The organism is Hymenobacter psoromatis (assembly GCA_001596155.1).
Lineage (GTDB): Bacteria > Bacteroidota > Bacteroidia > Cytophagales > Hymenobacteraceae > Hymenobacter.
Genome location: CP014771.1, coordinates 2,883,572 through 2,998,914 on the forward strand (window position 1 = coordinate 2,883,572; position 115,343 = coordinate 2,998,914).

89 protein-coding genes, 1 tRNA gene, 3 rRNA genes and 5 pseudogenes (2 of these 98 running past the window's edge) are annotated in these 115,343 nt (G+C 59.5%); 48 read left to right on the forward strand and 50 right to left on the reverse strand.

Annotated elements, in window-relative coordinates; genetic code table 11:
* On the reverse strand, window positions 1–135 hold the 5' portion of the coding sequence (locus tag A0257_12175; protein ID AMR27776.1) for a hypothetical protein. Its footprint begins 294 nt before the window's first position; only the first 135 of its 429 coding nucleotides appear in the window; its start codon is at window positions 133–135; its stop codon lies off the left edge, out of view.
* A gap of 144 nt (window positions 136–279) precedes the next feature.
* Between A0257_12175 and A0257_12180 the strand changes: the two genes are divergently transcribed.
* The 3 genes from A0257_12180 (at window position 280) to A0257_12190 (ending at window position 3,769) form a co-directional block, all read left to right on the forward strand.
* Complete coding sequence (locus tag A0257_12180; GenBank protein ID AMR27777.1) at window positions 280–1,482, forward strand: beta-ketoadipyl CoA thiolase; 1,203 nt, start codon at window positions 280–282, stop codon at window positions 1,480–1,482.
* A 284-nt stretch (window positions 1,483–1,766) separates the two neighbouring features.
* Window positions 1,767–3,047, forward strand: a complete 1,281-nt coding sequence (locus A0257_12185) for a kynureninase (protein ID AMR27778.1) — start codon at window positions 1,767–1,769, stop codon at window positions 3,045–3,047.
* Window positions 3,048–3,115: 68 nt separating this feature from the next.
* Window positions 3,116–3,769, forward strand: a complete 654-nt coding sequence (locus A0257_12190) for a hypothetical protein (protein AMR27779.1) — start codon at window positions 3,116–3,118, stop codon at window positions 3,767–3,769.
* Window positions 3,770–3,849: 80 nt separating this feature from the next.
* Here the strand turns inward: A0257_12190 and A0257_12195 are convergent, their stop codons facing one another.
* The 4 genes from A0257_12195 to A0257_12210 form a co-directional block, all read right to left on the reverse strand.
* A complete protein-coding gene (locus A0257_12195) occupies window positions 3,850–4,512 on the reverse strand; it encodes a phosphatidylserine decarboxylase (protein AMR29739.1) in 663 nt (220 codons plus the stop codon).
* Window positions 4,513–4,802: 290 nt separating this feature from the next.
* Window positions 4,803–6,092: an amino acid dehydrogenase gene (locus tag A0257_12200; GenBank protein AMR27780.1), complete on the reverse strand. Its 1,290-nt coding sequence runs from the start codon at window positions 6,090–6,092 to the stop codon at window positions 4,803–4,805.
* 142 nt (window positions 6,093–6,234) lie between these two features.
* The gene (locus A0257_12205; GenBank protein ID AMR27781.1) at window positions 6,235–7,218 is read right to left on the reverse strand and encodes a hypothetical protein; all 984 of its coding nucleotides are present in this window, start codon (window positions 7,216–7,218) and stop codon (window positions 6,235–6,237) included.
* Window positions 7,219–7,260: 42 nt separating this feature from the next.
* Window positions 7,261–8,304: a hypothetical protein gene (locus A0257_12210; GenBank protein ID AMR27782.1), complete on the reverse strand. Its 1,044-nt coding sequence runs from the start codon at window positions 8,302–8,304 to the stop codon at window positions 7,261–7,263.
* A gap of 193 nt (window positions 8,305–8,497) precedes the next feature.
* Between A0257_12210 and A0257_12215 the strand changes: the two genes are divergently transcribed.
* The gene (locus A0257_12215) at window positions 8,498–9,487 is read left to right on the forward strand and encodes a nitrogen fixation protein NifR (protein AMR27783.1); all 990 of its coding nucleotides are present in this window, start codon (window positions 8,498–8,500) and stop codon (window positions 9,485–9,487) included.
* 764 nt (window positions 9,488–10,251) lie between these two features.
* Here the strand turns inward: A0257_12215 and A0257_12220 are convergent.
* Complete coding sequence (locus A0257_12220; GenBank protein ID AMR27784.1) at window positions 10,252–11,664, reverse strand: hypothetical protein; 1,413 nt, start codon at window positions 11,662–11,664, stop codon at window positions 10,252–10,254.
* 232 nt (window positions 11,665–11,896) lie between these two features.
* Between A0257_12220 and A0257_12225 the strand changes: the two are divergent.
* The 3 genes and pseudogenes from A0257_12225 to A0257_12235 all read left to right on the forward strand — a co-directional run bounded on the left by A0257_12225 (window position 11,897) and on the right by A0257_12235 (window position 15,668).
* A pseudogene (locus A0257_12225) lies at window positions 11,897–13,324 on the forward strand (phosphogluconate dehydrogenase (NADP(+)-dependent, decarboxylating)).
* A 99-nt stretch (window positions 13,325–13,423) separates the two neighbouring features.
* Window positions 13,424–14,938 carry a glucose-6-phosphate dehydrogenase gene (locus A0257_12230; GenBank protein ID AMR27785.1) on the forward strand — a complete coding sequence of 505 codons (1,515 nt, stop codon included), beginning with the start codon at window positions 13,424–13,426 and terminating at the stop codon, window positions 14,936–14,938.
* Entirely contained in the window at window positions 14,925–15,668 is a 744-nt protein-coding gene (locus A0257_12235) for a 6-phosphogluconolactonase (protein AMR27786.1), read from the forward strand. Before A0257_12230 ends, A0257_12235 begins: the two co-directional genes overlap by 14 nt.
* A 73-nt stretch (window positions 15,669–15,741) precedes the next feature.
* Here A0257_12235 and A0257_12240 read toward each other — a convergent pair.
* Together A0257_12240 and A0257_12245 are read right to left on the reverse strand one after the other, a co-directional pair.
* Window positions 15,742–15,813, reverse strand: a tRNA-Arg gene (locus A0257_12240).
* Window positions 15,814–15,842: 29 nt separating this feature from the next.
* Entirely contained in the window at window positions 15,843–17,132 is a 1,290-nt protein-coding gene (locus A0257_12245) for a metal-dependent phosphohydrolase (GenBank protein AMR29740.1), read from the reverse strand.
* A gap of 301 nt (window positions 17,133–17,433) precedes the next feature.
* Between A0257_12245 and A0257_12250 the strand changes: the two genes are divergently transcribed.
* From A0257_12250 to A0257_12260, 3 genes are all read left to right on the forward strand, one after another.
* Window positions 17,434–21,459: a hypothetical protein gene (locus A0257_12250; GenBank protein AMR27787.1), complete on the forward strand. Its 4,026-nt coding sequence runs from the start codon at window positions 17,434–17,436 to the stop codon at window positions 21,457–21,459.
* Window positions 21,460–21,489: 30 nt separating this feature from the next.
* Window positions 21,490–21,735 carry a hypothetical protein gene (locus tag A0257_12255; protein ID AMR27788.1) on the forward strand — a complete coding sequence of 82 codons (246 nt, stop codon included), beginning with the start codon at window positions 21,490–21,492 and terminating at the stop codon, window positions 21,733–21,735.
* 109 nt (window positions 21,736–21,844) lie between these two features.
* Window positions 21,845–22,531, forward strand: coding sequence for a hypothetical protein (locus tag A0257_12260; protein AMR27789.1), 687 nt, complete (start codon window positions 21,845–21,847; stop codon window positions 22,529–22,531).
* Between the two features lie 470 nt (window positions 22,532–23,001).
* On the opposite strand, the gene A0257_12265 is transcribed toward A0257_12260, so the two are convergent.
* The 7 genes from A0257_12265 to A0257_12295 all read right to left on the reverse strand — a co-directional run bounded on the left by A0257_12265 (window position 23,002) and on the right by A0257_12295 (window position 30,312).
* Window positions 23,002–23,283, reverse strand: coding sequence for a hypothetical protein (locus A0257_12265; GenBank protein AMR27790.1), 282 nt, complete (start codon window positions 23,281–23,283; stop codon window positions 23,002–23,004).
* A 50-nt stretch (window positions 23,284–23,333) separates the two neighbouring features.
* Complete coding sequence (locus A0257_12270; protein ID AMR27791.1) at window positions 23,334–23,942, reverse strand: hypothetical protein; 609 nt, start codon at window positions 23,940–23,942, stop codon at window positions 23,334–23,336.
* 1,162 nt (window positions 23,943–25,104) lie between these two features.
* A complete protein-coding gene (locus A0257_12275; GenBank protein ID AMR27792.1) occupies window positions 25,105–25,293 on the reverse strand; it encodes a hypothetical protein in 189 nt (62 codons plus the stop codon).
* Window positions 25,294–25,645: 352 nt separating this feature from the next.
* Window positions 25,646–26,464 carry a hypothetical protein gene (locus A0257_12280; GenBank protein ID AMR27793.1) on the reverse strand — a complete coding sequence of 273 codons (819 nt, stop codon included), beginning with the start codon at window positions 26,462–26,464 and terminating at the stop codon, window positions 25,646–25,648.
* A gap of 48 nt (window positions 26,465–26,512) precedes the next feature.
* Window positions 26,513–27,544 carry a hypothetical protein gene (locus A0257_12285; GenBank protein ID AMR27794.1) on the reverse strand — a complete coding sequence of 344 codons (1,032 nt, stop codon included), beginning with the start codon at window positions 27,542–27,544 and terminating at the stop codon, window positions 26,513–26,515.
* Between the two features lie 36 nt (window positions 27,545–27,580).
* Window positions 27,581–29,674 (reverse strand): polyphosphate kinase 1, encoded by a 2,094-nt coding sequence (locus tag A0257_12290; GenBank protein ID AMR27795.1) that lies wholly within the window; start codon window positions 29,672–29,674, stop codon window positions 27,581–27,583.
* 146 nt (window positions 29,675–29,820) lie between these two features.
* Window positions 29,821–30,312 carry a phosphohistidine phosphatase gene (locus A0257_12295; protein AMR27796.1) on the reverse strand — a complete coding sequence of 164 codons (492 nt, stop codon included), beginning with the start codon at window positions 30,310–30,312 and terminating at the stop codon, window positions 29,821–29,823.
* Between the two features lie 70 nt (window positions 30,313–30,382).
* Here A0257_12295 and A0257_12300 point away from each other — a divergent pair, with 70 nt between their 5' ends.
* Window positions 30,383–31,534 (forward strand): alkyl hydroperoxide reductase, encoded by a 1,152-nt coding sequence (locus tag A0257_12300; GenBank protein ID AMR27797.1) that lies wholly within the window; start codon window positions 30,383–30,385, stop codon window positions 31,532–31,534.
* 284 nt (window positions 31,535–31,818) lie between these two features.
* Here the strand turns inward: A0257_12300 and A0257_12305 are convergent, their stop codons facing one another.
* Window positions 31,819–32,556, reverse strand: a complete 738-nt coding sequence (locus tag A0257_12305) for an ABC transporter ATP-binding protein (protein ID AMR27798.1) — start codon at window positions 32,554–32,556, stop codon at window positions 31,819–31,821.
* 386 nt (window positions 32,557–32,942) lie between these two features.
* Here A0257_12305 and A0257_12310 point away from each other — a divergent pair, with 386 nt between their 5' ends.
* Together A0257_12310 and A0257_12315 are read left to right on the forward strand one after the other, a co-directional pair.
* The gene (locus tag A0257_12310; protein AMR27799.1) at window positions 32,943–33,206 is read left to right on the forward strand and encodes a transposase; all 264 of its coding nucleotides are present in this window, start codon (window positions 32,943–32,945) and stop codon (window positions 33,204–33,206) included.
* Between the two features lie 152 nt (window positions 33,207–33,358).
* Window positions 33,359–34,039: pseudogene (locus tag A0257_12315) on the forward strand (hypothetical protein).
* A 107-nt stretch (window positions 34,040–34,146) separates the two neighbouring features.
* Here A0257_12315 and A0257_12320 read toward each other — a convergent pair.
* Complete coding sequence (locus A0257_12320; protein AMR27800.1) at window positions 34,147–34,659, reverse strand: hypothetical protein; 513 nt, start codon at window positions 34,657–34,659, stop codon at window positions 34,147–34,149.
* Between the two features lie 1,100 nt (window positions 34,660–35,759).
* Here A0257_12320 and A0257_12325 point away from each other — a divergent pair.
* On the forward strand, window positions 35,760–36,050 hold the full coding sequence (locus A0257_12325) for a hypothetical protein (GenBank protein AMR27801.1): 291 nt from the start codon (window positions 35,760–35,762) through the stop codon (window positions 36,048–36,050).
* Window positions 36,041–36,889 (forward strand): annotated as a pseudogene (locus A0257_12330) (hypothetical protein). Before A0257_12325 ends, A0257_12330 begins: the two are co-directional and overlap by 10 nt.
* Window positions 36,890–37,323: 434 nt before the next feature.
* Here A0257_12330 and rrf read toward each other — a convergent pair.
* From rrf to A0257_12345, 3 genes are all read right to left on the reverse strand, one after another.
* Window positions 37,324–37,435: ribosomal RNA gene (rrf, locus tag A0257_12335) — 5S ribosomal RNA — on the reverse strand.
* Between the two features lie 89 nt (window positions 37,436–37,524).
* Window positions 37,525–40,444, reverse strand: a 23S ribosomal RNA gene (locus A0257_12340).
* Window positions 40,445–40,674: 230 nt separating this feature from the next.
* Window positions 40,675–42,195, reverse strand: a 16S ribosomal RNA gene (locus A0257_12345).
* The 16S, 23S and 5S rRNA genes sit together here, the layout of an rRNA operon.
* Window positions 42,196–43,749: 1,554 nt before the next feature.
* Between A0257_12345 and A0257_12350 the strand changes: the two genes are divergently transcribed.
* From A0257_12350 to A0257_12360, 3 genes are all read left to right on the forward strand, one after another.
* Window positions 43,750–43,929: a hypothetical protein gene (locus tag A0257_12350; GenBank protein ID AMR27802.1), complete on the forward strand. Its 180-nt coding sequence runs from the start codon at window positions 43,750–43,752 to the stop codon at window positions 43,927–43,929.
* A 180-nt stretch (window positions 43,930–44,109) separates the two neighbouring features.
* Entirely contained in the window at window positions 44,110–46,929 is a 2,820-nt protein-coding gene (locus A0257_12355) for a hypothetical protein (GenBank protein ID AMR27803.1), read from the forward strand.
* Between the two features lie 72 nt (window positions 46,930–47,001).
* Window positions 47,002–47,400: a hypothetical protein gene (locus A0257_12360; GenBank protein ID AMR27804.1), complete on the forward strand. Its 399-nt coding sequence runs from the start codon at window positions 47,002–47,004 to the stop codon at window positions 47,398–47,400.
* Window positions 47,401–47,554: 154 nt separating this feature from the next.
* Here the strand turns inward: A0257_12360 and A0257_12365 are convergent, their stop codons facing one another.
* Window positions 47,555–48,262, reverse strand: coding sequence for a hypothetical protein (locus tag A0257_12365; protein ID AMR29741.1), 708 nt, complete (start codon window positions 48,260–48,262; stop codon window positions 47,555–47,557).
* A 282-nt stretch (window positions 48,263–48,544) separates the two neighbouring features.
* On the reverse strand, window positions 48,545–49,036 hold the full coding sequence (locus A0257_12370) for a YajQ family cyclic di-GMP-binding protein (protein AMR27805.1): 492 nt from the start codon (window positions 49,034–49,036) through the stop codon (window positions 48,545–48,547).
* 172 nt (window positions 49,037–49,208) lie between these two features.
* Here A0257_12370 and A0257_12375 point away from each other — a divergent pair, with 172 nt between their 5' ends.
* Window positions 49,209–49,661 (forward strand): hypothetical protein, encoded by a 453-nt coding sequence (locus A0257_12375; GenBank protein ID AMR27806.1) that lies wholly within the window; start codon window positions 49,209–49,211, stop codon window positions 49,659–49,661.
* A 164-nt stretch (window positions 49,662–49,825) separates the two neighbouring features.
* Here A0257_12375 and A0257_12380 read toward each other — a convergent pair.
* The 3 genes and pseudogenes from A0257_12380 to A0257_12390 all read right to left on the reverse strand — a co-directional run bounded on the left by A0257_12380 (window position 49,826) and on the right by A0257_12390 (window position 52,088).
* Window positions 49,826–50,839: pseudogene (locus tag A0257_12380) on the reverse strand (cold-shock protein).
* Window positions 50,840–51,072: 233 nt separating this feature from the next.
* The gene (locus tag A0257_12385; GenBank protein ID AMR27807.1) at window positions 51,073–51,813 is read right to left on the reverse strand and encodes a hypothetical protein; all 741 of its coding nucleotides are present in this window, start codon (window positions 51,811–51,813) and stop codon (window positions 51,073–51,075) included.
* A 5-nt stretch (window positions 51,814–51,818) separates the two neighbouring features.
* Window positions 51,819–52,088 (reverse strand): hypothetical protein, encoded by a 270-nt coding sequence (locus tag A0257_12390; protein AMR27808.1) that lies wholly within the window; start codon window positions 52,086–52,088, stop codon window positions 51,819–51,821.
* Between the two features lie 216 nt (window positions 52,089–52,304).
* Here A0257_12390 and A0257_12395 point away from each other — a divergent pair, with 216 nt between their 5' ends.
* Window positions 52,305–55,778, forward strand: coding sequence for a transcription-repair coupling factor (locus tag A0257_12395; protein ID AMR27809.1), 3,474 nt, complete (start codon window positions 52,305–52,307; stop codon window positions 55,776–55,778).
* Window positions 55,779–55,811: 33 nt separating this feature from the next.
* Window positions 55,812–56,375 (forward strand): hypothetical protein, encoded by a 564-nt coding sequence (locus tag A0257_12400; protein ID AMR27810.1) that lies wholly within the window; start codon window positions 55,812–55,814, stop codon window positions 56,373–56,375.
* Window positions 56,376–56,450: 75 nt separating this feature from the next.
* On the opposite strand, the gene A0257_12405 is transcribed toward A0257_12400, so the two are convergent.
* From A0257_12405 to A0257_12415, 3 genes are all read right to left on the reverse strand, one after another.
* Window positions 56,451–57,542: a hypothetical protein gene (locus A0257_12405; protein ID AMR27811.1), complete on the reverse strand. Its 1,092-nt coding sequence runs from the start codon at window positions 57,540–57,542 to the stop codon at window positions 56,451–56,453.
* Window positions 57,512–58,972 carry a hypothetical protein gene (locus A0257_12410; protein ID AMR27812.1) on the reverse strand — a complete coding sequence of 487 codons (1,461 nt, stop codon included), beginning with the start codon at window positions 58,970–58,972 and terminating at the stop codon, window positions 57,512–57,514. Before A0257_12410 ends, A0257_12405 begins: the two co-directional genes overlap by 31 nt.
* Before the next feature lie 171 nt (window positions 58,973–59,143).
* Window positions 59,144–59,842, reverse strand: a complete 699-nt coding sequence (locus A0257_12415; protein AMR27813.1) for a disulfide bond formation protein DsbA — start codon at window positions 59,840–59,842, stop codon at window positions 59,144–59,146.
* A gap of 192 nt (window positions 59,843–60,034) precedes the next feature.
* Here A0257_12415 and A0257_12420 point away from each other — a divergent pair, with 192 nt between their 5' ends.
* The 4 genes from A0257_12420 (at window position 60,035) to A0257_12435 (ending at window position 64,213) form a co-directional block, all read left to right on the forward strand.
* Window positions 60,035–61,024, forward strand: coding sequence for an aldo/keto reductase (locus A0257_12420; protein AMR27814.1), 990 nt, complete (start codon window positions 60,035–60,037; stop codon window positions 61,022–61,024).
* Window positions 61,025–61,104: 80 nt separating this feature from the next.
* The gene (locus A0257_12425) at window positions 61,105–62,196 is read left to right on the forward strand and encodes a glutamate 5-kinase (GenBank protein AMR27815.1); all 1,092 of its coding nucleotides are present in this window, start codon (window positions 61,105–61,107) and stop codon (window positions 62,194–62,196) included.
* 97 nt (window positions 62,197–62,293) lie between these two features.
* A complete protein-coding gene (locus tag A0257_12430) occupies window positions 62,294–63,544 on the forward strand; it encodes a gamma-glutamyl-phosphate reductase (protein ID AMR27816.1) in 1,251 nt (416 codons plus the stop codon).
* Window positions 63,545–63,682: 138 nt separating this feature from the next.
* Entirely contained in the window at window positions 63,683–64,213 is a 531-nt protein-coding gene (locus A0257_12435; GenBank protein AMR27817.1) for a hypothetical protein, read from the forward strand.
* Here A0257_12435 and A0257_12440 read toward each other — a convergent pair.
* Window positions 64,210–64,662, reverse strand: coding sequence for a hypothetical protein (locus tag A0257_12440; GenBank protein AMR27818.1), 453 nt, complete (start codon window positions 64,660–64,662; stop codon window positions 64,210–64,212). The two genes, A0257_12435 and A0257_12440, sit on opposite strands and share 4 nt — an antisense overlap.
* Before the next feature lie 139 nt (window positions 64,663–64,801).
* Here A0257_12440 and A0257_12445 point away from each other — a divergent pair, with 139 nt between their 5' ends.
* The 5 genes from A0257_12445 to A0257_12465 all read left to right on the forward strand — a co-directional run bounded on the left by A0257_12445 (window position 64,802) and on the right by A0257_12465 (window position 71,477).
* Window positions 64,802–66,484 (forward strand): branched-chain amino acid aminotransferase, encoded by a 1,683-nt coding sequence (locus A0257_12445; GenBank protein AMR27819.1) that lies wholly within the window; start codon window positions 64,802–64,804, stop codon window positions 66,482–66,484.
* An 890-nt stretch (window positions 66,485–67,374) separates the two neighbouring features.
* Window positions 67,375–67,740 (forward strand): hypothetical protein, encoded by a 366-nt coding sequence (locus A0257_12450; GenBank protein ID AMR27820.1) that lies wholly within the window; start codon window positions 67,375–67,377, stop codon window positions 67,738–67,740.
* 100 nt (window positions 67,741–67,840) lie between these two features.
* Window positions 67,841–68,344, forward strand: coding sequence for a hypothetical protein (locus A0257_12455; GenBank protein ID AMR27821.1), 504 nt, complete (start codon window positions 67,841–67,843; stop codon window positions 68,342–68,344).
* A 553-nt stretch (window positions 68,345–68,897) separates the two neighbouring features.
* Entirely contained in the window at window positions 68,898–69,155 is a 258-nt protein-coding gene (locus A0257_12460) for a hypothetical protein (protein AMR27822.1), read from the forward strand.
* A 672-nt stretch (window positions 69,156–69,827) separates the two neighbouring features.
* Entirely contained in the window at window positions 69,828–71,477 is a 1,650-nt protein-coding gene (locus tag A0257_12465; GenBank protein AMR27823.1) for a hypothetical protein, read from the forward strand.
* 409 nt (window positions 71,478–71,886) lie between these two features.
* On the opposite strand, the gene A0257_12470 is transcribed toward A0257_12465, so the two are convergent.
* Window positions 71,887–72,411: a hypothetical protein gene (locus tag A0257_12470; protein ID AMR27824.1), complete on the reverse strand. Its 525-nt coding sequence runs from the start codon at window positions 72,409–72,411 to the stop codon at window positions 71,887–71,889.
* Between the two features lie 222 nt (window positions 72,412–72,633).
* Here A0257_12470 and A0257_12475 point away from each other — a divergent pair, with 222 nt between their 5' ends.
* Together A0257_12475 and A0257_12480 are read left to right on the forward strand one after the other, a co-directional pair.
* Window positions 72,634–73,965 (forward strand): NADH dehydrogenase, encoded by a 1,332-nt coding sequence (locus A0257_12475; protein AMR27825.1) that lies wholly within the window; start codon window positions 72,634–72,636, stop codon window positions 73,963–73,965.
* A gap of 156 nt (window positions 73,966–74,121) precedes the next feature.
* The gene (locus tag A0257_12480) at window positions 74,122–74,622 is read left to right on the forward strand and encodes a hypothetical protein (protein AMR27826.1); all 501 of its coding nucleotides are present in this window, start codon (window positions 74,122–74,124) and stop codon (window positions 74,620–74,622) included.
* Window positions 74,623–74,661: 39 nt separating this feature from the next.
* Here A0257_12480 and A0257_12485 read toward each other — a convergent pair whose 3' ends face one another.
* Window positions 74,662–75,108, reverse strand: a complete 447-nt coding sequence (locus A0257_12485) for an ester cyclase (GenBank protein ID AMR27827.1) — start codon at window positions 75,106–75,108, stop codon at window positions 74,662–74,664.
* A 317-nt stretch (window positions 75,109–75,425) separates the two neighbouring features.
* Between A0257_12485 and A0257_12490 the strand changes: the two genes are divergently transcribed.
* Window positions 75,426–75,812, forward strand: coding sequence for a hypothetical protein (locus tag A0257_12490; GenBank protein ID AMR27828.1), 387 nt, complete (start codon window positions 75,426–75,428; stop codon window positions 75,810–75,812).
* 160 nt (window positions 75,813–75,972) lie between these two features.
* Here A0257_12490 and A0257_12495 read toward each other — a convergent pair whose 3' ends face one another.
* A complete protein-coding gene (locus A0257_12495; protein ID AMR27829.1) occupies window positions 75,973–78,897 on the reverse strand; it encodes a hypothetical protein in 2,925 nt (974 codons plus the stop codon).
* A 109-nt stretch (window positions 78,898–79,006) separates the two neighbouring features.
* Here A0257_12495 and A0257_12500 point away from each other — a divergent pair, with 109 nt between their 5' ends.
* Window positions 79,007–79,564: a hypothetical protein gene (locus A0257_12500; protein ID AMR29742.1), complete on the forward strand. Its 558-nt coding sequence runs from the start codon at window positions 79,007–79,009 to the stop codon at window positions 79,562–79,564.
* Window positions 79,565–79,656: 92 nt separating this feature from the next.
* Here A0257_12500 and A0257_12505 read toward each other — a convergent pair whose 3' ends face one another.
* The 10 genes and pseudogenes from A0257_12505 to A0257_12550 form a co-directional block, all read right to left on the reverse strand.
* Window positions 79,657–80,040, reverse strand: coding sequence for a hypothetical protein (locus A0257_12505; GenBank protein AMR27830.1), 384 nt, complete (start codon window positions 80,038–80,040; stop codon window positions 79,657–79,659).
* A 155-nt stretch (window positions 80,041–80,195) separates the two neighbouring features.
* Window positions 80,196–81,089, reverse strand: a pseudogene (locus A0257_12510) (hypothetical protein).
* 103 nt (window positions 81,090–81,192) lie between these two features.
* Window positions 81,193–82,077, reverse strand: a complete 885-nt coding sequence (locus tag A0257_12515) for an N-acetylneuraminate synthase (GenBank protein AMR27831.1) — start codon at window positions 82,075–82,077, stop codon at window positions 81,193–81,195.
* 174 nt (window positions 82,078–82,251) lie between these two features.
* The gene (locus A0257_12520) at window positions 82,252–82,779 is read right to left on the reverse strand and encodes a 3-deoxy-D-manno-octulosonate 8-phosphate phosphatase (protein AMR27832.1); all 528 of its coding nucleotides are present in this window, start codon (window positions 82,777–82,779) and stop codon (window positions 82,252–82,254) included.
* Window positions 82,780–82,916: 137 nt separating this feature from the next.
* Window positions 82,917–83,723 carry a short-chain dehydrogenase gene (locus tag A0257_12525; protein AMR27833.1) on the reverse strand — a complete coding sequence of 269 codons (807 nt, stop codon included), beginning with the start codon at window positions 83,721–83,723 and terminating at the stop codon, window positions 82,917–82,919.
* A 218-nt stretch (window positions 83,724–83,941) separates the two neighbouring features.
* Window positions 83,942–85,243 (reverse strand): aminotransferase class III, encoded by a 1,302-nt coding sequence (locus A0257_12530; protein ID AMR27834.1) that lies wholly within the window; start codon window positions 85,241–85,243, stop codon window positions 83,942–83,944.
* Between the two features lie 140 nt (window positions 85,244–85,383).
* Window positions 85,384–86,337, reverse strand: coding sequence for a transketolase (locus A0257_12535; GenBank protein AMR27835.1), 954 nt, complete (start codon window positions 86,335–86,337; stop codon window positions 85,384–85,386).
* Between the two features lie 156 nt (window positions 86,338–86,493).
* Window positions 86,494–87,351, reverse strand: coding sequence for a transketolase (locus tag A0257_12540; GenBank protein AMR29743.1), 858 nt, complete (start codon window positions 87,349–87,351; stop codon window positions 86,494–86,496).
* Between the two features lie 58 nt (window positions 87,352–87,409).
* Complete coding sequence (locus A0257_12545) at window positions 87,410–88,225, reverse strand: acylneuraminate cytidylyltransferase (protein ID AMR27836.1); 816 nt, start codon at window positions 88,223–88,225, stop codon at window positions 87,410–87,412.
* A 46-nt stretch (window positions 88,226–88,271) separates the two neighbouring features.
* A complete protein-coding gene (locus A0257_12550) occupies window positions 88,272–89,300 on the reverse strand; it encodes a hypothetical protein (GenBank protein AMR29744.1) in 1,029 nt (342 codons plus the stop codon).
* 476 nt (window positions 89,301–89,776) lie between these two features.
* Between A0257_12550 and A0257_12555 the strand changes: the two genes are divergently transcribed.
* From A0257_12555 to A0257_12610, 12 genes are all read left to right on the forward strand, one after another.
* The gene (locus A0257_12555; GenBank protein AMR27837.1) at window positions 89,777–90,355 is read left to right on the forward strand and encodes a hypothetical protein; all 579 of its coding nucleotides are present in this window, start codon (window positions 89,777–89,779) and stop codon (window positions 90,353–90,355) included.
* Between the two features lie 257 nt (window positions 90,356–90,612).
* Complete coding sequence (locus A0257_12560) at window positions 90,613–92,295, forward strand: sodium transporter (protein ID AMR27838.1); 1,683 nt, start codon at window positions 90,613–90,615, stop codon at window positions 92,293–92,295.
* A gap of 310 nt (window positions 92,296–92,605) precedes the next feature.
* Complete coding sequence (locus A0257_12565; protein ID AMR27839.1) at window positions 92,606–92,908, forward strand: urease subunit gamma; 303 nt, start codon at window positions 92,606–92,608, stop codon at window positions 92,906–92,908.
* A gap of 18 nt (window positions 92,909–92,926) precedes the next feature.
* Window positions 92,927–93,313 carry a Urease subunit beta gene (locus tag A0257_12570; GenBank protein ID AMR27840.1) on the forward strand — a complete coding sequence of 129 codons (387 nt, stop codon included), beginning with the start codon at window positions 92,927–92,929 and terminating at the stop codon, window positions 93,311–93,313.
* Complete coding sequence (ureC, locus tag A0257_12575) at window positions 93,310–95,031, forward strand: urease subunit alpha (GenBank protein AMR27841.1); 1,722 nt, start codon at window positions 93,310–93,312, stop codon at window positions 95,029–95,031. Before A0257_12570 ends, ureC begins: the two co-directional genes overlap by 4 nt.
* Window positions 95,032–95,258: 227 nt before the next feature.
* The gene (locus A0257_12580) at window positions 95,259–95,777 is read left to right on the forward strand and encodes an urease accessory protein UreE (protein AMR29745.1); all 519 of its coding nucleotides are present in this window, start codon (window positions 95,259–95,261) and stop codon (window positions 95,775–95,777) included.
* A 5-nt stretch (window positions 95,778–95,782) separates the two neighbouring features.
* Window positions 95,783–96,472: an urease accessory protein UreF gene (locus A0257_12585; protein ID AMR27842.1), complete on the forward strand. Its 690-nt coding sequence runs from the start codon at window positions 95,783–95,785 to the stop codon at window positions 96,470–96,472.
* A gap of 239 nt (window positions 96,473–96,711) precedes the next feature.
* Window positions 96,712–97,350, forward strand: coding sequence for an urease accessory protein UreG (locus A0257_12590; GenBank protein AMR27843.1), 639 nt, complete (start codon window positions 96,712–96,714; stop codon window positions 97,348–97,350).
* A gap of 12 nt (window positions 97,351–97,362) precedes the next feature.
* Complete coding sequence (locus tag A0257_12595; GenBank protein AMR27844.1) at window positions 97,363–98,181, forward strand: hypothetical protein; 819 nt, start codon at window positions 97,363–97,365, stop codon at window positions 98,179–98,181.
* Between the two features lie 6 nt (window positions 98,182–98,187).
* Window positions 98,188–98,889 carry a hypothetical protein gene (locus A0257_12600; GenBank protein AMR27845.1) on the forward strand — a complete coding sequence of 234 codons (702 nt, stop codon included), beginning with the start codon at window positions 98,188–98,190 and terminating at the stop codon, window positions 98,887–98,889.
* Window positions 98,890–98,967: 78 nt separating this feature from the next.
* Window positions 98,968–99,267, forward strand: coding sequence for a hypothetical protein (locus tag A0257_12605; GenBank protein ID AMR27846.1), 300 nt, complete (start codon window positions 98,968–98,970; stop codon window positions 99,265–99,267).
* Between the two features lie 15 nt (window positions 99,268–99,282).
* On the forward strand, window positions 99,283–99,786 hold the full coding sequence (locus A0257_12610; protein ID AMR27847.1) for a hypothetical protein: 504 nt from the start codon (window positions 99,283–99,285) through the stop codon (window positions 99,784–99,786).
* Window positions 99,787–99,923: 137 nt separating this feature from the next.
* Here A0257_12610 and A0257_12615 read toward each other — a convergent pair whose 3' ends face one another.
* On the reverse strand, window positions 99,924–100,133 hold the full coding sequence (locus A0257_12615; protein AMR27848.1) for a hypothetical protein: 210 nt from the start codon (window positions 100,131–100,133) through the stop codon (window positions 99,924–99,926).
* Window positions 100,134–100,607: 474 nt separating this feature from the next.
* Between A0257_12615 and A0257_12620 the strand changes: the two genes are divergently transcribed.
* Together A0257_12620 and A0257_12625 are read left to right on the forward strand one after the other, a co-directional pair.
* Window positions 100,608–102,941 carry an ATPase gene (locus A0257_12620; protein AMR27849.1) on the forward strand — a complete coding sequence of 778 codons (2,334 nt, stop codon included), beginning with the start codon at window positions 100,608–100,610 and terminating at the stop codon, window positions 102,939–102,941.
* A gap of 29 nt (window positions 102,942–102,970) precedes the next feature.
* Window positions 102,971–103,348 (forward strand): copper-transporting ATPase, encoded by a 378-nt coding sequence (locus A0257_12625; GenBank protein ID AMR27850.1) that lies wholly within the window; start codon window positions 102,971–102,973, stop codon window positions 103,346–103,348.
* A 43-nt stretch (window positions 103,349–103,391) separates the two neighbouring features.
* On the opposite strand, the gene A0257_12630 is transcribed toward A0257_12625, so the two are convergent.
* The 7 genes from A0257_12630 to A0257_12660 all read right to left on the reverse strand — a co-directional run.
* On the reverse strand, window positions 103,392–103,799 hold the full coding sequence (locus A0257_12630) for a hypothetical protein (protein ID AMR27851.1): 408 nt from the start codon (window positions 103,797–103,799) through the stop codon (window positions 103,392–103,394).
* A gap of 41 nt (window positions 103,800–103,840) precedes the next feature.
* Complete coding sequence (locus A0257_12635; protein ID AMR27852.1) at window positions 103,841–106,447, reverse strand: hypothetical protein; 2,607 nt, start codon at window positions 106,445–106,447, stop codon at window positions 103,841–103,843.
* A gap of 408 nt (window positions 106,448–106,855) precedes the next feature.
* Window positions 106,856–108,415, reverse strand: a complete 1,560-nt coding sequence (locus A0257_12640; protein ID AMR27853.1) for a hypothetical protein — start codon at window positions 108,413–108,415, stop codon at window positions 106,856–106,858.
* 20 nt (window positions 108,416–108,435) lie between these two features.
* Window positions 108,436–111,045 carry a SusC/RagA family TonB-linked outer membrane protein gene (locus A0257_12645; GenBank protein AMR29746.1) on the reverse strand — a complete coding sequence of 870 codons (2,610 nt, stop codon included), beginning with the start codon at window positions 111,043–111,045 and terminating at the stop codon, window positions 108,436–108,438.
* Between the two features lie 732 nt (window positions 111,046–111,777).
* Window positions 111,778–113,409 carry an oligo-1,6-glucosidase gene (locus A0257_12650; protein ID AMR29747.1) on the reverse strand — a complete coding sequence of 544 codons (1,632 nt, stop codon included), beginning with the start codon at window positions 113,407–113,409 and terminating at the stop codon, window positions 111,778–111,780.
* Between the two features lie 285 nt (window positions 113,410–113,694).
* Window positions 113,695–114,552 carry a carbohydrate kinase gene (locus A0257_12655; GenBank protein ID AMR27854.1) on the reverse strand — a complete coding sequence of 286 codons (858 nt, stop codon included), beginning with the start codon at window positions 114,550–114,552 and terminating at the stop codon, window positions 113,695–113,697.
* 118 nt (window positions 114,553–114,670) lie between these two features.
* A protein-coding gene (locus A0257_12660) for an MFS transporter (protein ID AMR27855.1) crosses the window boundary here: on the reverse strand, window positions 114,671–115,343 show its 3' portion. 647 nt of this gene lie beyond the right edge of the window; 673 of the gene's 1,320 nt are visible here — the last part of the coding sequence; its start codon lies beyond the right edge, outside the window; the stop codon is at window positions 114,671–114,673.

Consider the following 115,343-nt stretch of genomic DNA (forward strand, 5'->3'; position numbering starts at 1 on the left):
GATTACCCACACCGGACCCGCCGCGGCGGGCTTGGCCAGGTTGGCGGCGCTGAAGCCGAAGGCGGTGAGCGTGAGCTCCTGATGGGTGAGGCCATCGACTTTGTGCCACAGGGGAAGGGCCAGCATGCTGAGCATGCACAAGGCCAATAGTAAAAGGAAAACGCTTTGAATTCTTTGTATCATCTTTGCGGTTGTGAAAAAGGCCCGCGCCAACGCGCGCGGCCAGGCCAAAATTAGCCCTCAACCGGCGGACTCGCTTCGCCCCAACGATACAGTAGAATGCCCAATGCGTATATCGTGGATGCCGTGCGCACCCCGATTGGAAAATTTGGCGGCGCGCTCAGCAGCGTTCGCCCCGACGACCTGGCCGCGCTCGTGCTTCGCGAGCTGTTGCGCCGCAACCCCAGCCTGGACAAAAACGCGGTGGAAGACGTCATTATGGGTGCCGCCAACCAGAGCGGCGAGGACAACCGCAACGTGGCCCGCATGGCTGCCCTGCTGGCCGGCCTGCCCGTGACGGTTCCCGGCAACACCGTCAACCGCCTGTGCGCTAGCGGCTTGCAAAGTATTATCGATGCGTTTCACGCTATTAAGTGCGGCGAGGGCGACGTGTATCTGGCCGGCGGGGCCGAAAGCATGACCCGCGCGCCCTTCGTGATGGCCAAGTCCTCGACGGCCTTTGCCCGCGACTTTATGGCCCACGACACCACGCTGGGCTGGCGCTTCGTGAACCAGCGCCTGGCCCGCGACCACTACCCCTACACGATGGGCGACACGGCCGAGAACGTGGCCAAGCAGTATAATATCAGCCGCGAGGACCAGGATTTCTTTGCCTTCGAAAGCCAGCGCAAGTACCACCGCGCCGCCGAAAAAGGCCGTTTCCGCAAGGAGCTGGTGCCGGTGTTCCTGCCCCAGCCCAAGGGCGACACGGCGCTGTTTGACACCGACGAGCAGCCCCGCGTTTCGACCCTCGAAAAGCTGGCAACCCTCAAGCCGGCCTTCCAGCCCGACGGCGGCACCGTGACGGCCGGCAACTCGGCGGGCATCAACGACGGTGCCGCCGCTGCCCTGCTGGTGAGCGACGATGCCCTGGCGCGCTACAATCTCAAGCCGATGGCGCGCATTATCTCATCGGCCGTGGCGGGCGTTGACCCGTCCATTATGGGCATGGGCCCGGTGCCGGCCATCCGCAAGGTGCTGGAGCGCGCCAACCTCACGCTGGAGGATATGGACCTGCTCGAAATCAACGAAGCCTTTGCCTCGCAGAGCGTGGCCGTGGTGCGCGAACTGGGCGTTGACGTGGCCAAGCTGAACGTGAACGGCGGCTCCATCGCGATGGGCCACCCGCTGGGCTCCAGCGGCGCGCGCATCGTGGCCACGCTGGTGCATGAGATGCAGCGCCGCGAGGGTGTGCGCTACGGCCTGGTAGCCATGTGCGTAGGCGTGGGCCAAGGCGTGGCGATGGTGGTGGAAAAGGTGTAACCGGACTCGCACCGCGCTGGTGAGGGCTGGCGTCAGCGTCGCGATTACTCGAATATTATTAGCACGTTCTGCTAAAGCACACCCACATTTTTTACTGCCTCGCCAAGCAATTTACTTGGCGAGGCTGGAAGATTTTGGGCACTTTGGCAGGACGTGCTTTTGCATTATTTACCCCGCTTCTGCCGCATCCGCTGGCCGCCTACCCCCCCCGCCGGCCGATAGTGCGCGCTGAGCCGGTTATTTCTGCCGATTTTTGTGGAATGCTCTTCCCTACCCCACCCCGTATGACCTACGACGCTTCGCCCGCTTTTGCCACCGCCCAGGATGCGGCCGACCCGCTGAAAGCGTTCCGCCACGAGTTTCATTTTCCGCCGGGACCGGATGGGCAGCCGGTAGCGTATTTCTGCGGCAACTCGCTGGGGCTGCTGCCCCGCGCCGCCCGCGCCGCCGTGGAGGCCGAGTTTCAGGCCTGGGAAACCAAGGCGGTGGAGGGCCACTTTCACGGCGAGTCGCCCTGGATGTATTACCAGGATAACCTGGCTGAGTCGGCGGCCCGCGTGGTGGGCGCCCAGCCGCTGGAAGTGGTGATAATGAACACGCTAACGGTGAACCTGCACCTGTTGCTCATCTCCTTTTACCAGCCTACCCCCACCCGCTACAAGGTGCTGATGGAAGGCGGCGCGTTCCCTTCGGACCAATACGCGCTCGAAAGCCAGGCCCGCCTGCACGGCTTCGACCCGGCCGAAGCCATTGTGGAGATGCAGCCCCGGCCCGGCGAGCACACCCTGCGCACGGAGGACATCGAGGCCAAAATCGCGGAGCTGGGCAGCTCGCTGGCCACGGTCATTTTTGGGGGTATTAACTACTACACGGGGCAGGTGTTTGACATGGCGGCCATCACGCGGGCGGGGCACGCGGTGGGCGCGAAAGTGGGTTTCGACCTGGCCCATGCGGCCGGCAACGTGGTGCTGCACCTGCACGACTGGGACGTGGACTTTGCCTGCTGGTGCACCTATAAATACCTCAATTCGGGGCCGGGCGGCACGTCGGGCGTGTTTATTCACGAGCGCTTTGCGCACCAGCCCGATTTGCTGCGGCTGGCCGGCTGGTGGGGCAATGACCCCGCCGAGCGCTTTCAGATGCAAAAAGGCTTTCGGCCGGCGGCGGGCGCGGCGGGCTGGCAGCTCTCGTGCGGGCAGGTGCTGCCGATGGCCGTGCACCGCGTCAACCTTGAGCTCTTCGACCGGGCGGGGGGGGTAGGCGCCCTGCGCGCCAAGAGCGAAAAGCTGACCGGCTACCTCGAATTTCTCATCAACCAGCTCGGCCTGCCCACCAGCCGGCTCGAAATTATTACCCCCCCCAACCCGGCCGAGCGCGGCTGCCAGCTTTCGCTGCTGGTGCACGAGCGCGGGCGGGCGCTGTTCGACTACCTGGCCGCGCGGGGGGTAGTGGCCGACTGGCGCGAGCCGAATGTCATCCGGCTGGCACCCGTGCCGCTGTATAATTCGTTTGAGGACGTATATCGGGTGGGCGCGGCGCTTTTGCAATTTTACAGCGCGCAGTGAACCCCAAGCAGTTGGCAACTACCTGCTACCTGCTTACCGTTTAGTACGCGCTGCTTACTGAGTTTATTATGGAAGATTACGCGGCCAAAATGGCGCTCAAACCTGCTGCTGAGCTGCGCGCCTACGTGACGGGCTACGGGCAGTACCGCGAAGAGGCCGTGCTGGCCGCGCTGACCGAGCTGCGGCAGCGCGGCCAGCCTGCCCCCGAGGAGGAGGCCCTGCGCCCGCAGCTCGAAGCGGCGGTGCAGGCGGCCGCGACCGCGCAGCCCAGCCAGCCCGCGCTCACCGAGGCGGCGGCCCTACCCCCCGATGAGCAGCCGGTGCTGTATACGCCGGGCGTCATCGTGCTTTTTTCGGTGTTGTTCAACACCATCATCACGGGGGCGATACTGCTGGCCATTAACATGCGCCGGCTGAAAAACACGAAGGCCATCTGGGTGCTGGTGGCGTTTGTGCTGGCTTATCTAATTGGTGAAGCACTGGTAGTCAACCAGTTCATAAAGTCGTATAGCCTGAGCCCGCTGTTCGTGTCGCTGCTCAATCTGCCGGCGATTCTGGCGTATATCCTGTGGTTTTGGCCGCGCTACGTGGGCACGCACGACTTTCAACCGCGCAGTTGGCTGGTGCCGCTGCTGGTCTGCTTCGTCATTGTGATAGGGCTGGGCTTGTTGCTACCCCACCTGCCCGGCGCGGCGCAATTCATGAAGCAGCAAGGCAAATAAGTGCACTACACCAACAGGAAGAGTCCGGCCGCATGATGCGGCCGGGCTCTTCGCTTTGGCTTCAGGCGAGGGGGTAGGCGTTAGTCTATCAATTGGCAAAGCACGGTTTCGCCGCCCTTCACTTTCTGGCCCAATTCCACTTTAATCTGGGCACTAAGGGGCACGAAAATATCGACCCGCGAGCCGAATTTAATAAAGCCAAACTCCTCGCCCTGACTCACTTCGTCGCCCTCGTTCACGTACCACACGATGCGGCGGGCCATTGCCCCGGCAATTTGGCGGAAGAGCACCAGCGGGCCGGCATCGCTCTCGACTACCACCGTCGTGCGCTCGTTTTGGGTGCTGCTTTTGGGGTGCCAGGCCACCAGATACTGGCCGGGGTGATACTTAAAATACTTGACGATGCCCGACACCGGGTTGCGGGTAATGTGCACGTTGATGGGCGACATAAACACGCTAATCTGCCGGCGGGCGTCCTCAAAGTACTCGGGCTCAAATACTTCCTCAATCACGACCACCTTGCCATCGGCCGGGGCCAGCAGCAGGTCTTCGTGGGTGAGCAAGCGCCGGAAGGGCGAGCGAAAAAACTGCAACAGCATCAGAAACGCCACCACCGAGGCACCGGCAAAAATGCGGTTGAACACCACGTTGGACGCATTGTAGCGGTTCAGCAGCAGGTTGAGGGCCAGCAGCACGAGCAGCGTCACGAACAGGATGCGGCGGCCTTCTTTATGTATCTTAATCACGGATTACGCGGATTTTAACGGATTTCACGGATTTTGTAGCTGGCGCTGATGCTAACTACTCTGCGTGTGTGGCCACATAAGGGCTGGGGCTGGGTAAACGAGGGCACTAGGGGTCTTGTGTGGAGAAACACGCACGGCACGGAGCCTAAGTGCGACGGATGTACAAAATAACGGTATTCCGGCTAATGATTCCACAAAAATGTGGACGACAACCAGGGCAAGCGCCAGCAACAGCGCCTGCCAGGTTGTCGTCCACAAAATCCGTGAAATCCGCGTAATCCGTGATTCTAGTAGCCGCCGCGGTACTTATACGTCTGGGCTACCTTGTCGATGGCCACGACGTAGGCCGCGATGCGCATCGGGATATTATACTTCTGGCTGGTAGCGTACACCTTCTCAAAAGCCTCCGTCATGATGCGGTCGGCGCGGTCGGTCACCATGTCGAGGCTCCACTTGAAGCCCTGCTTGTTCTGCACCCATTCAAAGTAGCTCACCGTGACGCCGCCCGAGTTGGCCAGGATGTCGGGCACTACCAGAATGCCTTTCTCATTGATAATGGGGTCGGCCGAAGCCGATGTGGGGCCGTTGGCCCCTTCCACAATCAGCTTGGCCTGAATAAAGGGAGCATTGTGCTCCGTAATCACGTCCTCCACGGCGGCGGGCACAATCACGTCCACCGCCGAAATCAGCAGCTTGGTGGGGTCCATCGGGTCGGCACCTTCAAAGCCTTCGAGGCGGCCACTGTGGGCATTTTTATAGGCAATGGCCTCGTCGATATTGATGCCGTTTTCGTTCCAGTAAGCGCCCGAAATATCGGACACTCCTTTCACTTTCAGTCCTTTATCAAACAACAGCTTGGAAGCCCACGAGCCCACGTTGCCGAAGCCCTGCACGGCCACCGACGTTTCTTCGGGCTTCATGCCGAGCTTGGCCAGCGCGGCCAGGCACGACACCATGACGCCGCGGCCGGTGGCCTCGGTGCGACCCAGCGAGCCGCCCATTACCAAGGGTTTGCCAGTTACCACGGCCGAAGCAGTCTGGCCCACGGCCTTCGAGAATTCGTCCATAATCCAGGCCATTTCGCGCGGGCCGGTACCCATGTCGGGAGCCGGAATATCGCGGTCGGGGCCAAACACGTCCTTCATCGACACGGTGTAGGCGCGGGTGAGGCGCTCCAGCTCGCCCACGCTCATGGTGGTGGGCTCGCAGATGATACCGCCCTTGGCCCCGCCGTAGGGGATGTCCACCACGGCGCACTTCCAGGTCATCCAGGCGGCCAGGGCTTTCACCTCGTCCAGGTTCACGTTCTTGTCATAGCGAATGCCGCCTTTGCTGGGGCCCAAAATGGTGTTGTGCACCACGCGGTAGCCCTCAAAAACGTGCACCTTGCCATCGTCCATCATCACGGGCAAATGCACGATAACTTGCTTGTCGGGCGCTTTCAATACTTCGTAAGAAGTATCATCGAGGCCCAGAATCTCAGCCGCGCTATCGAAGCGCGACATCATGGATTCCAGGGGATTCTCGGTATTGCCGACCTGCGGGGCGGGCTCTTTATACACAGTGGTGGCTGCCATGTGAGGGGGAAAATGGTGGAGGGTGGGTGGGATTAAGAAGATGCGTGTGCTTACGAAAAAGCGCCGCAAAGGTAGCTGTAGAACGGAGTGGCACTCCGTTTATCGTTCGTGCGGAAACGGAGTGCCACTCCGTTCTATCTCCTTACTCCACCAGCGCTTGCAGCAGGGCCAGCACCGGCAGCACCAGCAAAAAGGCGTCGAAGCGGTCGAGCAGGCCGCCGTGGCCAGGCAGGAAAGTGCCCGAGTCTTTCACGCCCGCGCTGCGCTTGAGCATCGACTCGGCCAGGTCGCCGAGCGGGCCGAACACGGCCACTACCCCCGCCGCTACCAGCCGGTGGCTCAGGGGAATGTCGGGCAGAAAGTGGCCGGCCGCCCAGCCCGTGGCCAGCGTGAGCGCTGCTCCGCCGGCCCAGCCCTCCCAGGTTTTGCCGGGCGAAATGCTGGGCGCCAGCTTGTGCTTGCCAAAGTTTTTACCGGCGAAATAGGCCCCGGTATCAGCCGCCCAGATGAAGAGAATGAGCAGGAAAACACGGCCGGGCTCGAAGTGGCCCGAGCCAAAGGCAATTAAGCTGAGAAGCGACATGGGCAGGCTCACATACAATAAGCCCGTTAGCGTAGCGCCAATATTGATAAAAGGTTGACCGTGATTTGGCCACAAAACAATTTCCCTTACTACTAGCACCACTAATAGTAGAATAGCCCCACCAATCCAGATGGGCACGCTTGCTAGAAGCTCCACTAATTGAGGAAGGCCAATTTGTACTGGGGCAGGCTGAGTAAGAGATAGAGGCGGATAGATAGTAAAGCCTGTTGCCAAATGAAATATGCCGGCATAGACGGTATAGCCAGTAATAAAGCTGATAACACAAAAAATCACTACCCCCACTACTCCTCCTGCCCAGCTCGCTGGCCGGTAGCCACCGGCCCGCATTATCCGGTAAAATTCTTTTAATATCACGGCCTGCACGGCGGCAAAAAACAGCCCGAACGAGATAGGCCCGCCGAAGGTGCAGCTGATGAGCAGCGCCGCCGCGAGCGCGCCCCAAATGGCGCGCAGGCGCAGGTTGCTAGGGCCCTTTTTAGGCTGCGTATCGTCGGGGGGGGTAGGGGTAGCGTCGGGGTTCAAATCGGGCTGGGGCTGGGGCGCGGGCGCCCAAGGTGGAAAAACTTAGGGAAGGCGCTGTTCGCTGGGCGGCGCAACATCGAAGGCGGGCGAGGGGGTAGGGCGGCCGGCCGTCCAGCGCTGATGCAGCCAGTAGAGCAGCCCCGCCGTGAGCGCCGCCGATAGCAAAACGGCCGGCCACGGCACGGCCTGGTTGGTATCGGGGTCAAAGATGGCGGGCAGCATTTTATTCTGAAACAAATAAAGCAATACCAGCTGAAGGGCATTCTGGGTGAAGTGCGCGGCCATCGACACCAGAATATTCCCGCTCCACTCGTATAAATACCCTAGCACCAGCCCCAACACGAAGCGCGGCACGAACCCGAAAAACTGCACGTGAATGGCCGAAAAAATGGCCGCCGCCAGCCACACGCCCACGTGCCGCGAGCCAAACCACGCCACCAAATTGCGCTGCACGCCGCCCCGAAACACTAGCTCCTCGGCCACCGCCGGCACGATGGCAATGACGATGAGCCCCACTAGCAACCGGCCAGGCGAGTGAAAATCGGTCAGAAACTTGGTGAGGCCGGTTTTCTGGTCTTCCTCGGCGCGGGCCCACAGCTCAAAGTCGTGCAGGGGGGTAGGGAAATGCACGCCGGCATTCCAGGCCACCAGCGCCGACAAAAACGGCACCGAGCAAATAATTACCAGCCCGGCTGCCGCCGGCCACCACGCCGCTCCCAGCCGGCGCGGCGCAAAATAGCTAGCCACCGACTGCCCCAGCAGGCGCGGCAGCAGGGCTGCGCCCGCGCCTGCGCCTGCCAGCGACAACCCCTGCGTAAGCATTAACACTGCCCAGCCGTGGGGCACCCGCTCGGGAGCCACGGCCAACTGCCCAGACTGCGCCAGTGATACGCCATAAAGCAGCTTGACTAACCCCACGGCCAGCAGGCTGGCCAGGCACAGCCCCAATATGGCCAGCCCCAGCAGCATCAGGAGCTGCACGGCGGGGTGCACGGGGCGGGGCAGCAAACCTTTCATAGAGGGGGTAATGTTCAAGGGGGTGTAAATTTGCGCAATAAATTCTCGGTGGCGCGCAACGCTCAGCATTTGTCCTTGCGAACGAAGCAACGCGGAGCGCGGCAATCTTTCCTGGTCGTTCGCTTTATAGGGGGTTACTAACCCAGGCGTGAAGGAAAGATTGCTGCGCTCCACTTCGCCCTTGCTTGATGCGCAACATGCTCGCAAAGACAGGTGCCAACTCCGCGCCGTCCACAAAATCCACTTAAATCAGTGCTAATCAGTGGTCCAGATAAGTAATATTCAACTCCCCGACTTCCCGCTGCTCCTCGCCCCGATGGAGGACGTGAGCGACCCGCCCTTCCGGGCCGTGTGCAAGGCCAACGGGGCCGACCTGATGTACACCGAGTTTATTTCCTCGGAGGGTCTCATCCGGGCGGCGGCCAAGAGCCGGCAGAAGCTCGATGTATTTGATTACGAGCGGCCTATCGGCATCCAGCTCTTTGGTTCCGACGTGGATACGATGGGCGAGTGCGCGGCCATCAGCACGGAGGCGGGGCCGGATTTAATTGATATCAACTACGGCTGCCCGGTGAAGCAGGTGGCCATGCGCGGCGCGGGCGCGGCCCTGCTGCGCGACGTGCCCAAGATGGTAGCCATGACCGCCGCCGTGGTTCGAAATACGCACCTGCCCGTGACCGTGAAAACCCGCCTCGGCTGGGACCTCGACACCCTGAACGTGGAGGAAGTGGCCGAGCGCCTGCAAGACGTGGGCATCGCGGCGCTCACCGTGCATGGCCGCACCCGCGTGCAGCTCTACAAGGGTGAAGCAGATTGGCGACTCATCGCCAAAATCAAGGAAAACCCGCGCATCAAAATCCCCATTTTCGGCAACGGCGACATCGACTCGCCCGAAAAGGCGGTGACCTACAAAAACCGCTACGGCGTGGATGGCGTCATGATTGGCCGCGCCGCCATCGGCTACCCCTGGATTTTCCGGGAGGTGAAGCACTACGCGGCCACCGGCCAGCTCCTACCCCCCCCCACCCTCGACGAGCGCCTGGCCATGTGCCGGATGCACTTCGACAAAAGCCTGGAGTGGAAAGGCCCCAAAGCCGGCATCTTCGAGATGCGCCGGCACTATGCCCACTATTTCCGCGGCCTGGAAGGGGCCAAGCAGTGGCGCACCAAGCTGGTCGATGCCGAGCACGGCGAGCAGATTTACAGTATTTTAGAGGAAATAGCGGCCAGCGAGGCGGTGCTGGTAGGGTAGAACATCCATTCCAGACCCATGTCGCTAATTCATCGGCCCATGCCTTGGCCTTGGCCGAGCAGCCAAATTAGCATAAAACCTATACCTAATCCGACTGCCAATAACCCACCAATAATTCCAAGCCAACCGCCCACGCCAGCTACCAGTACAATCCCTCCAACCAACAGTACTAATCCGATGCCTAAATAGAAGATAATTGCGCCTACATTCCCTCGGAGAGCATCACCTATAGTAATGAACGTGCGACGAAAAAAACCAGCAGTACGCTGGGGCTTGACAGACATAGGCAAGGAATAGGCAGGAGGAATAAAGGTCTTGCCCACTGGCCGGACCATCCCAGCCCACCGATGAGTTGCCGCCCTTGGCAACAAGTGGCGGCGCGAGAGTGACCTAGCACCAGCCTGGGCCGAGGCTAAAACCGGCGTTGCCACTGTAGCTACCAAGCGGGTACTATCGAGTTGAGATTCGGCAGCAGTAAGTGTCAGTGGCTGAAACGAATAGCTGGCTCGCTGGCAACCGGAAAGAACCAGAAGCAGGCTGGCACCAGCCAGTAGATAAGCGCGAAAAAGTGCGGGCATAGGAAACAGAAGCTGTTGCTAGATGGGGCAAATTTGCAACCATCAGTTACTTCTGCCTCATTTCCCGGCGGCGCATAGGCACTTTATCCACCGTTGCGAAGAGGCGGGCGGGGGTAGGGAGCGGGCCAGCTTGCTACCATCTCCACTGAGGATTATCAAAAATTCGTCCTCGTTGTACGGGCGTTCTTAGCGTCGCTGCTCCTCGTGCGCGGGGTGCGGCTGAGGTTGCGGGCGCGGCGGCTGGGGTGCCGGCCGCGGCCGCTGGGGAGCCGGGTTTTGGGGCCGTGGCTGACGCGGGGCCTGGGGTCGTGGCAGGGGGGTAGGGGCTGGCAGAGGCTGCTGACGCGGGGCTTGCCGCTGCGCGCGTTGCTGCTGCTGGGCGGGGGTAGGGGCGGGCTTCGGCTGCCCGGCTTGCGCCTGCTGGCGGGCCTGGCGGGCTTGTTGACGCTCCTGGTGCGGGGTCGGGTCAGCAATAATGGCGGGGGCGACGGGCGGCGCGGCCGGGGTAGGTAGCGCGGCGCGGGCCGGCTGGTTGTTGGGACGGGGGGTAGGCGGCGCAATAGTAGCCGGCTGGGTGCTAGGCCGGGGGGTAGGCGGCGCGGCAACGGGCGGCTGGGCCGCCCGCTGGCGGGCGGCCTGGAAGGGCTGGGCATCGGTGCTGCTGAGCTGCTGCGCGGCTTTGTCGGGCAGCAAGCCGGTGCCGGGCCGGGCGGCGCGGGCCTGCCGGGCGGCCTCGGCCAGGGGCACGATACGGCGGGGAGCCGGGGCGCTGGCGGCGTTGGCGACGGCACTGGGCGCTTTCACATTGGGGCGGTAGAAGGCCAGGGAGTTGCCCTGAACCCCCACGCCGGGGGTGTTGCGGCTGGTGACGGCCACTTGTTGCAGGGTCTGGCCGGTGGCTTTCTCCACGTCGGCGCGGGCGGGGCCGGCGGGGTAGCCGCCTCTTTCGCGCTGGTTGTTGATAACGGTGGTGTTGTTCACCGTCTTATTCACATAGGTATTGTTGATAATGGTGGTCTGATTATAGAGCACCGTGGTGCGGGCCGGGGGCACGTAGTAGGTGGCAATGCGGGGGCTGGCGACGTAGGCGGCCGGCACGAAGTACCAGCGGGCCGGCACCACGGGCGCGTTGCCAAAAGAGAACGAAAAGCCAACGTTTACCCGCACGCCCGGCTGGATGGGCGGCGGTCCCAGCGGAGCCCAGCCGTAGTAGCCGGCGCTTTGCCGCCACGCTACCCAGGCCGGCCCCCAGCGGTAGCCCGGCACCCACACCCAGCCATAGGGGTCGCTAAAGTGCCAGCGGCCGTAGTGAAACGGCGCCCAGCCCCAGGCGTAGTCCGATACCCAGGTCCAGCCATAATCAGTGTACACCCAGTGGCCGTCGCTGCCGTAGGGCTGGAAATCAGGCCCGACCGCCGGCAACCACACGTAGCCATAATCGGGGTCGTTCACCCACTGCCCGTAGGGGCTCAGGGCATCGTAAAACATCTGGTACGTGACCGGGCCGCCGTCGGGTGGCGCGGGGTCCTGCGCCTGGGCCGGCCGGCCGGCGGCCAGCAGCAATAGCCCCAGCACCGCCCAACGAAAGGAAAAAGACATAACAGAAAAAGCAAGGTGAGACGGCCCGGCGAGTAGCCGTGGTGCCAGCGGTGGGCGCGAAAAGGATAGTCAAAGCCTTGGAGCAGACGTCGGCGTAAAGGTTTAAGCGACCGCCTCCGCGGCGCGGTGGCGGCCAGCTTATTTTTTTCTACCCCACTCGTTAAGGAACAGCCTAATCAGCTTTTCAGCGTATAACTGTTCCTTTACGCTTTCATCCCTACCCCCCCGCACTATGAGCGACACTCCCACGGACTACGCATTCGGCATGATTGGCCTCGGCACGATGGGCCGCAACATGTTGCTGAACATGGCCGACCACGGCTTTGCCGTAGCCGGCTACGATAAAAACCAGAAGCAGGTGGACCTGCTGGGCCAGGAAGGCCAGGACAAGCCCGTGAAGGGTTTCACTGACCCCAAAACCTTCGTGCAGAGCATCAAAACGCCCCGCGCCATTATGATGCTGGTGCCCGCCGGCCCCATCGTGGACAGCGTAATTGCCGAAATGCTACCCCTGCTCGCGCCCGGCGACATCCTGATTGACGGCGGCAACTCGCACTTCACCGACACCGAGCGCCGCGACAAAGAATTGAAAGACAAGGGCTACCACTTCTTCGGCATGGGCGTAAGCGGTGGCGAGGAAGGCGCGCGCTTCGGCCCGAGCATGATGCCGGGCGGCGACAAAGAAGCCTACCAGACCATGAAGCCGGTATTCGAGGCCATCGCAGCGCACGTGGATGACGCGCCTTGCGTGGCCTGGCTGGGGCCGGGCGCGGCGGGCCACTTCGTGAAAATGGTCCACAACGGCATTGAATACGCCCTGATGGAGCTGATTGCCGAGACTTACGGGCTAATGAAAAACGGCCTGGGTATGGCCGATGAGGCTATTGGGCAGGAGTTCGCGAAGTGGAACGATGGGCGCTTGCAGTCGTTTTTGCTCGACATTACGAAGGATATTTTCGCCTTCAAAAACCCGGATGGCGACGGCACGCTGTTGCTCAACGACATCAAAGACGAGGCCCGCGCCAAGGGCACCGGCAAGTGGACTTCGCAAATTTCGATGGACTTGCAGGTGCCGATTCCGACCGTGGACACGGCCGTGTCCATGCGTGACTTGTCCAAATACAAGGACCTGCGCGTGCAGCTCGCCAAAATTTACGGCCCCGAAGCCGGCCACCTGAAAGGCGATAAAAACGAGCTGCTCAAGCAGTTGGAGCAGGCGTTTTATTTCAGCATGATAATGAGCTATGCCCAGGGAATGCAGCTGCTGGCGCAGGCTTCGGAGGAGTATAAATACGACTTGCAGATGGCCACCATTGCCAAAATCTGGCGCGGGGGCTGCATTATCCGCTCGGCGTTTTTGAATGATATCTACAACGCTTTTGAGAAAGATAATAACCTGGCGCACTTGCTCTTGGATGATAAGGTGCGGGAGTTGACGCTGGCGGCGGTGCCGGGAATGCGGGCCGTGGTGGCAGCGGCCGTGGCGGCCGGGCAGGCACTGCCGGCTTATACTTCGACGCTGGGTTATTTCGATGCTTTCCGCACAGCGCGCCTACCCTCGAATCTGATTCAGGCGCAACGCGACTATTTTGGGGCGCACACCTACGAGCTGATTGGCAAAGAAGGCGTGTTTCACACCCAATGGACGGGCAAGCGTAGCCACCCCGACGCGCCCGCCGGGCAGGCCGCCAATCTGAAGCCCAACACGCCGCCCGTGCCCAATACCAAGCGGTCGGAAGACGCTAAACCAAAGCTGTAGATGAACGAGACCCTGAAATCGCAGCCGACGGTATTCGTCATCTTCGGCGGCACCGGCGACCTGAACGCCCGCAAGCTGGCCCCGGCCTTGTATAATCTGTACCTCGAAGGCTGGCTGCCCACGCAGTTTGCCTTCATTGGCACGGGCCGCACCAAACTCACTGACGACGAGTTTCGGGCCCGGATACTCCACGATATCAACGAGTTTTCGCGCAGCGGCAAGGTGACCGATGAGCAATGGCAGGGCTTCGCGCCCCACATCTACTACCAACCGGCCGATGTGCAGGACGCGAAAACCTACAGGGAATTTGGCAAAAAAATCAAGGTGCTGGAAGGCGATTGGAAAGCGCCGGCCAACGTGATTTACTACCTGGCGGTGGCACCCAATTTCTTCCCCATCATCGCCGAAAACCTGGCCAAAGCCGGGCTGACGGAAGATGCCGAGCACACGCGCATCGTGATTGAGAAGCCCTTCGGCCACGATTTGGAATCGGCCAAGGAATTGAACGCGCTGCTGAGCCGCATTTTTCGCGAAAAGCAGATTTACCGCATCGACCATTACCTGGGCAAGGAAACGGTGCAGAATATTATGGCTTTTCGCTTCGCGAACGCCATTATGGAGCCGCTCTGGAACCGCAACAGCATCGAGCACGTGCAGATTTCGGTGACTGAAAGCCTGGGCGTAGGCGACCGGCTGGGCTATTACGACGGCTCGGGCGCGCTGCGCGACATGATTCAGAACCACCTCTTGCAGCTGCTCTGCATCGTGGCGATGGAGCCGCCGGTGAGCTTTTCGGCCGAGGAAGTGCGCGACCGCAAGGTGGACGTGCTGCGCGCCATGCGCCGCTTCACGCCCGAAACCGTGCGCGAGCAGGCCGTGCGCGGGCAGTATGGCCCCGGCTGGCTGGAGGGCAACAAGGTGCCTGGCTACCGCGAGGAGCCCGGTGCCAACCCGCGGTCGAACACCGAAACGTTCGCGGCGGTGAAGTTTTTCATCGACAACTGGCGTTGGCAAGGCGTGCCGTTTTACCTGCGCACCGGCAAGCGCCTGCACCGCTCAGCCTCGGTTATTACCATTCAGTTCAAGGACGTGCCGCACTTCATTTTCTCGCCCGAAACGGCCGAAACGATGCGCCAGAATCGGCTCATTATCAGCATTCAGCCCGAAATGAGCATTCGCTTGCAAGTGCAGGCCAAGCGCCCAGGGGTGGACATGATGCTGAATACCGTGGACATGGTATTTGACTACAAAGGAACCTACGTGAGCGAAGCGCCCGAGGCCTACGAAACGCTGCTGCTCGACGTGATGCTGGGCGACCAGACGCTCTTTATGCGCGGCGACCAGGTGGAGGAAGCCTGGGATTTGGTGATGCCCATTCAAACCTCGTGGCAAACCCGCATCAGCCAGGATTTCCCCAACTACTCGGCCGACTCCTGGGGCCCCGAAGCCGCCGAGGCCTTGGTCGCCAAAGACGGTTACCACTGGTTTACTTTTCCCCTCAATGGCAAAAAATAGCCCGTCCCTGCAAGTTTTCGCTACCCCCGACGAGGTGCTGCGCGCCCTGGCCGAGTATTTCGTAGCCGCCGCCGGGCGGGCCGTAGCCGCGCGCGGGCGCTTTGCGGTGGCGCTGTCGGGCGGTAGCTCACCCAAAAAGCTGTATGAGCTGCTGGCCTCGCCCGCCTACCACGAGCAGGTGGCCTGGGAGCAGGTATATTTCTTTTTTGGCGATGAGCGCAACGTGCCCCAGAACTCGCCCGACAGCAACTACCTGATGGCCAAAACTACGCTGCTCGACCCGCTGGGCATTCGGCCGGCGCAGGTATTTGCCGTCGATACGCGCCTACCCCCCGCCGAGGCGGCGGCGCAGTACGGCGTGGCCGTGGAGGAGTTTTTTGGGGAAGAAAAGGCCGAGTTTGACCTCGTGCTGCTGGGCCTGGGCGATAACGCGCACACGGCCTCGCTGTTTCCGCACACGCCCGTGCTGCACGATAAAGCGGTGGGCGTGAAGGAAGTATGGCTGCCCGTGGAGCAGGTATTTCGCATCACCTTCACGGCTCCGCTCATCAATCAGGCGCGGGCGGTGGCCTTCCTGGTCTATGGCGCGGGCAAGGCCGAAGCCGTGCAACAAATTCTAGAATTTCCGCGCGACGTGGAGCAGTACCCGGCTCAGCTTATAGAGCCCGCCAGCGGCCCCACCGACTGGTTTCTGGACGAGGCTGCGGCGCAAAAGCTACGCCAGCGGTAGCGCGGTCTGAAAAGAGGCCTCAAAAAAATACGCTTGCCTTCGAAGGGCAAGAGTATTTTCTTAGTTATATATGTAGCCACGAGCAGATTCGAACTGCTATCAAGCGTTTAGGAAACGCCTATTCTATCCCTTGAACTACGCAGCCAAGCCCCAAAGTTACGCTTACAAGCTTACCTACATCTTATAGGCGAGGACAATGCCGAAGGAGAGCGCCGTGAGGATGAGCCCGACCATAAAAATGGAATAGCTCACGCGCAGCAGCTTGTATTTGCGGTCGAGCACCTCGCCGAGGTAGTACACGTCGGTGACCATGTTGGTGTAGAGGGTGTCTTTCTGGCGCATCAGCTCGCGCATGCCTTCCTGGAAATGCTGGAGGCTGAGCTTGGTGAACTGCCCGAAAAACAGGAGATTAACGCGCCGGTTGGTGGCAATGGCGGGGTTCTTCTTCAGCCACTTGAAGCTCGTGACGTCGGGCTGCGCCGAGAGGATGGCCGAGGTTACCGAGCCCAGCGCCGTGATGAGCAGCACGCCCATCGGCACGGCCAGAATGGGGTTGCGGGCGAAGTTGGCATCGCCCGTAACCAGGTGCGACGACTTGGCCCCTAAGTACGTGATTATCACCGAAAGAATAACGGCGTTGAGCTGAATCATCATGCCCGCTTTCTTGTCGGCCATGTCCGAAAGCTTCATGTGGTTGGAATACATGGTGCGGAACATAGTTTCGATGCCCCGCTTGGGCTCGGCAAACGTGTCGTTGGCCTTTTTTTCCTTCTTCTTGGTCTTTTTATGCGCCTTTTTGAGAATGTCGCTCTGCTCTTCGGTATTTTTTTCGAAATCCTTCTTAAAACGCTCCTTGCCGGCCTCCGAGTGGTATTTGTGGCTCGTCATGAACGCTAATTGCAATTCGGCCCATTCCGTGTTGGTGTACGACTTGTCGAGCAACAGCTCCCATTCGGTGCGGATGAGCTCGGCGCGGGCCCGAAAATCGTTGGCCGCCAGGTTGCTCATATCGGCATCGACGAGCATTTTTTCCAGCTCCGTGTTGGCCGGCTCGTTGCGGTGCGTGGCCCGGATAAGATTCTTTATCAGCTCGATGCGGGCGGCCCCTACCCCCTGCTCGCGCAGCCACGCCTCGGCGCGGGCCATGCTCCGGTATTCGTGGCCGTCGTAGGTATCGAGGTAGCCGAGGTCGTGAAACCAGGCGGCCAGCAGCAGCTCCTCGGCCTGGGGGGGGGGTAGGGCGGCCGCATCGGCCAGGGCGTGCGCCTGCTTCACCACGTAGGCCGTGTGGGCCAGCGTATGGTAGGTGAGGCGCGGGTCGAGGCCCGCCGCGAGCAGTGCCTCAACGTGCGCCCGCGCCTGCCGCACCAGCGCCGACACCTCCGACCTGGGCGGCTTGGCGGGCTTGGCAGCCGTGGCTTCGACCGGCACTTCAGCAGCGGCGGGGAGGGTAGTAGTAGCCATAATCAACGCAAGAAACAACACGCGGGCGGCGTTGGGTTCGGCCCGGCCGTGGGCTTTCAACGCGAAGCCCTTGGCACGGGTTGAAAAACGGGCTCAACCGCACAATTGGACTTTACGTAGCAGCTTTCGCGCCAAACATCGGGTACGCTTCTTGCAGCTTTTCGCGGACCGGCCGCGCTGGTGCTGATAGTAGTACTTATCTGATAAGGGGTAGTGACTTACCCAGGCCCTGGCGGCCAGGGCAGGGCTTGGCGGCCCCCTGCACCGGCAGCGCCTGCCTACTCTTCGTAATTTTGTCCTTATGACGCTATTTTTCCGCCTTATCTGCTTCCTGGGTTTACTGGCTGCTTTACCGCTTACCGCCGCCGCTCAGCTGGAAGAGCTGGGCGAGGCTGGTGAGTCGGATTTCAACCCGGTGAACCCCAAGCCGAACTACCGGCGCTCGGCCGTGGGCTGGGAAAAATCCCTACCCCCCGATTCGAGCCGCATCCGCTACTCGGTGTTCCTGATTGGCGACGTGGGCAACCCCATTCTGCCCGAGAAAGGGGGCGAGCCGTCGCTCAACTTTATGCGCCAGCAAATGCTGCAGGCCGGCAGCAAAAGTGCGGTGGTGTATCTGGGTGATAATATTTACAACCAGGGCATGCCGCCCGAGGGCAGGTATGACCGCAAAACGGCCGAGGGCCGCCTCAACGCGCAGCTCGACGTGCTGAAGGGCTACAAGGGCGAGAAATACATGGTGCCTGGCAACCACGACTGGATTCAGGGCTACAAGGGCGGGCTGGCGCAGGTGATTCGGGAGCAGGTGTATGCTGAGCAATATTTGGCTAAGGATTCGGCCGAATTTGCCTACACCGGCGACTTTCTGGTGCCGCGCGACGGCTGCCCCGGCCCCTACGAAATCCGGCTGCGCGACGACCTGGTGATGATTGCCATTAATTCGCAGTGGTTTATCACCGACCAGGCCAACCGGCCCTTCGGCGCGGCCTGCGGAGCCAACAATGCGGAGGAAGTGTACGCGCAGCTTGATGAGGTGCTGAAGCGCAACCAGGACAAGCACATCCTGATTGTGACCCACCACCCGCTGTTTTCGGACGGCATTCACGGCGGCTATTTCACGCTGGCCGACCATATATTTCCGCTGAGCATCGTGGCTAAATATGCCTTTTTGCCGCTGCCCATTATCGGCTCCATCTACCCGCTGGCCCGCGAGTACGGCGGCATCGCGCAGGATATTTCCTACCCCGCCTACCAGGACTATAAAAAGAATCTGCTGGCGCTGTTCGCGAAATATCCGAACGTTATTTACGCCAACGGCCACGAGCATAACTTGCAGTATTACGACGATGTGGCGACCAAATCGCACTTCATCACCAGCGGCTCGGGCTGCAAAACCCAGCACGTGAAGCCCGGCAAGGGCGGCGAGGCGCTGTTTTCGGACAAGGAAAAAGGGCTGGCCCGGCTCAACTATTACGACGACGGCGAGGTGTGGGTCGAGTACTTCATTCCAAATGATGCGGACCACGGCCAGACCGCCCGGCGCGTGTTCCGCAAGCAGGTGTATGCCGCGCTGGGCCGCGGCAAAGCCACCGCCAGCCCTAACGGCCCCGCGCCGGCCAATTCGGGCCAGGTCCGCAAGGGCAACCAGCGCAAGGACGACCGCGCCTCGACGGCCGCTAAAAAGCCGGAAGGCGCGCCCGTGGTAACGTCCACGGCCCGCCGGCCCGATTTCAAGGACAGCACCGTGACCGTGGCCGTGAACCCGAGCTACAACCAGCACGGCAAGTTTCACAACTGGCTGCTAGGCAAGCACTACCGGGAGGAGTGGGCTACCCCCGTTAAGTTTCCGGTGCTCGACATTAAGACGGCCGAGGGCGGCTTGATTCCTTACAAAACGGGCGGCGGCAAGCAAACGGCCTCGCTGAAGGTGCGCAACGAAGACGGCTATTACTACACCGTGCGCGGCATCGACAAAGACCCCGCCGCCGTGCTGCCCGAGCAGCTGCGCACCGGCCTGGCCAAGGCCGTGCTGCAAGACCAGGTTTCGGCCCAGCATCCCTACGCGTCCTTCGTGCTACCCCCCCTGGCCACGGCGGCCGGCATTTTACACACCAACCCGCACTACGTCTATATTCCCAACGACCCGGCGCTGGGCCAGTACCAGCCGAAATTTGCTAACACGCCCGCCGCGCTGGAGGAAGACGCCAAGGGCAGCCAGGACCAGGATGCCAGCCTGGACTACGCCAAGAAGCTGGTGAGCACCGACAAGATGCTCGAAAACCTGCTCGAAGACAACGACAACCAGGTGGACCAGCCGGCCTTCGCGCGCTCGCGCCTGTTCGATATGTGGATTGGCGACTGGGACCGGCACGAAGACCAGTGGCGCTGGGCGCAGCGCAAAACCACCGACGGCAGCAAGATTTATACGGCCGTGCCGGAAGACCGCGACATCGCTTTTTTTAAGGGCGACGGGGTCCTACCCTGGCTGATTTCGCGCAAGTTCGCGGTGCGCAATTTCCAGAACTTCGGCTACAACTACGGCGACTACAAGGGCCTCAACCAGACGGGCCTGAGCAACGACCGGCTGTATTTGAGCGGCGTGAGCCGCGAAGAGTGGGTGAAACAGGCCAACATTATGAAGGCCCAGCTCACCGATGAGGTGATTGAAAAAGCCTTCCGCGACAAGTGGCCGGCGCAGATTTATGCCGAGCACGGGGCCGAAATCGTGGCCAAGCTCAAGAGCCGCCGCGACCTGCTGCCCGACGTGGCCGCCAAGTATTCCAACCTGATGAGCGACAAGGTGGAGGTGCGCGGCTCGCAAAAGCGCGAGAAATTTACCGTGACGCGCCTGCCCGACCACCAGACGCGCGTGGTGATGCAGAAAATCAGCAAGAAGGGCCAGCTGACCAAGGTGCTCTACGACCGCACGTTTGACCGCGTGACAGACGAGATTCGCCTCTATGGCATTGCCGGCAATGACGTGTATGAGCTGCGCGGCGACGAGCGCCAGGGCCATAAAATCCGCATCATTGGCGGCACCGGCCGCGACAGCATTGTGGACGACTCACGGGTGGCGGGCATGCGGCACCGCACCCAGATTTACGACGCCGACACCGGCAACGTCATCCTTAATCGCCGGGGCGAAGCCCGCCTGCGCCTGGAGCCGGGCGCCGACGTGAGCCGCTACGACCACCCCAAGCGCTTCGACCTCAAGGACTATCGCCTCAATTACACCGGCCCGGCGCTGTTTTTTGGGTATAATATTGACGACGGCTTCCTCATCGGGGGCGGCGTCACGCACCGGCGCTACGCCTTCCGGCGCGAGCCTTTTGCCTCGGAGCAGACCCTGACGGCCAACTTCGCCCCGACCCGCCAGGCCTATAACCTGCGCTACGTGGGGCAATTCACGAGCGTATTCGGGGGTAAGACCGACCTGCACGTGGCTTCGCGGTACTACGGCCCGCAGCTGCTCTACAACTTTTTCGGCCTCGGCAACAATACCCAGAACATCGCGGTCAAGGACGACAACGCCAGCGTGAGCGCCATCAACGACCTGTACCGGGTGCGCTTCAGCCGCTTCTACGTGGCCCCGACGCTGGAGCGCAACCTATTTGGCTTCGGCAAAATCGGCTTTGGGCCGCAATACGAGCGGTTTCGGGTCGAAACCGGCCCCATCGGCAGCGAGATTCAGAAGGCCATCGGGCCGGATAGGGAAAACCGCTCGTTTGGCATCCGCGCCAGCGATTTTCAGGCTAACCAGTACCTCGGCGGGCTGCTCTACGCCAATATCGACGCGCTTTCCTCGCCCAAAGACCCGCGCATCGGCATTCGGTGGCACAACGAGGCGCAGTATAACTGGCAGCTCAACGGCGAGAAGCTGCGCTACGGCCGCCTCACGTCGGAGCTGAGCGCCTACCTCACGCCCAACTTCCCGTTTCGCCTCACCTACGCCGGCCGGCTGGGGGTGGCGCACAACGTGGGCGACTACCGCTTTTATCAGGCCAACACGCTGGGCGGCACCACCAACCTGCGCGGCTACCGCCGCACGCGCTTCGCGGGCCGCAGCACCGTTTATGGCAACTTCGAGGCCCGCCTGCACCTGTTCAAGTTCAACGCCTACCTCTTCCCCGGCGAGTTTGGCGTGCTGGGCCTGGCCGACGCCGGCCGCGTGTATTCCGACAACGACACGCGCGCGGGCCTCAATGCCCTGCACACCGGCTTCGGCGGCGGCGCTTTCGTGAGCATCCTCACGCAGGCCATCATTAACGTTACCTACACCGTGGGCGAGGAAAAGCTGGTGTTTTTAGGGTTTGACTTCCTATTTTGAGGAGGGTGCGGGGCTTGCCCCCGCCCGTCGTTGAACGACTCGCAGTGGTTTCGTTCAACGACGGGCGGGGGCAAGCCCCGCTCCCTACTTCGGAATTCCGACCCGCTGCTCAGGGCCGCCGACACGCTGCTTGATGCCGCCGATATCCTACTTTGGCTAAAATATATCCTACTTGGAGTGGCCGACACGCTGCTCGGTGTAGCAGATATCCTACTCGGGCCAAAAAGTATTCTACTTGCCGCGTCAGATTGCTGCCAGGGGGTAGGCGATGGGTGACCGAGTAGCGGAAAAATACCCGGTTCATCTTACATTCATGAAGTACATTAGCCCCGGCTTAGCCGTGACTGGCTGGGAAAGTCCTACCCCATCTCTTTTTTTCAACTGCATGACCGACGCGGAAATCAATTTTCAAAACATGGCTACCCAGGTGCTGACCCTGCTCACCGCGCAGCGCCCCGCCTGGGAGCCCGCCTACCAAAAAATGCTACCCGACTACCAGGCCCTGCAAGCGGCCCTGGCCGACCTCGACACCAAGGCTCAGCAGCGCAGCGGCAGCAGCACCAAGGGCTACACCGAGGCCAAGGACCTGGCCGAGCTGGCCACCCTCGACGCGGCCATGCCCGTGGTGCAGGGCCTCAAAGCCCTGTACCTGGAAGGCGGCTACCCCCACCTGACCAGGGTAACGGCCTACTCGCGCTCGGGCCTCGACGACCTGCGCGGCACCACGCAGGTGGCCGCCTTCGAAGACCTCTACACCACGGCCCTACCCCTGGCCCCGGCCCTGGCCGAGGAGCTGGTGACCGCCGCCCAGCTGCAAGCCCTGCACGATTGCATCCTGGCCTACAAGCCGCTGCTGGGCACCCCGCGCCAGCAAGCCACCACCGGCAGCGCCCTGCGCGAAGCCGCCGTGCGCCACCTGGCCGAAGCCCGCCAGGCCCTCACCCGCCTCGACGTGCGCGTGCCCAACCTGCGCGCCACCCTCCCCGACCTGGTGGCGGCCTACGAAAAAGCCCGCGTCATCGTGAATGCCGGCCACGGGCACAAGGCGAAAGCCAGCGCGGCCGCCGCGTAAGGAAGCCGTAGTAGAAAGCCCCGGCTGCCAGCGTGGCGGCCGGGGCTTTTTCTGTGATTAGCAGAATAGACTACTTCTTGGCTGAGCGTTTGGGAGCGGCACTTTTCGTTAGCAAAGCATTCACGCACAGAGTACGTTAGGGCTTTGCTACTCCCGAACGATTAAGCTAGACTTCATTGGTTTATTCTCGTTCAAGTAGTGATTTTTACCTTCTAATCACCCAGTTTTATGGCCAAAAAAGCAGCCTCCGAACAAACCTCTGCCAAAGTTGCCTCGAAAGCTTCGAAGCAGCTGAGCAGCGAGAAAACTTCTGCCGCTGGCAAAAGCGTGGCTGGGTCGGCCCTGACGCAAGCACCCAATAAGCCGAAGAAGGGCGGAAAGTAGTAATAGCGCAAACTAAAAAAGACCCTTGCCATCTGGCTAGGGTTTTTTTTGCTGGGTAAGGGTGCGGTGGCAGATAATTTTCGACCTTAGTGAGCTTGGTGCTTGCTAAGTCGGTCTAGGCCGGCGCGGCGGTCCGGGTTAGCCACCAATTCAGCCTCTTCGCGCTGCTCGTCCAAGCGGCCGATGAGGCGCATAATGGCGGACACTTGCTCGTTGGAGAGCGTGGCGGCTTGCTGGTGCAACCGGGCAGTCAGCAGGTCAATCAGGGGCGTGAGCATCGGCGTTTCGGCAGTCGTTAGCATATCGGCCAGCAACTGAAGGCCGGGCCAGGCCGGAGCAGCCGCAGGCACGGTTGGTAGCGCCGACACCGGAACCCGAACGGTTGAACTTGATAGGTGAGCCATAGCGGTGCGCAAGGTTATAGTTCGAGTAACTCTATTTCGGTGTAAGTAGTTGCCTGCCTGATGTTCACTAGCCGAAAGCGAGTGTTGGGTAAAAATAACACTTCGCGCTCGGCCATTGCCGGGTCCCGGCTGTTTTCTCCCCGATGCGATACCGCATCCACGTAGCGGCTCGATTTGGAAAGGATATACAGCAGGCAATTTTTGGGACGGGTTACGAAACTTGTCAGGTGCTCTAGCGCCACCCGCCGCGAAGTGCTAGCCGATAGGAACGTTGGCCACGTGATGGCGGCTGGCGCAGAAGTAAGCCCAATGGCTGCCAGTAGTCGCATAGCTTTCAGGTCGTCTTCATTCCACCACTCAGCGCTATACACCGGGCCACGATAGGGCGGTAGCTTGGCCAGCGCCGCCGCCAGCGCTTGGCCTAGCGGCTCCTCGTTGCTGCCGGCGGCTTGGCGAAGCGGGTCCTTTATGGCTTCGGAGCCGTCACGGGTATAGTAATAGAGCAGGGCTTTTTCCGGAAGGCTCAACTCCGGCAGGGCAGCGGCATAACCGCCTTGCTGCACGGCCCGCAAGGCTTGGGCAAGTTTTGGGGTAGTGAAATCAAGCCGGTCAATAGGTTGCATAGTACTTAAAAAACCCGCCAGCCTTAGCGGCCCAACCGCCACGCCTCAAAGGCAGCTTTGGCGGCGGCCCAGCCCGCCTCGGCCGCCTCGCGCAGGGCTCAGCCGGTAGTAGCGCCGTTCTGAATTAAGCTCCTTTCATCAGCGCGATTTAGCCGCCGTGAGGCCGTAGATGTAAAATAGTCGAACTGCAAGGCTTTCACTTTCTGACTGCCCACGTAGCCGCTGGCAATAGATTGCTGCCAGAGTTACAGTTTCTCCACGTGGGCCGCAAAGTTGGACAAGGCTACTTCGGGGTTGTAAGCGGTGAGGGGGGTAGGGGCGCGTCGGCGGGGAAGAGGGGGAAGCATGTAAGGGGTAATTTGAAATTAATTTTCAATGCGATTATCTATACCCGGCATTTTAACTTCTTCATCAACGGAGTATTGTATCAAGGTATACAACTGCGACCCTCTATCTGTCAAATCCCAAACTACGCGAGTAAGAATTCTCGATAATGACCCACCTATGTCTTCTCTTGGCTTTAAATCTCTTGTGATAATTAATCCTAACCGATATAATTCTTGCAAGCCGTCCTCAACAGTTGAATAAAATGCCTTGTTATCCGCTTGCTCTTTATTAAGGCTGTCTCTTACGGCCCCAGTAGTAGGGTTAGGTTGTAAATGGCACACTGACACAAAAATAGTCTTCAAACTAATTTTAATGTTTTCATCCTTTTTAGAATATATGACAGTCTTATCTAGAACGTCCTGTAGCAAATCCTTTTTACTATTTATTTGAAGTTTAGCTAACTGGTCTGTTAAAGCTCTATTTTCCCTAATTAATCCCGCGAGTTCTTCCACTACCTGCGGGCTGGCCGCTTCCGTAGCCCTCACCCAGCCAGTGCGTGGATGGGTAATAAAGGTTTCAATTAATCCATTTGAAACCAGCAAAGCTAAATTGTCGGTCGAACGCCAGAAGCTAACCATTCGGTTTTTGTTTTTGCTTTTGAATGCCTCCAGCTTTACGGCTTGCTCACCTTTAGCGATTAGTTTAGGCAACCAATCGGCATCATCATGAATAATGACTCCTAAGCATGGTACGCCTTGCGCTTGCGCGTATTCGTATTCTTTTTCCGTATAGCCTACGCCGTCAGGCGCTTCCGAGCCGTAGCGGTGCGCCAGTATTACGACGTAGTAATCGCAATTATCAATGTATCGCTTAATAATTTCCCCTGGGTATCATTGCCCGCGTTGAACATCTCCATGCCTACGGGCAAATGACCAATACGCAATATAGTTTTCACCACTTCGTCGCGCTGCGTTTTAAGGTCTTCGTAAGTGGAACTGATGAAAACCTGGTATTTCTTTGCCACGAGCTATATAAATTGGGTCAGCAAGATACTAGCGCCACGGGCCGCACCTCCCGGTACGGCCCGTTGGAATCTGCTAACTCTTCAACTACTCCCTACCCCAGCCGCGCCAGCAGCGGCTGGGGTAGGGAGTAATTGCTTTTGCCCCGCTTGTGTTTTTGCAGCAGGCCACCGGGTTCGGCTAGCTGACTGAGGTAGTTGGCGGCGGTGAGGCGGCTCACTTTCAGCTTCTGCTGCACAAACTCGATGCAGCGATAGCAGGAATAACGTGTAAAGAAAAGGCCACTTTGCTTTCCATAACTTGCAACACGTATAAAGCAAACCGGCTTCTTCTTTACAGGAAGTCCCTACCCCCCTACAAAACGCCCTTCAGCCAACTCTGAGCCAAACTGGGCCAAGCTTCAGCGGCCGGGTTGCCTTTGCGCAGGCCGTAGCCGTGGCCGCCTTTGGGCGCTACGTGAAACTCGAAGGGGATTTTATTGGCCCGTAGCGCCATACCTAGGCTAAACGGGATGTTGTAGGGGTCGTCGCTGGCCACGAACACGAACACCGGGGGCGTGGCGGCACTCACCGGAATCTCGGGAATCAGGTGCCGGTCCTCGCCCGTGGATAGGGAGCCGGGGTAGATGAGCAGCGCAAAATCGGGCCGGGCCGACGTGGAGTCGGCGGCATCGGTGGGCGCGTAGGTGCGGTGGGCAAAGTCGGTGGCCCCGCGGGCCGACAGGTTGCCGCCGGCCGAAAAGCCCATGACCCCAATCCTGGCCGGGTTCAGCTTGAACTCGCCGGCCCTGGCCCGCACCAGCCGCAGGGCGCGTTGCAGGTCCTGGAGGGCGGCTTTTTGCTGGTTGGGCACGCTGTATTGCAGCACGAAGGCGGTGTAGCCCAGGCTGTTCAGCCAGTCTGCGATTTCGGTGCCTTCCAGGTTCCAGGCCAAAAAGCGGTTGCCCCCGCCGGGACTGATGATGACGGCCGCGCCGTTGGCCTTGCGTTTGGGCCGGTGCACTTCCAGCAGCGGCACCGTGATATTCGTTAGTTTCAGCACCTTATGCAGGGTGTCGAGGGTTTGCTGCGGCGGGCCGCCGGGGCGGGCGGGCCACAGCGGAAGGATTTCTTTTTGCTGCGCGAAGCCCGGCAGCGCAAAGCCAAGCAGCAGAACGAACAATAGCTTCTTCATACGGCTGGCCAATGTACGATACTTGTTAGCGCGGTTTCGGAGGCGGCCCTACCCCCGCAACGCCGCTGCCACGGCATCGAGTCGGCGCACCAACTCCTCGTTGCTGGGGAAGAAGGGGCGCAGCTCGGCAGGCAGGGTGTCGGTGAGAGTATAAGTGGCTACGCCGATGGGCTTCTGCATGTCGCGCAACGCAAACTCTACCACCGTGCGCTGCTTGCTCTGGCAAATGATAATGCCGATGCTGGGCTGTTCATGCGGCTTTTTCAGCTGCTCATTCAGTAGCGAGAGGTAGAAGTTCATCTTGCCCGCGTATTCGGGCCGAAACTCGGTAATCTTCAGCTCCACGGCCACTAGGCATTGCAGCTCACGGTGAAAAAGCAGCAGGTCGATAAAATACTCCTGGTCTTCGAGCGCCAGCCGGTACTGGTTGCCGATGAAGGCGAAGTCGCCGCCCATCTCCACCAAGAAGCGGCGCACGTTGCCAATCAGCGCCTGCTCCAGCTCATATTCGGAGTGCTCGGGCGTGAGGGCCAAGAAGCCGAACGTGTACTCATCCTTCAGCGCCAGCGTGGCGGCGGGCAGCTGGGCAGGGGGTAGGGTGTCGGGAAAATTGTGTTGCGCCCGCACCGTGCTGTCGTAGGCGCGGGCCCTGATTTGCTGGGCTAATACCACTTTAGTCCAGTGATATTGCTTGGTTTGGGTGAGATAATAAAGCCGCTCCGCAGGAGTCTTACACTTCTCGAAAATCAGCACATTATGGGTCCAGCTAATTTCTCGCACCAATGGTGCGAGAAATTCATCGCCTTGATATTCCAGGAAAAAACTGCGCATTCGCCAGAGATTAGACTCAGAAAAACCACTCATGCCTACGAACTCCGTTTGCAGGTCGTGGGCCAGGGTAGCGACCACGCTTTTGCCCCAGCCGTGCGCCTGCTGGCGCTCGGCAATGAGCTGGCCCAGGTCCCAGTACAGCTGCATCTGCTGCTGGTTTACTTGCTGGAGGGCGCGGTACTGGGCGGCGCGCACGCGCTGCTTCACGGCGGTGAGCAGTTGGTGGTAGTCGGGCGGAGTTGGTTTCATCGCGGCAATATAGGACTAAGCCGCTTAACGCATTAGCTATTTCGCCCGTCGCCTACCCCCTAGTTTTTTCAGGTACTGATATTGTGCCTCCTGGGCGCGCACCACGGGTTCACCCGCGGCGGGGGGGGTAGGGAGCTCGTTGGCAAAGTCGCGGGCCTTCATGTTGTCCTGGCGCTCCAGGTCGAGCAGGTGGCGGATTTGGGCGCGCAGGCTTTCGTCAAGAATGGGAAAGGCCACTTCCACGCGGCGGTCGAGGTTGCGGCCCATCCAGTCGGCCGACGACACGTACACTTTTTCCTCGCCCCCGTGGCCAAACACGTAGATGCGGGCGTGCTCCAGGTAGCGGTCAACCAGACCGCGCTGGCTGATGGTGTCGCTCAGGCCCGCCTCGCCGGGCAGCAGGCAGCCAATGCCCCGAACGAGCAGCTCAATGCGCACCCCGGCCTGGCTGGCCGCGTAGAGCGCGGCAATCATGCCGGGGTCTTCCAAAGAATTCACTTTCAAGAGAATATACGCCTCTTCGCCATGCTTGGCGCGGGCAGCCTCGGCGGCAATGAGCTTGAGCAGCTGCTTGCGCAGCGTGAAGGGTGCCACCAGCAGGTGGTGCAGGTGGCTGGGCTCATCGCCCGTGACGAAGTAGCGAAATACTTGGTCCACCTCCGCCACGATTTCAGAGTTGACCGTGAACAACCCGTGGTCGGCGTAGAGGTGGGCGGTGGCCTCGTTGAAGTTGCCCGAGCTGAGGTAAGCGTAGCGCTGGGGCTGGTCGTCGGCCTCGGCGCGGCGCGTGATGAGCAGCAGCTTGGCGTGGCACTTGAGCTCGGGCGGCGTGAGGATAACGTGTGCGCCGGCGCGCCGCAGCCGCTCGGCCCAGTGAATATTACTTTCCTCGTCGAAGCGCGCTTTCAGCTCCACTACGGCCGTCACCTGCTTGCCGTTTTTCAGAGCTTTGAGCAGGGCCTTGGCCACCGCGCTCTTGGGCGCCACCCGGTAGAGCGTGATACTGATGGCGCTCACGCGCGGGTCGTGGGCGGCTTCGCGCAACAGGCGCGGCACCACGTCGAAGCTCTGGTAGGGCGGGTGTAGCAGGTGGTCGCGCTGGGCGAGGGTAGGGAGCAGCGGCCCGGTGCGCGGCAGGGTAGGGTGCGGCAGCTCGGGCCAGGCGGGGTTCAGCAGGTCCTTGCGCCCGAAGTCGGGAAAGCCAAAAAAGTCGCGGAAATTATGGTAGCGGCTACCCTCCACCAGCTCCTCGTCCGCGATGCCGGTTTTTTGCTTGATGGCCCGCAGCACCTCTTTGGGCGTGGCGGGGTCGTAGAGCAAGCGGGCGGGGTAGCCGGTGGCGCGCTTGGCCAGGCTGTTCTTGATTTTGGCCATCAGGTCGCCCGATACTTCCTCTTCAATGTCCAGCTCCGCGTCGCGGCTGAGCTTCACGGAGTTGACCTGCACCTGCGCGTAGGCCGGAAACAGCCCGGCCGCACCGGCGCGCACCACATCGTCCAGAAACAGCACCAGGTGCGGGTCGGCCGCGGTGCCCGCGCCGCCGGGCAGCGCCACAAAGCGGCCGCCGTGGCGCTTCGTGGGCAGCTCCATCACCACCACGCGCTCGCTGGCAGCCTGCTTTTTTTTACCCACCACACCGTGCGGCTGGCTGAGAAAGAACGTGAGGTAGGTGGCCTGGTCTTTCAAAAAAAGCTGGTGCAGCGTATCATCCAGCACCACGGGCGAGAGCAGGTCGCGCACCTTGTCCTGAAAATATGCCTTCACCCACTCGCCCTGCGCCTCGGTTAGCTCTTCTGCGGTCAGCAGCCGGATGCCCGCCGCGCGCAGCTCGGGCTGCAGCACTTCGCGGAAGGTGTGGCCAAACGCCTCTTGCTGGCGTTGCACTTCGGCCAGCACCTCGGCCAGCAGGCGCTTGGGCCGCTCCTGGGGCAGCTGGGCGCGGGTCTTCTTCTTGAGCTTGACCAGCCGCCGCAGGGTAGCCACGCGCACCTTAAAAAACTCGTCCAGATTGGCCGAGAAAATGGCCAGAAACTTGAGGCGCTCCAGCAGCGGCACCGTGGGGCACTGCGCTTCCTGCAGCACGCGGGCATTGAAGCGCAACCAACTCAGGTCGCGGGGTAGGGTTTTCAAAGGCTTCGGCAGATTAGACAAAAACGTAACAAATGCCCGCCCGGCGGGGGTAGGGCGTTGTACGCAATTCCTGGGCCGGGCTACTACTACCCCTACCCTACCTCCACATTCCTACCAATAAACTTATCTGCCGTGGCGGCAGGCTATCAGCTTTTGGGGCTATCGTAGAAGTAAAACTCGGCGTTTTGGGGCACGATATCGACCCATTTTTCAGTCTGAAAGCGCAGGCAGATGACGGCGGCCGTAGGCATCTCACCGCTTAGGGGCGAGGGCGAGAGGTGGTTGGCCACGTCGGTGAGGGTAGGGTTGTGGCCGGTCAGCAGCACGGCCGGGGCGGTGTCGGGCAGACCCCGGATAACGGCCAGCAGGGTATCGACATCGGCCTGGTAGATATCTGGCTCCACCACGATATTGGCCGACGAATACTTCAGCTCGCGGGCTACCAGGACGGCGGTGCTCATGGCCCGCACGGCCGGCGAGCTCACGATGAGGTCGGGCACGATGCGGCGCCCGGCCAGGGCCTTGCCCATGCGCGGGGCATCGTCGCGGCCCCGGTCGTTGAGTGGGCGCTCCTGGTCACTGAGTTCATCAAAACTCCAGCTCGACTTAGCGTGGCGCATTAGGTATAAAGTTCTCATGGTACGAAGCTAGGGAAGAGGGCGTAAACTGGCCCGCCGAAAACTACCGCCCTCGTTGTACATTGTTGGCATGAAAACCTCCTCCCTTTTCCCCAGTGCCGCGCTGGTCCTGCTTCTCAGCCCCGCCCTGGCCTGGGCGCAGGGCGGGGCCTATACGCTGCAAGGCAAATTTGGCAGCAAGGACATTGTCAAGGTTTACCTTCGTTCCATCACCGGCGCTACCACCAAAGTGGATTCGGCAACAGTGAAAAACGGTCGTTTTTCCTGGAAAGGCGTGGTAAATGAGCCAACCACTGCCTACTTATTTACGGCCAAGCTGCACAAGGATTTTAGAAAAAGTACCACCAGAGGCTTGGTGCTGTACCTGGAGCCGGGCAACATCCGTATTAGCAGCCCCGATTCACTGCTACACGCCACTACTGGCGGCACCCCGCTCAACGAGGCCAATGCCCGGCTGATAGCCGCCACCAAAGTACCGGATGAGCAGATGCGAAAACTGATGGCGGACTACCACGCCGCCACGCCGGCGCAGCGCCAGGACAAAGCATTGGAGGCCCGCATCGACCAGCAGTCCGATGCCATCGAGGCTGAGCGAAAACCCCTGCTCAAACAATTTATTCAGGCAAATCCCCAGAGCTTGGTGAGCCTGGCGGCCCTCAACGACCTGGGCGGCTACCAACTTGACCCTGTTGAGGTTGAGCCGGTATATAACCTGCTGGCGCCAGCCGTGCGCAACAGTAAAGGTGGCCAAGTGTTTGCCGCTAAGCTTGCTGTCGCCAAAGTCACCGCAATAGGCGCGCTAGCGCCCAACTTCACCCAGAACGATGTGAATGGCAAGCCAGTGAAGCTCAGCGATTTCCGGGGTAAGTACGTGCTGGTCGATTTCTGGGCTAGCTGGTGCGGCCCCTGCCGCCGTGAAAACCCCAATGTGGTAGCCAATTACAACCAATATAAAACCCACAACTTCACGGTGCTGGGCGTGTCGCTCGACCGGCCCACCGGCCGCGCCGCCTGGCTGAAAGCTATCGAAAACGACCACCTAACCTGGACCCACGTGTCGGACCTCAAGTTCTGGAAAAACGACGTGGCCATACTCTACGGTATTCAGGCCGTGCCCCAAAACCTGCTCATCGGCCCCGACGGCCGCATCGTAGCCAAAAACGTGCGTGGCGAAGAGTTGGGCAAAACCCTGGCCGCCCGGTTGCCCGCCGCTTCGCAATAAGCTGGCCTGCAGACCCATCGCCTACGTAAATAGCCAGCCCCACCGGGGCTGGCTATTTACGTAGGTGCGCAATTGCTTCGGGTGCTGGCAGGGGGTAGGCCCCTCTACCCTCCCTGCCAGCCTGAGAATGCCTGGCAGCCAAACTAGCCCACGCGGCGGACCAGCAGTTCGCGCAGCGTCTCGATGTTGTGCTTGCTTTAGGCTGAGAGGAATACCACTGGGGCGGGCAGGTGAGCTGTGACGGAGGCTTGCAATGATAGCCGATTAATACGCCCCATTGCCTGCTAATCAAATACTTTGCGCTTGAACTCGAAATTGCGGCCCAAGTACACACGGCGCACGGTTTCGTCTGCGGCTAGTTCCTCAGCGGTACCAGCTTTCAGGAGTTTGCCCTCAAACAAGAGGTAGGCGCGGTCCACGATGCTGAGCGTCGAATTCACATCATGGTCGGTGATGAGGATACCGATGTTGCGGTTTTTGAGCTTGGCTACTATACCCTGAATTTCCTCGGTCGCGATGGGGTCGACGCCCGCAAAGGGCTCGTCGAGCAGCACAAATTTGGGGTTTACGGCTAAGGCGCGGGCTATCTCAGTACGTCGGCGTTCGCCGCCGCTCAGCACCTTGCCCATGTTCTTGCGCACGTGACTTAAACTAAATTCATCGAGCAGCTCCTCCACTTTATCAAGTTGGGCCTGCCTGGACATATCCGTCATTTCGAGCACGGCCAAGATATTTTCCTCTACACTCAGGTCACGAAACACACTGGCTTCCTGGGCGAGGTAGCCCATGCCACGTCGCGCCCGCTGGTAGATAGGCAGACGCGTCACCTCCTCATCGTCAAGGAAAATGCGCCCACCATTGGGCTTCACCATGCCTACCATCATATAGAAGCAGGTTGTTTTTCCAGCACCATTGGGTCCTAGTAGCCCCACTATCTCACCCTGCGCCACGCTGAGCGACATATCGTTAACAACGGTACGGGCCTTATATTGCTTGACGAGGTGCTCGGCGCGAAGAATCATATGCGGGACAAAGATAGAGTTGGGGGTAGGGGTAATCAGCAAGGGGAGCGCATAACAATAAAATGCCCAGTGCGGAATAACAGCACGGATACTTATTATAAATCCGTAAGCTATTACGGGGAAACTGAAAAAGTGAAAGCTACAACATACTATTTGCTTAGTTGTACTCGTCACGAAATAAGTACCCGTTAGTAAATAGTTTATGTTAAAACAGACGGTCATGCTCATCTGGCGTCCGCTTGTCGAAGCATCTTTACTGCGTAACTAACTCTAAACGTTGAGATTACTCTCGTGGCAGAGATGCTTCTGTAAGCTCCCCTGGTAAGTAGGCCAGTGAAAAGTAGAGAGAAGTAGTAACTTTTCACTTTCTCTATTTTTAGCTCGTCATGAAAAAGAGTCGTTTCAGCGAAGCCCAGATTCTGGGTATTTTGCGTCAACAGGACCAGGGCCAGACGGTAGCCCAGATTTGCCGGGAGCACGGCATCAGCGACGCCACGTTTTACCAGTGGAAAAATAAGTTCGGCGGCATGAGCGTGAGCGAGTTGCAGCGCCTCAAGCACTTGGAGGACGAAAACCGCCGCCTCAAACAGCTCTATGCCGAGCTGAGTCTGGAAAACCAGGTAATCAAGGAAGTCTTGCGAAAAAAGTAGTCACCCCCACGGCCCGGCGGCAAGTAGCCCATTACGCCTGTGAGCGGGGGCTGAGCCAACGCAGGGCCTGTACGCTTGTGGGCTTGGACCGCGGCAGCTACGCCCCGCCCCCGAGCGGGGGCTGTGGGGGACTTCAGCCGAGCGACACGGAGCTGGTCGCTCAGCTCCAGGCGCAGGTCCAGCGGCATCGGGGGTAGGGCTTCTGGAAATACTACTACCGGTTACGCAAACTGGGCGTGCTGGTTAACCACAAGCGCTTATGGCGTATCTATCAGCTGCTGAGCTTACAACTGGGTAAGCGTCGGAAGAAGAAACGGCTGCCCGAGCGCCTCAAGCGTCCCTTGGAAGTGCCGCTACAACCTAATGTGTGCTGGTCGCTGGACTTTAGGAGCGATGCCTTAACCAACGGCCGGCGTTTCCGCACGCTGAACGTGGTCAACGAGTGGAACCGGGAAGTGCTCGGCATCGAAGTGGCTTTCTCCCTGCCGGCCACGCGTATGGTGGCCTTGCTCACCCGCCTAGTTAGCCGTTACGGCCCACCCGCCCGGATTCTGGTGGACAACGGCCCCGAGCTTATCAGCCAGGTGCTACAGACCTGGTGCCAGGACTAGCACATCGGGCTGCACTGGATTCAGCCGACGAGCCCGACACAAAGCGCCTATATTGAACGTTTTAACGGCTCGTTTCGCCGCGAGCTGCTCAACGCCTATCTCTTCACCAACCTAAGCCAGGTGCGCGAGCAGTGCCAGAGTTGGCAGTACGATTATAATCACCTGCGGCCTCACGAGGCCCTTAACTTCCTAACTCCCATTGAGTTTCGTCAAGCTGCCTAACCTCTACTTTTGACTGGCCTACTTTGGGGGGAAGCTTACACTTCGACAAGCTCAGCATGATGTGATGTGCTTTATAGCAAAATAATTAGCAACGGGTACTTAAGTAATCACGCAGAATTAAGTAAGAGTAAGTTGTTCGTGTTTTTAATGATTAGCTCACTAAAATTAATGTTGTAAACTCCCCCATACTGTTTAAAAATGGAGAGAATGGCTTTTTTTAACGTTCCCCAAGTTTTGTAATTAACTTTTGTCAACCAGGTGTATTTACAAAATCGCCATAGAATTTCAATCGGATTCAAATGGGGACTATACGTGGGCAAATAAAAGATAAAAAAATCCGCCTCTTCCCATTTTTCCAACTCCTCTTTGATAACTTGCGCGTGGTGAATAGAGCCATTGTCGAGGATAATCACATAGGGTTTGGGATGCGGCCGGCTAGCAAAATCAGCTAACGCCTCGCGGATAAAAAGACTATCCAGTGGTTTTTCCTGGTGGTAAACCGTTAGCTGACCAGCTAAACTTAGTAAGCCGAATACATTTAACCTTTTGTTGTTTCGGCGCGCAAATCGCCGTTGTGTCACCCCCTTTTTTTGCCAGGCATACGGCACATAGGGTTGCATTGTGAAGCCGGCTTCATCGCCAAAATAAAGGTCAATGTACCCTAATAACCAAAGCGTTAGTAAGAGCTTCCAGCGCTCGTATCCCGCTTCATACGCCGCCGGGTCTTGCCCTTGATGGGTACACCGGCGGACGCGACGCCAGGAATAATCGTTTTTTTTAGAAAGCGCTTAACCGTATCCGAACTCATGGGTAGTTGCAATTCATGGATTAATTCGGCCTGAATAGCTTTTACATTTTGACAATGCTTTTCTACCGCCTTATCTAGGGAGTTGATATGGGTCGTAGTCGTCATTTTTAGAATGGGTTGCCGCCCTTGTCCACTACGTCGATATAATCCAGTAATGCCGTTAGTCTCCCATGCTTTCACCCAAGTAGTCATCGTCGTACTGCTGATGACTAGGTAGTCGATAACCGCTTTGTAACTTAATCCTGCATGATTTAGTAACAACCCATGACATTTCTTTCTAAATTCGGATTTGGGATAATGGTTGGCACCTTCTTGAAGCGTGATGCGCTCACTTTCTGTTAGCGCGATGTGTTTCTCGTTAGGATGCATAACCAAAGATACGTACTCTGAACTAAATTTGCGTGATTACTTAGCTTGCGAATTGAGGACATGAAATTTAAGGTCATGTCCTTCCCTCACAAAACCAGACCACTCTAAAGCAGAAAAATCGGGCACTTGTCTTACCTTAAAAATTCAGACAATGCCTTGAAAAGACCAAGGTTCGGGCCTGCCGGATTATTGGCTGGCAGCGAACAGTTGGTCCTAGAAAGCCCGTGGCCAGGACGAAACCGTATTGCGCCAACGCCTGAGCGAGTTAGTTCAGGTGCGTATTCGCTATCGTTGCCAGCGACTCCATAGGCTACTATATCGCGCAGGCTGGCTGAATAATCACAAGCGGATACCATCGCCTTTACTGTCTGGAAGACTAGTACTTACGCAGTGAGAGTCCCAAGCGCAGCCGGACTGCGGCGCACCGCCTGGAACAAGTACTACTAGGCCGCCCCAACAATGCTGGAGCCTAGCTGTTGTGGCCGGAAACCTGTAGTACTCCCCAAAAGTTGGACAGTGAAGACGGGCTAGCTTAGCTCGCTTATGACCCCGAAACGTACCCGCCGTCGCTACACGGCCGAGTTCAAAGCTGAGGTAGCGCTGGCCGCCCTCACCGAGCGCCAGCCCCTGGCCGAGTTGGCCGCCCACGACCAACTGGCCGTGACCCAAATCACGCGCTGGAAGCTGCAATTGCGCCAGCAGGCAGCGCAGGTCTTTGCCGACACGCCGACGCCCGTCGCGGCGGTGCCGGACATAGAGCCCCTGTACGCGGCCATCGGCCGGCTGCAAATGGAGAACGCGCTGCTAAAAAAAACGCTGGGGCTATGTCAGTAGCCCAGCAACGCGCCCTAGTCGCCCAGCCCGACCCCGGTAACTCCGTGCAGGCCCGCTGCCAGGCCCTGGGCCTGGCGCGCAGTAGTTTTTACTACCAGCCCTGCGGGGAGAGTGCCTACAACCTCGACCTTATGCGCCTGCTGGACGAGGAGTTCACGCAGCATAATTTCAAGGGCGTGCTGGGCCTACGCGACCACCTGCGCCTGGCGGGTCACGTTGTCAACGCGAAGCGGGTGCGCCGGCTCGTGCGCCTGATGGGTCACGAGCCGGTCTACCCCAAACCGCGCCTGAGTATACCTGGCCAGGGCGTTACGCCCTATCCGTAACTGCTGCGCGAGCGCCCGGCCACGGCCCCGAATGAGGTGTGGAGCACCGATATTACCTAAGTGCCGATGGCCAAGGGCTTCCTCTACCTGGCCGCCGTGCTCGACTGGCACTCCCGCTATGTGCTGAGCTGGCAGCTCTCCAACACGCTCGACGTGGGCTTTTGCCTGCAAGCCTTAGCCGCTGCTTTGCGCGTGGCCCCGGCCCCGCATATCTTCAATTCCGACCAGGGCAGCCAGTTTACGAGCCTGGCCTATGAGCAGGCCTTGCTGGCCGCTGGCTGCCGTATCAGCCGCGACGGCCGGGGCCGCGCCACCGACAACGCCTTCATCGAGCGCCTCTGGCTCACCGTCAAGTGGGAGCATATCTATCTCAATCCGGCCGACGACGGCCACCATCTGCACCACCAATTACAGGCGTACTTTGCTTACTACAACCACCGCCGACCGCACCAAAGTCTGAGTGGCCAAACCCCGGCTCAGGTCTTCGCGCAACCTTCCTTTACCCAAGAATAACCCTATTACTTAACAAGTCCCGCTAAACTGTCCAGTTTTTGGGGAGTAGTACAACCTCTTCAATGGCCGCAAAATCCGCGCTTTAACGTTAGCCAATAACTGTAGTAGCCAGTGCTTAACCATTCACATGGGGCCGTAGCTTAAAGGCGAAGACATGATAGCGGTAATGCAACACTCCCATTAAGAGTTGAGCTTAATACCCGAGCGTATCTAAGTTGATAACGGAAGCGTGTTTAGTAGTAAGGCCCTCGACCGCTGAACCTATGACTAGCACGTGATGCTGGACTTCTCCGGACCAGGCAAACTGACAGGTAAAGCGTATATTAAAGCGCTTAACGGCAACTTCCAAGACGAGTGCCTGAATATGTACTAAACGCGAAGAGCCCCCGGCCAGGCGCTGATGAAAGCGCTTGGCCGGGGGCTCAGCAGCAAAAAGTTGGCGGCGACCGACTCTCCCACCGGTGAAGGCAGTACCATAGGCGCACCGGGGCTTAACGACTCTGTTCGGAATGGGAAGAGGTGAACACCCGGGCTAAAGCCACCATTGCTGGCGTTGACATGTCGGGTTCAGTGACAGTCAGCAAAACCGTTGACATAAGGGAAAAGAGAAAGAAGTAAAAGCTCCTGGGCCAGCGGAAGCCCTCGGTTCCTTAGTACGGCTCAGCTATGTCATTTCTGACTGTACACCTGCCGCCTATTTACGTGGTCGTCTACCACGAACCTTCTTTTGGGAGGCCTCATCTTGAGGTGAGTTTCGCACTTAGATGCTTTCAGCGCTTATCTGCTCCCAGCGTAGCTACCCGGCGCTGCCCCTGGCGGGACAACCGGCGCACCAGCGGCTGGTCCAACTCGGTCCTCTCGTACTAAAGTCAGGTCCTCTCAAGCCTCCAACGCCCACCACAGATAGGGACCGAACTGTCTCACGACGTTCTGAACCCAGCTCGCGTGCCACTTTAATCGGCGAACAGCCGAACCCTTGGGACCTTCTCCAGCCCCAGGACGTGACGAGCCGACATCGAGGTGCCAAACCTCCCCGTCGATATGAGCTCTTGGGGGAGATCAGCCTGTTATCCCCGGCGTACCTTTTATCCTTTGAGCGATGGCCCTTCCATGCGGAACCACCGGATCACTATATCCGTCTTTCGACCCTGCTCGACTAGTCAGTCTCACAGTCAAGCCCACTTCTACTATTGCGCTCTACATCCGGTTACCAAGCGGATTGAGTGGACCTTTGAAAGCCTCCGATACTCTTTTGGAGGCGACCACCCCAGTCAAACTACCCAGCAGCCACTGTTCTCTGAGATACTCAGAGTTAGGCATCAGGCACAGTAAGGGCGGTATTTCAACGTTGGCTCCACCAGACCTAGCGGCCCCGCTTCGACGCCTCCCGCCTATGCTACACATACTGAACCCAACACCAATGGCAACCTATAGTAAAGGTGCACGGGGTCTTTCCGTCCCGTGGCGGGTACTCGGCATCTTCACCGAGACTACAATTTCACCGAGCTCACGGCTGAGACAGCACCCAAATCGTTACACCATTCGTGCAGGTCGGAACTTACCCGACAAGGAATTTCGCTACCTTAGGACCGTTATAGTTACGGCCGCCGTTTACTGGGGCTTCGATTCAACGCTTCGCCTTGCGACTAACATCCCCTCTTAACCTTCCAGCACCGGGCAGGTGTCAGGCCTTATACGTCCGCTTACGCGTTAGCAAAGCCATGTGTTTTTGTTAAACAGTCGCTTGGGTCTTTTCACTGCGGCTTCTCTGCTTGCACAGAGGAAGCGTCCCTTCTCCCGAAGTTACAGGACCATTTTGCCGAGTTCCTTGGCCGTGATTCACTCGAGCGCCTCAGGATTCTCTCCTTGACTACCTGTGTCGGTTTGCGGTACGGGCCGATTGTAGATACAACGTTTAGCAGCTTTTCTTGGCAGTCCTTAGGTACACTATCCACGTGAGCCGAAGCCCGTGTGGTACTATCACCTTTCCCCTAATCGAGCGTACTTAACTACTCAACCAATAGGTACGGGCTTTAACGAGCACTTCCGTCCGCTCGCGGTACTTTCATTCCTGCGTCCCTGCATCACTTCTACATCCGGGGGCCAGAATATCAACTGGCTTGCCATCGGGTACACCTCTCGGCTCTCCCTTAGGTCCCGCCTAACCCAATTCCGATTAGCGTTGAATTGGAAACCTTAGTCTATCGGCGAATGGGTTTCGCACCCATTTTATCGTTACTCATGCCTACATGTGCTTTTCTGGACGCTCCACCGTGCCCTGACAGGACGGCTTCTCCGCAACCAGAATGCTCCCCTACCACTTGACTATCTCCGAGGAGTATGTCAAATCCCGCGCTTCGGTGCCTAGCTTGATGCCCGCGTATTATCGATGCCCGGTCGCTCGACCAGTGAGCTGTTACGCACTCTTTAAAGGAATGGCTGCTTCCAAGCCAACCTCCTGGCTGTCAAAGCAACTGGACCTCCTTTGTTCAACTTAGCTAGAACTTAGGGACCTTAGCGGCGGGTCTGGGTTCTTTCCCTCTCGGCCGGGGACCTTAGCACCCCAGGCCTCACTGCCGTGTATGAATTTGCTGGCATTCGGAGTTCATCAGGATTCGGTAGGCTCTGACACCCCCTAGTCCTATTGGTAGCTCTACCTCCAACAAACCTAACCACGACGCTGTACCTCAATACATTTCGGGGAGTACGAGCTATTTCCTAGTTTGATTGGCCTTTCACCCCTACCCTCAAGTCATCCAAATCCTTTTCAACGGAAACTGGTTCGGACCTCCACAGCGTGTTACCGCTCCTTCATCCTGCTCAAGGGTAGCTCACTAGGTTTCGCGTCTACCCCCCCTGACTACGCGCCCTATTCAGACTCGCTTTCGCTGCGGCTACGCGCCTTCAAGCGCTTAACCTTGCCAGGGAGGAGTAACTCGTAGGCTCATTATGCAAAAGGCACGCTATCAGACTACAAAAGTCCTCTAACTGCTTGTAAGCACACGGTTTCAGGTTCTTTTCACTCCCCTATTCGGGGTTCTTTTCACCTTTCCCTCACGGTACTGGTTCACTATCGGTGTCTCAGGAGTATGTAGCCTTAGCGGATGGTGCCGCTCGCTTCAGACGGGGTTTCTCCGGCCCCGCCCTACTCAGGGTATCGCTACCGTGAATCAGAAATGTCACTTACCGGGCTCTCACCGTCTCTGGCGCAGTTTCCCACCTGCTTCAGTTATCTCGATTCAATCAGATGTCGCGACCCTACAACCCCACAGCGGCCGTAACCGCCGTGGTTTGGGCTCCTCCCCGTTCGCTCGCCACTACTTGGGGAATCATGGTTATTTTCTTTTCCTGCAGGTACTGAGATGTTTCAGTTCCCTGCGTTTGCCCTTATTCACTGAAGAATAAGTCACTGGTCTTCAACCAGTGGGGTTGCCCCATTCGGAAATCCAGGGATATAACGGGTATGTGCCCCTCCCCCCAGCTTATCGCAGCTTATCGCGTCCTTCTTCGCCTCTGAGACCCTAGGCATCCCCCGTGTGCTCTTACTTACTTCTCGCTTGCGATTCACCCTACACGGGGTAGAATGAACTGCTTATATCTTGTGGATATAAGCCCGCTTTTTACTTCTCTCTCTTATTTTCCCTTACGTCAAAGAACGTTTATCATCCTGTCGATGATAAATGTGAACTACAGCAAAATCTGAAGTTCTAAAATCGTTGAATGGAGGAAATAGACAAATGTGTGGTCAAGCGACCCAAATCTTAAGTAGTCAAGAGCGGGGCTGCTCCAGAAAGGAGGTGATCCAGCCGCACCTTCCGGTACGGCTACCTTGTTACGACTTAGCCCTAGTTACCTGTTCTACCCTAACTGGCTTCGTTGCGGAGCACCAGCTTCAGGTCTACCAAACTTCCATGGCTTGACGGGCGGTGTGTACAAGGCCCGGGAACGTATTCACCGCGCCATGGCTGATGCGCGATTACTAGTGATTCCAGCTTCACGGAGTCGAGTTGCAGACTCCGATCCGAACTGAGAACGGCTTTTCGAGATTGGCATCTGGTCGCCCAGTAGCTACCCGCTGTACCGTCCATTGTAGCACGTGTGTCGCCCTAGGCGTAAGGGCCATGATGACCTGACGTCGTCCCCGCCTTCCTCACTGCTTGCGCAGGCAGTCTAGCTAGAGTCCCCACCATTACGTGCTGGCAACTAACTATAGGGGTTGCGCTCGTTGCGGGACTTAACCCAACACCTCACGGCACGAGCTGACGACGGCCATGCAGCACCTTGCTTTGTGTCCCGAAGGAAAAGTCCATCTCTGAACCGGTCACGCGCATTCTAGCCTAGGTAAGGTTCCTCGCGTATCATCGAATTAAACCACATGCTCCACCACTTGTGCGGGCCCCCGTCAATTCCTTTGAGTTTCACTCTTGCGAGCGTACTCCCCAGGTGGGATACTTATCGGTTTCCCTAAGCCACGAACAATCTTTAGCTCGCAGCGAGTATCCATCGTTTACGGCGTGGACTACCAGGGTATCTAATCCTGTTCGCTCCCCACGCTTTCGTGCCTCAGCGTCAGTATCAGCCTAGTCAGCTGCCTTCGCAATCGGGGTTCTGGACGGTATCTATGCATTTCACCGCTACTCCGTCCATTCCGCCAACCTCGTCTGTACTCAAGTCAACCAGTATCCAGGGCAGTTCCGCTGTTGAGCAGCGGGCTTTCACCCCAGACTTAATCGACCGCCTACGCACCCTTTAAACCCAATAAATCCGGACAACGCTCGCACCCTCCGTATTACCGCGGCTGCTGGCACGGAGTTAGCCGGTGCTTATTCTGCAGGTACCGTCATCACTCCACACGTGAAGCTTATTCTTCCCTGTCAAAAGCAGTTTACGACTCAGAAAGCCTTCTTCCTGCACGCGGCATGGCTGGGTCAGGCTCTCGCCCATTGCCCAATATTCCCTACTGCTGCCTCCCGTAGGAGTCGGGCCCGTATCTCAGTGCCCGTGTGGGGGACCAGCCTCTCAGCTCCCCTAGTCATCGTCGCCTTGGGCAGCCGTTACCCACCCAACTAGCTAATGACCCGCAACCCCATCTATACCCAATAAATCTTTACTAATCACCTGATGCCAGGTTAATAGCTTATGCGGTATTAATCCGCCTTTCGGCGGGCTATCCCCCAGGTATAGGTAGGTTAGTTACGTGTTACGCACCCGTGCGCCACTGTGACATTGCTGCCACCGTTCGACTTGCATGTATTAGGCCTGCCGCTAGCGTTCATCCTGAGCCAGGATCAAACTCTCCATTGTAAAAATTCCTGCACCATAGCAAACTATGGCTGATGTCGAGATGCTAGCCTCGCTCTTAGCTGACGGCTCGTTAATTCGAATCGCTCATTTGCTTTGCCAACTCAAGCTTGCGCCCGGCTGACAAAACACCTCACGTTTTTGTCTATTTCCAACATTCAAAGAACGATTGCTACTTCCAGTTGAAGTGGCATGGTAGGCTGCCTAAGCGGCCCGTTTGCTGTGTCTTACAACACCCTGTTTTGATTGGGAGTGCAAAGGTACAAGTATTTTTTGAACTCGCAAATCTTTTTTTTAAAAATTTCAGTGCCGTTTCTCTGTTAGGCGGCTACTGGCTCAGTCCCTTTCGGATTGGGAGTGCAAAAGTACTTGCTTTTTCTTACGAAGCAAGAAAATATTTTGAAAATGCGTAAAAAAAGAATGCAATCACTTGCCTTGCAGAAAATATAATGTTCATTTACAAGGGTTTACAGCATAAGGATAACGATAAATAATTACACGTAAGCTGTATGTAGTACGTAACTGCTGTTACGCGGTGCCTTTGAATAAGCGCTGTCAGGGGTGTAGCGCGGACTTTGTAGTCCGCGTTCCGGTGCCATTAAAACCATCCAGTGGCGCGGGTAGCGCGGACTACAAAGTCCGCGCTACCCGCTACTGCGTAACAGCAGTAAGTAAAATGGCATAGCATTGGTTTCAAGCTGGCTTCTTAATCGGGGAGATGAACCTGAAAAGCGATGGCGAGATGCATGAATGCATCGTCTAGCACAGTGACCATAGGCTGAAGCAGCTGTTAAGCTTGACCTTAACCGACTTAGGGTGGGTAGGGGGCAAAAAAGAAACCCGCAGGGTGGGGTAGGCTTAGCCTTGGGTAGTCACCCCGGACAGGCATACCTACCTCCCAGGTAAGTTTAAGGTCGTAATAGCCCCCTCCAGTAACTTATTTTGCAGCCGCGTCTTCATCTACGTTCAACTATCGCGGCTCGGGGCTATCCTGGGTAGGGGGATATACAGTAATTGCTGCCTCGCGCATCGTGAGTCTAGGCCAGCACGGGTCTGGCACAAGTACCACCGGGTGCTGAACCAAGCTCGCTGGAGCGCCCGCACCGCCAACTGCTTCTTGCTGGGCCAGCTCGTGGCCACTTCTTTGCCCCCTAGCCCGCTGATGCTGGGCTTAAGTGAAACCTTGAAGAATCGTTGGGGCCGCGCGTTGTTGCCCGCAGCATCTACCGCGATGCCCTGTGTAGCAGCGGACACTCGTGAACCCGCCTACCCAGTGGAACTGTTCACGGATACGGCCCTGTAATAATCGGCCAGCACGACCGTGCTCATCCACTGAGTGCTGGTGCAGCCGTTCGAGGAGCTACTGGGGGAACACTAAAGGACTTTTTGAGCGCAGCCTTAGCGCTGGAAGCAGCCACGAGTACAACTATATTATGCCCGGCGCTGGAAGTTACCTTAGCCTAAGTATGCGCCCACTTTAGGGTGAAAACCCGATGCCAGTGATGCGACCTGGCCCACCGCCGCCACACTTGGGGCTTGTTACGCGCACAGGCCTGCGCTTGGTACCGAAGGCGGGTCCCAACCTTATAATGAAGCGCTGGCTACCGTCCGGCGCTATTTATGGCCCGAAACAATTCTTGACCATTCGCTTCACTAACTCCGTCCTGCTCAAACTTTCGCGCTATCAGCTTTATATCTGGCAAGAGGCGCTCGCAGGGACCGCATGGGGCTGCAAGTAAAGCTTGATATGCATGAGTTCGCCCTTCTCACTAGTAGGCCCATGTAATTAGAGACCACTTAATCAGTTAGTTTAAGCAACATTTGGGGCTTTCCGTTTCTTCATTTGGCGCTCTGACTTATGTGGTTATCTTTGAAGCAAGACCGTTTTTTATTCCTTTTCCCCTGTTTTATCGCTGCTCATGAAGTTACACTTTCCGCTTGTGGAATGCCGTGCGCTGGCTCTGGCCGCCGCACTGGCCCTGCCAGGGCTGGCGCTGGCCCAGCAGACCTCGCCGGCCGCGGCCCTGGCAACTTTTACTGCCAAGGCCAAAGCCCAAGGGCTCAGTGCGGCTGACGTAGCGGCTCCATTCATTACCAGCTCGTATTTCGATGCCAGCACAGGCCTCACCCATACCTACTTGCAGCAGCAGGTGAATGGGCTGGCCGTGTTCAACGCCACCGGGGCCGTGCACACCGACGCCGCGGGTAAGGTGGTGTTTGCTACCCAGGATTTCGTGTTGGGTGCCGCGGCCAAAGCCGGTAGCCCGAGTCCCGCCCTCACGCCCGAACAGGCCGTAACGGCCGCCGCCGTGGGCCTGGGCCTGCCCCGCCCTGTGGCCCTGCGCACCGTAGTAGATGCCCGCGTGGCCGACGGCGTAATTTTTAACAACGGCGGTATCTCGCAGGAGAATATTCCGGTGCGCCTGATGTATACCCGCCAGGACGGCCAGCTGGTGCTGGTGTGGAACGTGACTATTGCGCAGCTCGACCAGCAACACCACTGGAATGCCCGCGTGGATGCCCAAACCGGCCGCATAGTAGAGCAAAACGACTATGTGGTGAGCGAGGCGACCACTTTCAGCGAAATGGTGCAGCGGCAGCATAGCCAGCAGCAGGCGTCTTTTGGGGCCGTAGCGGCCCCGGCCGCCGTGCGCCAGGTGCTGAGCCCTAACGCTGCTGGCAGCCTCACCGTGTACCCGGTGCCGCTGGAATCGCCCAACTCAGGCAGCCGGCAGATGGTACCGCTGAGCAGCGCCAACCCTACCTACTCGCCCTACGGCTGGCAGGCCAGCCTAGCCCCGAGCGGCACGTTTCCGGATACCTATTCGCTGGCATCGAGCGGTAATTTTCTGACGCGCGGCAACAACGTGGCTGCCTACGACGACAACAGCAACACCGTGAGCGGCCCTGGCAACGCCAACTATAGCTCTCCGACCAGCTCGCCCAATGGCGGCCCGACGCTGAACTTCGACTTTCCGTTCGTGCAGGTCAATGGGCCGCGCGCCAACCTGAACGCTTCCATCACCAACTTATTCTACTGGAATAATATGGTGCACGACGTCATGATGGCGCACGGCTTTAGTGAAGTATCGGGCAATTTTCAGTATAAAAACGCTACCGGCGCGGGCGCGGGCACCGACCCCATTAGGGCCGAGGCGCAGGACGGCAGTGGCCGCGACAATGCCAACTTTGCTACCCCCCCCGACGGCAGCAGCGGCGTGATGCAGATGTATTTGTGGGATAATCTTCCCAGCAACAAGCTGGTTATCACGGGCGCGGCCGCTGGGGCGGGCACCTACCAGTTTGCCTCGGTGGCCTTTGGCCCCAGCATTACGAAGAAAACCCTGGCCGGCCAGCTGGTGCTGGTAAATGATGGCGTGTCGGCCGATGGCGGCGACCACGGCTGCGCGTCGCCATTTACGAACGCGGCCGCGGTGAGCGGCAACATCGCCTTCATTCAGCGCGGCGGCTGCCCGCAGCTCACTACCCTCAACCCCCGCTCAACCAACGCCTTCGCTACTAAGGTGAAGCGGGCGCAGGCCAATGGGGCCACGGGTGTAATCGTATTCGATTCGCTGGCCACGACCAATTTGGTTTCCTTCATCGGCACCGACACGGTTGGCATTCGCATCCCGGCCGTTTTCATCAGCGGGGCCGATGGCTTCAAACTGCGCGCGGCCATCCTGGGCGGGGGTAGCCTCACGGTGGCGTCGGCCACGCCGGGCGCCGACTTCGACGGCGCATTTGACAACGCGATAGTGAGCCACGAGTATGGTCACGGCATCAGCAACCGCCTCACCGGCGGGCCAGCTAATACCAGCTGTGTTATTCAGACCGTGACGGCCGGCACCGGCAGCAGTGCCACTACCATCACCACCCAGAGCATGGGCGAAGGCTGGAGCGACTTTTTTGGCCTCTGGATGACCACCCAGCCCACCGATATCGGGAGCACGCCCCGCTACCTGGGTAGCTACGTGGTGGGCGGCACCTCAGTGGCGGGACCCGGCATTCGCACCTACCCCTACTCTACCAATAATAGTGTGAACCCCTTGACCTACGGCAAAGTAGGCACTGCCAACTACAGTGAGACCCATGCCCTGGGCGAAGTCTGGACCGCAGTGCTCTGGGATTTGAACTGGCAGTTTATCTACCAGTATGGCTACAGTGCCGATATGTTTGCTACCACCACCGGCGGCAACAACAAGATGCTGAAGCTGGTGCTCGACGCCTGCAAGCTCCAAGTATGTAACCCCGGCTTTCTGGATGGCCGCGATGCCATTCTGCGCGCCGACACGCTCACCAACCGCGCCGCCAACGCCGCCCTTATCTGGAACGTGTTTGCCCGCCGCGGCATGGGCTACAGCGCCGTGCAGGGCGACCGCGTGAACGGCACGCCCCGCCTCACGGGCATCAAGGAGGCGTTTGACCTGCCGCCCAACGTGACGGCCGTGGCCCTGGCCGCCAAGAACGGTGCCACTGCGAGCAGCGCCCTCGAAGCCTTCCCCAACCCGGCCCAGGACCTGCTCACCGTGCGCACCCAGCTCAGCAGCGCGGCACCCATGCAGGTAGCCATCCTCGACCTGCTGGGCAGGACCGTGCTGCAAGCCGCCGCGCCCGCCGCCCAAATGCAGCAAGCCGGCATCGAGCTGAATACCAGCCGCCTGGCCACCGGCCTCTACGTGGTGCGCGTGACCACCACGGCCGGCACTTACACCACCAAGGTGACCATTCAGCACTAAGCTGCCTGAAATATCCGGCAAAAAAAGCCCGGCTTCGGCCGGGCTTTTTTTGGGTGCGTACTACGCGGGTCTATGCCTGCTCCTACCCCCCCTCTCCGGCCCGACGCCGCCCTGCTGGCGCTGCGCCCGGCCATTGCCGGCCAGCCCGCCGCCATCCCTACCCCCACCACAGTGGCTGACTTTCAGCACCAGGTGCTGCGCCCGGCCCTCAAGCTGCAACACGACGTGCTGCTGGCCACCGTAGCCGACTTCGCGGCCGACTACCACCTGCCGCTGGCCGGGGCCGCGCCCACCGAGCGGCAGCGCCTGCTGGGCGAGCTGCTGGCCCGCAATGCCCGCCTGCGCGCCACCATTACGGGCCTGGTAGTGGGCATGTTCACTACGGAGGAGCTGGCTTTCTACCGCGAAAATCGCGCGGAGCTAAACCGCCGCCTGCTCGACCTGGCCGAGCAGCGCGTGGTGAGTAGCTGAAGTACTTAAGAACGTCATTCCGAGCTTGCCGAAGAATCTCGCTCGCGTCGTGGAACGGGACCCGAACGATTCCGAGCGAGATTCCTCGGCAAGCTCGGAAGGACGTTCTTTTAGTACCTACTTCTACACGAGCCCTTAATTTCCCTATTACCCCCTAATCAGACTGGGAGTCGCGCAGGTGCACGGGCGCTTTGGCTTTGCGGCGCAGGCGCATATTCAGCAGCTCCACCACCAGCGAGAAGGCCATCGCGAAGTAGAGGTAGCCTTTTTCGACCTCTTTGTGGGCGGCCTCCATCACCAGCATGAAGCCAATCATGATGAGAAACGACAGGGCTAGCATCTTGATGGTGGGGTTGCGGTTTACGAAGTCGGCCACGGCACCGCTGAAGGCCAGCATGATGCCCATCGCGACGATAACGGCCGCTATCATCACCAATACGTTGTCAACCAGGCCCACCGCCGTCAGAATGGAATCGAAGCTGAACACGATGTCAATCACGATAATCTGCATGATGATGGCCGGCAGCTTAGCGTGCGTTGTATCAATGCTTTCCTCTTCCTCCTCGCTTTGCAGCTTGGTATGAATCTCGGTGGTGCTCTTGTAAATCAGGAACAGCCCGCCGGCCAGCAAAATCAGGTCGCGGCCGCTCACGCCGAAATTTTCGACCAGCGGCGGCACGTTGAGCGTGAACAGCGCCGTGCGCAGGCTCACAATCCAGGAAATGCTCATCAGCAGCCCCACGCGAAACAGCAGCGCCAGCAGCAGACCGATGGTGCGGCCGCGCGCCTGTTCGCCGGGTGCCAGCCGGTTGACGATGATGGAGATAAAAATGATGTTATCAATGCCCAGCACGATTTCCATCACCGTGAGGGTGAGCAGACTAACCCAGGTCTGAACCTGCGAAAAGGCAGCGAAGTGCTCAGCAGAAAAAGCAGCGAATGGCGACAAATCTTTTTAATTTAAGAAGGAAGAATCAGAAATAAGGCGGCTGTTTAAGAAGCAAAAGAAGTCACTGGAACATCATTCCGAGCCTAAAAGAACGTCCTTCCGAGCTTGTCGAGGAATCTCGCCCGCATCGTGAAACGACATCCGAACAATGCGGGCGAGATTCCTCGGCAAGTTCGGAATGACGTTCTTTTAAAGCTAGCTTTTCATATTCACGAACTGAAGCGGCTGGCCATTGTCGGTGTGGCGCAGCAGCGCGATGACGGCCTGCAAGTCATCAATTTTTTTGGCCGTTACCCGAATCTGGTCGTCCTGCATCTGGGCTTCGACCTTGATTTTGCTGTCTTTGATGGCTTTGATAATTTTACGGCCCGCGTCTTTGTCCACGCCGGCGCGCACCTTCACGGTTTTCTTTATGAGCGCGCCGCTGGCCTGTTCCTCGGCCGTGAAGTCGAGGGCCGTGCCGTCGATGCCCTGCTTTACGATGCGGGTGAGCAGAATATCTTCCAGGGCCTTGATACGCATAGAGTTTTCGGAGCTGAGCAGCACCGCATTACCCTTCTTGTCCAGTTCGATACCGCCTTTGGTATCGCGCAGGTCGTAGCGGGTGGCCAGCTCTTTTTTGGCGGTATTGATGGCGTTTTCCAGCGTTTGGGGGTCAACTTTGCTGACGATATCGAAGGAGGGCATAGGACGAAGCAGGGAAAGGGTGAGGCCGCTGCCCTAAAACACCGGCATTGGGCGGCGGCTGATAGTCTGATGAAGACAAAGGTAGGGGCTGGGCCCTGGCAGCTTTGCGTTGCATCTTCGCCGGCGCGGCCGCGCGGCCGCCCTTGCCTTTGTCGTTTGCCCTACCCCCCCCATGTCCCCCCATCCTCCCGACTGGCCCGCCCTGGTAGCGCGCTATAATGAAATCAACCGCTATGGCCAGGCCAATGGCATGGTGCTGACCGTGCCCGCCCCCGGCCAGGCCGAATACCGCATGACCATTGGCGAGGAACACCTCTCGTCGCCGGGCACGGCCCACGGCGGCGTGCTGGCCGGCCTGCTCGATGCTGTGCTGGGCGCGGCGGCCCTCACCCAGGCCTTCACGGTGGGCGAGTTGGTATCGACTATCGAATTCAAAATCAACTACCTGCGCCCCGTGTTGCTCGGCGATGAGCTGCGGGCCGTGGCGCAGGTCGAGCACGCGGGCAAGTCCATCGTGGTGGTGAGCGGCACTATCTACCGCGCCGCCGCCGCCGGCCCCGAACAAGCCGTGGCGCAGGGCCTGGGCACGTTCAACCGCTACCCGGCCTCCAAGCGGCAGCTGTAAAAAAAGGGGGGTAGGGAGGCCGCGCTACTACCCAATAGCGCGGCCTCCCTACCCCTCCTTTTTTACCTGAACCCAGCTACCTACAGCACGGCGCCGATGGACTGCGCCGCTACGGTGCTGGGCTCGAAGTCGCCGTCTTCGTCGCCGCTCAGGTTGGGCGCGGCTACTTTGCGCACGTTGCGGGCGCAGTCTTCGTCGCGGTGGTTGCGGCCCACTGTGAACTCGACCCAATCGCCCTCACGCAGGTCGTTGAAATCGCCCTCCGTCAAATCGGCGTAGCTGAAAAACAGGTTATTAGGCGGCATTACTACGAAGCCAAAACCATTCTTCAGGTTCTTGATGGTGCTGATGCCCACGGTGCCAACCGGGCCGGCGGCGGTGGGGCCGCTGGGCCGCACCGCGGCGGCTGCCCTAGCAGCGTTAGCCGCCAGGGCGGCTGGCGAAGCAGTGGGGTAGCTCTGCGCGGTGCCGTGGCCATTGGCAGCGGCCGGGGTGGGCAGGGTGGCAAAAGCCGCCGGCTCGCTCTGGGTCACAAACATGTTTTCCACTACCTCGTCCTGCTCCTGCAAGCCGCGGTCGATAACGGAGTGCATAGCCACGGGGTAGGTGGCCTGCTCCAGCAGGTGCTGCGAAGCGCGCGTCACGCGGGTTTCGCCCTTGAAATCCTCATATTTGAAGTCCCAGTTGAGGAGCATCACGCGGGTGCCCACCGTGTTGAGCTTGCGGATGAGCGGCACGTAGTCCGAATCGCCCGCGATGAGCACCACCACGTCGAGGGCTTTGTGCAAGGCCATTTCCAGGGCTTCGAGGCTGAGCCACACGTCGATACCTTTTTCTTGGAGGCGGCCGTCGCGGGTTTTCAGGGGCATGTAGTGCGTGCAAACCCCCAGGTTCATCAGGATATCGTCGAGCAGGCGGTCGTGAAAGAGCCGGTCCTTGTCGCGGGCTTCGGTGGCCGATAGCCGGCCCCGAAAGAAATGGGAGGTAGTAATCTGGGCTAGGCGAACATCGACATCTTCCTCCTCAGCTACTTGATGGCGAATAAACTCGTGCAAGCCTTCGAGGCTGATGCGGGCTTTGCGCTCATGCTGGAAATAGTAATAATCACTAATTTTAAGGAAATAATTGCCGTCGTAAAACACGCCGACCCGGATGAGCGGACTATTCATCTGGTTCATAATAAAACAGGAACGTTAGTGGGGTAGAAAATTGGGAATTGGGTAGCAGTTGGAATAGCGCCCGCCGGCGAATAGTTTAGCGAGCTAACACATTAAAAATCAGCGAATGGCACGGCGCAAGGCAGCAAACCGGAGTTAGTAGTATAATTCACGTTAGGATACTTTATCGCCGCTCCGCCACTCGCTCCGATGCGAAGCTAAGAAAGGACGGCGGCATCCACAACTAATTCCTGCTAAAACCCTATCTTACCGATTACCAGCCCGAGCACCAGGAGGCCATAACCCAGGCAAATAGTTGCCTCCAGCACGTTGCCCGCCTTGGAGCCGGTGCTGAGCAGCGGAATCTTAAAGCTGAAATCGGTGAGGGGTAGCAGCCAGCGCACGCCCGACTTGGTGAGCGTGTCGGCCAGCAGGTGCGAGGCGTAGCCGGCCCCGGCATAGTGCGCGATGCCGCGCCAGCCCAGACTATGGTTGGCCAGGTAGCCGATGTAGGTCCACAGCGCGGTGGCCCAGATGGTGTGCGTCCAGGAGCGGTGCGCGGTGAAGGGTGCCAGCGCGATGAACGACCCTAATAGACTGAGCCACAGATAATGCGCATAGAGACCCGCCAACACCGTGCCCAGCCCCGTGAACAGCAGCGCCAGCCGGCGCGCCGAACCGCCCTGCAAAGCCACGCCCAGCAGCCCAAACGCCAGCGCGGCCACGTAGCTCAGGCGCTGGTCGGCCCCCGGCCGCAACTGAAAATACGCGTAAGCCGCCAAGCCCAGCGCCGCCGCTCCAAAGGCCCAGCGCACGTAGCCATAAGTGAAGCCCAGCCGGTGGCTGAGCTTGCTCTCGGGATGGTCGAGGTCGGGGGCGAGGGCCGAAAAGCCGGCCAGCGCAATGCCCGCCAGCGAAAATGGAATGCCGGGCACCAGGCCGGCAACTGCCACGCCCGTGATGAGGCCGATGGCCAGGTGAGCAGAACCGCGCAAGTAGCTTAGGTTGTGGGGTTTTCGAGCGTATTCAGGCGGCTTTCGTGGCTCAGTACCCGGTCGATGAGCGGGGCCATGCTTTTTGCAAAAGCATCAATCAAACGGTCAGTATTCTGGCGGTTTTCCTCCCGCATTAGCTTGAGTTCTGTTTCAACTCCTTCCATGCGGTGTTCCAGCCGGTCGAGGCGGCCGTTGATGGCTTTCAGTTCCGAGCGCACTTCGTGCATCTCAATAATTAGTTCGGATACTACTTCGGGCAGGTCGCGGGGGTTCATAAGCAAGGAACAACTAATTCCGTGCCGCTAAGGTAGCATTTCAGGGCGCGGGCAGCGGCACGGGAGTTGGCGGGGGGGTAGGGATACTAATTACTTGCCCCAAGCTACACCAGGAAACTTTCGGAGCTTGGCGGCGGTATTGTCTGCGCGCTTGGCCCGACCGGAATCATCCCCGGCCGGGCTGGCCGTTTTTTAGCTGACCGATAAAAATATTCCGTGCAAGTAGCTGATTTTCTTCGCCTTTACCGCCTCGACGCCGAACTGCAAACCCTGAGCGCCCGCCTGTTGGCCGCGGTTCAGCCCGCCCACGCCGGGCAATCGGCCGACGAGGCGGCGCACGGCGGCGAGCTGCGCGTGCAACTGCGCGGCCTGGTGGGCTCGCAGGATGCCGTGGTGGCGGCGGCCAGCGCCCACCACGCGCACCCCAACCTGTTCATCCTGCACGACAAGGACGAGGCGGCGCTCTTCATGGCCGACCTGCGCCACCTGCTGCCCGACGGGCCGGAGGCGCTGCTTTTCCCCAGCTCCTACAAGCGGCCCTACGAGTTTGACGAGACGGAAAACGCTAACGTGCTGATGCGCGCCGAGGTGCTTAACCAGCTCAATGCCAGCCGTAACCCCGAAGCAGCAGCGCTGGGCAAGGCCCCGCTCATCGTGACCTACCCCGAGGCGCTGAGCGAGAAGGTCATCAACCGGCAAAGCCTGGTGCAGAACACGTTTTCGGCCAAGGTGGGCGACAAGCTGGACGTGAATTTTCTGGGTGAATTGCTGGCGCAATACGACTTTGAGAAGTCGGATTTCGTGTACGAGGCGGGGCAATACGCAGTGCGCGGCGGCATCGTGGACGTGTTCAGCTACGCGAATGAGCTGCCGTACCGACTGGAATTATTTGGCGATGAGATTGAGAGTATCCGTACGTTCAATCCCGAAACCCAGCTTTCGGTGGAGCCGCGCCCCTCGGTGAGCATTATTCCCAACGTGCAGACCAAGCTCTTGCAGGAGCGCCGCGAGTCGTTTCTGGAGTTTTTGCCCCGCACCAGCTGCCTGTGGGTGAAGGACATGCGCCAGACGCTGGACGTGGTGACGGAGCTATTCGACAAGGCCGAGAGCAACTTCAAGCGGCTGGTGGAAGAGGTTGGCGGCGTGCAAATCGTGTCGAAGCCCGCCGACCTATTTGAGGGGGGTAGGGGTCTGAAAAAATGTCTGGAGGAGTTTGCCATCGTGGAGTTTGGCAAGCGATTTTACTTCAAGAACTCGCAGGAATTCCAGTTTACGGCCAAGCCGCAGCCGAGCTTTAATAAGGACTTCGACCGGCTGATGAAGAATATCCGGGAGAATAAAGTCCGGGATTTCACCACCATTATTGCGGCCGACTCGGTGCGGCAGGCCGACCGGCTGCGCACGATTTTTGACGAGCTTGACCCGAACGTGCAGTTTCAGCACCTGCTCATTGCCCTGCGCGAAGGCTACGTGGATGAGCAGTTGGGCCTGGCAGTTTATACGGACCACCAGCTGTTTGAGCGCTACTACCGAGCGCAGGAAACGCGGAAATTTTCCAAGAAAAAAGCCCTGACGCTGCGCGAACTGAAGACCTTGCAGCCCGGCGACTACGTGACGCACCAAGACTACGGCATCGCGCGCTTCGCGGGGCTGACGCAGGTGGAGCTGAACGGCCACGTCCAGGAGGCTATTCGGCTGGTTTATCGGGATGATGACGTGCTCACGGTGAGCATTCACTCCTTGCACAAGATTGCGAAATATAGCGGCGCGGAGGGCTCGCCGCCCACCATGAGCAAGCTCGGTTCGCCGGAGTGGGAGAACAAGAAAAAGTCGGTCAAGAAAAAGGTCAAGGATATCGCGGCCGACCTTATCCGGCTGTATGCCAAGCGGAAGACGGCACCGGGCTTCGCGTTCGCGAAGGACGATTTTATGCAGGCCGAGCTGGAATCAAGCTTCATTTGGGAGGACACGCCCGACCAGGCCAAAGCTACCGAGGACGTAAAAAACGACATGCAGCAGCCCCACCCGATGGACCGGCTCGTGTGCGGCGACGTGGGCTTTGGCAAGACGGAAGTGGCCATTCGGGCGGCCTTCAAGGCGGCGGCCAATGGCAAGCAAGTGGCTGTGTTAGTGCCGACTACGATTCTGGCGATGCAGCACTACAAGACGTTTCGGGACCGGCTGGCCAACCTGCCGGTAACGGTGGAGTACATCAACCGCTTCAAAACGGCCAAGCAGATAAAGGAGACGATGGAGCGCGTGGCGGCGGGCCGGACCGATATTCTCATCGGCACGCACGCGCTCACCAATAAGAAGCTGCAATTCAAGGACTTGGGCCTGCTTATTATTGACGAGGAGCAGAAATTCGGCGTCAAGACCAAGGACAAGCTCAAGGAAATAAAGGTGAACGTGGACACGCTCACGCTCTCGGCCACGCCGATACCGCGCACGCTGCACTTTTCCTTGATGGGCGCGCGCGATTTGAGCGTGATTGCTACCCCCCCGCCCAACCGCCAACCGGTGCAAACGGAGTTGCAGGTATTTGACGAAATCATCATCCGCGATGCGATTGCGCGGGAATTGAAGCGCGGCGGGCAGGTGTTTTTCGTGCACAACCGGGTGAGCGACATCGAGGAGATGGCGGCCATGATACTGCGCCTCGTGCCCAACGCCCGCGTGACCTTCGCCCACGGCCAGATGGACGGCGACTCGCTCGAAAAGCGCATGATGAAGTTCGTGGAGGGCGAGTACGACGTGCTGGTTTCGACCAATATTATCGAGAGCGGGCTCGACATTCCAAACGCTAACACCATCATCATCAACCGGGCGCACCTCACCGGCCTCAGCGACCTGCACCAGATGCGCGGCCGCGTGGGCCGCTCGAACCGCAAGGCGTATTGCTACCTGCTGACGCCACCGGTGGCCAACCTGCCCGCCGACGCCCGCAAGCGCCTGCACACGCTGGAGGAGTTTTCGGACCTCGGGGCGGGCTTCAACGTGGCCATGCGCGACCTCGACATTCGGGGCGCGGGCAATTTGCTGGGCGGCGAGCAGTCGGGCTTTATTAATGACCTGGGCTATGAGGCTTATCACCAGGTGCTTGACGAGGCCGTGCAGGAATTGAAAGAAACCGAGTTTCGGGACTTGTTTTTGGGCGAAGGCACGGGCGGCACCAGCCAGCAGCGCCTGCAAATGGCGGCCGGGGCGCTCAACTCGCCCAAGGAAACGCAGATTGAAACCGACTTGCCGGTGCTCATTCCTGACACCTACGTGAACAACGTGTCGGAGCGCCTGCAGCTCTACGCCAAGCTCGACCGCGCCCAAAAACCGGAGGAGCTGGCCAAGCTGGTGGCCAGCATGACCGACCGTTTCGGGCCGCTGCCCGAGCAGGTGCAGCAGCTCGTGGACATTGTGAAGCTGCGCTGGCAAGCCGCTCGGCTGGGCCTGGAGAAGCTGACACTCAAGCGCGAAACGCTGCGCGCCTACCTGCCCGCCGGGCCGGGGCACGAGGCGTATTTCCAGGGCGAGCAGTTTGGGTTGATTCTCAACTTCGTACAGACCCACCCGCGCACCGCCCGCATGAAAGACCAGAAGGACAAGCTGCAAGTGACCTTCGACGGCATCAGGGGGGTAGGGATGGCCCAGCAGCTGCTCGCTAAGCTGGGTGCTGCCGAAATGGTGCTGGCCTAACCGCTCAGCCTTATCTTGTCAATAAAAAAGCCGATGGATATCAACAAACGCTTCGACCAGCTGGAAAGCCTGCTGGTGGACCTGGCCCGCAAGCAGGACCAGCAAGCCGAGCAGATTGCTCGCATCATACAGATACTCAATGGTCATGGGGAAGCCATTAACAGCTTGGGCGAACTGCTGAACAGCCACACCGAACTGCTGAACAGCCACACCGAACTGCTGAACAGCCACACCGAAGTGCTGAACAGCCACACCGGGATTTTGCAGCGGCAGGAAGTGCGGCTGGATAATATTAGCGACCAGATTGGCGATATTATCACTATTCTAAAAATCTCGGAGGCCCGCCACACCGAGACTGAGCAGCGGCAGGACGCCATGATGGCAGAGATTCAACAGCAGGGTAAGCGCCAGGATGTTGCCGTAGATGCGTTGAAAGTACTGTTCAAGCGCCAGCAAACCACCGACACCCGCCTCGACGAACTCGTGCAAACCGAGTTGCAAATGCTCCAGCTAATGCGCCGAGACGCCGAGAAGCTCGAAGACCACGAGCCGCGCCTCAAGCGCTTGGAAGACGAGTTTCTGCGCCCGGCTGGCTAGCCGCTCTACCCCCCCCTAAAAAGCCCGACGTGCCGCAAGGCGACACGTCGGGCTTTTTCGTTGTAAGACAAGTACTTACCGCGACTTGGGCGCCACGTAAATGATGCTGGTGCCGCGGCTGGGCTGGCCTTCGAGGGTGATGCCTTCGGTAGAAATCTGGAAGTTGCCGCTGCCGTCGGCGGTGTAAAAGAGGAATTCGGTCTGGCCATTGGGGCCGGTGGTCAGCTGCGGGTCCCAAAAGAGGGTGAGGCGGCGCGGGTCCATCGTGGGCGCGTTCATAACGGGCGCGCCGTAGCGCGGCTGGTAAAACTCCTGGGCGGCGTAGTAGCCCGGAACCTTCATCGTGAGAATGCCGGGGCTGGGCGTTAGCTGGTCGGTGCCCTTATAGTTTTTGTCGCCGCGCTTGGTATAGATGGCAATGACGCCCCCATCGGCCCCACTGCCAAAAATGGCTGCCTCAGGACCTTTGAATACCTCCACAGCCTCGACTTGATTGGCCTGAATGCTACTGACAAAATCAATGTCAATGCGCTGACCATCAAGAATAAACAAGGGCGTGCCGCTACCCCTTATCTGCACGCTCATGTTGGGCGGCGTGCCCGTGATGGTGAGGCCCGCCACCCGGCCTTGCAGCACCTGGAAGATGGACAGCCCCGACTGCGCCGACGGGTTGTTGGCGAAGTCCACCATCGTGTTGGCCACTACGCCGGGGTAGAGGCGGCGGGGGTCATCGGGCGGTATCAGCACTTTTTTGCCGGTCACGGCCACGTTGCCCAGCTGCACGTTGCGCAGGGCCTCGCCGTCGGGGTTGTTCTGGCGCTCCTGCACCTGCTGCTGGCGGCTGCGGCGCAGGTAGTCGGCCACGGCGGGCGCGGCAGCCGGCAGGGGGGGTAGGGGCGCGCCAAACGTGGGCGGCCCCAGGTCGGGCCGAATAATGACATTGCTGCCGCCCGACGTGCGTCGGGCCTGCAAGGTCACCACGGCCGTATCCTTACCCGGAAAGCCGGTGAAACGGAACCGCCCCTGGGCGTCGGTGCTGGCCGTGAGCACGCTGCGATTGGGCTTGCTCTGAATAAAAGTGAGCTGGCTATTGGCGATGCCGTTCTGGCCCATGCCGGTTACCTGCCCGCCCAGGGTTATGCCCTGCTCGGCACCATAGACCAGCAAGGGGGGGTAGGGGCCAGCACTTCTTTCCACACGTAGCGGCGCCAGCCCTGGGTAAGCAGCAGATTATCAAGCGCCTGCGTGACCTCGGGCGTGGGCGTTTGGAAATAATAACCGGGGTTTTCGACGTAGCCCGCCAGGTCGGAAGTCAGCAGCAGGCTGGTGGCCACGTTGCCGCCGTTGGGGTCGAGGCTGGCGGCACCGGCCTCGGCCACGCTCACCGAGAGGTGGGCGGCGGCGGGCTGGCCGGCAGCATCGGTCACCTGCACTTTCACGTGCACGGGGTCGTGGGGGGCGTAGGCGGCCCTGTCGGGCGTGAGGGTCACGTGCAGGGCGGGCGGGCCGTTTAGCACGAAAGCCAGGCGCTCGGCCTGCGGCACGCTTTGGGCATCAAACAGCGTAATATGCAGAATGCCACTGGGATAGCGCGCCTTGCTTAGCTTCCAGGTCACGGGCGCGCCGTTGTCGGTGAGGGGCCGCGGCACTAGGCCCACGATGTAGCCGCGCACTTCGCTCAGCAACATGGCCGGGCCGGGCACCGGCGCGCCGGGCGCGCCTTTGTAGCGCACTTCCACGGTGTAGCTGTCGCCGGCGTCGAGCACGTGCAGCCCGTAGCCGGTGGCCTGCACGGCGGGCAGGGGAAAGTCGGCGCTGCCGCCGTCGGGCAGCTTCACGCGGGCGTGGTAGCGCTGGCCGGCGGCGGGCGTAAAGCTCAGCCGGCCCATGCCCGCGTGCGCCGCGCTGAAGGCCGTCCCCACGGGCTTGTTCTGCTCATCAAGCACTTGCCCGCTGATGGCCGCGCCGCGCCCGCTGGCCGCCACCGCCTTGAAGCCCACCGTGGCCGGCAGCCCCGCCACGAGGTTGCCGCCTTCGGGGAAAAACTGCACATCGACCTTGCCCGCCGCGATGGCTGCCCTGGCAACGGCTTTGGCCGGTATGTGGGAGGTAGCGCTGCCAAAATCGTCGGGCTGGTTGGGGGCGGCGGGCCACACTTGCAGCTCCCGCTGAAAAATATAGGCCGGGTTCACGTTGCGCATCCAGGTGGTGAAGGCGCGTAGCAGATAGGTGCCCGCTTTGAGGGTGTCGCCCAGCTCAATGTCGCCGTAGGCGCGGCCGCCCGACAGGCGCAGCGTGCGCCGGGCCACCACCTGGCGCTGGGGCGAAAGCAACTCCACGTGCAGCACCTTGCTCAGCGTATCGGGCTGGTGGCGCAGGGCATCGACCACGTAGGCGCTGAACCACATGGTTTCGCCAGTGCCGTAGGCCGGGCGGTCGAGGTGCAGGTAGGCCTTTTCGGGGCGCACGAGGGCGTAGTGGGCCCCCAGCTTTTCGGCAATAGCCTGAATGGGATTGCCATCGGTGGGGTAGCGAAACGCCAACAGCCCCAGCAAGCCCGCCGCCGCCACTCCAAACGCCGCGATTTTCGGGCGCATCCCTCTCAAATTACCTGTCATAGAAAAACCGAATAACGCTCGCCTGCCTACAAGCCTACGCCGAGCCGGATGGCGAAAGTATGAACAGGAAGGGTAGCAAAGCTTGCCGGCTAACTGAGCGGCGGCAAGTAGCGCGAACTTTCCAGTTCGCGCTACTTGCCGCCTTCCTCTTTAGTCGCAGCCGTCGGGGCCGCAGGCGGGGCCGTCGGCCAACATAACGGGTTGGTTTTTAGAATGTCCTTCTTCCCAGGTCTTGCCCAGCACTTCGGCAAAGACCTCGCTGGGCTGCGCGCCCGACACGGCGTACTTGTCATCGAAGACAAAAAACGGCACGCCCTGCACGCCTATTTGCTGGGCCTCATACTCGTCGCGGCGCACCTCGTTGGCGTAGGTGCCGGCCAGCAGCGCCTGGCGGGCGGCGGCGGCGTCGAGGCCGATTTCGGCGGCCAGGTTGGTGAGCGTGTCGAGCTGGTTGAGGTCGCGGCCTTCGAGGTAGTAGGCGGCCATGAGGCGCTCCTTGGTGGCATCCTGCCGGCCGTGGTGCGCGCCGAAATGGATGAGCTGGTGGGCCAGAAAGGTATTGGCCGGAATGGCTTTATCGAAATCGTATTCCAAACCTACCTCTTTGGCTATCAGAGTCATATGGTCGCTCATGCGGCGGCCTTCCGCCTCCGGCATACCTTTCTTTTTGGCCAGCGAGGCATGGATGCTTTCGCCGGGGGTAGGGACAAAGTCGGGCGTGAGCTGGAAGCTTTTCCACTCCACCTGCACGTCGGCGCGGTGGGCAAACCCGCCGAGCGCTTGTTCAAACTTACGCTTGCCGATGTAGCAGAATGGGCATACCACGTCGGACCAGATTTCAACTTTCATAAGACAAAAAAGCTAGTGATTACCAGAACAGCACGAAGCCGCGAGCGCGGTGAATTGTTTGTGGTTCAGGGCCTGGCTAACACCCGGCCGGCGGCGCGCGTTCAGGCTGACGGCGGGGGGTAGGGCGCAACCTTGGGCCGGCCGGGCGGGTTAAGGGAGGACGTATTTTTTGGCCCGTATCTACCTTAACTCATGGAATATCAGAAATTAGGCTCGTCCGACGTCCGCGTTTCGCGCATCACGTTTGGCAGCTGGGCGGCCGGCGGCTGGATGTGGGGCGGCACCGAGCAGAACGACGCCGTGGGTGCCATTCACGCCGCCTACGACCTCGGCGTGACCAGCATCGACACCGCGCCGGTCTATGGCATGGGCCTGAGCGAGCAGATTGTGGGCGAGGCCATCAGGAGCCTGCCGCGCGACAAGGTGCAGATTCTGACCAAGTTCGGGATGCGCTGGGACCAGCCCAAGGGCGATTTTGCCATGAAGACCAAAGACAACCAGAACCGCGACCTCGACGTGTATAAGTACGCCAGCCGCGCCAGCATTATCCAGGAATGCGAGGAGAGCCTCCAGCGCCTGGGCACCGACTACATCGACCTCTACCAGCAGCACTGGCCCGACGTGACGACGCCCATAAGCGAAACGATGGAGGCCGTGCAGCGCCTCATCGAGCAAGGAAAGGTGCGGGCCGTCGGCGTCAGCAACTACTCGGTGGCGCAAATGACCGAGGCCGAAAAAACGCTTAAGTTGGCCTCCAACCAGGTGCCTTTCAGCCTGTTGCGCCGCGATATTGAGAAAGACGTGGTGCTCTACGCGCAGCAGCACGGTCTGGGCATTCTGGTTTACAGCCCTTTGCAGCTGGGTTTATTAACCGGCAAAATCAAGCCCGGCCAGCACTTCGACGCGAGTGATTTGCGCAGCACCAACCGGCTTTTCAAGCCCGAGGCGGTGACCAAAGTCAACGCCTTTTTGCACAAAATCCGGCCGCTGGCCGAAATCAAAAACGCCAGCCTCGGCCAGCTCGTGCTAGCCTGGACGCTGGCGCAGCCCGGCATCACGGTGGCGCTGGTGGGCGCCCGCAACCCCGAGCAAGCTACCCAAAACGCCAGGGCGATGGACGTGAAACTCAGCTTTGAGGAGGTTGATTTCATCAACAAGCAGCTGGCGCAGGCGCAGTTGTAGCCAGTAGCGCGAACTTTGTAGTTCGCGTCCCCGCGCCATAATGGTCGTTCTGGGCCGCGAACTACAAAGTTCGCGCTACTATGCCCCTACCCTACCGCCGCCTGGTCGTCAAAATAGGCTCCAACGTGCTTACCCAGGCCAACGGCCTGCCCGATGAGGACCGCATGGCCCAGCTGGTGAGCCAGCTAGTGGGCCTCAAAAACCAGGGCTGCGAGGTTATCCTCGTGTCGTCGGGGGCGGTGGCGGCGGGGCGCAGCCTCATCACCCTACCCCCCCGCGCCGACGCGGTGCGCAGCCGCCAGCTGCTGGCCGCCGTGGGCCAGGTGAAACTACTGAGCCTGTATGCCGCGCTGCTGGCCCCGCACGGCCTGCTGGGCGCGCAGGTGCTGGTGACCAAAGAGGATTTTCGCGACCGCCAGCACTACCTGAACATGCGCAACTGCTTTCAGGAATTGCTCCAGCAAAACGTTATTCCCATTGTGAATGAGAACGATGTGATTTCGGTAACCGAATTGATGTTTACCGACAACGACGAGCTGGCGGGCCTGGTGGCCAGCATGCTCGACGCCGACGCGCTGCTGATTCTGAGCAACGTGGACGGCATTTTTGACGGCGACCCGGCGCGGCCGGGCGCGCAGGTAATCCGGCACATCGCGCCGCATGACACTGGCTTTGCTGAGTTCGTGACGGCCACGCGCTCGCAATTCGGGCGCGGCGGAATGCTCACCAAATGCTCCATTGCCCACAAGGTGGCGGGGCTGGGCATCAGCGTGCATATTGCCAACGGCAAGACGCCCGACATTCTACCTAATATTCTGAATGAGAAAGCCATCAGCACTTGGTTTGAGCCCAGCAAGCGGGCCTCGCGCACTAAAAAATGGCTGGCCCACGCGCAGGCCGCTCAGGCCACCGTGCACGTGAATGCCGGGGCGCGGGCGGCGCTACTGGCCGCCGGCCAGGCCACGAGCCTGCTGCCGGTGGGGGTAGTAAAAATCGAAGGCGATTTCCAGAAAGGCGACTTGGTGCGCCTCGTGGACGAGGCCAGCCACGCGCTGGGCCTGGGCCTGGCTGAATATGGTTCGGACAAGGCCCGTGAGCGGCTGGGCCAGCACGGCCAGCGCCCGCTAGTGCATTATGACTATTTATTTTTGACGGCCGATAATGTAGGGTAAGCTTTAGCTTGCCGTTTTAGCACGAACCGGCTCACTTCCGGCAAGCTAAAGCTTACCGCACAATCCCGTGGCAAGCTAAAGCTTACCCTACACACTTATGTCCAATTACTCCGCTTTCTTCACGGCGGCCCAGCGCGCCAGTCGCGCGCTGGCCACGGTGCCCGCCGCCACCATCGACGCGCTGCTGCGCGACCTAGCCGATGCCCTGGTGAGCCACACCGATTTTATTCTCCAAGAAAACGCCCAGGACCTGGCCCGCCTGCCCGCCACCGACCCGCGCCACGACCGCCTGCGCCTCACGCCTGAGCGGCTGGCCGGCATGGCTCAGGACCTGCGCGCCGTGGCCGCCCTACCCTCCCCGCTGGGCGCGAAGCTGAGCGAAAAAATCTTACCCAATGGCTTGCAGCTGAGTAAAGTGCGCGTGCCGCTGGGCGTGGTGGGCATCATCTACGAGGCGCGGCCCAACGTGACCATCGACAGCCTGGCGCTGTGCCTGAAAACCGGCAACGCCTGCCTGCTCAAGGGCGGCTCCGACGCGGCGGCATCCAATGCGGCGCTTATGGAGGTGGCCGGGCCGGTGCTGCTGCGCCACGGTCTGCCGCTGGCCGCCGCCACCCTCCTACCCCCCGAGCGCGCCGCCACCGAGGCCCTGCTGCGGGCCGTGGGCCTGGTCGATGTCGTGATTCCAAGGGGCAGCCAGGGGCTAATAAACTACGTGCGGGAAAACGCCCGCGTGCCCGTTATCGAAACCGGGGCCGGCGTGGTACACACGTATTTCGACGTGGCCGGCGACCTGACCACCGGCGCGGCCATTATTGCCAATGCCAAAACGCGCCGCGTGAGCGTGTGCAACTCCCTGGATTGCTTGCTAATGCACGCGAGCCGGCTGCCCGACCTGCCCGCGCTGGTGGCCCCGCTGGCCACCGCGCGAGTGCAGCTTTTTGCCGATGCGCCGGCCCTGGCGGCGCTGGCCGGTGCCTACCCCCCTGACTTGCTGGCAAGCGCCACGGAAGCGCATTTTGGCACCGAGTTTCTGGATTATAAACTGGCCATCAGGACCGTGCCCGACTTCGATGCGGCCCTCGACCACATTGCCCGCCACGGCTCGCGGCACAGCGAGGCTATTATCTCTGAAAATCAAGCGAATATCGATACTTTTTTGCAGGTCGTGGATGCGGCGGCCGTCTATGCCAACGCCTCCACGGCCTTCACCGACGGCGGGCAGTTTGGGCTGGGGGCCGAAATCGGTATCAGCACCCAAAAGCTGCACGCCCGCGGCCCGATGGGCCTGGAAGAGCTGACCAGCTACAAATGGCTGGTGCGCGGCACCGGCCAGGTACGCGACTGATTATCACACCTATACTCATTACCTAATCCACCAATAAAGAACGTCATTCCGAGCTTGCCGAGGAATCTCGCTCGCATTGTTCGAGCCTCGTTCAACGAGGCGAGCGAGATTCCTCGGCAAGCTCGGAATGACGTTCTGTTGGGCGTCTTTTTTGCGAATAATAAGGCCAATTCGATTATGCTCCCTACTCCGCCCGCTGCTACCTTTCGGGCCGTGCTCGAAGCCGGCGGCCCCAGCTTCATGCCAACCCAGATTGTAAACGTGCCCGAGGCGACGTGGCTGGCAGTGGGCGGCCGGGCCACCAAGCGCGTTATTGCTACCCTCAACGGCCACGCCGAGCGGCTGGGCCTGCTGCCGCTGGCGGGCGGCGGGCGCTACCTGCTGCTGCGCAAAACACTGTGCGAGCACTTAGGGCTGGCAATCGGCCAGGCAGTGGAGGTGACGCTCGCGCCCGACCCCAACCCTGATTACGTGGACTTACCCAATGAATTGGCCGAAGCCCTGGCCGCCTGGCCCGAGGCCGAAACGGCCTTTCTGGCCCACCCCGGCGCTATGCGCCGGGCAATGGCTCGCCAGGTGGCCGACGCCAAACGCTCCGAAACCCGCGCTCGCTACGCCGTGGAGCTGGCCGAGCGGCTGGCGCGCGGCGCGCACCCGTTTCGGGCCTAAAAGTCGTTCCAGGAGGTGATGGTCACCACCTGGCCGGGGCCATCGACCAGGAACTTACACTGCTGAAAAGTGGGGGCCGAGAAGCGCGGCTTCACGTTGTTGGAGAATGCGAACGGCTCGGTGGGAATACCTAAAAAGTTCTTATCGAGCTTGTTATTGTTGTTGAGGTCCTGGGTCAGGGCCACGGCCCATTCGCCGGGCGTCAGCTCCACGGGAACCGTAATCTCCGTTTTGCCCTCGGGCTTCACAAACAGCCGGATGGCCATCTGGCCGTCTTTCAGAAATTTTTCCGGCGCATTATAGAAATTAAGCTTTATCAGGGCCTGCGTGGAGGCCAGGTCCGACACCACTATCGTGACGAGCTGGGTGGCCGGGGCGGGCCGCGGGGCCGTTCCCGCGCTCAGGATGGAGCTGCTTAGTAGCAGCGCGGTCAGGGGCAAAGCATTCATACTAGGGAAACTAAACAGGCGGCGGAGTACTGGCGCAAACTTACGAAGGAGCCTAAATCGTTCCGGGCCGGTGGGCCGGTCGGGCGGGCGGCGGGGGGCGGTTTACCTTCGCGGCTCCCACCCTACCCCCCTGCTACGTATGCAAGCCTACTTCCGTCATTTTCAGCGCCTGGCCGAGGCGGGCACCTATTCCGAGCTGACCGGGCTACCCCTTCCGAAACCCGCATTCTTTAACTGGACGACTGACATTCTGGAGGGCCTGCACGTGGCTGAGCGCCCCGACCAGCCGGCCCTGGTGCTGGCCGACGACGCTGGCAGCCAGACGATTAGCTACGCCGAGCTGGCTGCGTGCGCCAACCGGCTGCTCAATTTCTGGCGCGGCGCGGGCGTGCGGCCGGGCCAGGCCGTGCTGCTGATGGTGCCCGTGTGCGCCGAGCTTTGGGATACTTATGTGGCGGGCATCAAGGGCGGGCAGTTGCTGATACCGGCGGCCAGCATCCTCACGGTGAGCGACCTGGAATACCGCTTCGACCGGCTGCTGCCCGCCGTGGTGATTGCTGACGCCGAGAACGCCGCCAAAATCGACGCCGCCGAGCAGGCTTTGGGCCAGCGCATTGGCCTTAAGATGCTGGTGGGCAGCGCCGAGCGGCCGGGCTGGGTGGGCTTCGCGGGGCTGGCCGGGCTGCCCGCCACCGCCGAAGCCGCCCCCACGCGGCCCGACGACCCACTGTTCCTATTCTTCACCTCGGGCACCACCGGCCTGCCCAAAGTGGTGACGCACACGCACTTTTCCTACCCCGTGGGCCACCTCAGCACCGCCGCCTGGATTGGGCTGCGGCCCGGCGACCGGCACTGCAACATCTCGCAGTCGGGCTGGGCCAAGTTTGCCTGGAGCAGCTTTTTCGCACCGCTGAGCGTGGGGGCTACGCTGGTGGCCTACCAGGGCAGCGGGCGCTTCGCGGCGGGGCCGCTGCTGGCGGCGCTGGTGCGCGAACGCGTCACCACGTTTTGCGCGCCGCCCACCGTGCTGCGCCTGCTAGTGCTCGAAAACCTGGCGCCCTACCCCTTCACTTTTCGCGAATGCGTGAGCGCCGGCGAGCCGCTGAACCCGGAGGTAATTGAGGCGTGGCAGCGCGGCACGGGCGTTTTGCTGCGCGATGGCTACGGCCAGACCGAGAGCACGGCCATGATTTACAACCTGCCCGGCAGCGCCGTGCGCCTGGGCAGCATGGGCCGGCCGTCGTTTATGTACGACATCGTGATCGCCGACGAGCAAGGCACCCTGCTGCCCGACCTGGCCGAGGGCCACATCGCGGTGCGCACCGACACGGGCCGGCCCAACGGCTTGTTCACGGAATATTTTGGCGAGCCGGCGCGGGCGGCCAGCGTGTTTCGGCACGGCCTGTACTACACCGGCGACAAGGCTTACCGCGACCCCGACGGCTACCTCTGGTTCGTGGGCCGCGACGACGACGTGATAAAATCGAGCGACTACCGCGTGGGGCCGTTCGAGGTCGAGAGCGTGCTCGTGGAGCACCCGGCCGTGGTGGAAGCCGCCGTGGTGGGCGTGCCGCACCCCATCAAGGGCCACGAAATCAAGGCGTTCGTGATTCTCACGCCCGGCACGGCCCCTACCCCCTCGCTGGCGCGCGAGCTGTTTGCCTACGGCCGCGCCCGCCTGGCACCCTACAAAATGCCCCGCGTGCTGGAGTTCGTGCCCGAGCTGCCCAAAACCATCAGCGGCAAAATCCGGCGGGTGGAGTTGCGCGCCCGCCCCAGCGGCGAGGAGGGGGGTAGGGACGAGTTTTTCTACGAGAAATAGCAAGGCTTGTTACCGCCAACCCCCATTTCTAAAATAGTACCCAAGCCGCTTTGCCGCCTTGCAAAAAAGCTACTAAAGGGAAGATGGCTACCAAGCTCTATACTAGGAAAACAGGGGCTAGCCACATACTAAGATAAAAAGATAAAATATAATTTTGTTGAGTCGGCATATACCTTACCGGAGCCGGCTCTTTTCTCTTACCTTTGGGCCGAAAGACCTCCAGGCTTTCATTATCACTTACTTACAACGGGCTTGTGCAGGCAGAAATCGAACGCCACACTATTTCTCCAACCCGAATGCTCATCATATTCTACCCACTGCTTCAGCAATTGGTTAGCTCACGCTTGTGCCCTTTTTTCGGCCAAAAACGCTCACATTCTCATGGCCCTTTTAAGTAGGTTAGCCTCTGGCAGCAGCGGCCCAGCATGCCTTAGCACTTGCTAGGCTATTTCGCAAATAGAGCGCGCCCGTTCTGGAGTCACTTAAGAGCAATTTTACCTGATTAAGCTAATGAATGCCAGCGGTTAACTAATGTCGAGCGCTTTTGAATCATTACTAGTTAAAAAACGACCTGTCTACTATGAAAAGAAATAATTACGCACTTATTTTTCTAATCATTGTTGGCTTGCTACTGTGCGCAATACAACAGTCAGTGGCGCAAAGAACTCAAATCAGGGGCTTTGTGGACGTCTCTTCCTATTACCAAAATGGCAAACTAAATTTTGGCCTGGGCGAACAAGACTTATTTATCACCTCAGAGATAAGTCAGCGCTTATCATTTTTAGGAGAAACGGTTTTTAAGTATTCTTTTGAATCCCCTACCAGCTTTGATATTATAGCGTATTCGCAAACAGTTAAGCCACTATCAGTTACTTGTCGTATTAGCGTTTATGAACCCGTACTCGCTTGATTTACGTACCCGGGTGGCGGCGGCCTGCCAGGAGCCGGGGGCCAAAAAAGCCGCCGTTGCCCGGCGCTTCGATGTGAGCCGCTCCTTTGTCAAAAGCCTGGTTCGCCAGCAGCAACAAACCGGCTCACTGGCCCCCAAACCGGCCAGTGGCGGCCGGGCCCGCTACCTCGATGCCGCCGCCCAAGCCTGGCTCGTGGCCTACGTGGCGCAACACCCCGATGCTACGCTGGCCGAGCTAAACCAGGCCTGGCAGGCCAGCGGGGGCCGCCCCGTGGGCCAAACCTGCCTCTGGCAAGTGCTGGACGAACACGAGCTGCGGCGAAAAAAAAAGCCCCCACGCGGCTGAACGCGACACCGAGCGCGTACGCCAGGCCCGTCAGGACCATGTCGAACAGGTCTGCACCCGCCCCGATGTTGCCCGGTTCCATTTTCTGGATGAGACGGGCTTGCGGCTGGATTACGCCCGCACCCACGGCCGGGCGGTGGGTGGGCAACGCGTCCGGGGGGCCGTGCCGCTGCGTCGGGGCCGCTCCTACACCCTTATTGGTACGCTGTCCGTGCGCGGGCTTGGAGCCCTGCAATTGCTCCATCAGCCCCTCAACAAGCACAGTTTCGCCCTCTACGTAGGCCGGTGCCTGGCCCCCACCCTGCGCCGGGGCGATGTGCTAGTGCTCGACAACCTGCCCGTGCACCACCTCGCGGGCCTGCGCGAGTGGCTGGCCAAGCGGGGCGTGGACGTGGTCTTTCTGCCCCCGTACTCCCCCGATTTTTCCCCCATCGAGCAGGCCTGGAGCAAGCTCAAAACCAAGCTGCGCACCTGCGCCGCCCGTTCCTACGAGGCCCTAAAAGAAGCCGTACGTGAGGCCATCGACTGGATTAGTAGTCAGGACGCCCAAAACTGGTTTGACCATTGTGGCTACCACACCAAACCTGCCCAAAAAGCGGTTTAAGCGTTTGCGAATTCGCTATGGCGTTGAGCGCATAATCTTAAAATATAATTACGCAGGCAACCATAGTATATTAATTGGCAAACACCATACGCCTATTAATTACTGGAACGACACCTACCACCACGGAAGGGTATTCTTTCCAACAGTTGACCGACCCTTACTATTTTCACAGGACTTCATTCCACTCCATACTACCGGCATCAGTTTGCAGGGTCAAAATCTTGGCCGACTTCGATTTGGCTACGATGCGATGCTTGGCAATGGATTAGGCTCGAGTGATGTAGAAGATAATAACGCTTTCAAATCACTTACTTTGGCTGTGCATGTGAAGCCTACCGATGGCTTACGTCTTGGAGCGTCCTTTTACCACGATGTTGTTTCAAAAGGCAGTACTATTCACAGCCATTATGGGGGCACTATTGCTTTTGCTCCTAATAGGATAAACCAGGATATAGTTACTGGGTCAATTTTATACAATGATTCTATATTTTCCAGAAAATTTGAGTTGCTAGCAGAGAGTAGCCTAGCTACGAATAGGTCAGATAGTCTCGGCATGCAGCGAGCGATAGCTTCTTACGTTTACGCTGGCTTGCGCATTACTGACAAAGTAATACCTTATGTCAGAATTGATGATATTCAATACAGTAACAGAGAAGTATACTATCTAAATAATAACACTCGCGCTTACGTTACCGGAGTGCGGTATGAAATAAATTATTTGGCCGTGCTTAAACTCGAGTACCAGCACACAAAAAGTCAGCTACATAATAACTCGGACAATATTATCTTCCAGATTGCGGTCGGGTTTTAAAGCAACATATCCATGAAATATATTTATCGCTTTGCTCTCAAAGTATTCCTAATCGGTATCTACTTTCACTTACCAGCGCATTCACAGGATATGAGCTTGGCCGTAATTGCTAATGGCAAAGGTACTCCGTCGGAAATGAAGCTAACTCAGCTTAAGTCAACCATGAGAGGCGAAAAGCTACGCTGGCCAGATGGCAGTAAAGTAGTGATAGCACTACTAAAGAGCACTACTCCCATAGGAATAAATACCAGTAAAAAAATATATAATATGATTTTAAATGAATTAAATAAATATTGGTTAGCACTTGTATTTCAGGGTAAAGCGGATGCTCCTAATTTCTTCAATTCCGAGGCTGAATTAGAAGATTTTGTTTCCCAAACGAGTGGTGCTATTGGTGTCGTTAATCACCCTTCTGCAAATAATAAAATAGTATTTATCGACGGACAAAAATCTTTATAAGCAATTGAGTTGCTAGCCGCTACCCTTTAATGATTTTTATAAACTTAACTAAAGCAAAACGTAATGCTAGTTTGTCGAAGCAGCTCTACTGCTTCGTTGAACAGGCCGACTGAAGCAGTAGAGCTGCTTCGATAAGCTCAGCATTCTGCTCTTTTTTTTGTAAATTACCAATTAATAAAAATAATAAATATAATATTTTAAAAAATATTTTCTATGCAACTCAAGTCGCGTAATTCATTTATTCTTTCACGCCTGTGGCATATACGCCTAACGGTAAAGACCAAAATATGGATGACTATAACTACGATAGTTTTATTATTTTCTTTCTTTGTATTATTCTATGTGCCAGCTATTCAAGAACGGAATCTTCTAGCCAATTTTAATAAAGAAGTACAGAACTATGCCAATACGGTTGCACTAGGGGTAAAAATTGCTATGACCGAGCAAAATTTCCAAGGAGTCCAAACTGCTATGGATTTTGTTAAGAAAGACCCGTTATTAAAATTCGTGAGCTTGATTCAAACTGATACTATTTGGAATAATAAGCGCACTAAATATCAAATAGTAGAAACCATTTTCAAAACTTACCCAGAGAGAGAAAAAATAAATATTAATTACTTATCTAACGATTCTACTGTCGTAAAGCGTGCGGACTTTAGTACTCCTATGATGAGAGGCAAGGTATTACTGGCATTCTCAACTAAAGAAATCATCCAGAGCAAAAGACAAATCAGGGGTACTTCATTATTTTTCAGTTTTTTATTCTTTAGTATAGGTATATTAACTTGCTTTGATTTAGCTAGAAATATATCCGTTCCGATACTAAAACTAAGAGATGCTGCTACCAGAGTAGGCCGAGGTGACCTTACACAGCGGGTATTCAGCAAATCACGAGATGAGATTGGAGAGCTCGGTATTGTCTTTAATATGATGGTTGCTGACTTAGCGATGGCTCGCAAGGACTTGGAAAACCGGACTACTGAATTAATATTAGAAAAGAAAAAAACGGACGAGCTTCTGGAAGGATTACATAAAACCCTTGCAGACTTAAAAAATACGCAGGAACAACTAATCAGGCAGGAAAAATTTGCCTCTATTGGTCAACTGACCAAAGGTCTGGTTGACCGGCTACTGAATCCCTTAAGCTACATAACTAATTTTTCTGCTTTATCAAACGAGCTTTTAGGAGAAAGTAAAGAAGCATTGGCCTTTGATAAATATTCATCTGACGAACACATACAAACTGAATTGATACCATTACTTACTATTATTGAAAATAATATTGAGAAAATTAAAGAACACGGCTCCAGCTTAACTAGGATAGTCAGGAGCATGGATAAGCTATTACAAGGCAAAAATTCGGTTTTTGTCAAAAGTGATATCAATGCTTTTATTGAAGCCCAATTAGGTATCTACCAAAATGAAGTGGATGCAAGTTATAAAGGCACGCCACTAGAGTTAAAAAAGGGCAGCAACATAAATAATTATTCCGTAAAAATATTACCTACCGAAATGAGTTTCGTTCTTTTTAATATAATTAATAATTCAATGTATGCTTTGCTTGAAAAATCCTCAAAAAACAGAGATTTTAAGCCTTGGCTTACGGTCGAAACCTCTTTCTATGAGGAACATGTAGAAATATGTGTGCGGGACAACGGCACCGGAATCTCAGCAGTCGAAAGGAGTCAACTATTTTCTCCTTTTTTCACCACCAAGCCTACCTCTAAAGGAACAGGTTTAGGGCTATTCATCAGCCAGGATATTGTGAAGGCGCATAAAGGCAATATAACGGTTGAGACAATACCAGAAATATATACTGCATTTACTATCACCTTGCCTGTATCAGCCGCTCCCATTACTTAGTGTTCAATTGATTTACTGGCTTCTGTTAACCAGGAACCTACAAAAACAAACCGTTATGCTGAGCTTGTCGAAGCATCTATTCCGCTTCGTTGAATCGGTAATCCGATGACGCGGCAGAGATACTTCGACAAACTTAATATAGCATTCTTTTTTAATTTATTTCATATAAAGCTTTGAAAGGCAGCAGGTAGCAGGCCTATTTCCGCACAACGATTCGGTGCCCAACCTTGATGAGCTACTCCGCCTGAGGCGCGGCAAAGACTTCGCCATATCCATTCTACCTCATCGCTCCCGCCCAGCATGCGGGGGTACATTAGTCACCTCGGCCCTACTAGCAAAGAGGTTGAATAACAACCAATAAAGAAGGCCCGCAACGTTGGTTGCGGGCCTTCTTTATTGGTGCGAGCGACTATTTTTTCTCAATTGGGAATTTGTCCAGAATGCTTTTAGGCGAGACGCTGAACTCACGACCCAGGCGGCCGGGGTCATCAACCGGGTCGGCCATAGAGCCGCGCCACACGAGGTTGTTGGTACGGCAGTCAATGAAGTCAATGATGAGCGTGCCCTCGGTGTACCGCTCGGTGTGCGGCGTCTGGTAGTGGGTGGGTGAGTAGTAGTAGCCGTAGCTAATGGGCAGGAAAGCTCCCCGGTAACCTACAGGACAGGGGTAGGCAAAGCCAGCGCTGGGGTAAGAGCTATATACCGTGCGCTCAGCCTCATCGACGTAAGTGTGCGTGGTGATGAGCAGGTCGGGGCTGCTGCCTACCTGCCGCAGGCTACGCTTGGCCAACTCGCCAGGAATGGACTGCTTGATATGGTCTTGGGCAATAGAGCTATGCAACAGCGGGTTTTGGTTGCCATTGGTTTTCACCTGGGTATCAGCAAAGTCGAAGGTGCGGTACTTGCTGAAATTAACGTTATCGCGCTGCTCCACATTTAGGCCTAGTGTACAGGCGCTTGATGCCCCGCTTAATGCAAGAGCAAGGCCTAACAGTATTTTTTTCATGGAAAAGGAAAGTATGGAAGATTAGAAGTTCTTACATACCGCTTCCAGCAAGCTGGCTTTATGGTTGCGCTTTGCCGAACGCGCGGCGCGGCGCGGCCGTATTGACTGGCAAAAGCGCCCGAAACGAGCGGGCGGACGCATCTTTACCCTATGGAAGGACTCACGAAAATTGCGGACCTGGGCAAGCCCCGCGTCGTCATCGTTGGCGGTGGCTTTGGCGGGCTGGCCCTGGCCAAGTCGCTGGCCGACGCACCGGTGCAGGTAGTGCTCATTGATAAGGTGAACTATCACGCCTTCCAACCCCTACTCTACCAGGTAGCTACGGCGGGGCTCAATGCCGATAGCATCGTGTCGCCATTTCGCAAAATCTTGAACGAGCAAGATAATTTTTACTTCCGCATGGCCGAGGTGAGGTCCATCGACGCCACGGCGCAGGTGGTGGAAACGTCCATTGGCCTGTTGCGCTTCGACTACCTGGTGCTGGCCACCGGCACCACCTCCAACTACTTTGGCGACAAGCAGATGGAGAAAAATTCCATCAGCCTCAAGAGCGTGACCGATGCCATTGAGCTGCGCAACACGCTGCTTTCCAACTTTGAGCAGGCCCTGCAAATCGGCGACGTGGAGCAGCTCAACAGCCTGCTCGACTTCGTAATCGTGGGCGGCGGCCCGACCGGCGTCGAAATGGCCGGCGCGCTGAGCGAGCTGCGGGACCACGTGTTTCCGCGCGACTACCGCGAGCTGGACCTCAAGCAGATGGATATTCACCTCATCCAGAGCGGGCCGGTGCTGCTCAAGGGCATGTCGGCCGAGGCTTCGGCGCACGCGCTCAAGTATTTAGAGGAGTTAGGCGTACGGGTGTGGCTCGACAACCGCGTGACGTCGTATGACGGCTACACTGTGAAGCTGAAAAGCGGCGAGCAGCTTATTACGCGCACGCTCATTTGGGCGGCGGGCGTCACGGGCGCGCCCATCGCCGGCCTCGACCCGGCCGCGCTACTCAAGTCGAACCGCTACCAGGTCAACGAGTTCAACCAGGTGGCGGGCTACAACCACGTATTTGCCATCGGCGACATTGCCCAGATGGCCACGCCCGCTTACCCCGAAGGCCACCCGCAGGTGGCGCAACCGGCCATTCAGGAGGGCGAGCAGCTGGGCGGCAACCTCAAGCGGCTGCTTAACAAGCAGCCCATGAAGCCCTTTCGCTACGACGATAAGGGCACGATGGCGACCATCGGCCGGCACCGCGCAGTGGGTGATATTCAACTCTTTGGCAAGCAATACCATATCACGGGCTGGCTGGGCTGGCTGGCCTGGAGCTTCGTGCACGTGCTGGCCCTGGTGAGCTTCCGCAACCGCCTGGCCGTGTTCCTGGCCTGGGGCTGGAACTATCTCACCCAGGACAAAGGCATGCGCTACATCATCGGCAAGGCCAAAGCGCCGATTAAGGAAAAAGAGGTCGATGTAAAGGCTATTGTGTAGGAATTGAGAACGAGAAATTTATACTCAGATTTTCATGCTCTTTATGGAGCAGCACACAAAAGAGAACGTCATTCCTCGGCAAGCTCGGAATGACGTTCTCTTTCGTTATTCGCTTCGGGACGAGAACAATTCTAAATTCCTCATTACCAATTCTTAATGTCCACGCTCTCCGGCACGCTCACCATTCTCTCGGCCATGTTCACGCCGGCGATACTGGTGTCGGCGTGCGGCTCGCTCATTATGACCACCTCGCAGCGGCTGAGCCGCAGCCTCGACCGGCAGCGCGAGGTGGCCCAGCGGCTGCGCCAGAATCAGCAGCAGGCCGCCACCTCTACCCCCGACCCGGCCGAGCGCGGGCACCTCACGCAACAGCTGCTGTTTGCCATCAGGCGGGCGCGGCTGCTGCAACGGGCCATGACCAGCCTGCACCTCACGCTGAGCATTTTTATCAGCAGCATCTTGGCCATCGGCGTGTTTGAGCTGACTGATATCTCGCGAACCTGGATTATCGCGGCCCTGAGCGTGGCGGGTGCCGTTATGCTGCTCTATGGCAGCGTATTACTCATTCAGGAATCGAGTCTGGCCCGCTCCGACGTGGCCGAGGAAACGGCCTACCTCACCCAGTTTACCCAGGCCGACCAGGAGCAGCTTTCCTAAAAAATAGGGGCTGAAAGAGACAGAGCTATGACCCCACGGCTAGAGGGCCGGCGGCAAAGCTCCTACCTGGTGAAACATTCCAAACCAGTCTTCGAGGTGCCAGGTGTGGGTAATGCGCCCGTTTTGGAGGTGGTGAAACTCGTGTAGCGCGATGCGCACGGGCTGATTGGTAGCCGGAATACCGAACCATTCGCCCTGGTGCGTGCCCCGGATTTCAGCCCGCACGGCTGCTCGACCCGCCGAACCCATGATTTCATGAATGACGATTTCCAGGTCGGGAAAAGCTTGGGTTAAGGCCTCAATTATGGGTTTGATGCCCTCCGGCCCCGGACCCTGGCCCGGCCCGAGCGGAATATCCTGCCAGTCGGCCACCACGACCTCGTTCAGCAAGTGAGCGTTGCCGGCGCTGAAAGACCGGTAAAGTTGATGAATCGAATGCCGCTCGGCCTCGGAAAGCGAGATGAGCGGGATAGTTTCAGTTGTCATAAAATGTTGATTGGGTATATAGAGAAAATAATAAGCTAAGCGAGTCTGCTACGCTTGCTTCAACTCGCGCAGGAAGGCAGCGCAGGCCGGCTGAAACTGCTGGAACAACAGCTGGTGCTGCTGAGTCAGTGGCACTTCCGAAAAATGACAGGAAGAATGTCCCTGACGAAAGGAAGGCGGCCCAAAGGCCGGGAATGAGGGAATGGAAAGGGTAGATGATGCCCCGCGTTAACTAAATGATGACACAAATCTCCCACCTAAGTAGTAGCTTTGGCAAGTAGCTACTAAATTGTAGCCTAGTATCCAAAACGAAACTATTGACGCTAACCATGAATAAACCCACTTCCAGCAACGCCCTGAACCTGGAATCTTTGCTTTTCACCTGCCCTATGCTGTATGGAATGCAGCGACTGAGCGGCCGCTACAAAGTGGCGCTGCTCTGGCACATTCACCAAGGCACCGCCCGCTTCGGGCTGCTGCGCAAGGCGCTGCACCCCGTCACGACCAAAATGCTGAGTCAGCAGTTGCGCGAGCTGGAAGCCGACGGCCTGCTAAGCCGTACCATCTACCCCGAAATGCCTCCCCGCGTCGAATACGCCTTACTTCCCGAAGCCGAAACCCTGCTAGGCGTGCTGGAAGGGCTGCGCCACTGGGGCGAGCGCCTAAAGCAGCAGGCTATTAACCAACTGGTGAGTAATGGGTAGTAGGCAGTCGGCAGTCATTACGAGCATGGTGCGCATCAAGCAAGGACGAAGCAATAGCCCCAGAATAATACCCAAACGACTCGTCCTCATTTTGTTCTGATGCTATTATTTCGTGGCGCTCGCAATGTGATAACCGGTCCTCCATTACCTATCACTTACTTCACAAACGCACATTGAAGGCCAGCGGCTGCACCACCAGCCCGCCCACGTAGTTGCTATACGCCACCCGCACGCCCGCCTCGACGGGCGTGCGCAGGTGAAAAACGTTGAACAGGGCCATGAAATCGACGCCGGTATCGCGGTAGTTCTGGAGGAGGCGGGTGGGCACGGGCGGGCCGCCGGCCGCGGCGCGCAGCGGCACCACGCTGCTGCCCTGGGCGAGGTCGAAAAACGCGGTGGCCCGCAGGCGCTGCACGTAGAGCACCCGCCCCACTGACCAATGCACGAAGGCCAGCGGCAGGCTGTAATCAACACTACCCACCGCCAGCCGGTCGAAGCTGACGTAGCTCGTTTCGGCCCGCGGAAAGGAAATGGCCGCCGCGAAATTGTACTGATTCTGCTGCTGATATTGAAAGCCGCCGCGCAGCCGCACGGCGTGGTGCTTGCCTAGCCCCGGCAAATACACCGACGACTGCACGCCCACCTGACTGGCTTGCAGGCTGGTGCCAAACGGCGTGGTGCGATAAGTAGCCAGCAGCGTGGTCCCGCCGCGCGGGGCCACGTCGCGGGCGCTCTGCTTGAGCTGGCTGGCGTAGCTCAGCGAGGTTTGGATGGCGTGGAGGGGGGTAGTAATTCCCGTTTCATTTTTGCTGCGGAAGGTCGGGGTGTAGTTGAAAACCCGCTCGTGCAGGTAATACGCGCCCACCGTGAGCGCCTGCAAGTACCTGGAGCGCGTGAGCACCAGCGGCAGGCGCACGCCGGCCAGCAGGCGCGCGTATTGCCACTGCGTGCCGCGCAGGCTATCGAGCGGCGCGGCGCGGTCGAAGTAGCGCGCCGCGTTGCGCCCGCCGTAGGTGGCTTCCACGTCCAGCACGGGGTAGCGGCCCTGGTAGCTGAGCGCGGCGGTGGCGGCCAGCGTGCGCTCGGTCTGGTCGTAGTTCAGGCCCGCGAAAAGCTGGGTCGTGCTCAAAAAATCCTGCGAGCGCGCGCCCACGGTCACGCTGCCGCCGTCGGGGCTCTGCACCACGCCGTAGCTGAACACGCGGAACGCGTGGGCCAGCGGCCGGTAGCGCCGCACCCCGTAGCGCGGCCCCGCCGAGTCGGGCGAGGCCAGCAGCGCCGTGATGCGCGCCGCCCCCGGCTCGCCAGCCGCCAGCGCCGCCACGAAGGGCTCGGGCGTGTCGGTGCGCGCGGGGGTGGGTAGGGCGGTCCAGGCAGCGGGGTCGAGGGGCATTTCCACCACGCGGGCACCGGTGGCGCGGTAGTCGTGCAGGGCCAGACGCTGCCCGTCGGGGCTCACGGCCGCGTGGTAGGCCCCGAAGGGTCGGTTCGTCACCTGGTAAGTCTGCCCGGTGCTGTAGTTGACGGCATAAATGTTATCCACGCCCGACTGCGGCGAGTTATACAGCACGTATTCGCCCCATAGCTGCGGGTTAGCCAGGTTGACATTCGCCACCGGCAAAATATTGACTTCCAACCCACTGTTAGGGTCGATGAGCTGCAGGGTTTTGCCGGCCGCGCTCAGCGCTACCGTCACGATGGCCTGACCGCTGGGCGACCAGCGCGGCTGCTGGTAAAAGTCGTTGCGCGGGTTGGGCAGCGTGCGGATAACGTCGCCCGTAGTGGCGTTGAGAATTACCAGCGCGTGGTGGTAGGCCTCGTCGGTGCGCACGGCCACCAGTTGGCGGCCATCGGGCGAGAGCGCGGCGGCGGCGTAGCGCTGTTTTTTGCCCACCCGCGTGAGGCGGCCGGTGGCCAGGTCCAGCACCTTCAGCTCGGAGTAGATGCGCTGGCCCCAGCGCGGGTCCTGCCGAAACTCGGGCCACACCACCTTGCCGCCGCCCACCGACAGCAGCTGCGGAATATTCTGCAGGCCCAGCGTAAACAGGCGCTTTTCGCGGCCGTGGAGGCCCAGCAGCACCAATTGCGCGATGTCGCCGAGGCCGCTTTTCAGGGCCACCACGGTGCTGTCGTTCACATATTGCGGAAACTGGTACTGCGTAAATACCCGCGGGTCGGCCTGCCCAGCCAGCTCGCGCACAGCGGTGGGGGTAGGACGCGCCGCCTGCTGCGCGCGCCAGGTCGAGTCCAGCTCGCGCATGGTGCGGGCGTAGAGGTCCTCCACGCGCAGGCCGGTGGTGCGCCGCAGGCTGTTCGAAAACGAGAAGGGATAGAACGGAAAGCGGTAGTACTGGTCCAGCACCCGGCCCCACACCTCGGGGCCGTAGTGCGCTTTGGCATAAGAGGTTAGGTAGTAGCCCAGCACGTACCAGTCGGGCACGTTATCGCGCAGCGAGCCGCTCACTGCTTTCTGATAGCTATAAAGCCGGCCGCTCAGCAAATTAGCGCGCAGGCCCAGGCCGAAATATGGGATGCGCCCGCGCCCGCTACGCGTGAGGGCCGTTTCGGTGCCCACCGCGTCGCCCTCAAAAAACCACTGCGGCACGCCCACCGCCGCCACGCCCAGCCCGCCATCGCCGAGCAGCGGCACCACGGCCCGCCCTACCCCCTGCCGCGCCTTGTCAAACTGATTAACATGCCGAAACTCGTGGACCACCAGCCCGTCGAGCCAGTCCACGGTGCCCAGGCCCTGCCCCTGGTCGGGGGTCGTGAAAAACTCGGCGTGCCGCGGCAGAAAGGTAACGAACGCGTTGCTCACGGTTGTCTGGTTCTGCATGACCACCGCGATGGGCGCGGCCTGCACGCCCAGCGTGCGGCCCTCGGGGCCATGCACGGCTTCCAGCCGCCCGGCCGTGCGCTGCGCCGCCGAGTCGAGCCCCGCCGGAAACAGCACCCGAAAATGCGGACTGCGCAGCTCCTGCCAGCGCAGCGCGGGCGGGTTCTGGCTAATAATGGGCAGGCTTTGGGCCCAAGCCCGTTCGCCCGCCATAACCCCCAGAACCAACGCCAGCAGTACTTTTCGCATGGAGCAAGTTACGGCTAACAGCCTCGGCGAAGACCAATGATGTTGGTACATTACTTAAACAAAAAAGGTGTACCTTCACCCCACGTTTCACCCCTTTTCCCCTTTCATCATGTCTGCCACCGCCACCGCCACCGCCACCAAGTGGGCCCTCGACCCCACGCACTCCGAAGTGCAGTTCAAAATCAAGCACTTAGTTATTTCCACCGTTTCGGGCTCGTTCAAGACGTTCCAGGGCACGGCTCAGAGCGAAGGCGACGACTTCGAGAATGCTCAAGTTGAGTTTACGCTCGACGTAAATAGCATCGACACCAACAACGAGCAGCGCGACGGCCACCTCAAAGGCGATGATTTCTTCAATGCCGCCGCTTTCGCCCAGATTAAATTTCAATCGACGTCGTTCACCAAGACCAGCGGCAGCAACTATAAACTGGTGGGCGACCTCACCATCAAAGACATCACTAAGCCCGTGACCCTCGACGTGGAGTACGGCGGCACGGCCGCTGACTTCTACGGCAACACCAAGGCGGGTTTTGAAGCAACCGGCAAAATTAATCGCAAAGAATACGGCCTCTCCTGGGGCGGCATCACCGAAGCCGGTGCCATCGTGCTCGGCGACGACGTGAAGCTGAGCATCAACGTGCAGTTTATCAAGCAGGTAGCTGCATGAAAAGAGTTAAGAGTTAGGAGTTAGGAGTTAAGAGTTAGGAGTTGGCCGAATCAGTCAACTCTTAACTCCTAACTCCTAACCCTTAACTCTTTTCACGCCGTGCGTTTCAGCCCAATAATGCCCACCAGAATGCAGCCGATGTAGAAGACGTGCACCCATTGAAAAGGCTCCTTCAGCACCAGTGTGTCCACTATTTTGATGCCGACCAGGGCCATGCCCATCCAGATGGCGAAGGCCGTGGAGGCCGGAATGACGTTGAGCGCCTTTGAGAAGAAGAACACGTTGCCCACGCCAAACGCGACGTAGCAAATGGCCGGCACCAGGGTCACGATGCCCACTGAACCCGCGAAAAAGTGCGACCAGTCAATCGCCTTAATCTTGGCGACGCTCGTGTATTTGAGGCTGTAGTTCCAGCACACTTCCATAATGGAAGCGAGCAGCAGGTACAGCCAGGCGGGGTTGAAGCTGAGCGTCAAGATAGGGCGGTGGCAACAGGGCGGGAAGAATCGGCCGGGGCGGCGTTGGGCTGGTCGGGGGGGGTAGGGCCAGTGGGGTGGCCGCCGGGGCGCAGGGCCATAATGGTTTCGGCGGAACTCTCGGGCACTTCCCAGCCTTGCAACACTTTGGCGAGGGGTAGGCGCTCACCCAGCCAGGTCAGCACGCGCCAGCGGGCACCGTGGTAAAACCGGAACAGCGTCGAGCGCTCGGCCAGCTCCTTTTCATCGAAGCGATACACCGAAAACGCGTGTTGCGCGAAGTAATCTTTCGGAAAAGCGTAGGGCAGGCCCCAGCGCTCGGGCTTGCGGTTTTCGGGCAGGTAGGCGGTGCCGAAGAGCCAGTCCCAGACCGCGAACTTGGTCGAGAAGTTGGCGAAATACACTTCCTCGTGGTCGGCGTGGTGCCAGAGGTGCATCTCGGGGCCGTTGATAACATATTGCAGCTTACCCGATTTCACGTTGATGTTGGCGTGAATGTACATGCCCCACACCGCATCAATCAGCGCCTTTATCGGCACCACAATCGGGTTGGCCCCCAGCAGAATAATGGGCGCAAACTCGATAGTCTGGTTGATAATAATCTCCACGATGTGCGAGCGCGAGCCGGCCAGCCAGTCCACCTGCTTGCCCGAGTGGTGCGCCTCGTGGGTGCGCCAGAAGAAGGCGCTGTTGTGCTGAAAGCGGTGAAACCAGTAGATGTAAAAGTCGTGGGTCAGCACGAAAAAGCCCACCTGCGTGGCCACCGGCCAACTGCTCACTAAGTGGAACCGCGCCCCAAAATGTGCCGCCAGCGGCGCGATGATGAACCCGAAAATCAGAATTTGCAGGAAGTAGCTCTGCACCAGCGTGTACCAGAAAAGGTCCACGAACAGCCCTTCACGGAAGAACGGCAAGCCCTTGCGGTACGGAAACTTGCGCTCCAGCACCAGCAAAACTACCACCGCTAGCAATAGTATCGGCGTGGTAATCAGCGTGGTGCGGGCCACGGGATTCAGGCCGTGGTAGAAATGGCTTATCGTCTCTAGCATAACGAGTACTGACTAGTTGGCTTCCCTAACCCTTTCTGGCGAACGAATGTTCTGACGTTTTTAGCCCGCATCCTCTGCGGGCTAAAAACGTCAGAAAAAAGATTTACGCGGCCGTTACCTCGCGGCGCAGGCGGCGCAGGGGCTCTTTCTCGCTCTCATATACCACCTTCACGCCGTCGCCGAGGCCGGCTTCGGTGTCGCGGATGTCGCGCACCATCTTGGCCAGGCCGCCGGGCTCCACGCTGGCCGCGTGGTCGCTACCCCACATGGCGCGGTCGAGGGTAAAGTGGCGCTCCACGAAGGTGGCGCCCAGAGCCACGGCCGTTACGGTGGTGCTCAGGCCGGTCTCGTGGCCCGAGTAGCCGATGGGCGTGCCCGGAAACTGCGCTTGCAGGGTCGAAATCATGCGCAGGTTCAGCTCCTGCGGGGGGCAGGGGTAGGCCGAGGTGCTGTGCGCAATCATCAGCTTGTCAAGGCCAACATGCTTCACGGCGTCGGTAATTTCCTGCTGGGTGCTCATGCCGGTGCTCAGCATGAGCGGGCGGCCGGTGGCGCGCACGCGGTCGAGCAGCGGCTTGTCGGTGAGCGAGGCCGAGGCCATCTTGTACATCACCGGGTTGAACTGCTCCATGAAATCGACCGACGGCTCGTCCCAACACGAGGCAAACCAGTCGATGCCGCGGGCCTTGCAATAGTCGTCGATGGCCGTGTATTCTTCAAGGCCAAACTCCGTTTTGCGCTTGTAGTCAATGTAGCTCATGCGGCCCCAGGGCGTGTCGCGCATTTTCTCCCACTGGTCCTTGGGCACGCACAGCTCGGGGGTGCGCTTCTGAAACTTCACGGCGTCGGCGCCGGCCGTCACGGCCGCGTCGATGAGCTGCTTGGCTAGGTCGAGCGAGCCGTTGTGGTTGATGCCGATTTCGGCAATGATATAGCACGGTTGGCCGGGGCCAATGGCGCGGCTCTTTTTGATTTGAACTATCGACATCTCTGGTACTGAAAAAATGTGAGAATGTAAAAGGTGTGAAAACGCGCGGGGCTTGGATGAAGCTAGCGGGTGAGGTAAGAAAGGTGACGGATTGAAAGAAGAAATATTTTCTCTTTTCCTGCTTTCACAAAAAGCATATTTTCACATTTCTCACATTTTCACATTAGTAAAAAACTACTCCGAGCCCTTATCCACAGGGGTCCTACCCCCCTGGCAGCTAATAATCAGCTCGGCCAGCTCGCGAAAAGCACCGTGGCCGCCCCGCGCCCGGCAGCGGTAGTCGGCCGCCTCGCGGGCAAAAACGGTAGCATCGCCGGGGCAGGCGGCCAGCCCCACCAGCCCCAGAATGGGCACATCGTTGGTATCGTCGCCGATGAAGGCGACCTGCTCGGCCGTGAGATTCAGGCGCGTTAAAATCTCCGCCAGCAGCGGGGCCTTATCCTTGATACCCAAGTGTAACTCCGTGATTTTGAGCTTATCGGCACGCTTCTGCACCGAAGGTGAGCGCTCACCGGTGACAATGCCCGTCTCCACGCCCACGGCGCGCAGGCGCTCCACACCCATGCCATCGCGGATGTTGAAGCGCTTGAGCACCTCGCCGCTTTCGCCGTAATACACGCCACCGTCGGTCAGCACGCCATCGCAATCGGTGAGGACGAGCTTGATGCGGCGGGCTTTAGCGGCTAGTTCGGCGTGCTTCATGTAAAGGTTTGGTGAAATTCTATCCGAAATTAATACACAATCGGCAGTAGCGCGGACACTGCGAGTCCGCCCGTGGTATCGTTGAACGATATTACTAAACAGCTTTCCCACGCGCGGACTCGCAGCGTCCACGCTACTTAAATGGCCGTCCAGCCGCCATCCACCACGAGGTTAGCGCCCGTCATGTAGGCCGAGGCGTCGGAGGCCAGGAACACCACCGCGCCCTGGTAGTCGGTGGGCGCGGCCATGCGGCCGAGCGGTGTTTTAGCGCTATACTGCTTCACAAAAAAAGCGTCCTGGCTATTCTCTACCCCCCCCGGCGAGAGCGTATTCACCCGCACGCCCCGCGTGCCCCAGTAGGCCGCCAGGTAGCGGGTGAAATTCACGACTGCGCCCTTCGTGGTGGGGTAGGACGGTGATTTATAGAAGGTTTGCTCCCCGGCCTCGTTGCGGTAAATGCTCTGGTCCGGCCCCACGAGGCCGTAGGTACTGGCCACGTTAATAATGGAGCCGTGGCCCTGCTCGGCCATCGGCGTGCCGAACACCTGCGCCGCCAGAAAGACGCCCGTCACGTTCACCTCCAACACCTGCCGAAACGTGGCCACCGGGAAATTCTCAAACTTGCTGAGGTCGGCGGCCATCGCCGGGTTCTCAAACATGTCGTTAATGGCCGCATTATTCACCAAAATGTCGATGTGCCCGAATTGCCTGATAATGGTATCACGCGCGGCGGCCAGCGACTCGGGCGAGGTAACGTCCACGGCGAGGGGTAGGTGCACGGCACCGGGCAGGCCGGCGGCCACCTCGCGGGCCTTGTCGAGGTGCAGGTCGGCTACTACCACGTTGGCACCGGCGAGGGCCAGGGCCTCGCAATGCTTCTGGCCAATGAGGCCGCACGCGCCGGTGACGATGGCCGTTTTGTTGGTTAGGTCGAAGAAATTCATGGAAGTATTATCGCCGCCCCACGTTAACCTCACCCCCTAGCCCCCTCTCCTGCGGAGAGGGGGGACTAGCTTCTAGTTTTAGTTTCTAGAAACGACAAGGGTAAGACGGTTTGCAGGGCGTTAAAGCAGCTAGAGCTAAAACTAAAAGCTAGTTTCCCCTCTCTTTTGGAAAGGGGGTTAGGGGGTGAGGTTGACGTGAGGTGAACCGTGCGAACTAACTACTTCGCCTTCACCGGCGCGGCATTGGTCACTTTGCGAAACACGGCTTCCAGCGGCTCGCCTTCCAGGCGGGTACTCACGTCGCCCTTCTCGATGGCGTCTTTGAGCAGGGGTAGGACCTCGCCGTAGGCGGCCAGGGTTTTGGCCACGTCCTCGTCAGTGTGCGAGAAGCTCATGTTGTGGAAACCGCCCCACAGGATACCGCGCTTGAACAGCTCCTGCTGCACGTATGCCTTGGTTTCCAGGGGGTTGCCAGCGCTGGCATCGAAGGTCACGATGCTGCGGCAGTCGTAGCCGTAGCACTTGGTGTAGCTGCTCAGGCCGAGGTCAGCGGCGATTTTGTTGTAGCCTTCTTTCAGCTTGTTGCCCTGGCTGGCCAGGAACGCGGGCACGTTTTTCTCGCGCATCTCGCTGATGGTGGCGATGGTCGCCGCCAGGCTCAGCGCCTCGCCGCCGAAAGTGGTGAAGAAAAACACGTCGTGCTCAAACAGCTGCATCACGTCCTTGCGGCCCGTCAGCAGCGCGATGGGCATCCCGTTGGCGCAGGCTTTGGAGTACACCGCCAAGTCGGGCTTGATGCCAAAATACTCCTGCGCGCCGCCGATGGCGATGCGGAAGCCGGTCCACATCTCGTCAAAAATCAGCAGCGTGCCGTTTTCCTTACAGAGGCGGGCCACTTCGTGCAGGAAATTGTCCTTGGGCGCATCAAAAATGAACGGCTCCAGGATGACGCAGGCCACATCGGGCGTCAGCATTTCCTTGAACGAGTCGAGGTTGTTGTACTCGAAAGCGCTCACTAAGTCCTTGCTTTCCTGCGGAATACCCTTGTCGCGGCTCGTAGTGCCGATGTACCAGTCGTGCCAGCCGTGGTAGCCGCAGCACAGCACATCCTTGCGGCCCGTGAAGGCGCGCGCCACTCGCACCGCCGCCGAGCACACGTCGGCCCCGGTCTTGCTGATGCGGATGCTCTCGGCGTTCGGGATAATCTCGTGAATCAACTCCGCCACCTGCACTTCCAGCTCGTGCATCATTGAAAACGTGATGCCATCTTCGAGTTGCGCCCGAATGGCGTCGTCCACGCGGGGGTAGGCGTAGCCCAGGCTCAGCGGGCCGATACCCATCTGATAATCAATGTATTCGTTACCATCAACGTCCCACACGTGCGAGCCCTTGCCGCGCTTCACGTACTTGGGCGCGGCACCTTTGGTGTACTGGCCCGGCCCCTTGGCGAGGGTCTGGGTAACGGGCGTCATGATTTTCTGCGCGCGAGCGTAGAGGTCGTCGGATTTCTGGAAATTCATAGGATGGGCTTGATTATTCTTTGTAAAAGTAGAACGTCATGCTGACGAAGGAAGCATCTCTACCGCTTCGTTGAACGACTCGGGTGAAGCGGTAGAGATGCTTCCTTCGTCAGCATGACGTTCTATTAGGCTTATGGCCGTTACTCGGCAAATTCGTTTTCGACCACTTTGGTCTTCGCGCCGAAGGTATGCTCTCCGTCGCCCAAACGCTCGCCGATGCGGCGGGCAATGTGCTGGCCGGTAAAGCCTTCGTATTCGAGCACTTCACTCAGCAGGCCGGGCTTGTACCAGCGCTCTTTCAGGGCCAGCGGCAGCACTTTGGCGGTCAGCTCATTTGCTAATAAAAGCTCGGCCAAAATGGAGTAGAGGCCGCCGGTCTGGAAGTGGTCCTCCACGGTCACGACGAGGCTACCCCCCTTCACGACGTTAAGCACGGCGGCTTCGTCCAAGGGCTTGAGGCTGCGCAGGTTCACGAGGCCCACCGAGTAGCCGGCTTCGGTGAGCAAGTCCCTGGCAATCAAGGTTTGCTCGAAGAGCATCCCATAAGTGAGGATAGTAACGTCAGTGCCTTCGGCCACGATTTCGGCCTTGCCCATTTCATACGGCGCGTGCTCGTAAGTGGCGGGGCGGGTGTTCACGCGCAGGTAGGCGGGGTCGGGTGAGGCCCAGATGGCGGGCAGCATGGCCAGCATATCATCCTCGTCGGCGGGCGCGAAAACCGTCATGCCCGGAATGCCGCGCATCAGCGAAACGTCCTCGATGGCCTGGTGGGTAGGGCCGTTGCCATCCGACAAAAAGCCGGGCACGAAAGCGCTGATTTTCACCGGCAAGTGCGGAATGCCCACATCGGTGCGGATAAACTCAAACGCCCGCAGCGTGAGGAAAGTAGCCAGCGCGTGGACCACCGGCACGCGCCCGCGCAAGGCCAGGCCGGCCGCCGCCCCAATCATAGTTTGCTCCGTGATGCCGGTGTCGATGAAACGCGGACCCAGCGGGCCGGGCAGGTTGCGAATAAGGGCGCGGTTTTCGGCCGTCATCACCAGCAGGCGCTCGTCGGCCAGGGCAGTTTCGTGGATAAGCTGTTCGTAATTCATTTCTTAATGACGTAAGAGCTGTTTGTCATTGCGAGCGCAACGAAGTGGAGCGCGGCAATCTTTCCTGGTCGTCCTTGGCATTGAGCTAGTAAACCCAACGTGAAGGAAAGATTGCCGCGCTCCACTTCGTTGCGCTCGCAATGACAGACGAATTAATTAGCGGACGGTGAGGGTTTCGCTGGTGAGCGTGGTGGCCTCCTGGCTGTGCAACTCTTTGAGCAGCTCGACCACCTCGTCGCTGCTGAAGTTGCAGAACCAGCGGTCGGCGCGGCGCTCGATGCTGGGTAGGCCGCGGCCGCGCACCGTGTCGCAGATGATAACGGAAGGCTTGGTATCGCTGAAGGGTAGGGCCGTGAAGGCTTCTTCTAAGGCCGCGAAATCGTGGCCGTCGATTCGCTTTACTACCGCGCCGAAGGCCTCGAACTTGGGAGCCAGCGGCTCCAGCGGAATGAGGTCTTCGGTAGCGATGTTGGCCTGGAAATGATTGCGGTCTACTACGATGGTTAAGTTATTGACCTGATGGGCACTGGCCACCAGCAGGGCTTCCCAGCAAGTACCCTCGTTCAGTTCGCCGTCGCCGGTGATGACGATAACGTGCTGATTCTGGCCGCGCATCCGCGCATCGAGGGCCACGCCCAGCGCCACGCTCGGCAGGTGGCCCAGTGAGCCCGAATGAAACTCCACGCCCGGCACGCTGCGGTTGGGGTGCCAGTAGATGGAGTCATTGGCTTTCAGGTGGTTGGCCAGGCGCTCCTTGGGCATGAAACCTAGCTCGGCGAAGGTGCCGTAAAGGGCCGGCACGTCGTGGCCCTTGCTCAGGAAAAGGTAGTCGCGCGCGGGGTCGGTGAGGTTGCCGGGGTGCACGTTGAGGAAATCGGCGTAGAGGTACACCAGCAGGTCGGCGCAGCTCAGCGAGGCCCCGGTGAAGCAGCCGCCATCGGTGCTCAGGCGCACGATGTGCTCGCGCACGCGCAGAGCTAGGGCTTTTAGTTCGTCTTGTTTTTCGAGGGTCATAGTAAACGTTTGAATCGTTGTCATGCTGAGCTTGCCGAAGCATGACGTTCTTATTAATTTACAATTGCTTTGTATTACCCGCGTCCACCGTCCGCAACTCGTCCAAGTGATTGCGGTACCAGTTCACGCCGGCTAGGTCAGCATTTAAGGCGTAAATGTCTGGCCTTTGTTTTAATAAAGTCAGGATATCAGCCAGCCCAAAACGCGGATTGACTGGATAAAGCGCTTCGTACACGACTTTAATGAACTCATAATCAGCCGGATAGTCGATGGTGAAACGGTGCGACATCGAGTAGTCCAGGCCCGTTTCCCAAACTACGCTGGCCAGGCGGAAGCGGTCGGGGTTCTCCCAGAAGAAGGGGGTAGTGTGCTCGCGCTCCAGCGGGCGGCGGGCTTCGCGCCAGGCCGTTTCGAGGGCCGCGAGGGTCATCACTTCCACGTCGTTGCCGTCGGGGTAGGTGGCGGGGTGCAGGTTGCTCACGAAGTCATACTGGCCCTTCGTCGCCTCAAAAAAGCCGAGGACTTTATCAATAATGGCCGGGTCGATGAGCGGGCAGTCGCTGGGGATTTTTACTACCCCCTCCGTTTCGCCAAAGTGCAGCGCGGCCTGGTAGTGGCGGTCGAGCAGGTCGAGGGCGCTGCCCCGAAATACCTCAATGCCATGCTGTTGGCACAGCTCGGCCAGCGGGTCGTCGCTGGGCTCGTCGGTGGTGATGACGGCCACGCGGCCCGCTAGCCGCGCCTGCCGCACGCGCTCGACCTGGCGCACCAGCAGCGGCCGGCCCACGAGGTCGAGGCTGACTTTATCGGGGAGGCGCGAGGAGCCGCGCCGGGCCTGAATGAGGGTGAGCATACTTTTTGGAATCGTTGTCATGCTCACGAAGAAGCATCTCTGCCGCTTCGTTCGCCTAATTGAATTATTACCCCACGCGAGATGCTTCGCGAGGCTCAGCATGACGTTCATTTTTGATTTCAACCGGCTGATACTGCCGTAAAAACTGCGGCCCCGAGCCTTTGAAACGGCCAAACTGCCGGCAAATGTCGGCGATGTGCTCGGCGCTGGTGCCGCCGTTCTGGATGGGCAGCTTGCGCTGGAGGTCAGCCATGTCGAAGTACGAATGCACCGGAATGCCCAGCGCCAGACCCACGTAAGCCACTGTGCTGTACTGGGTTATTAATTCTACCGAGTTGGCAATCATCTCCTCGGTGTTGCCTTCGGTGTAGATGAGGGCGCTGGGCGGGGCATATTTTTTGACCTCGGCCGTGGCGCGAGCCATGTCCTCGTTGGGATGAAACTTGAAAATCATGGGCCGGCCGGCGGCGATGCGCGTGGCGTGGCGAATGAACTTCTTGCGGTTGTCGCGCCGGAAGGTTTCGCGCATGTCGGTGGTGGCGACGAGCACGTAGCCGCGATGCGGAAAAGTATTCTGCCGCAGCTTTTCTATGTCATCGAAATTGGGAATGCCCGTGACCACGATTTTATCCTTATTAACCCCGATTTTGGCGAAGTGCTCGGCGTAGCCGGGCGAAGCCACGCAGTACACGTCGCAGCAATTATTCATGCCATTGAGCGAGGTGCCGATGGCCAGGATGGGGAAGCGGGTGAATCGCTTCACGAGGCGCGCCCATAGGTGAAGCGGGTCGGTCATGCCCTCCTGCACGAAAACTGACTTGCTGGTTTTCAGCAGGTTCCAGGGCACCACGATGTCGGAGCAGCACACGATGAGGTCGTATTGGTGACGCAGCTCGCGGTTTTCAAAATCGCGGCGCAGCTGGTGCTGGGCCACGTAGCGGTCGGCTTTTTCCTTCACCAGGCCCTGCACAATGGTCTTGTCCAGGATGTTGTTGCGTAGCAGCCACTCGTAGAAGCCGCGCATCCAGCCATCGTAATAGAGCTGGCTGAAGTAGGGTTCATACTCCTCTTCGAGCAACTGCGCCACCCGGTGCATCTGGGTAGTCTGGTTGGGCGAGCCAATAAGGTATAGCGCTTTTTTCACTCGCAAAAGGTAGGTAGGCCTACAAAAATACAACGGCAGCCGAATGACGGACGGTTGGGCGGGGGTAGGAAAACGGGTACGCCGGGTGGCTTGTTTTTACTTTCGGCCTCGTTCCCGTCCAACTTTGCCTTGGTATGCGCTTGTTTTTTCGTTTTTAACGCTTGTGGCAGCCTTATCAGTGCGGGCCGCCGCTGCTCAAACGCCCGCCCCTACCCCCCCCTGAGTGCCCGACCTGGGCAATGGCCAGTACAAAAATCCGGTGCTCTACGCCGACTACGCCGACCCCGACGTGGTGCGCGTGGGCCAGGATTATTACCTCACCTCGTCGAGCTTTAACTCGGCGCCGGGCCTGCCCATTCTGCATTCCCAGGACCTGTGGCAAGCAGGACTGGTTTCTGCACTTCCAGGCCCAGGGCGCCTACGGCCGGGTGGTACACCTGGAGCCCATGCGCTGGCAAAATGATTGGCCCGTTATCGGCCTCGACCCCGACGGCGACGGCACCGGCCAACCCGTGCTCACCCACCGCAAGCCCAGGGTGCCCGGCAGCGTAGCCGTGGCCGTGCCCGCCACTTCGGATGAGTTTGACCACGGCCGGCCCGGCCGGCAATGGCAGTGGCGGGCCAACCCGCAGCCGCAGTGGCTGGCCCCTACCCCCCCGGCTGGCGGCCAGCTGGCGCTGGCCGCCGCGCCCGTGCCCGCCGAAGCCAAAAACCTGTGCCTGGTGCCCAGCCTGCTGCTGCAAAAGATTCCCGCCGAGCACTTTACGGCCACCGCCAAGCTGCTGTTTACGCCCCAGGCCGAGGGCGAAAAAGCCGGCCTCGTGGTGCTGGGCCTGGACTACGCCGCGCTCATGCTCACCCGGCAGGCCAGCGGCCTGCTGCTCAGCCAGACCACCTGCCTGCAAGCCGACAAGGGCACCGCCGAAACCACCGCCGCCACGGTGGCCCTACCCCCCGGCCAGCCGCTGTACCTGCGCGTGGCGGTGCGGGCCGGGGCGCGCTGCTAGTTCAGCTACAGCGACAATGGGCAGCAGTTTACGGCGCTGGGCCCCGAGTTCACGGCCCGCGAGGGCCGGTGGGTGGGCGCTAAAATGGGCCTGTTCTGCCTGAGCGCGGGCGGGGGGGGTAGGGGCCGGCCAGCTGCACGTGGACTGGTGGCGTGTGGCACCTTAAAAGTTCCAAATTTTCTTTACACAATCGATTGCATAGCCCGGCTAGCGGATATTTGCCCTACTTTCGTTTTCCATTCGTTTTTTCCCGCCCCATGCATAAGCTGGCTACCTTAGACTACATCGTCTTTTTCGTTTACTTTCTGATAGTCGCCGGCTACGGACTCTGGATTTATAACCGCAAAACGGGCCACGACGGAACCATTGAGGGCGATTCCAAGGATTATTTCCTGGCCGAAGGTTCTCTGACGTGGTGGGCCATCGGCTCATCGCTGATTGCCAGCAACATCTCGGCCGAGCAGTTCGTGGCCATGTCGGGCTCGGGCTTTAAGATGGGCCTGGCTATTGCGGCTTATGAGTGGATGGCCGCCGTGACGCTCGTTATCGTGGCTGTGTTCTTCATTCCGGTGTATTTGAAGAACCGCATCTTCACGATGCCGCAGTTCCTGCACCAGCGCTACAACGGCACGGTGGCCATGATTATGGCCGTGTTCTGGCTGCTGCTCTACATCATTGTTAACCTGACCTCGATTCTCTACCTCGGGGCCATCGCGGCCAGTACGATATCGGGCCTCAACCTCAATTTCTGCATGTACGCGATGGCGTTTTTCGCCATTATCATCACGCTGGGCGGCATGAAGGTAATTGGTTTCACGGACGTGATTCAGGTGTTTTTCCTGATTATGGGCGGCCTGGCTACCACGTACTTAGCCGTAAATCTGGTATCGACCCACTACGGCACCACGGGCGTGTTCAACGGCCTGCACCTGATGTACAGCCAGGCCAACGACCACTTCCACATGATTCTGCACCGCGACAACCCGAATTACATTGACCTGCCGGGCCTCACGGTGCTGCTCGGCGGCCTCTGGATTGTGAACCTCAATTACTGGGGTTGTAATCAGTACATTACGCAGCGCGCCCTGGGGGCCGACCTGCCTACCGCCCGCGGCGGCCTGCTGTTCGCGGCCTTTTTGAAGCTGCTCATGCCGGTGATTGTGGTGCTGCCGGGCATCGCGGCCTACATTCTGTACAAGCAAGACGTGTTCGGCAGCGGCGAGTTTATGCAAAATGGCGAGCTGAACCCCGACCGCGCCTACCCCGTGCTGCTCAACATCTTACCGGTGGGCCTCAAGGGCTTGTCGTTCGCGGCGCTCACGGCGGCCGTAGTGGCCTCGCTGGCCGGCAAGGCCAACTCGATTGCGACCATTTTCACCCTCGATATTTACAAGAAAGCCATTAATCCCAACGCCTCGGAGAAAACCCTGGTTTCGACCGGTAAAATCGCGGTAGTGGTGGCCATGCTGCTGGGCGTGGTGATTGCCCCGCACCTGGGCATTGACAAGAAGGGCGGCTTCACCTATATTCAGGAGTACACGGGCTTCGTGTCGCCGGGTATTTTCGCGATGTTCATCCTGGGCTTCTTCTGGAAAAAAGCTACGTCGAGCGCCGCGCTATTTGCCACCATCGGCGGCTTTTTGCTGTCGGTGCTGCTCAAGTTTTTGCCCGGCATGGCCAACCTTTCCTGGCTGGCTCCCTACGGCTTTTCGGTGCCCGTCAATGGTGTGTACGAGATTCCGTTTCTGGACCGCATGGGCTTCGTATTCGTCTTCTGCATCATCGGCATGGTCATTATCAGCCTCATCGAGCACGCCCGCGGCGTGAAAACCAACGGCCTCGAAATCGACTCGTCCATGTTCCGACCCAACAAGACGTTCACGGCCGGCGCGGTGCTCATTCTGGGCGTGGTGGTGGCGCTGTACTCGGTATTCTGGTAGGCGAGCAGCAGAAAGTCCGCGTTCCTTTTTTTGGTCTCGCACCACAAAGGCTGCTCCTTGGGGCAGCCTTTGGTGGGTTGGTGGGGTAGCGGCGGGCCGGCCGGCGCGGCAGCGTTTGCCGGGGCCGGTCCCTAAACTTGCTCCTACATTAGGGGAATTGAAAAAGCCATCACCAGCCGGTTTTGGCTGGCCTTTCCGTGGAGCATGGTAACGGCCGCCGCGCTGCAACCCCGGCCCGGTGGGAAGCGCCGAACTGCTGGCTACCTGTCACTTGCCCGTTTCTTCCGTTGCCCCTACCCCCCTTCTTTCTATGCACCTTACCCCACGAGAATCTGAGAAGCTGCTGCTGTTTTTGGCCGGCGAGCTGGCCGAAAAGCGCAAGGCCAGGGGCCTGAAGCTGAACTACCCGGAGGCTATTGCCTTAATCAGCAGTCGCTTGCAGGAAGCTGCCCGCGACGGCAAAACGGTGGCCGAGCTGATGCAGGACGGGGCCACTTTTCTCACGCGCGACGACGTGATGGAGGGCATTCCGGAAATGATACAAGAGGTGCAGATTGAAGCCACCTTCCCCGACGGCACCAAGCTGGTAACCGTGCATCAGCCAATTCGCTAACCCTTAGCCCTTTGCGTTATGATTCCTGGAGAATATTTTGTGGCCCCCGGCGACATTGCCTGCAACGTGGGCCGGCGTGAGGTCACGCTTACGGCCACCAACACCGGCGACCGGCCCGTGCAGATAGGCTCGCACTTCCACTTCTTTGAGGTGAACCGCGAGATGGATTTCGACCGCGCCCTGGCCTTTGGGATGCGCCTCAACATTGCCGCCGGCACGGCCGTGCGCTTCGAGCCGGGCGAGGAAAAGGAAATCACTCTAGTGCAGTACGGCGGCGCGCAGCGCGTTTTCGGCTTCAATAACCTGGTGGATGGCGACATGTCGTGGGAAGGCAGCCGCGAGGCCGGCCTCAAGCGGGCCAACGAGGAGAATTTCAAAAACACCCCTAATTCGCAAGCGTTATGAGCCTGAAAATCAACCGCGTAAAGTACGCGAATATGTTCGGCCCAACCGTGGGCGATAAGGTGCGCCTGGGCGACACCGAGCTTATCATCGAAATTGAGAAGGACTTCGGCACCTACGGCGACGAGAACAAGTTTGGCGGCGGCAAAACCGTGCGCGATGGCATGGCGCAGTCGGCCACTGCCACCCGGCACGAGGGCGTGATGGACTTCGTGCTTATCAACCTGATTATTATTGACCACTGGGGCATTGTGAAGGCCGATATTGGCATTAAGGACGGCCGGATTGTGGGCATTGGCAAGGCCGGCAACCCCGACACGGCCGATGGCGTGTCGCCGAACATGATTATCGGGGCCTCGACGGAGGTGCATAACGGCGCGGGCCTGATTGCCACGGCCGGCGGCATCGACGCGCACATTCACTTTATTTCTCCCCAACAGATTGATTACGCGCTCTTTAGCGGCATCACGACGATGATTGGCGGCGGCACCGGCCCGGCCGATGGCACCAACGCCACCACCGTGACGCCCGGCAAGTGGAACATCCAGAAAATGCTGGAAGCCGCCGAAGACTTTCCCATGAACCTGGGCTTTTTTGGCAAGGGCAACTGCGCCACCGAGGCCCCGCTGACGGAGCAGATTGAGGCCGGCGCGCTGGGCCTGAAGATTCACGAGGACTGGGGCTCGACCCCGGCCGTGATTGATGCCGCGCTACGCGTGGCCGATAAGCTCGACGTGCAGGTGGCCATTCACACCGATACACTCAACGAAGCGGGCTTCCTGGAAGACACCATCCGGGCCATCAACGGGCGCACCATCCACACCTTCCACACGGAAGGCGCGGGCGGCGGCCACGCCCCGGACATCATTCGGGCCGCGTCGTTTCTGAACGTGCTGCCTTCTTCCACTAACCCTACCCGCCCCTACACCGTCAACACCATCGACGAGGCCCTGGATATGCTCATGGTGTGCCACCACCTGAGCAAGAATATCCCGGAGGACGTGTCCTTTGCCGACTCGCGCATTCGCGCCGAAACCATTGCCGCCGAAGGTATTTTGCAGGACATGGGCGTGTTCAGCATGATGAGTTCCGACTCGCAGGCGATGGGCCGGGTGGCCGAGGTGATTACCCGCACCTGGCAGACGGCCGACCACATGAAGAAGCAGCGCGGCCCCCTGCCCGAGGACAAGGACAGCGGCAACGACAACTTCCGGGTGAAGCGCTACGTGGCCAAGTACACGATAAACCCGGCCATTTCGCACGGCATTGCGCATCACGTAGGCTCGCTGAAAGTGGGCAAGCTGGCCGATATCGTGCTCTGGAAGCCGGCTATGTTCGGCGCGAAGCCCGAGATGATTATCAAGGGCGGAATGATTATCGCCAGTCAGATGGGCGACCCTGGCGCGTCCATCCCTACCCCCCAGCCGGTGATGTACCGCCACATGTTTGGCGCGCACGGCAAGGCGCGGCTGCGCACCTGCGCCACGTTCGTGTCGCAGATTTCCATCGACAAGGGCATCGTGGCTGAGTATGGCCTGGAAAAAATGGTGCTGCCGGTGAGCAACTGCCGCAACATCTCCAAGCGCGACATGGTGCATAACGACAAAACGCCCGACATCCAGGTGAATCCCGAGAACTACGAGGTGCGCGTGGACGGCGAGCACATCACCGGCGAGCCGCTGACGGAGGTGGCCCTGGGCCAGCGCTACTTCCTGTTTTAAAGTATACGCCCTCGGAACTACTTAAAGAAGCTGTTTAAAAAGTTGTCAGACAGTCATGCTGAGCTTGTCGAAGCATCTCTGCCACGCCGTTCGCGCGTCGTTCAACGAAGCGGCAGAAACGCTTCGACAAGCTCAGCATGACGTTCTATTTAGTATGTTTAATTGCTTTCAAAACTGCTCCAGGGCCGGGCGCAGGAATTGAGGCCGCTACTTAACAGTCTCACATGATGATAATTACCGAAGTACTGGGCAACGTGGCGACTACCCCCCTGAACGGGCGGCAGTGCGACCCGCTGTCCCTCGAATGGTTTGAGCCCACCAAGCGCATTCTGCGTAAGCACTCGGCCGGCGGGCGCGAAATGGCCATCCGGCTGGTGCGTGAGGGCCAGCGCCTGCACGAGGGCGACATCGTGTGGCAGGACGAGTACACGGCCGTGGTGGTGGATATTCTGCCGGCCGAGGCCATCGTGGTCACGCCCACTTCGCTGCTGCAAATGGGCACCATCTGCTACGAAATCGGCAACAAGCACCTGACCCTGTTCATCCAGGACGACCAGGTGCTGGTGCCCTACGAAGCGCCCCTGTTCCGGTTGCTGGAAGCCACCGGCTACCAGCCCCGGCGCGAAACCCGCCAGCTGCTCCACATGCTGAAAGCCAACGTAGAGCCCCACGGCCACGGCGGCGGCTCGTCGTCGGGCGGCGAGAGCCTGTTTACCAAAATCCTCAATCTGACCACTAAACCCTGAGCCGGATGGCTGCCGCTTATCTGCTGGGGCTGCTCCAGCTGGCCGACCCCATGCTGCCCATCGGGAGCTACGCCCACTCCAACGGGCTGGAAACCTACGTGCAGCAGGGTTTGGTGCATGATGCCCACTCGGCCGCCGATTTCGTGCAGCGGATGCTGGCCGCCAACCTGCTCTATAACGATGCCTCCTACGTGCGGCTGGCCTACCACGCCGCGACCGACGAGGCCCTACCCCCCCTGCTGGCCCTGGACGAGGAATGCACGGCTCTGAAAGGCCCCCGCGAAATCCGGGAAGCCAGCGAGAAGCTGGGGCTGCGGCTGCTAAAAATATTCCGCCCGCTCACGGATTTCCCGCTGGCCACGGCCTACACTGCGGCCATTCAGGGGGGTAGGGCGCGGGGGCATTACTGCCTGGCGTTTGGGCTGCTGGCGCAGCAGCTGGCCATTCCGCTGCCCGAAGCCCTCACGGCGTTCTACTACAACGCCGCCGCCGGCCTGGTTACCAATGCCGTGAAGCTGGTGCCGCTGGGCCAGCAGGACGGCCAGACCATCCTCTTCGGCCTGCATGAGCGGCTGGCCGAGCTGGTGCGCCAGACCCTGACCCTGGACCGGGCGCTGGTGGGCATTTGTAACATCGGTTTCGATATCCGCTGCATGGAGCACGAGCGGCTGTATTCGCGGTTGTATATGTCTTAAGTGGTCTGGCCTCGTTCAACGGCGCGCCTCACCCCCCGGCCCCCTCTCCGAAAAGGAGAGGGGGAGCCTGATGATTGAGTTAAGAGTTAAAAATATAATATTTATTTATTAAATCTTAACTGCGCAAAGCCGGTGTCCCCTCTCCTTTTCGGAGAGGGGGTCAGGGGGTGAGGCGCGCCGTTGAACGAAACCAAAAGCCAGTTTCCACTACTTTTTCCATTCCCAAATTCCTTCGTCCAATGAGTGACCGCACATATATTAAAGTAGGGGTAGCCGGCCCGGTAGGAGCGGGCAAAACCGCCCTGATTGAGCGCCTGTCGCGCCGAATGCTGCATGATTACAGCTTGGCCGTCATCACTAATGACATCTACACCAAAGAGGACGCGGAGTTTCTGGCCCAGAACAGCGCCCTGTCGCCGGAGCGCATCATTGGGGTCGAAACGGGCGGCTGCCCGCACACGGCCATCCGCGAAGATGCCAGCATGAACCTGGAAGCCGTGGACGAGATGGTGCGCCGCTTCCCGCAGGTGGATATCGTGTTTATCGAGAGTGGCGGCGATAACCTCTCCGCCACGTTCAGCCCCGAGCTGGCCGACGTGACCATTTTCGTGATTGACGTGGCCGAAGGCGAGAAAATCCCGCGCAAAGGCGGCCCCGGCATCACGCGGTCCGACCTGCTCATTATCAATAAGATAGACCTGGCTCCCTACGTGGGCGCGAGCCTGGAGGTGATGGAGCGCGATGCACGCCGGATGCGCAACGGCAAGCCCTTCGTGTTCACCAATCTGATGACGCTGGAAGGGTTGGATTCCGTCATTGAGTGGATTCGCAAATATGCCCTGCTGGAGGACGTGGCCGAGCCGGCTTTGGTGCGGTAAGTAACCAAGCGAATGATTAATAAACTGAATTTAACTACGGCCTGCCGGGCCGGCATCACCTACCTGAAGGATGCTTACTGCACCTCGCCCTTCAAGCTGTTGCCGGTGGGTGAGGACCGCCACGACCCGTGGCTGCGCCTGATGCTGATGAGCTCGTCGCCGGGCATCCTCGACGGCGACCAATACGAGCTGACCCTGAACCTGACCGCCAACACCCGCCTGCACTTGCAGACCCAAGCCTACCAGCGCCTGTTTCACATGAAGCAGGGTGCCAGCCAGCACCTGGAAGTGCATATGGCACCGGGCAGCCACTTTTACTACATCCCGCACCCGTCGGTGCCGCACGAGAATTCCATCTTCCGGGGCCACAACGTGCTGCACCTGGCGGCCGACAGCAGCCTGGTGTGGGGCGAAATCGTGACCTGCGGCCGCAAGCACTCGGGCGAAGTGTTCAAATTCACGCACTTCCAGAATCTGACGGAGGTGTACCGCGCCGGCCGGCTGGTGTTCAAAGACCACCTGCTGCTGCGGCCCGATGACGCGGCGATGGCGGCCCTGGGCCAGTTTGAAGGCTTCACGCACCAGGCCACGCTGTTTTGCCTCGGCGAGCAGCCCGCTACCCCCGCCCTGGCCGACCAGGTACACGAGCTGCTGAGCCAGGAAAAAAAGCTGGCCTTCGGCGTCAGCCTCACCGCCCACCACGGCCTGCTGGTGCGCCTGCTGGGCCACGGCGGCGAACAGCTGTTGCGCTGCCTGAACCAGGTGGGCAATCTGGTGCAGGCGCGACTGGCCGCGCCCGTGCCCGCCGCCTCGCTACCCGTCCTAATATAACCCTCTATGAGCAAGGAAATTGCGATGCTCGTAGTGGTGGCCATCACGGTGAGCTGCCTGCACACGTTCACGGGTCCCGACCACTACGTGCCCTTCATCGCCTTGTCGCGCACGCGGCACTGGTCGGCGCTCAAAACCGTGTTCGTTACCATCGTGTGCGGCATCGGGCACGTGGGCAGTTCGGTCCTGCTCGGGATGCTGGGGGTAGGGCTGGGCTGGTCGCTGTCGAAAATCGGCGGCCTGGAAGCGGTACGGGGCGGGGCCGCGGGCTGGGCCATGCTGATTTTCGGCCTGGCCTACACCGCGTGGGGCCTGCGGCAGGCGCAGCTCAACAACCCGCACAAGCACTTCGATGCCTACGACGACGGCTCGGTGTATGTATTTGAGCACAAGTACGGTGACGTAGTGCTGCCGCAGGACCGCCGCAAGGTAACGCCCTGGGTGCTGTTCGTCATCTTCCTGCTCGGCCCCTGCGAGCCGCTGATTCCCATGCTCACCTTCCCGGCTGCCAAAGGCTCCACGGCCGGCGTCGTCATCCTGGTGTCGGTGTTCACCTTTTTCACCCTGGTCACGATGGTCGTCATGGTGATGCTGGGGTATTACGGCTACGCTTTCTTGAAAACTGACAAGCTGGAGCGCTACGTCCACGCCCTGGGGGGCGGCACGATTTTAATCTGCGGAATAGGCATGGTCTTTCTGCAATGGTAGGCACCTCAAACAACCCCTTTCATGGAAACTAAATCAGAGAACTTCCTGATTGCCAACCTCATCGGCATGGGGTAGGCTATGCTTCAGGAAAACAAGTGGACGGGCCTGCTCTTCCTGATAGGCATCTGGTACGGCGACCCGATAATGGGAGTCGCCGTTACGCTGAGCGTGGTCGTCGGCACGGCCACCGCTTTGCTTTTGAAATACGATAAAGCCGAGATTTACAGCGGCTTATATGGTTTCAACGCGGCACTGGTGGGGGCGGCGCTCAACTTTTATTCCGGGACGAGCGCGCTGATATGGGTGTTTATCGTCGTGGCTTCGGCCTTGTCAACAGTGTTGATGCACGTATTCCTGCGCCGGGGCCTGCCAGCCTAAACCTTCCCTTCTATTGTGCTGACGTGGATAGTCATTTACCTGCTGCTGCACGTGTGTGGTGTGCCTTACGTCGTGCATCCGGCCATGCACGAAGACTATAGCGATGCCACGTCTATGACGAGCCACGGCTTTGGCGAGGTCATTTTTCAGGGCGGAGGGATTACGGGCCTGATTTTCTTTATTGCCATTTTCATCAACTCGCCCATCTGCGCGCTCTATGGTCTAGTGGGGGCTATGGTGGGGGCTTCCGCCTTGCACTTCATCAACGAGCCGCAGGCTGAAATCAACTTCGGTCTGTTCAGCTTCAATGGCGTGCTGTGCGCCATCGCCTTTGCCGGCCCCAAGCCTCGCGACGGCCTTTTCGTGCTGCTGGCTTCGACCCTGGCGATGGGCATCAACGCGCTGATGGTGAGGTGGAGCGTCATTTCCCTGACCTTTCCGTTCGTGCTGGCCTCCTGGCTCACGCTGGTGGTGCGGCGGCTGGTGCCGCCCCGGCGGCAGCCCGTAGTCAGCAGCTAGGGAAGCTTCCGAGTGGGCGCGCTCAGCCAAAGTCAGAACGATAAAATGCAGTGCGAAAAGCAGCGGGGCTTACGCAGGGTTTCGCGTATCGTACGCAAATACTAAGCAGGTCTGAGGTCTGGCAATCCCTACCCCCCCTACGCGGCCTGAATGTGGAAGCCGGCCTCCTCAACGGCGTGCACTACCTGGGCAGCGGTGAGCTTTTCGGAATTGATGGTTAGAATCTTATCGGGGTTGGCCGTATCAACCTGCCAGTTGCCGGCACCGGCCTCGCGGTTGAGAGTAGGCGTCACGGCCTTGATGCAGCCGCCGCAGTTGATGTTGGTCTTAAATTTCAGGGTTTGCATGACGAATGGAGTTAGCAGCCACCAGCAAGTAGTGGCTTGTTGACAAGGAAGCTACGTGCGCAGTAGCGCGGACTTTCCAATTCGGGCGCGGGCAAAGCGAACAGGCGGCACCGAACGGCGCGCCCGCCCGGCGATGCTCACTTTGCCCGCGCCCGAACTGGAAAGTCCGCGCTATTTCCTATACCGCTTTAACGTAAGCCAGCGGCGACGGGTGCCCGCCAGGAGGCATAAGATTGCGCCGGAATTATATAACATTCGGGAGTGGGCCCTACCCCTTGCTTGCCCGCCAGCGCTCTTTTTTCACCAAGAGTTTCATCCCACACCTGTGGTACCCACCAAGTAGGTTACCCGCGACGATGTTGCCCGAATTCTGTACGCGACAGGACTAATTGAATGCCGCTATTTTCGCACGCGCATCGTCCCTTTGCGGTTAAGTAAACAGAACTTCTGCCGGCCACCGCGCCGCCCCGCAATATGGACCCTACCACCCTGGCCCCGGCCGCCGCTGCCGGCACCGAAACGGCCACCCTCGACATTGAGGGCATGACCTGCGCTTCCTGCTCTAACTTCGTGGAGCGGGCCCTCAGCCGCACGCCCGGCGTGCAGCGCGCCGTGGTGAACCTGGCCACCGAAAAGGCCACCGTCGATTTCCTACCCACCCAAATTGACCGCGCCGGCCTCCGAGCCGCCGTGGAAGAAGCTGGCTACGGCGTGGCCGAAACGGCCACAACCACGGCCGCCGCCGGCCAGCCCGCCAGCCCCCTGGCCACCGACGACGAGCTGACCGCCCGCAAAGCCGCCGCCTACGCCAAGCTGCGCCGCCGCTTTGGGGTGGCGGTGGCGCTGGCCGCCGTCGTGATGCTGCTGAGCATGACCATGCTGTGGCCCGCCCTGGCAGCGCGCGTTAATATGCCGATGCTCAACTACTTGCAGCTGTTCCTTACCCTGCCGGTAGTGCTGTACTGCGGGCGCGAGTTCTACGTGTCGGCCTGGAACGGGCTGCTGCACCGCACCGCCAGCATGGACACGCTCATTGCGGTGGGCACCGGCGCGGCGTTCGCGTTTAGTCTGGTGGCCACGCTGCTGCCGGGCGTGCTCACCGGCCGCGGCATCCAGCCGCACGTTTATTACGACACCACGGCCACTATTATCGCCCTCATTTTGCTGGGCAAGGTGCTGGAGGCGCGGGCCAAGGTCCAGACTTCGGCCGCCATTCGGGCGCTGCTGGGCTTGCAGGCCCGCACGGCCCGCGTGGTGCGCGGCAGCCAGGAAGTGGACGTGCCCATCGAGCAGGTGCAGCTCGGCGACGTGGTGGTGGTGCGCCCCGGCGAGAAGGTCGCCACCGACGGTATTATTCAGGAAGGCTACTCTGCGCTCGATGAGTCGATGCTGACTGGCGAGAGCCTGCCGGTCGAAAAGAAGGCCGGCGACGCGGTGTTTGGCGCCACCATTAATAAGACGGGCTCCTTTCGCTTTGAGGTGACGAAAGTGGGGGCCGCGACCATGCTGGCCCAGATTGTGAAGCTCGTGAGCGACGCCCAGGGCAGCCGCGCGCCCATTCAGCGGCTGGCCGACCGCGTGAGCGCGGTGTTCGTGCCCACGGTCATTATCATTGCGTTAGCCACGTTCGTCATCTGGTTTGACTTTGCGCCCGAAGCCACCCGGCTGCCGCTGGCGCTGGTCAATTTCGTATCGGTGCTCATCATTGCCTGCCCCTGCGCGCTGGGGTTGGCCACGCCCACAGCCATCATGGTGGGCACCGGCAAAGGGGCTGAGTATGGCGTGCTCATCCGCAACGCCGAGGCGCTCGAAAAAGCCTACCAGGTCGATACCGTGCTGCTCGACAAAACCGGCACCATCACCAAAGGCGAGCCCGCCGTGACCGACCTGCTGCCCCTGGCCGGCCACCAAGCCACCGACCTCCTACCCCTGCTCGCGGCCGTGGAGCACCGGAGCGAGCACCCGCTGGCCGCCGCCGTCGTGCGCTACGCCGAGCTGCCCGCCCACCAGCCTGGCCCCGCCCCTACCCCCCTCGCCACCAGCGACTTTCGCGCCATCGAGGGCCAGGGCGCGGCGGCCACGGTGGGCGGTAAAAAGGTGCTCATCGGCAACCAGCGCCTGTTGCGCGAGGCCGGCGTGGTTATTACCCCCGCGCTGGAGCAGGCCGCTGCCGGCCTGCTGGCCGAGGCCAAAACCGTGCTCTACGTGGCCCTCGATGGCCAGTCGGCCGCCGTTATCGGCGTGGCCGATACGCTGCGCGATACTTCCATTGCCGCCATTAAGCAGCTGCAAGCGCAGGGCCTGGAAGTGGTGATGATGACCGGCGACAACCCCCAAACGGCCGCCGCCGTGGCCGCGCAAGTGGGCATCACGCGGTATTTTGCCGAGGTGCTGCCTGCCGATAAGGCCGGCAAGGTGCAGGAACTGCAAGCCGAGGGCCGCGTGGTGGCGATGGTGGGCGATGGCATCAACGACGCGCCCGCCCTGGCCCGCGCCGACGTGGGCCTGGCCATGAGCACCGGCACCGACGTGGCGATGGAAGCCGCGCCCATCACCCTCATGCGCGCCGACTTGCAGGGGGTAGTAACCGCCATCGCGCTCTCGCGCCACACCATGCGCACGATTAAGCAAAACCTATTCTTCGCGTTCGTTTACAACACGTTGGGTATTCCCATCGCGGCCGGCCTGCTCTACCCCTTCACCGGCTGGACGCTCTCGCCCATGATTGCGGCCGGCGCAATGGCCCTCAGCTCGGTGTCGGTGCTCACCAACTCGCTGCGGCTGCGCAGCTTTTCGGTTAAAAATTGAGGATGACGTTCTTTTAACCTTAATTTATTATGGATACTACCCAACTCCTCGTCACCGCTATCGGCCTGATTATCATGGTCTTCGTGGGCTGGTTTTTCTTCTTGGCCCCGCACCAGCGGGCGGCGGCGGTGTCGTCGGCGGCGGGCGTGCAGCAGGTCGATATCACGGTGAAGGGCGGCTACTCGCCCAACGTGATTGAGGTGAAAAGGGGCGAGCCGGTGCGGCTCAACTTCTACCGCGACGAAGAAAGCTCGTGCTCGGAAGAGCTGCTGATGCCCGACTTTCACATCCGGCGCGACCTGCCAGCCTTCCAGACCACGGCCGTGGAGTTTCTGCCGAAAGAAGTCGGCAAGTTCGAGTTTACCTGCGGCATGCACATGCTGCGCGGCAGCGTGGTGGTGCGGTAGGCACCGGCCCCTACCCCCCTCGCGGCGGCCGAAGGCGGGCGCTTTATTGCGGGAAGTATTGCTGCAAAACGCCCCATATCTTCTCCTCGGTGAGCGGCTTGCTGAGCGTGCCCGCGATGGGCAATTGCCGCACGCGCTCCAGGTCGCGCGGGTGCACCGAGGTGGTGAGCAGCACCACGATGGTTGCCTGGCGCTGGGCCAGGGGCAGGTGCTGGTAGGCCTCCAAAAACTCGATGCCGTTCATCACGGGCATGTTCACGTCCAGCAAAACCAGGGCCGGGCACTTGGGCGTGGCCTCGCCGCACGCTGCCTGCAGAACGGCGAGCCCTAACGCGCCGTTTTCGGCCACGAGCAAGGTATCGGAGACACCCAGGCGCTTGAACAACAAGTTGTTTAGAAAGTTAGTCGTCGAGTCGTCGTCGATTAGCAGCACGCTGGAGAATTTTTTCATACCTCGCATAAAGTCCCGCGCCGCGGGGATGGGTTACAAAATCAGTTGGGCAGCGAAACGATAAAGCTGGAGCCTACCCCCGGCTCGCTTTGCACCGCGATGGTACCCCCGGCATTCTCCACTATTTTTTTGACCATATACAGCCCAATGCCCGTGCCTTCCACGTGCGTGTGCAGCCGCTGAAACAGCCCGAACAGCCGGGCCTGCTGCGCCGCGTCGAGGCCCAGGCCACTGTCCTGCACGCGTAGCTCAACGCTATTATCCTTCAACTCGCTGGTAATACGCACCCGTAACGGGCGGTCGGGAGCGCGGTATTTGAAGGCGTTGCTCAGCAGGTTATAGACCACCGAGCGCAGGTTTTTTTCGGAGAAAGTCATAACCTGGCCGGGCGGCACGGCCACCTCCAGCCGGCCGTGCGCGGCCAGCACGGGGTCCAGGTCGAGCACGACTTCTTCAATCACCTGGCGCAGCAGCACTTCCTGGGCCGGCTGGGCGTGTGCCTGCTGCAGCTTGCTCACCTCGGTGAGGTCGCCAATGGTTTTTTGAAAGCGCTCCACCGCCGCGTGCATGCGCGCCAGAATGGGCTGCACCAGCGCCGCCCGGCGGGCTTCGGCGGGCAGCTCGTGGGTGAGGGCGTGGAGCAGGCCCTCGATGTTGGCGATGGGCTGCTTGAGGTCGTGCGAGGCGGTATAGATGAAATTATCCAGGTCCACGTTGGTGCGCGTGAGCTGGCGATTGGTATCGGCCAGCTCCTCGTTGGTGGCCTGCATTTCTTCGTTGATGGCCGCCAGCTCCTCATTCAGGTTCTGCACCTGCCGGCGGGCCAGCACCTGGGCCGTCACGTCGGTGGCCACGCAGGCAATGCCCGTTTGCCGGCCATCGGCGGCGTGCAGCGGCTGGTACACGAAGTTGAAGTAGCCCACTTCGCCCGGCTCGTGGCGGGCCAGCCGCACGGGTCGCTCCTGAGTGGCGTAGGGTTGGTCAGATTGGCGCACTTCGTCGAGCAGCTCCCGCAGGCCCTGGCCTTGCATCTCGGGCAAGGCCGTGAAAAAGGGCTGGCCGGCCAGGTGCGCCGAGGGGTAGCCCAGCATATCACTCATCGAAGGATTAACCACATCGAGCAGATAGTCAGCCCCCCGAAACACGGCAATCGCCACCGGTGCCTGCTCAAATAATTCGTGCAGACGCTGCTGCGGCGCGGCGCGCGCTTGCCGGGCCAGCACCTGCTCGGTCACGTCGTTGGCATAGGTCACCAGGCCATCAATCTGGCCCTTTTCATCAAAGCGCGCCTGGTAGGTCAGGTCGAAATAGCTATCTTCGACGGGGCCGCCCTCCCTGCGGGCCAGCGGCACCAGCACTTCCTTGCCTTCAAACGGAGTTCCCGTGCCATACACGCCGCGCAGGATGTCTATTATTGGTTGGGCCTCCAGCTCGGGCAGAACCTGAAGCAGGGGTAGGCCCAGCAGCCGCCGGCCCGGAAACAGCTGCTGGTAGCCGGGGTTCACCAGCTCGTATAGCAACTCAGGGCCGCCAAAAATGCAAATGGCTGCCGGCGCGCTCATAAACAGGTCTTCGAACTGGTGCCGCTGGCGCTCCGTGTCGGCCCGCGCCGCGCGCGCGTCCTGGGTGCGAGCCGTCACGCGCGTTTCCAGCTCCTGGTTGAACTGCTGAAGTTGGAGCTGCGCGTGCGTCAGCTCCGCGTTGGCATGCAAAAATTCTTCGTTGCTGGCGTGCAGCTCCTCGTTGATGGCGGCCAGCTCCTCGTTCAGCTCCTGCACCTGCTGGCGGGCCAGCACCTGGGTCGTCACCTCGTAGGCAAACACGAAGATGCCATTGACGGTGCCGCCCAGGTCGTGGCGGGCCTGGTAGATAAAGTTATAGTAGCGCGCTTCCAGCTCCGGCGCGCCCGAGTTGTCGTGGTCGAGCCGCACCGGCATCTCATTGGCCCGAAACGTTTCGCCGGTGCGATACACTTGGTCGAGCAGCCCGAAGATGGGCTGGCCGGCCAGCTCGGGCATTGCCTCGGCAATGGGCTTGCCCACCAGAGGGCGGGTGCCCACCAGGGCCTGGCAGGGCGGGTTCACGAACTGGAACACGTGGTGCGGCCCGTCAAACACGCAAATCATGGCCGGCGCTTCCTGAAACGTTTGGTAGAGCTGCAGGCCCTGGGCCTCGGCGGCGGCAGTGGCCTGCTCACGGGTCTGGCTGTCGCGCGGCTCTACCTCGGCCCGCACCTGCTCCGTCACGTTCGTAAGGGTGTGAATAAGATGACTCACCCGGCCCTGGGCGTCGAGCACGGGCGTGTTGAGGGGCAGCCAGTGGCGCTTCACGAAGTGGCCGGGACGCTCGGGGTCGGGCACTTCGTAGTGCTGGCGGGCCATCTCGTGCGGCAGCCCGGTGGCCAGCACCTGCGCCAGCGAGGCGCGCAGGGTGCGCACGCCCTGGGCCTCGGGCGGGGCGGGGTTGTCGGGAAAGACGTCGAACACGTCGCGACCCAGCAGGTCCGCGCGCCGCGTGAGGGTAGCGGCCAGGTAGGCATCACTCACGGCCTCGATACGCAGGCCTGGCGTGAGCAGCAGGCAGGGCGCGGGCAAGGCGTTGAAAACGGGCAGCAGGGGAGCGAGGTTAGTCGGGGAAGCGGCGGGCATGAAGCAGAAAAGCAGCGCGGTTGAAGCAGAATAATACGACAAGCACCCCCACAACCAAAAATCCAGCCGACTGATTAAAACACTTTTTCCTTCTCCGGCCCTACCCCCCTCGGGACGCCGGGCGAAGGCGACATCGCCACCGCCTGCCCGCCAAGAGCCGGCGGCTGGCCTCAGCCTGAGTTTCTGGCCACTAGGAATTGTGGCACAAAATTATATCGTGCTACTGCTCCAGGCTATCGGTGCTCGCCGGTTGGCAGCAAAAAATCCCTAGGCCGCCAACGCAAAGGAGCCCGTCGATTATCGACGGGCTCCTGGGCATTTGAAACATTTATACTCGGCGCTTTCACGCCTCCGCCACGGCCGGGCGTTGGCCCCTGGGGAGGGGGTAGGGCCGAGGCCAGCGTGACTCTAGTAGCCGGGATTCTGGGTTAGGTTGGTATTCGCGCCTAACTGTTGGTTTGGAATGGGGAAGATGAGATAGGTCGCCGGGCTGGTCTGGGTTCGCTCCTGCACGGGCAGCAAGAATTTACCAAAGCGCACTAAGTCCTGCCGGCGCCACATTTCCAGATACAGTTCCCGACCGCGCTCGTCGAGCAGGGCATTCAGGTCTACGGACGCCAGGGCGCTGGCCGCGCGCGAAGGGTCGGTGCGAATGGCGTTGACCAGGGCCAGGGGGGTACTGCCATAAGTACCCGCGCTGGTGCCGGTGCCACCCCGCAGGATGGCCTCCGCCTTCATCAGCAGTACGTCGGGCAGGCGCAGCATTGCCAGGTCATTGTCGGTTAGCGCGGTCGGGTCGTTCGGAATATCGGGGGCGTACTTATAGGGCCGGATACCGGTCACCTCCAGGTTAGTACCGGTTTCGATAATGCTCACGGCCCTGGTGAATGCCAGCGGGTTGCCTGAGCGGTCAGTAAGCGCAGTACCGGTGGTTAGGTCATACTGCTGGCCAATGAGGAAGCCTACGTTGACGTGCTGGCCGGGGTTGGGTAGGCGGCCGGGATATACGTAGTTTTGGCCCCGGCGCAGGTCGGTGGCCTCAAACTTATCATAGAAATCAGAACCTACGCACGGCCCATTGTAGCCGCTGGGGTTCATATTGTAGTGCGACACGAAACGCCAAAGGTCACGCATAGGTCCACTGCTCACGCCTCCGATATTGACCTGCGTGAAGATATTTTCCGTGCCAATGGCTGAGTTATTAGGCGCGAAGTTATCAAAATAATTAGCCGCGAACTTGTACTTATTGCTGCTGATTATTTGGTCGGCCAGCGTAATAACCTGGTTCATATCGGCCGCGTCGAACGTGGGGGCCGACCGGTCAGCGTACACGCCTTTGTTGATATAGCACTTCATGAGCAGCCCGCGGGCAGCATCCTTAGTAGCCAAGCCTACCGGGCCGTCGGGTAGGTCATTGAGGATGGCGGTTACTTCGCTCATGACGAAGGTCAGCGCCTCCGGGCCCTTGCGCACCCTGGCCAGTTGCGTCACGGGCTCGCCGGGGTCGCGGTAGGGCACCTGGTCAAACATATCCAGTTCCCAATACATGGCCCAGGCGCGAAGCATCCGGGCCTGCGCCGCCTGCGAGGGGGTAGGGCTGTACTGCAGCATGTCAGTAGCCGCGTAGATGGTGCCGTTCACCGCGTTGAACGTGCCCAGAATCTGGGTGTTGTTCGCATCCCAATTTTGGAGGTGCAGTTGCCGCCACACGCCGTTGTCGTCCCAGTCCGGCCCGCGGGTGGGCATAATGCGCTCGTCGGTAGTAACCTCCGACAGGGCAAAGGCATTGGTGGCTCCCTGAAAGGGAACGCGGGCGATGACGTACACCCCGTCGAGCAGTGCCGAAACGTTGATGTTGCCGCCCGTGCTAGCCTTTGTTACGGCGCTTTGCAGGTCTTCATTCAGTTTGCAACTATCGGCCAGTTGCGTCAGGGCTAGTAGCAGGGCCGCGCTTACTATCTTTTTCATATAAAGTATAGGGGGGTGGGTTAGAGAGAGAAATTCACGCCAAACGTGAAGACGCGGGCGGTGGGGTAGCCGGCATAATCAATGGCCACTGAAGGCACGGAGCCCACGGCTTTATTCGTGTTTACCTGGGGGTCGAAGCCCGTGTAGTTCGTGAGCAGGAACAGGTTCTGGCCGATGGCGTAGATGCTAGCCCCTTTGAAAGTCTTGCCCAAGTCGCCGAGCGCGTAGGAAAGCGTCAGGTTGGCCAGCCGCACGTAGTTGCCGTTCTCAATGAAGCGCGACGAAGGGGCCACGTGGTTGCTGAGAGCTTCCTTCACCGCCGACTGGTAGTTGAGCAACGCAATGTTCTTCGAGGCTCCAATCTGCCCTACGTTCAGTACGCTATTGAGCGTGTTGTTGTAGATGCTGCTGCCAAACACCCCGTTGAAGTTAGCCGTCAGCGACAGTTTATCGAAGCGAAACGCAGTGCTCAGGCCCGCCAGCGCCGTGGGGTTGGGGTTGCCTACATACTGCGGGGCACCGCCATCGGCATAGGATGCCTGACCGGTATTAGGGTCGATGCCCAAAAATTTCTGGGTAAAAAACCCGTTGATGGGGTAGCCATTCTGGATTCTTTCTACCGTTACCCCCGATAATCCCTGGCCATTGAGCGCGCCAGTGAGGATAGGCGACGACAGCCCCGACACGTTATTGTGAATGAACGTAGCGTTGGCGTTGATATTCAACCCAAAGCGCTGATTGTTTACCGCCGTCACGCCCACCAGTATCTCTACCCCCTTGTTTACTACCTGCCCAGGCAGGTTTTGCCAGGTTACAGTAGAAGCGCCGGCCGCTGGCTGAATCGGTACGGTAGGAAATAGCAGATTGGTGGTCTGCTTGTAGAAGTAATCGGCCGTAAGCGTCAGGCGATTGTTGAAAAAGGCTGCGTCCACACCCACGTCGTATTGCTGGTCCGACTGCCACTTCAGGTTCGCGTTCGCGTTGTTGGACTGGCTGATGGTGCCGTTATTGCCAAACGTATACTGCGTTTGCGACGAGCCGGCCGGAAACTCCTGGTTGCCGGTGCGGCCGTAGCCCACGCGCGCCTTGAGTTGGTTAACAGCCTCAAACTTAAAGAAGCTCTCCTGGCTGATGTCCCAGGCCGCCGACACTGAGGGAAAGTAACCGTAGCGATTGTTCGCCCCAAACTTGGTGCTGCCATCGGCCCGGAGCGTTCCCGTGAGCAGGTAGCGCTGCTTATAGTTGAGCACGGCGCGCCCAAACACCGATTGCAACTTGCTGTTGGGGTCAGCGTAGGAGTTGATGTTCCGGCCCGCCGCGTTGGAGTACTGAATAACGTTGGTAGGGTCAAGGCCGGCGGGGAAACCACCCGCCGGTCCCAGCCCGGCCAGTTGAGTGGTCGAAAAGTTGAACTGCTGATACTCATAGCCCAGCAGCGCGTTCACGCTCAGGTCGGAAGTTACGTTCCGGTTGAAATTCAGCGTCTGGGTCAACTGCTGGGTCAGCAGTTCATTGGTGGCGATGGAGGCGTAGCCAAAGCCCTGGTAATCCGGGAAAGGCAGCTGCGAGCCAATGGACGTGCGGCGGATACCGGTGCTGTAGTTGGCGCTCACCAGCAGGCGGTAGGTCAGCCAGTCAGTAAACTTGTAGTAAGGCGAGATAGAAGCCAGCGCCGTAGTAACCCGCGAGTTGTCGTCGTAGTATTGCAACTGCGCCACCGGGTTAACGGTACTGCCCTGCACGCTATTGGGGGTGCCATCAGCGTTGTAGAGCGGGTTGGTAGGGTTCCACTGCAACGCCTGCCCAATGAGGCTGCCCTGGAAGCCGGCGTTGTTGGTAATAGGAGCCAGCTGCTCCTGCGTCTGCGTGGCAATGATGTTCACATCCAGGCCCAGGCGCTTGTTCTCTAAGAAAGTCAGATTAGTCGAGAAATTGGCGCTGTACTTCTTGAAGCCGGTTTTCTTCACGATGCCCTGCTGGTCGAGGTAGCCCAGCGAGAGGCGGTAGCGCCCGCCCTCATTGCCGCCGCTCACGGCCGCCGAGTAGTTTTGAAGCGGCGAGGTACGCAGGATGGCCCCGAGCGCATCCACGTCGCCACCCTTGTCGTTGTTGGGGCTGGCCCCATAGTAGGTCAGCGCGTCTCGGTACTGGCTGGCATCCAACACCTTAATGCGGCGTAGAATGTGCGAAAAGCCACCCGAGGCATTCACGTCGAGCCGGGCCACGCCCAGCTTGCCCTTCTTGGTCGTGATGATAACGACCCCGTAGGCCGCCCGTGAGCCGTAGATGGCCGTGGCCGAAGCATCTTTCAAGACATCAATGCTCTCGATATCGTTGGGATTGATAAAGTTGAGCGGGTTGCTGTCGGGCGAGTCGCCGAGCGAGCCGGTAGTGAAGCCTGGCCGGGCCGAGCGGCCGTCGAGCGGCACGCCGTCCACCACGTACAGCGGCTGGCCGGTGCCGGTCACGGCCGAGTTGCCACGAATCTTGATGGTAGCGGCCCCGCCGGGCTGCCCGCTGTTCTGCGTCACCTGCACGCCCGAGGCCCGGCCCTGCAAAAGCTGGTCGGGCGAGGTGAAGGTACCCTTATTAAAGTCCTTGGTTCCCAGTGCGCTCACAGAACCGGTCAGGTCCTGCTTGCGCACCGTGCCGTAGCCCACTACCACCACGTCGCCCAGGGCCTGGGCATCGTCCTTGAGCGCCACCGTCACCGTCGATTTGCCCGTGATGTCGACCGTCTGCTTGGCGTAGCCGATAAACGATACCGTGAGCGAGGTAGCCGTGGCCGGCACTTGCAGCGAGAAGCCGCCATCGGCCCCCGTGCTGCCCCCAATGGAGGTGCCCGTCACGAGCACCGTTACGCCCGGCAGGCCGGCACCGGTGCCATCCACTACTTTGCCCGATACTTCCCGCGCCGTCTGCGCATGGCCCATCAGGGGCAAAAACAGGGTTAGCAGCAGTGCTTTGCGGCCCAAGGAGGAGCGGGCCGCTGGTTGCTCATAGGCCTGGTGAGTTGAGTAACTAGTGTTACGCATGAGTGAAAAAGGTTAAAGTGTGGGAATGCTAACTGAAGCTTACTTGCCTCTATCGAAGTCGATTTCCGGGAACGATTGCGAAAATCTTAAAAATAGACAGTCAAGGAGTTACCAGCTTGGTAGGGCTGCGGTAAAGATAGTAAATCGCGTCGCTCCGAACTGGTTTTTTTATCGTTTTATGACAAAAGAATATTATTTTCTTACTCGTATTATTTGTATGCTCTCCTGTTACTCGGCTCAGCACGCTGGAAAGCACGTTCATCCGGACGGCTTACAAGGGGTATCAAGCAGCAAATGAGTTCATTGAATAATAAATAAGGTGACTTTTCAAAGTTGCATGACCACGGCCTGCCAGGGCTCCAGCGCGAGGGTAGGGCCGGCGGTCAGCGTGGGGTAGTTGTTGAGCAGGGGCGGGCCGTTGGGTTTCAGGCCAGGGGGTAGGGGCCAGGCGCGCTTCTCGGAAGAGAAGTTGAGCACCACCAGCACTTTTTCGCGGCCCAGCGCGCGGGTGTAGGCGTAGATGTGCGGGTTGGCGGCATCGAGCAGCTCATACTTGCCATACACCAGCACCTTGTGGGCGTGGCGCACGGCCACGGCCCGCCGGAAGTAGTTGAGCACCGAGGCCGGGTCCTTGTCCTCCACGGCCACGTTCACCTGCGGGTAGTTGGGGTTCACCTTAATCCAGGGCGTGCCGGTGGTGAAGCCGGCGTTGGCAGTGGCGTTCCACTGCATGGGCGTGCGGGCGTTGTCGCGGGCGCGGCGCTTCTGGTCCTCCATAAAGGCCGCCACGTTGCCGCCCTGGTTTTTCACCTGCTGGTAGCGGGTCTTGGTTTCAATGTCGCGGTAGTCGGCGATGTTGTCAAACTTGATGTTCGACATGCCAATTTCGTCGCCCTCATACGTATAAGGCGTGTCGTGCATGGTGAGCAAAAACGTGCTCAGCAGCTTCGACGAGGCAGCCCGGAACTGCGGCCGGTCGTCGCCCCAGCGCGAGAGCATCCGGGGCTGGTCGTGGTTGCCGAGGTAGATGGTGCCCCAGCCCTTATTGGCAAACACCCGCTCCCACTTCGAATATACCTGCTTGAAATCGAGTAGGCTATAGGTGGGGGGGGTAGGGTTGGGCACGTACTTCACGCCCGTGCCCTCGAAGTGGTAGAGCATGTTCAGCTCCTTGCGGGCGGGGTCCACGAAGTTGAGGGCCTGGTCGCTGGTCACGCCCGCGCCCTCGGCCACGCTCATCACGTCGTACTTGCTGAGCACCTCGCGGTTCATTTCCTGCAAGTAGTTGTGCAGCTGCGGGCCGTTGGCGTAGTAGGTGAAATAGTCGCCGTGGTACTTGGCGGGCAGCGGGGGGAAGGTCGTATCCTTGGAAATAAACGGAATCACGTCCATCCGAAACCCATCAATGCCCTTGTCAAACCAAAAGCGCATCATGCTGTAAATCTCCTGGCGCAGCTTGGGGTTTTCCCAGTTCAGGTCGGGCTGCTTGGCGGCGAAGTAGTGCAGGTAGTAGCTGTTGGTGGCCTTGTTGTAGGCCCAGGCGTCGTCGTTCACGTCGAAGGCACTGTAGCGCTTCGGCGGCTTGCCCTTTTCAGCCGGCCACCAGTGGTAGTAGGTGTAATAAGGGTTGGTGCGCGAGGTGCGGGCCTGCTTGAACCACGCGTGCTCGTCGGAGCTGTGGTTCACCACCAGGTCCATCACCAGCTTAACGCCGCGCTGATGCAGCCCCGCCAGCAGGGTATCGAAGTCGGCCATCGTGCCGTATTCGGGCTGAATCTGGCGGTAGTCCGAGATGTCGTAGCCGTTGTCGGCGTTGGGCGAGGCATAGCTTGGGTTCAACCAGATAACGCTCACTCCCAAACTCTTGATGTAGTCGAGGTGCTGCATAATGCCCTTGAGGTCGCCCACGCCGTCGCCATTGCTATCTTGGTAGCTGCGCGGGTATATCTGGTACACCACCGCTTCCTTCCACCAGGTCTGGGCCGGGCCGGGGTGCCCGGTCGAGTCGGTGGCGGCGGCCGGGGCGGCGGTTGTGGTTGTGGTCGCGGCCGTTTCCGTCTTTTGGCTTGCCTGGCCACAGCCAGCCAGGCCCAGCAGCAGGGCACCGCCCGCCACTGGCAGCTGCCAGGCACGGCGCACAAACCGGCTAAGAGCGGTAACCCTACTGGGTAAGAAAAGAGGTGACATGCGGCGTACGAAAGGGGGTAGGAAAGAGAACTGGCAGATTATTTAAAATACAGATTATCAGACCACTGAATTAGCCAGAGCCAGCACCTGCGCCGCCGAGATGGCCGGCGTAGCGCCCTGGTGGCTGGCCACCAGCGAGCCCGCCGCGCAGGCAAAGGCCAGGTAGTCGGCGGGCGGCTGGCCGGCCAGCCAGCCTTTGAGCAGCGCCGCCAGAAAGGCATCGCCGCTGCCAATGGTGTCCCGCACCCGCACCACCAGGCCGGGGCTGCGGTAGAGCTGCCCGCCCACCCACAGCGCCGCGCCGTCGGCACCCTTGGTTACGCACACGGCTTGCAGCTGAAAGCGGGCGGCCAGCCATTCCAGGGCCGTTTCTTCGGCCGGGCTCACGCCAAACCAACCCAGCAGCTCGGCCAGCTCGTGGTGGTTGAGCTTCACCACGTCGGCCTGCCGCAGCAGGTAGGTCACCACGTCGCGCGAGTAGTGGGGCGCGCGCAGGTTCACGTCGAACACCCTGAGCGGGGCCTGCTGAAGCAGGCGGTACAGCGTTTCGCGGGTGACGGGGCTGCGGGCGGCCAGGCTGCCAAACACAAAGGCTTCGGCCGTTTCGACCAGCGCGCGCAGGTCGTCGTGGTACTGAATATAGTCCCAGGCCACGGGCTGCACTATCTTGTAGGTCACCTCCTGGCTGTCGCTCACGTTGGCTTTCACTACTCCCGTCAAGTGGGCTTCACCCTGCTGAATATAACTGATAGTCAATCCCTTGCCCGACATGAAAGCCAGCAGCTCGGTGCCCAGGTCGTCGTGGCCCACGCGGCTGATAAGCTGGGCTTCCAGGCCGAAGTTGCGCAGATGCACCGCCACGTTGAGCGGCGCGCCGCCGGGCTGCTTGCCGGTGGGCAGCACGTCCCAAAGCATTTCTCCAAAGCAGACGACTGGCATGGGGTAGGTAAGTAGAGGTGTGGTAAATAAATGAGCAGGAAAACCGTCTGTCATTGCGAGCCTGCAAAGCAATGACAAGATTACCTGGCAGTTCCTAGTGCATAACCAACGCTCTTTCTACGCCCTCCAAACTGGTGCCTTTGGTTTCGGGCATGAAGCGCAGCACGAATACCAGCTGCAAAACCATCATGGCCGCGAAGAAGGCGAAGGTGCTGCCGCCGCCCAGGTGTTCCGAAAACCAGGGGAAGGTGAAGGCGACGACCGTGGCCATGACCCAGTGGGTGGAGCTGCCCAGCGCCTGGCCGCTGGCCCGCACGGCATTAGGAAAAATCTCGGAGATGAAGACCCAGATAACCGCGCCCTGCGAGAAGGCAAAAAAGGCGATGTACAGGAACAGCAGCACCGGCACGCTGCCAAACTGCTGCGTGTAGAAGGCCCGCGCCACCAGCCCCAGCGTGGCAATGAGGCCCACCGAGCCCACCAGCATCAGCGTGCGCCGCCCAAACCGGTCAATCAAATTGACGCCCAATAAGGTGAAGATAAAATTAACCAGCCCAATGCCCGCCGACGACAACAGCGCCGCGTCCTGGCCGCGCCCGGTCATCTCAAAAATGCGCGGGGCGTAGTAGATAATGGCGTTGATGCCAGACACTTGATTGAAAAACGCGAAGGCCATCGCCAGCAGCACCGGCGTGCGGTACTGCGGGCTCCAGAGCGACTCGCTTTGCCCGGCATCGTGGGCCTGGCTGGTGAGAATGGCGGCCACC

Excerpts from the sequence above, each read along its gene's own strand:
- A0257_12295 (AMR27796.1), bottom strand. The coding sequence starts at position 30,312 with ATGAGAACTTTATACCTAATGCGCCACGCTAAGTCGAGCTGGAGTTTT.
- A0257_12310 (AMR27799.1), top strand. The coding sequence starts at position 32,943 with ATGAAAAAGAGTCGTTTCAGCGAAGCCCAGATTCTGGGTATTTTGCGT.
- A0257_12525 (AMR27833.1), bottom strand. The coding sequence starts at position 83,723 with ATGAATTTCTTCGACCTAACCAACAAAACGGCCATCGTCACCGGCGCG.
- A0257_12415 (AMR27813.1), bottom strand. The coding sequence starts at position 59,842 with ATGAAAGTTGAAATCTGGTCCGACGTGGTATGCCCATTCTGCTACATC.
- A0257_12640 (AMR27853.1), bottom strand. The coding sequence starts at position 108,415 with ATGAAAAAGATAGTAAGCGCGGCCCTGCTACTAGCCCTGACGCAACTG.
- A0257_12370 (AMR27805.1), bottom strand. The coding sequence starts at position 49,036 with ATGCCCTCCTTCGATATCGTCAGCAAAGTTGACCCCCAAACGCTGGAA.
- A0257_12500 (AMR29742.1), top strand. The coding sequence starts at position 79,007 with ATGTCTGCCACCGCCACCGCCACCGCCACCAAGTGGGCCCTCGACCCC.
- A0257_12185 (AMR27778.1), top strand. The coding sequence starts at position 1,767 with ATGACCTACGACGCTTCGCCCGCTTTTGCCACCGCCCAGGATGCGGCC.
- A0257_12600 (AMR27845.1), top strand. The coding sequence starts at position 98,188 with ATGAGCAAGGAAATTGCGATGCTCGTAGTGGTGGCCATCACGGTGAGC.
- A0257_12450 (AMR27820.1), top strand. The coding sequence starts at position 67,375 with ATGAACCCGTACTCGCTTGATTTACGTACCCGGGTGGCGGCGGCCTGC.
- A0257_12210 (AMR27782.1), bottom strand. The coding sequence starts at position 8,304 with ATGCTGAGCGTTGCGCGCCACCGAGAATTTATTGCGCAAATTTACACC.
- A0257_12285 (AMR27794.1), bottom strand. The coding sequence starts at position 27,544 with ATGAAACCAACTCCGCCCGACTACCACCAACTGCTCACCGCCGTGAAG.
- A0257_12260 (AMR27789.1), top strand. The coding sequence starts at position 21,845 with ATGACCGACGCGGAAATCAATTTTCAAAACATGGCTACCCAGGTGCTG.
- A0257_12485 (AMR27827.1), bottom strand. The coding sequence starts at position 75,108 with ATGACAACTGAAACTATCCCGCTCATCTCGCTTTCCGAGGCCGAGCGG.
- A0257_12425 (AMR27815.1), top strand. The coding sequence starts at position 61,105 with ATGCCCCTACCCTACCGCCGCCTGGTCGTCAAAATAGGCTCCAACGTG.
- A0257_12630 (AMR27851.1), bottom strand. The coding sequence starts at position 103,799 with ATGAAAAAATTCTCCAGCGTGCTGCTAATCGACGACGACTCGACGACT.
- A0257_12230 (AMR27785.1), top strand. The coding sequence starts at position 13,424 with ATGAACGAGACCCTGAAATCGCAGCCGACGGTATTCGTCATCTTCGGC.
- A0257_12635 (AMR27852.1), bottom strand. The coding sequence starts at position 106,447 with ATGCCCGCCGCTTCCCCGACTAACCTCGCTCCCCTGCTGCCCGTTTTC.
- A0257_12590 (AMR27843.1), top strand. The coding sequence starts at position 96,712 with ATGAGTGACCGCACATATATTAAAGTAGGGGTAGCCGGCCCGGTAGGA.
- A0257_12540 (AMR29743.1), bottom strand. The coding sequence starts at position 87,351 with ATGACCCTCGAAAAACAAGACGAACTAAAAGCCCTAGCTCTGCGCGTG.
- A0257_12460 (AMR27822.1), top strand. The coding sequence starts at position 68,898 with ATGCAGCGAGCGATAGCTTCTTACGTTTACGCTGGCTTGCGCATTACT.
- A0257_12190 (AMR27779.1), top strand. The coding sequence starts at position 3,116 with ATGGAAGATTACGCGGCCAAAATGGCGCTCAAACCTGCTGCTGAGCTG.
- A0257_12300 (AMR27797.1), top strand. The coding sequence starts at position 30,383 with ATGAAAACCTCCTCCCTTTTCCCCAGTGCCGCGCTGGTCCTGCTTCTC.
- A0257_12545 (AMR27836.1), bottom strand. The coding sequence starts at position 88,225 with ATGACAACGATTCCAAAAAGTATGCTCACCCTCATTCAGGCCCGGCGC.
- A0257_12200 (AMR27780.1), bottom strand. The coding sequence starts at position 6,092 with ATGGCAGCCACCACTGTGTATAAAGAGCCCGCCCCGCAGGTCGGCAAT.
- A0257_12270 (AMR27791.1), bottom strand. The coding sequence starts at position 23,942 with ATGCAACCTATTGACCGGCTTGATTTCACTACCCCAAAACTTGCCCAA.
- A0257_12375 (AMR27806.1), top strand. The coding sequence starts at position 49,209 with ATGTCCCCCCATCCTCCCGACTGGCCCGCCCTGGTAGCGCGCTATAAT.
- A0257_12355 (AMR27803.1), top strand. The coding sequence starts at position 44,110 with ATGAAGTTACACTTTCCGCTTGTGGAATGCCGTGCGCTGGCTCTGGCC.
- A0257_12220 (AMR27784.1), bottom strand. The coding sequence starts at position 11,664 with ATGTCTTTTTCCTTTCGTTGGGCGGTGCTGGGGCTATTGCTGCTGGCC.
- A0257_12605 (AMR27846.1), top strand. The coding sequence starts at position 98,968 with ATGCTTCAGGAAAACAAGTGGACGGGCCTGCTCTTCCTGATAGGCATC.
- A0257_12390 (AMR27808.1), bottom strand. The coding sequence starts at position 52,088 with ATGAACCCCCGCGACCTGCCCGAAGTAGTATCCGAACTAATTATTGAG.
- A0257_12620 (AMR27849.1), top strand. The coding sequence starts at position 100,608 with ATGGACCCTACCACCCTGGCCCCGGCCGCCGCTGCCGGCACCGAAACG.
- A0257_12320 (AMR27800.1), bottom strand. The coding sequence starts at position 34,659 with ATGCAACCCTATGTGCCGTATGCCTGGCAAAAAAAGGGGGTGACACAA.
- A0257_12440 (AMR27818.1), bottom strand. The coding sequence starts at position 64,662 with ATGAATGCTTTGCCCCTGACCGCGCTGCTACTAAGCAGCTCCATCCTG.
- A0257_12495 (AMR27829.1), bottom strand. The coding sequence starts at position 78,897 with ATGCGAAAAGTACTGCTGGCGTTGGTTCTGGGGGTTATGGCGGGCGAA.
- A0257_12250 (AMR27787.1), top strand. The coding sequence starts at position 17,434 with ATGACGCTATTTTTCCGCCTTATCTGCTTCCTGGGTTTACTGGCTGCT.
- A0257_12365 (AMR29741.1), bottom strand. The coding sequence starts at position 48,262 with ATGGAAATCGTGCTGGGCATTGATAACATCATTTTTATCTCCATCATC.
- A0257_12550 (AMR29744.1), bottom strand. The coding sequence starts at position 89,300 with ATGCACCGGGTGGCGCAGTTGCTCGAAGAGGAGTATGAACCCTACTTC.
- A0257_12465 (AMR27823.1), top strand. The coding sequence starts at position 69,828 with ATGCAACTCAAGTCGCGTAATTCATTTATTCTTTCACGCCTGTGGCAT.
- A0257_12430 (AMR27816.1), top strand. The coding sequence starts at position 62,294 with ATGTCCAATTACTCCGCTTTCTTCACGGCGGCCCAGCGCGCCAGTCGC.
- A0257_12305 (AMR27798.1), bottom strand. The coding sequence starts at position 32,556 with ATGATTCTTCGCGCCGAGCACCTCGTCAAGCAATATAAGGCCCGTACC.
- A0257_12280 (AMR27793.1), bottom strand. The coding sequence starts at position 26,464 with ATGAAGAAGCTATTGTTCGTTCTGCTGCTTGGCTTTGCGCTGCCGGGC.
- A0257_12480 (AMR27826.1), top strand. The coding sequence starts at position 74,122 with ATGTCCACGCTCTCCGGCACGCTCACCATTCTCTCGGCCATGTTCACG.
- A0257_12360 (AMR27804.1), top strand. The coding sequence starts at position 47,002 with ATGCCTGCTCCTACCCCCCCTCTCCGGCCCGACGCCGCCCTGCTGGCG.
- A0257_12580 (AMR29745.1), top strand. The coding sequence starts at position 95,259 with ATGATAATTACCGAAGTACTGGGCAACGTGGCGACTACCCCCCTGAAC.
- A0257_12625 (AMR27850.1), top strand. The coding sequence starts at position 102,971 with ATGGATACTACCCAACTCCTCGTCACCGCTATCGGCCTGATTATCATG.
- A0257_12325 (AMR27801.1), top strand. The coding sequence starts at position 35,760 with ATGACCCCGAAACGTACCCGCCGTCGCTACACGGCCGAGTTCAAAGCT.
- A0257_12410 (AMR27812.1), bottom strand. The coding sequence starts at position 58,972 with ATGCGCCCGAAAATCGCGGCGTTTGGAGTGGCGGCGGCGGGCTTGCTG.
- A0257_12475 (AMR27825.1), top strand. The coding sequence starts at position 72,634 with ATGGAAGGACTCACGAAAATTGCGGACCTGGGCAAGCCCCGCGTCGTC.
- A0257_12235 (AMR27786.1), top strand. The coding sequence starts at position 14,925 with ATGGCAAAAAATAGCCCGTCCCTGCAAGTTTTCGCTACCCCCGACGAG.
- A0257_12180 (AMR27777.1), top strand. The coding sequence starts at position 280 with ATGCCCAATGCGTATATCGTGGATGCCGTGCGCACCCCGATTGGAAAA.
- A0257_12515 (AMR27831.1), bottom strand. The coding sequence starts at position 82,077 with ATGTCGATAGTTCAAATCAAAAAGAGCCGCGCCATTGGCCCCGGCCAA.
- A0257_12615 (AMR27848.1), bottom strand. The coding sequence starts at position 100,133 with ATGCAAACCCTGAAATTTAAGACCAACATCAACTGCGGCGGCTGCATC.
- A0257_12245 (AMR29740.1), bottom strand. The coding sequence starts at position 17,132 with ATGGCTACTACTACCCTCCCCGCCGCTGCTGAAGTGCCGGTCGAAGCC.
- A0257_12445 (AMR27819.1), top strand. The coding sequence starts at position 64,802 with ATGCAAGCCTACTTCCGTCATTTTCAGCGCCTGGCCGAGGCGGGCACC.
- A0257_12520 (AMR27832.1), bottom strand. The coding sequence starts at position 82,779 with ATGAAGCACGCCGAACTAGCCGCTAAAGCCCGCCGCATCAAGCTCGTC.
- A0257_12560 (AMR27838.1), top strand. The coding sequence starts at position 90,613 with ATGCATAAGCTGGCTACCTTAGACTACATCGTCTTTTTCGTTTACTTT.
- A0257_12535 (AMR27835.1), bottom strand. The coding sequence starts at position 86,337 with ATGAATTACGAACAGCTTATCCACGAAACTGCCCTGGCCGACGAGCGC.
- A0257_12530 (AMR27834.1), bottom strand. The coding sequence starts at position 85,243 with ATGAATTTCCAGAAATCCGACGACCTCTACGCTCGCGCGCAGAAAATC.
- A0257_12585 (AMR27842.1), top strand. The coding sequence starts at position 95,783 with ATGGCTGCCGCTTATCTGCTGGGGCTGCTCCAGCTGGCCGACCCCATG.
- A0257_12655 (AMR27854.1), bottom strand. The coding sequence starts at position 114,552 with ATGCTTTGGGACGTGCTGCCCACCGGCAAGCAGCCCGGCGGCGCGCCG.
- A0257_12595 (AMR27844.1), top strand. The coding sequence starts at position 97,363 with ATGATTAATAAACTGAATTTAACTACGGCCTGCCGGGCCGGCATCACC.
- ureC (AMR27841.1), top strand. The coding sequence starts at position 93,310 with ATGAGCCTGAAAATCAACCGCGTAAAGTACGCGAATATGTTCGGCCCA.
- A0257_12400 (AMR27810.1), top strand. The coding sequence starts at position 55,812 with ATGGATATCAACAAACGCTTCGACCAGCTGGAAAGCCTGCTGGTGGAC.
- A0257_12420 (AMR27814.1), top strand. The coding sequence starts at position 60,035 with ATGGAATATCAGAAATTAGGCTCGTCCGACGTCCGCGTTTCGCGCATC.
- A0257_12570 (AMR27840.1), top strand. The coding sequence starts at position 92,927 with ATGATTCCTGGAGAATATTTTGTGGCCCCCGGCGACATTGCCTGCAAC.
- A0257_12565 (AMR27839.1), top strand. The coding sequence starts at position 92,606 with ATGCACCTTACCCCACGAGAATCTGAGAAGCTGCTGCTGTTTTTGGCC.